Here is a 115,343-nt window from a genome sequence, read left to right on the forward strand (position 1 = left end):
CACCGGACCCTGGAGCAATTGCTGTTGCTGGCGCGAGTGGAGGGCAGCCTGTCGTTCGACGACGGGGTGCAGTGCAGCGCCGAGCAAGCCGCGCGGCTGGCGATCCAGGACGCCACTAGCGGCCAACGCGAGCGCATCCGCCTGCATCTGCCCCTGGGCCTGTCCAGCGCGCCGCTGGAAATGCCCTCGGCGCTGTCGATTGCCGCGCTGCGCAACCTCCTGGACAACGCCCTGCGCCACACCCCAGGCGACGCGCCGGTGGAGCTGAGCTTGCACACCGAAGGCAACCGCGTGCGTTTCGAGGTGCGCGACCACGGCCCGGGGATTCCCGCCGAGCACCTGCCCAACCTGACCCAACGCTTCTGGCGCAACGGACAGAGCACCGGGTGCGGGCTGGGGCTGGCGATTGTCCAGGCGATTGTGCAGCGCTGCGATTGCGTGCTGACCTTCGACAGCCGCCCCGACGGTTTGCGCGTAGAACTGACCATGCCGCTCAAGCCCCAGTAATCCCTTTGCGCCTTGGGCCGCCCTCCTCAGTTGCAGAGCGCGGGCGGGCCCGCTGGCTACACAAAGCACCGCCTACAAAAAAACCGCTGGCTTCAGCGGTTTTTTTGTAGGCGGTGTACCTCAGGCGTCGGTCAGGGCCTTGACCAGCACATCGATGTTGCCTTCGAGTTCGGCCACCGGGTCGGCGCCGTCCACCTTGAGCACCAGCAGTCGGCTGCCGGATGCGGCAATCGCGGCCTTGATCGCCTCGGCCGGTTGGCGGTGGTGCAGCACCAGCGCGACGTCGTTGGCCTTGAGGGTCTGGGTCAGTTGCTGGAGGGCCTCGGGGGTCCATTCGGTGTCGGCCCGCGGGTCGACGCCGGCCGATTCCAGGTTGAGGCCGCTGAGCAGGTAGCCGAAGTGGTCGCTCAGGCTCATTACGCTGAGGTTGTCGGCATCGGCCAGGCGCGCCTCGCTGGCGGCGCTGAGTTTGAGCAGGCGCTGCTTGAGGGCACTGAGGTTGGCCTCGATCTGCGGCTTGGCGCCGGGGGCCAGGCGCACCAGGTCGGCGGCGGTGACGTCGGCCATGCGCCCCAGGTTGTTGCTCGACATCCACGGCTGGCTGTTGAGGCCGTCGGCCTTGCCCGGTTGCAGCGCGATGCCGGGCAGGGCGCCGTCCACGGGGCGGGCGGCGTCGATTTCGACGACGCGGATGTTGCTGCGCCGCGACACCGGGTACAGCGGGTCATCGGGCCACAGCGAGCGGATGCCGATTACGGCGTCGGCCTCCACCGCCAGTTTGTGCAGCGCCGGGGCGCCGCGCCCGGTGAAGTAGGCGGTTTGGCGCGAGCCCGGCAGGTTGGCCGGCGCGGCGCGTTCCAGCGTCACGTTGGTGCCTTTGAGCAGCAGTTCGCCCAGGCCATGGGTGACAGGCAGGGCGGCGAGCACCCGCAGCGGCTTGGCCTCGGCGGCCATCAGCGGTGTACTCGCCAGCCCACAGAGGGCCAGGGCCAGGGTCAGTTGACGCAAAGAGATAGGCATTTATCCGATATTCCCTTTCAGGCTGGGGACCGTGCCGCGCGCGATGGCGGCCAGGGCGAAGGCGATGCCGGCGGTCAGGATGATGGCCGCGCCGGACGGTACGGGCAGGTCGAAGACAATCGGCGCCATGATCCCGCACAGGGTGCTGAGGGTGGCGATCAGCACCGAGATCCAGAAGAAGCCCTTGAGCGACTGGCTCAGCAGGCGTGCCGCCGCGGCGGGAATCACCAGTAGGGCGCCGACCAGGATCGCGCCGATGACTTTTACCGCGGCCACGGTAATCAGGGTCACCAGGATCACGAACAGGTAATCCAGGGTCTTGACCGCAACCCCGCGTACCGCCGCCAGTTGCGGGTTGAAGCTGGCCAGCATGATGCGGTTGTACAGCGGCAGGGCCAGGCCCATCACCAGGCTGCCGACGATGCCCAGCACCAAGAGGTCGTTGCCGTTGACTGTGAGCACCGAGCCGAACAGCACGTTTTCCAGGATGTGCACGTTGATCTTGCCGGCCAGGATCAACAGCAGGCTGGCGCCCAACGCCAGGGACACGGAGAGGAACACGCCAATCAGGGTGTCCGGCGCCAGGCCGGTGCGGTTGCGCAGGTAGTTGAGCAGGATGCCGAACAGCAGGCAGTAGCCGAACAGGCTGCCATAGGGGCCGGTGTAGGGTTCGCCCAGGAGGATGCCGATGGCCACGCCGGTGAGGGCGGCGTGGCCCACCGCTTCGGAGAAGAACGCAAAGCGCTTGACCACCACCAGGGTGCCCAGGCCACCCAGCACCGGGCCGATCAGCAGGCCGGCGAGCAAGGCGTTGACCACGAACCCGTAGGCCAGCGCTTCGGGCAGGTAACCGGACGAGGCCCAGCCCTGGATCATCAAACGGAAGGCTTCGTAACTCATCAGGCAAGGCTCCCGCTGGCGGCGTGCTCGGCACGCGGATGGGTGGAGAACAGGCTCAGCAGGCGTTCCGGCGTCAAGGCCTCGCGGGGCTTGGCATCGAACAGCACGCGGCGGTTGAGGCCGGTAACGCGGTCGGCCAGGCGCCCGACGGCTTCCAGATCGTGCTCGATCCACAGCACGGTGATGCCGCTCAGGCGCCAATCCCCGAGCAGGCGCTCGAAAACCTGGATGCCGGCTTCGTCGAGGGCCGACATTGGCTCGTCGAGCACCAGCAGGTGCGGCGCGGGAATCAGGCCTTGGGCCAACAGCACCCGTTGCCGTTCGCCGCCGGACAGTGCGCCCATGCGCCGCTTGCGTTTGTCCTGCATGCCGACCCGCTCCAGGGCCTCGCCAATGGCAGCGGCGTAGTGCCGGCTCAGGCCGAGGAACGCCGGGCGGCGCTGGCACATGGCGGCCATGAAATCGTCCACGGTCATCGGCAGCCCGCGGTCGAATTCCAGGGCCTGGGGCACGTAGCCGATGGTGCCGGGCGCGCCCGGCCAGTGCAGGCTCAGTTGGCCCTGGTGCGGCATTTGCCCCAGCAGGGTCTTGATGAGCGAACTCTTGCCGCCGCCGTTGGGGCCAACCAGGGCGTGGACGCTGCCCGGTTGCACGGTGAAGCTGACGTTGTCGAGGATGGTGGTGCGGCCAAGGGTCAGGCCGACGTTGGCGAACTCCAGGGTCGGGCCGTCGCTGCGCACGGCCAGGTGGGCGGCGGCGGTCATGCCCCGGCCTCCTGGATCGCGCGGACCACGGTATTGAGGTTGCCGGTCATTTCCTTCTCGTATTTCTCGGCGCTGTAGTCGCCGTAGGAGATGTGCGACAGCGGGTAGAGCTTGACCCCGGATTCGCGCTGGATGGTGTCAACGTAGGAGGACGGGAAGTCCATTTCCGAGAAGATCACCTTGACGTCCAACTCACGCAGTTGGTCGATGGTTTTCTTCAACTGGCTGGGGCTGGGCTCGATGCCGTGGGCCGGCTCGACCACGGCGGTCACTTCCAGGCCGAACTCGCGCAGCAGGTAGTCGTAGGCTGCGTGCACGGTGGCCACGCGCAGGTCGGCGTTGGGCGCGCTGGTGAGCTTGGCCAGGGCGTCGGCGCGCATTTGGCGCAGGCGCTTGCCGTAGGCCCGGGCGTTTTGCGTGTAGGTTTTGGCGTTGGCCGGGTCGAGCTTGCCCAGTTCGCGGGCGATGTTGTTGACCTGGGCGATGGAGGCGCTGATGGACAGGAAGGTGTGCGGGTTGACCACTTTACCGGCGCCGCGGGCGGCGTTGCCGGTGGCGGCCAGCAGCGGCACGTTTTCGTTGGCTTCGATGACCTTGATGCGCGGGGTTTCGCTGGCTTCGATCATGCGGTCGGCGAAGTCGTCGTGGCCCACGCCATTGAGCACTATCACGTCCAGCCCACCGATGCGCTTGATGTCTTCGGCGCGGGGTTCGTAGGCGTGGGGGTTGAAGCCGGCGGGGATCAGCGGCACCACCTCGGCCTTGTCGCCGACGATGTTGCTCACGTAGCTGTAGTAGGGGTGCAGGGTGATGCCGATACGCAGGCGCTTGGCCTCGTCGCTGCTGGCGTGGGTGGCGAACAGGCTGGCCATCAGGCCAACCAGCAGCAGACGCAACAGCGCAAAACGGTGAGATGAACTAGACATGGGGGAACGGTCTTCTCTCGGGTGAAGGCATGGATTCAGTGGCGGTGCTGGCGAGTCACCCCAGCATCGAATTGCGCGACGATCTGCTGCCAACCTGCGCTGGCCAGCGCCTGGTCATCCAGGCTGGCCGGGGCCGCAAGGCCTGCGCTGCGGTTGAGCCAGACGTCCGGGGCGGCGTCGCTGTGCTCGCTGACGCGCATCAGGAACGAACCGGCGACGCTGGGGTTTTGGCTCAGGCCCAGGTAGGCGTTGGCCGCCAGCAAGCGCCAGGCGTGGCCGCCACGGCTGACCGAACTGGCGTCCTGGGCGAAGGGCGCAAAACCTTCCTCGGCCAACTGCTGCGGGGTGGCCAGGGCATTTTGCTCGGCGCGCAGCAGGTGGATTTCGTCCAGGGTTACCCGCAGGTCGGCGTAGATGCCTTGCTCGGCGGCGCTCAGGTCGCGGCGCGCGTCCAGTTGATGGCTGGGCACGGCGCTGACGGTTTGGGTTTCGCCGCGCCACAGCACCACGGATGCGGCAACGGCGAGGATCAACAGGCACAGCCCGAGGACATAGAGGGTTTCATGGCCGGCGCCGGCGGGGCGCACGACCTGGGTGGTGGGGCTGGTCATGGCGCTTGGATATCCGCTTGGTCGATTTCCACGACGTGGCCGGGGCCGGCGTCGAACAGCACATAGAACTCGGCGCCGGGTTTCTTGAAGGTCAAGGTCGAGTCGGCACCGAGTTTGCCTGGCACCAGGATGGTTTCGTCGTAGCCGATCACGTCCAGGGTCACTCCCGGCGCGCCGCTGCCATCGGAAAAACCGCCGGTGCACTGGATCTGCTCGCCGTCGATTTCCTTGCATTCGCACAAGGGGTTGTGGGCCAGGGCTGTGCCGCTCAGGCCAAGGCCCAGCAGAAAAGCGCCGGCCAGGGCCAGGCGCAGGCGGGAAAAGCGTGGAACAGGCTTCATGGTTTGCCTCCTTGTTTGTTCAGCCAGGCAACGGTGGCCGGTGAGGCCTTGCTCAGGGGAATGCCGGCCTGGTGCATGCTGCCGTCCCAGCCTTCGAGGGTGATCCACAGTTCGGCGTCGGGCTTGGTCTTGGGCGGGATCTGCAGCGACGCGCCCATGTTGTACGGCGTGCCGAAGAAGATCACCCCGGCGGCGCGCAGGCTGCGTGGCTTGCCGATGCGCAGGTAAGTGGCCTTGACCTTGTCGGTGCAGGCCTCGCACAGGGCGGCGTTGAAGCTTTTCAGGTAGCCGGAAGCGCCACTGAGCTGCGGCGCTTCGTTGCGCATTTCAGCCAGGCGCAGGCTCCAGGGGCCGACCTGGATCTCGCCGACTTCCCGCTCGCCCAGGCCCGCATCACCGCGAAACAGCGCCTGGTCGGCGAAGTATTTGGGCATCAGGCCCAGGGGAATGAGCAGCAGCAGGATGTTCAGGTGGAAGCGCCACTTACGCCACCACAGGCTCAGGCGGGACGGTTGCGCGGCGGTCTGGGACTGGCTCACAGGTGGCCCTCCGAAGTCTGGGCGGCCATGGCCGGTTGGCCCTGGGACGCAGGGGTCGGGCGCGCGGGGCGTGGCGGTTTGTTGGCGCGCTTGAGGGCGTTGGCGGTGGCCAGCGCGGTGCGCTTGGTCCAGATCAGCAGGCCACTGAGCACCATCATGCTCAGCAGCAGGCCGAAGAAGAACCAGATCAGCTTGATCCACAGCCCACCGAAGTCACCGGTGTGCAGCGGGCGCATGGATTCGGTGACGAACTCCAGGGCCGTGCGGTCGGACAGCAGGCTGGTCACGGCGATTTCGCCGGTGTAGGGGTTCAGTTGCGCGGTCTGGAACATCAGCGGGTACCAGCCGCGGCCGCCGATCATGATGTGGCTGTAGGCGTTGCTCGGCAGGCTGACGAAGGTGGCCTCCAGGCCGGGGATTTTCTTCAGGGTTTCGGCGATGGCGTTGTCCAGGCTGATGCGTGGCGCGGGGGAGCCGTCGGCGGTCAGGGGCACGCTTTCACGCGAGACCACCGGCACGATGGGCTCGCTGGAGATGGAGATCTGGTTGTCGCCCAGGATCGCCTGGATCAGGAACCAGGTGCCGGTGATGGCAATCACCGCGATGAACCAGATCGACCAGATACCGCTGAGGCGGTGGAAGTCGCCCCAGAAAATCCGTGCACCGTGGTTGAAGCGCAGGGTGGGCTTGAAGAAGCCTTTCCAGAAACGCTTGTAGACCACCAGCCCGGTCACCAGCGAGGCCAGCAACGGCAGGCCGAGGATCGACACCAGATACCAGCCCCAGCTGTAGCCATTGGTGAAGGGCACCAGCCACCAGCCGTGCAGGGCGCGGGTGAAGCGCTCGAAGTCGAAGGCCGGCGCCACGCCCTGGATCACCCCGGTGTAGGGGTTGACGTAGGTGGTCATCGAACGGCCGTCGGGGTAGCTGGCGCTGACGCTGAGGGCAAAGTGGGACTCTTGGGGCCGCACGATCTGGTCGACGATGGTTTGCGGCTCGGCCTTGGCAATCGCGGCGATGATCTGGTCGTAACTCAGCGGCTGGGCATCGTCCGAAGGCTTGCTGGCGCGTACGTCGGGGTTGGCCAGCCACACGATCTCCTGGCTGACCACCGCCAGGGTGCCGGTGACGCACACGATCAGCACGAAGAACCAGATGGGCAAGGCCAGCCAGCTATGAACGAGAAACCAGAGTTTTGAACGGGACTTCTTCGACATGGAATAGGGTCTTGATTCGGGGGGTGGTGCGGTACAAACCTCACGGCTTGCAGCGCATGCCAGAAAAGCCGGCCGTGGCTTTTGCCTACGCAGCCTGCTGCATCATAGTAAGACGAATGAGAATCGTAAAACCCGCAACTGTATATGAAAGCAAATGTTTCTGATCCTGATTATTTGTCGCATCCCCCCGGCAGCAGGCAGGTGAGCCCGCTTACTACAGGGGGCGGTGCTATGCTGCGGGCCCTTTATGAGTTGTCAGGTCGGTCGCAATGAATGCGCAGTTGGAGACAAGCCCCATCAAGGCCGTGATTTTCGATATGGACGGCCTGTTGTTGGACACCGAAGGCATCTACACCGAGGTCTGCCAGATCATCGCCCAGCGCTACGGCCGCAGTTACGGCTGGGAGATCAAGCAGAACATCATTGGTCGGGGCGCCCAGGACCTGGCGCGCTACGTGGTGCAGGCCTTGGATTTGCCCCTCAGCGCCGAAGAATTTCTGGTGATCCGCGAACCTCTGTTGCAGGCGCGCTTCCCCAAGGCTTTGGGCATGCCCGGTGCCGAGGCGTTGGTGCGCCATCTCAAGGCCCATCACGTGCCGATTGCCGTGGGCACCAGTTCGTCGCGCCATTCCTTTGCGCAAAAAACCACCCTGCATGGCGACTGGTTCGCCTTGTTCGACACCATCGTCACCGCCGACGACCCCGAAGTGAGCGCCGCTAAACCGGCGCCGGACATCTTCCTCACCGCCGCCCGGCGCCTGGGTGTGGCGCCCGCCGATTGCCTGGTGTTCGAGGATTCGCCCTTTGGCGTGACTGCCGCCAAGGCTGCCGGCATGACCGCGATTGCCGTGCCGGATGCTGCGATGGCCGATGAAAAGTACGGCCACGCCGACCGCATCCTGCGTCGCCTGGCCGATTTGCGCTTAGCGGACTACGGCTTGCCTCACCTGGCGTGAACCGCCCCACGGATGGGCGCGGTTCAGCCCACTGGCGCTGTTGTAGCAAGCGGGCTCGCCCGCTTGCTACTAGGCCTTGCTGATGATGTTGCCTGCATGCAGCCCGCATTCTTTCTGGGTGGCTTCTTCCCACCACCAGCGGCCTTCGCGTTCGTGCTGGTTGGGCAGCACGGGCCGGGTGCAGGGTTCGCAGCCGATGCTGATGAAGCCGCGTTCGTGGAGGCTGTTGTAGGGCAATTCCAGCATGCGGATGTAGCCCCAGACCTCTTCGCTGCTCATCTGCGCCAACGGGTTGAACTTGTAGAGGGTGCGCTCGGGGGTGGAAAAGGCGCTGTCGATTTCCAGTACGGCCACCTGGCTGCGGGTGCCGGGGCTCTGGTCGCGGCGCTGGCCCGTGGCCCAGGCGCTGACGGTGGACAGCTTGCGCCGCAGCGGCTCGATCTTGCGCACGCCGCAGCACTCGCCGTGGCCGTCTTTATAGAAGCTGAACAGGCCTTTTTCCTTGACGAAGGGTTCCAGCTTGCTCTGGTCGGGTGACACCAACTCGATCTGGATCTGGTAGTGCTCGCGCACCTGCTCGATAAAGCGGTAGGTCTCGGGGTGCAGGCGCCCGGTGTCGAGGCTGAACACCTTGACGTTCTTGTTCAGCTTCCAGGCCATGTCCACCAGCACCACGTCTTCGGCGCCGCTGAAGGAAATCCACAGCTCATCGCCGAACTGGGCGAAGGCCAGTTTGAGGATGTCTTGCGCGGATTTGTTGGCATAGGTCGCGGCGAGTTGGGCGACGTCGAATGGCTGGCTCATCAGGGCGGTTTCCTACAGGTCGGTGGCGCTGGGCGCTCTATATGGCGGCGATGGTAGCAAAAGCAGGGCGCGGTGGCGCGCGCGGGCGCGTTGCAGTGCCCCGCCCGAGCCGCTAGAGTTCGGCAGTCTTTTTGCTGGCTCAACTCAATAAACATTACAAATGGGGTGTGTTGTGGAAATTGCCTGTCTGGATCTGGAAGGTGTGCTGGTCCCGGAAATCTGGATCGCCTTCGCCGAAAAAACCGGGATCGACTCCCTCAAGGCCACGACTCGGGACATTCCCGACTACGACGTGCTGATGCAGCAACGCCTGCGCATCCTCGACGAACATGGCTTGAAGCTGTCGGACATCCAAGAAGTGATCGCCACCCTCAAGCCCCTGGATGGCGCCATCGAATTCGTCAATTGGCTACGCGAGCGCTTCCAGGTGGTGATCCTCTCCGACACCTTCTACGAATTCTCCCAGCCGCTGATGCGCCAACTGGGTTTTCCGACCCTGCTGTGCCATCGCCTGGTCACCGACGACAGCGGCCGGGTGACCGGTTACCAACTGCGCCAGAAAGACCCCAAGCGCCAATCGGTGCTGGCGTTCAAGAGCCTGTACTACCGAGTGGTCGCCGCGGGCGACTCGTACAACGACACCACCATGCTGGGCGAGGCGGACGCGGGGATTCTGTTCCACGCCCCCGACAACGTGATCCGCGAGTTCCCGCAGTTCCCCGCGGTGCATACGTTCGAGGATCTCAAGCGCGAGTTCATCAAGGCGTCCAACCGCGAGTTGAGCCTGTAGTTTTGTAGTGCTGCGGGTGTTGTCATCGCGGGCTTGCCCGCGATAGCTACAACCCTCCAAGAGTGTCGAGCAGCACCTTCACCTTGGTGATCGATTCCTGATATTCGGCCTGCCAGTCGGAGTCGGCCACTATCCCACCACCGCCCCAGCAGCAGATCTGCCCGTCCTTGACCAGCAGGCTGCGGATGGCGATGGAGCTGTCCATTTCCCCGCGCACGTCCAGGTACAGCAGTGAGCCGCAATACAGGCCACGGCGAGTGGGCTCCAGTTCGTCGATGATCTGCATGGCGCGAATTTTTGGTGCGCCGGTGATGGAGCCGCCGGGGAAGCTGCCGGCGATCAGGTCCAGGGCGTCTTTGCCCGGCGCCAGTTCGCCGGTGACACTGCTGACCAGGTGATGGACGTTGGGGTAGCTTTCCAGGCTGAACAGCTCCGGCACCCGCACCGAGCCGACGCGGCAGGTACGGCCCAGGTCGTTGCGCAGCAGGTCGACGATCATCAGGTTCTCCGCACGATCCTTGCTGCTGGCTAGCAGTTCGGCGGCGTTCGCCGCATCTTCTTCGGTATTGGCACCCCGTGGGCGGGTGCCCTTGATGGGCCGGGTTTCCACCTGGCCCTGGCTGACCTTGACGAAGCGCTCGGGCGACAGGCTCAGCACCGCGCCGCCCTCCGGCAGGCGCAGGAAACCGGAGAACGGCGTCGGGCAGGCCTGGCGCAGCGCGCTGTAGGCGGCCCAGGCGTCGCCCTGGCACGGTGCGCGAAAGCGCTGGGCGAAGTTGACCTGGTAGCAGTCGCCGGCCTGGATATAGGCCTGGATATGCTCAAAAGCCTGTCGGTAGCCGTCGGCGTCGAGGTCGGCGGTCATGGCGCCGTTGAGTGCAAAAAGCGCGGCCGGCGCGGCAGCGGGTTGGCTGAACAGCGCGATCAGGCGTTGGCGCTCACTTTCGTCCAGGCTGGGGTGGAACACTAAGTGGCTGCTGGCGCGCAGGTGATCGCTCATCAGCGCCCAGTTGTACAGGCCCAGGCGTGCGTCGGGCAGGTGCAGGTCGTCCCGCGAGTGGCTGGGCAGGGCTTCGAGGTGGCGGCCGAAGTCGTAGCTCAGGTAGCCGATCAAGCCCCCGGCGAACGGCAGTTCGCAACCTTCGGGCAAGGTGGCCTCGCCCAACCGGGCCAGGCTGTTGCGCAACCTGGCGAGAAACCCGGCGCCGCTTTCCTGTTCGGTTACCGCCAGTTCCTCCACCGGCCAGGCACTGAGCAGGTCGAAGCGCCCGCGCCCGGCCACCGGGCGGCCACTGTCGAGCAGCACCGCACCGGGGGCGTGGCTGATGGCCGCGAAGTAGCGCGCCGGGTCGGCGTGGTAGGGCACAGGGTGTACGGAGCAGGTTGGCATGCGGGGCATATCAGTCAGCGAGGGGCGGGCGGCGATTGTAGTCCCCCTGGCGGGTTGCTCCTAGGGGCGGTCTTCTGTGGGAGCGGGGCCAGTGCAGACTGGCATGCCGCCATCGCGGGCAGGGCCCGCTCCCACAGGGTTTGTGGTATTTAGCCCTCGACCGGTGGGATGTGGCCGAACAGTTCCTGGGCGAACTTGACTCGTTCTTCCACGGTTTCGGTCTTGCCCTGGGCTTTGAGCTGTTCCAGGTGCGCTTCCACGGCGTGGGTGCGCAGGGTCAGGCCGCAGTCGTTGGCGATCTGGATGTTCAGGCCGGGGCGGGCGTTGAGTTCCAGGATCAGCGGGCCTTTTTCCTGGTCCAGCACCATGTCTACGCCGATGTAGCCCAAGCCGCAGAGTTCATAGCAGCCGGCCGCCAACTTCATGAAACCGTCCCAGTTGGGCAGTTGCACGTTGTCCACCGCGTTGGTGGTGTCGGGGTGCTTGGTGATGATGTTGTTCAGCCAGGTGCCGCGAAGGGTCAGGCCGGTGGCCAGGTCCACACCCACGCCGATGGCGCCCTGGTGCAGGTTGGCCTTGCCGCCGGACTGGCGCGTGGGCAGGCGCAGCATGGCCATCACCGGGTAACCCATCAGTACGATGATGCGGATATCCGGCACGCCTTCGTAGCTGATGCTTTTGAAGATCTGGTCTGGGATCACCCGGTACTCGATCAACGCCCGGTCGCGGTGGCCGCCCAGGGAATAGAGGCCGGTGAGGATGCTGGAGATCTGGTGCTCGATTTCCTCGTGGCTGATGATCTTGCCCGACACCGTGCGGTAGCGCCCCTCGAAGCGGTCGGCGATCACCAGGATGCCGTCGCCGCCGGCACCCTGGGCCGGCTTAATCACGAAATCGCTGCGATCACCGATGATCTCGCCCAGCTTTTCGATTTCCTTCTCGGTGGAAATGATCCCGTACATCTCGGGTACGTGGATGCCCGCCTTGATCGCCCGTTCCTTGGTGATGATCTTGTCATCGACAATCGGATACAGGCTGCGCTTGTTGTACTTGAGCACGTAGTCGGCGTTACGCCGGTTGATGCCCATGATCCCCCGCGCTTCCAGGGCCTTCCACGTCTTCCAGAAGCCGAACATCAGGAGTCCGCCTTGAGGAAGGCTTTAAAGCGCACCAGCTCGGTCAGGCGGTAGCCGCGATAGCGACCCATGGCCAGCATGAAGCCGACGAGGATCAGCAGAATCGCCGGGAAGGTGAATACGAAGTAGACCAGCTCCGGCACGCTCATGATGAGGTGCGCCAGGGAGGCGGCGAACAGGGTACCGACCGCGACTTTCATCGCGTGGCCACCGCCGCGCTCTTCCCAGGTGATGGACAGGCGTTCGATGGTCATGGTCAGGATCACCATCGGGAACAGCGCCACCGACAGCCCGCGCTCCAGGCCCAGCTTGTGGCTGAACAGGCTGATGGCGGCGATCAGTACCACCACGAAAGTCAGTACCACCGACAGGCGCGGCAGCATTTGCAGCTTGAGGTGCTCAAGGTAGGAGCGCAGCGACAGGCCCAGGGCGGTGATGACGGTAAACAGCATGATGCCGAAGCCCAGTTGGGTCTCGCGAAACGCCAGGGCGATCAACACCGGGGTGAAGGTGCCCAGCGTTTGCAGGCCGATCAGGTTGCGCAGCACCAGGATCACCAGTACGCCGATGGGGATCATCACCATAATCATGAAGGTCTGCTGGGTTTGCAGCGGCAGGCCGTAGAGCGAGTATTCGAGGAAGCTGGCGTCGGTATTCTCGTCGGTCAGCTTGGCCAGGCGAATGGCGTTCATTTCGCTGTTGTTCATGCTGAAGGTGACGTTGGCTTTTTTGCCGCCATCGACGGTAATCAGGTTGTCATCGCCGGTCCACCACAGCAGGCGGTCGGAGGGCAGGCCCTGCTCGCCGGTTTCCGGGTTGAAGTACAGCCAGTCGGTGCCGTTGAAGCTGCGCAGCCACAGTTCCGGGGTTTGCGGCTGGTCGGCCACCAGGCGGATGGTGTGGACCTTTTCCACCGGCACGTGGGCGATGGACAGCAGCAGTTCGACGATTTTGGCCTTGTGCGCGGTGGACGGGTCGCCCGCCAGCAGCAGCTTGACGTTGTCGTCGTTGAGGTTGTTGACGCGCTTGATCGCCTCGCCGATGAAGGTCTCGACGTCGGCCGAGTGCTGGCGGATCGGCGCCAGCAAGGCTTCGGCGGCGACTTTCTCGGCACCTTCCACCGCGATGCTGTCGCGGAAGGTCGGGCCCTTGATCTTGAGCTTCTCAGCCGAGTAGCGCTTGGTCAGCACCAGGCGGTAGTAGAGGGTCTGGTTGCCGCTGGCACGGCGCGCCGACCAGGTGACCTTGCGGTTGCCATCGACGCGGTTGACCGCCACGCCGTAGTTGTTGGAGATGAAGCTCTCATTGAGGCTCACGTAGTCGCGGCTCAGCGGCGGTACGAACATCTGGATCTTGATCGGGTCCTTGCCGCTGGCGACGAACTCGACCTTGGCGTCGATGTTCCACAGGTCGTCGGTGGCGTCTTCGGTCACCGGGATGCCGAGTACAAAGATCTGATAAGCCGTGATCGAAATGCCCAGCACCACCAGGATGGCAATCAGGACTTTCAGATGGAGGGTAAGAGCGCGCATTGGAATTACTCTGCGGTTGGAGCGTCGGTGGCGCAGGCGGGTTTGCCAGCAGCGTATTTAAGACTGGGGTCGACCAGTGCATCGAAGCGTTTGAGCGCCTCGGAGCCGATCAAAAGCGGGAATTGGAACGCACTACGGTCGGTCAAGTTCACTTCGATGCTGCGCAGCGCCGTGCCCATGCAGATATCCAGGGCGATCACCGGGCGGGCGGTGTAGTTCTTGCCTTCCTCGGGATCGTAGTCGCCGGCGCGGCGCTTGATCTTGCTCACCCGGGCCAGGGGCCGCTCGATGGGGTGGGAGTGGGCGGTGTCGATGGCCAGGTAGAAGCGCACCCAGGACTCGCCATCGCGCTTGAAACGCTTGATGTCGCGGGCACTGAGGGAGGCGGTCTTGGCCCCGGTGTCGAGTTTGGCCGCCACCTCCAGGTCGATGCCGTCGAGCTTGGCGTATTCGTTGAGGCCGTACACGGTTTTACCGGCCGCGAAGCTCACGGCGGGCAGGCACAGCAGGCATAAAAATGTGGGGAAGGGCTTGAGTCTCATAAATCCTGACGCGTGGCGGTGCGGTCTTCAGGTTCAAGGCGGCTGGCATGGCCGCGCAAGCGCCCTCGTGTGCCGGCCCCTCTGTATGAAAGTGGCAGGCGAATGCGGGCGGCATTCTAGCACGGTGGCTTTTTGGCGCCACCGCTGCGCGAGGGCATTAAAGGGGGGCGGATGAAACCGACGGTAGGCGAGCCGTATTAGACGATTGTCGACAATTGCTATTTTGTCTTTGACTGATTGCTGCTGATTGGCTAGTTTCTGCCGTATTGTTTTTAAAGGTGTCGACAATATGCTCGGTCAGCTCGAAGCCCCGGTGGCGATGCAGGACGAATCGGAGACCCTCTCCGAGAACGTCTTCCGCCGTATCCAGGCGGCCATCGTCAAGGGCGAAATCGCCCCGGGCAGCAAGATCTCGGAGCCGGAGCTGGCGCGCACCTATGGCATCAGTCGCGGCCCGCTGCGCGAGGCGATCCATCGCCTGGAAGGCCAGCGCCTGCTGGTGCGCATTCCTCATGTTGGGGCGCGAGTGGTGTCGCTGAGCCACGCCGAGCTGATCGAACTGTATGAAATCCGCGAATCCCTGGAAGGCATGGCCTGCCGCCTGGCCGCCGAGCGCATGAGCGACGCCGAGATCGAGGAACTGCGCCAGGTGCTGCACACCCACGAGCGCGACGCCGCGTTCCAGGCCGGCGTGGGCTATTACCAGCAGGAAGGCGACTTCGACTTCCACTACCGCATCATCCAGGGCAGCGGCAACCGCACCCTGAGCCAGATGCTGTGCGGCGAGCTGTACCAGTTGGTGCGCATGTACCGCATCCAGTTCTCCGCGACGCCCAACCGCCCACGCCAGGCCTTTGCCGAACACCACCGGATCCTCGACGCGATCGCTGATCGCGACGGCGAACTGGCCGAATTACTGATGCGCCGCCACATCGGCGCCTCCAAACGCAATATCGCCCGTCACTACCAGGACGGCGCCCAGCCGACAGCCACTCCACGAGGTGAGTCATGAGTTCTACTAACAACAGCACCCCAGGCCAGCGTTTCCGCGATGCGGTCGCCAGCGAACGGCCCCTGCAAGTCGTGGGCGCGATCAACGCCAACCACGCCTTGCTGGCCAAACGCGCCGGTTTCAAGGCGATCTACCTCTCCGGCGGCGGTGTCGCCGCCGGCTCCCTGGGCGTGCCGGACCTGGGCATTACCGGCCTGGACGACGTGCTCACCGACGTGCGGCGCATTACCGACGTCTGCGACCTGCCGCTGCTGGTGGACGTGGACACCGGTTTTGGCTCCTCGGCCTTCAACGTGGCGCGCACCGTGCGTTCGATGATTAAGTTCGGCGCCGCCGCTATCCACATCGAAGACCAGGTCGGTGCCAAGCGCTGCGGCCACCGCCCGAACAAAGAGATCGTGTCCCAGCAGGAAATGGTCGACCGCATCAAGGCGGCCGTCGATGCGCGCACCGATGACAGCTTCGTCATCATGGCCCGCACCGATGCCCTGGCGGTCGAAGGCCTGGAATCGGCCCTGGAACGCGCCGCCGCGTGCATCGAGGCGGGCGCCGACATGGTCTTCCCCGAGGCCATCACGGAACTGGAGATGTACAAGCTGTTCGCCAGCCGCGTGAAAGCGCCAATCCTGGCCAACATCACCGAATTCGGCGCCACGCCCTTGTACACGGTCGAACAGTTGAAATCTGCCGATGTTTCCCTGGTGCTGTACCCGCTCTCGGCCTTCCGCGCCATGAACAAGGCAGCCGAGAACGTCTACACCGCGATCCGTCGCGACGGCACCCAGCAGAATGTGGTCGATACCATGCAAACCCGCATGGAGCTTTACGATGCCATCGACTACCACGTCTTCGAGCAGAAGCTCGACGCACTGTTTGCCGCAAAGAAATAACGCTCCCAACACCGTGAAAGCGTTTCCCTAACAACTACAACATTGGAGAAAACCATGGCCGAAGCAAAAGTATTGAGTGGCGCCGGGCTACGTGGCCAGGTTGCCGGGCAAACTGCGCTGTCCACCGTCGGGCAGTCGGGTGCGGGGCTGACCTACCGTGGCTATGACGTGCGCGAACTGGCCGCCGAGGCGCGGTTCGAGGAAGTCGCCTACCTGCTGCTCTACGGCGACCTGCCGAACAAAGAACAACTGGCCGCCTACATGGCCAAGCTCGCCACCCTGCGTGACCTGCCCCAGGCGCTCAAGGAAGTGCTTGAGCGCATTCCCGCCCAGGCCCACCCGATGGACGTGATGCGCACCGGGTGTTCGTTTTTGGGCAACCTGGAGCCGGAGAAAGACTTCTCGGCCCAGAACGCCGTCACCGACCGCTTGCTCGCAGCCTTCCCGGCGATCATGTGCTACTGGTATCGCTTCAGCCACGAGGGCGTGCGCATCAGTTGCGTGAGCGAGGAAGCCTCCATCGGCGGGCATTTCCTGCACCTGCTGCACGGCAAGGCACCGAGCGAGCTGCACCGCAAGGTGATGGACGTGTCGCTGATCCTCTACGCCGAGCACGAGTTCAACGCCTCCACCTTCACCGCGCGGGTCTGCGCCTCCACCCTGTCGGACCTGTACTCCTGCGTCACCGCCGCCATCGGCTCGCTGCGCGGCCCGTTGCACGGCGGCGCCAACGAAGCGGCGATGGAAATGATCGAGCGCTTCGCCTCCCCTGAAGAGGCCATCAAGGGCACCCTCGGCATGCTGGAGCGCAAAGACAAGATCATGGGCTTTGGCCACGCGATCTACAAAGACAACGACCCGCGCAACGAGGTCATCAAGGGCTGGTCGAAAAAACTCGCCGACGAAGTGGGCGACAAGGTGCTGTTCCCGGTCTCCGAAGCCATCGACCAGACCATGTGGGCGCAGAAGAAGCTGTTCCCCAACGCCGACTTCTACCATGCCTCGGCGTACCACTTCATGGGCATCCCGACCAAGCTGTTCACGCCGATCTTCGTCTGCTCGCGCCTGACCGGCTGGGCCGCCCACGTCTTCGAGCAACGCGCCAACAACCGCATCATCCGTCCAAGCGCCGAGTACATCGGCGTTGAACAGCGCAAGTTCGTGCCAATCGAACGTCGCTGAGTACAGACCTAAAAGGCACGGCAAATGAGCTGTTCTGTGGGGGCGGGCGAGCCCGCTCCCACAGGTACCGCTGTCGATGCCCACAGTTCGCTTTTGTGAACCTACCGTGACCGAGTCCCGACGATGAACACACACTTTCGCAAACCGCTGCCCAACAGCCGACTCGACTACTTCGACGCCCGCGAGGCGGTCGATGCCATCAGCCCCGGCGCCTACGCCACCTTGCCGTACACCTCCCGCGTGCTGGCGGAAAACCTGGTGCGCCGTTGCGACCCGGCGACGCTCACCGCGTCGCTCAAGCAACTGATCGAACGCAAGCGCGACCTCGACTTTCCGTGGTTTCCGGCCCGCGTGGTGTGCCACGACATCCTCGGCCAGACCGCCCTGGTGGACCTCGCCGGCCTGCGTGACGCCATTGCCCTGCAAGGTGGCGACCCGGCCCAAGTCAACCCGGTGGTGCCGACCCAGTTGATCGTCGACCACTCCCTGGCGGTGGAATGCGGCGGTTTCGACCCCCAGGCCTTCGAGAAAAACCGCGAGATCGAAGACCGGCGCAACGAAGACCGTTTCCACTTCATCAACTGGACCAAAAAAGCCTTCAAGAACGTCGATGTGATCCCGCCCGGCAACGGCATCATGCACCAGATCAACCTGGAGAAAATGTCCCCGGTGATCCAGGCCCGCGACGGCGTGGCCTTCCCTGACACCTGCGTGGGCACCGACAGCCACACGCCCCACGTCGATGCCCTGGGCGTGATCGCCATCGGCGTCGGCGGCCTCGAAGCCGAGAGCGTGATGCTCGGCCGCGCTTCGTGGATGCGCCTGCCTGAAAGCGTCGGCGTCGAGCTGACCGGCAAGCTGCAACCGGGCATCACCGCCACCGACATGGTGTTGGCACTGACCGAGTTCCTGCGCCAGCAGAAGGTCGTCGGCGCCTGGCTGGAGTTCTTCGGCGAGGGTGCCAGCGCCCTGACCCTGGGCGACCGCGCGACCATCTCCAACATGGCCCCGGAGTACGGCGCCACGGCGGCGATGTTCTACATCGACCAGCAAACCATCGACTACCTGCGCCTCACCGGCCGGGAAGACGACCAAGTGAAACTGGTGGAGGGCTACGCCAAGCTCACCGGCCTGTGGGCCGACAGCCTTGCTGGCGCGCAGTACGAGCGCAGCCTGCGCTTTGACCTGTCCTCGGTGGTGCGCAACATGGCCGGGCCGAGCAACCCCCACGCCCGCGTCGCTACCAGCGACCTGGCGGCCAAAGGCATTGCCGGGCAATGGGACGACGTGCCGGGGCAGATGCCCGACGGCGCGGTCATCATCGCCGCCATCACCAGTTGCACCAACACCAGCAACCCGCGCAACGTCATCGCCGCCGGCCTGATGGCGCGCAACGCCAATCGCCTGGGCCTGGCCCGCAAGCCGTGGGTCAAGTCGTCGTTGGCGCCGGGCTCGAAAACCGTCGCCCTGTACCTGGACGAAGCCGGCCTGACCAAGGAACTGGAACAACTGGGCTTTGGCGTCGTGGCCTTTGCCTGCACCACCTGCAACGGCATGTCCGGCGCTCTGGACCCGGCGATCCAGCAGGAAATCATCGACCGCGACCTGTACGCCACCGCCGTGCTCTCGGGCAACCGCAACTTCGACGGGCGCATCCACCCTTACGCCAAGCAGGCCTTTTTGGCTTCGCCGCCGCTGGTGGTGGCCTACGCCATTGCCGGGACCATCCGCTTCGACATCGAGAAGGATGTGCTGGGCCTGGACGCCGAGGGCCGGGAAATCCGCCTCAAGGACATCTGGCCCAGCGATGAAGAGATCGACGCCGTGGTCAAGGCCGCGGTCAAGCCGGAGCAGTTTCGCAAGGTCTACATCCCGATGTTCGCCATCCACGAAGACACCGGGCCGAAAGTCGCGCCGCTGTACGACTGGCGCCCGATGAGCACCTACATCCGCCGCCCGCCGTACTGGGAAGGCGCCCTGGCCGGGGCACGGCCCCTCAAGGGCATGCGCCCGCTGGCCGTGCTGCCGGACAACATCACCACCGATCACCTGTCGCCGTCCAACGCCATCATGCTCGACAGCGCCGCCGGCGAGTACCTGGCGAAAATGGGCCTGCCGGAAGTGGACTTCAACTCCTACGCCACCCACCGCGGCGACCACTTGACCGCCCAGCGCGCGACCTTCGCCAACCCTAAGCTGTTCAACGAAATGGTCGTGGAAAACGGCAAGGTCAAGCAGGGGTCCCTGGCGCGCATCGAACCCGAGGGCAAGGTCACGCGGATGTGGGAAGCCATCGAAACCTACATGGAGCGCAAGCAGCCGCTCATCATCATCGCCGGCGCCGACTACGGCCAGGGCTCGTCCCGCGACTGGGCGGCCAAAGGCGTGCGCCTGGCCGGAGTAGAGGCGATTGCCGCCGAAGGCTTCGAGCGCATCCACCGCACCAACCTGGTGGGCATGGGTGTGTTGCCGCTGGAGTTCGCCCCGGGCACCAACCGCCACACCCTGGGCATCGACGGCAGCGAAACCTATGACGTCATCGGCCAGCGCACCCCGCGCGCGACCCTGACCCTGGTCATCAACCGCAAGAACGGCGAGCGCGTCGAAGTGCCGGTGACCTGCCGCCTGGACACCGCCGAAGAAGTGTCGATCTACGAGGCCGGGGGCGTGTTGCAGCGCTTCGCCCAGGACTTCCTGGAATCGGCTGCCGCCGTTTAACTCGATGGGGCGCGGGGGGCAAGCCCCTGCGCCTGATAAGGACAACCATGGCCCACGTACCGCAAATCAAGATCCCCGCCACCTACATGCGCGGCGGCACCAGCAAAGGCGTGTTCTTCAGCCTGCAAGACCTGCCCGAAGCGGCCCAGGTTCCGGGCCCGGCCCGCGATGCCCTGATGCTGCGGGTGATTGGCAGTCCCGACCCCTACGATAAGCAGATCGACGGCATGGGCGGGGCGAGCTCCAGCACCAGCAAAAGCGTGATCGTGTCCAAGAGCATCAAGGCCGGGCACGACGTCGACTACCTGTTCGGCCAAGTGGCCATCGACAAACCGTTCGTGGACTGGAGCGGCAACTGCGGCAACCTGTCGGCGGCGGTCGGTTCGTTCGCCATCGGCAGTGGCCTGGTGGACGCCAGCCGCATTCCCGCCAATGGCGTGGCGGTGGTGCGTATCTGGCAGGCCAACATCGGCAAGACCATCATCGCCCACGTACCGATTACCGACGGCGCGGTGCAGGAAACCGGCGACTTTGAGCTCGACGGCGTGACCTTTCCCGCCGCCGAGGTGCAGCTGGAGTTCATGGAACCGGCGGCTGAGGAGGAGGGCAGCGCCGGGTCGATGTTCCCCACCGGCAACCTGGTGGACGACCTGGAGGTGCCGGGCGTCGGCACCTTCAAGGCGACCCTGATAAACGCTGGCATCCCGACGATTTTCCTTAACGCCAAGGATTTGGGTTACACCGGCACCGAGTTGCAGGGCCAGATCAACGGCGATGCCAAGGCCTTGGCCATGTTTGAAACCATCCGCGCCTACGGCGCCTTGCGCATGGGCCTGATAAAGGACGTGGCCGAGGCCGCCCAGCGCCAGCACACGCCGAAAGTGGCGTTCGTCGCCGCGCCTGCCGACTACACCGCGTCCAGCGGCAAGCAGGTGAAGGCGACGGACATCGATTTGCTGGTGCGGGCGCTGTCCATGGGCAAGCTGCACCACGCCATGATGGGCACCGCCGCGGTGGCCATCGGCACGGCGGCGGCGATCTGCGGCACCCTGGTCAACCAGGCTGCCGGCGGCGGCGCGCGCACGGCGGTGCGTTTCGGCCACCCCTCGGGTACCCTGCGCGTCGGCGCTGAGGCCCGCCAGGTCAACGGCGAATGGACCGTGAAAAAAGCCATCATGAGCCGCAGCGCGCGGGTATTGATGGAAGGTTGGGTGCGGGTGCCGGGGGATTCGTTCTAACGCCACATCTGCCTCTGTGTGGGCTAGCCCACACAGACTCTCTCCAAGTCGTCCTCACCCTTGCCGTGCCGGCAACTTGGTAATGGCAAACCCCGCCAACAAAATCGCCGAATACAGCATCAACTCCCGGGATACCACCTGGCCTTCGTACCAGGCGCCGATCACCACGGCGAACACCGGGAAAATGATGAACACGAACGACAGAATGATCGGGCTCAAGCGCTTGAGCAGGATGAAGTACACGATAAAGCCCCCCACCGACGCCACCAGCCCCAGGTACAGCAGGGCGGCCCACGAGCGTTGGCTGATGGCGCCGAACGCGGGCGCTTCCAAAAAACAACCGGCGACGAACAGCATCAGCCCGGCAATGCCGATGGGCAGGGTGTTGTAGGTGATGACGCCGATGGCCGTGCCTTGTTTCTTGGTTATCACGTAGCACAGCGCATGCAGGATGGCGGCCGTGAGGATCGCCACCACGCCGAGGAACTCCGCGTGGTCCAGGCTCAGGCCCTGGCTGCGCAGGATCATGAACAGGCTGGCAAAACCGATGCCGATCCCCAGCACCTGCGCACCACGAATGCGCTCGCCGAGGAACAGTGCGCTGAAAATCAGGATGAACACCGGCATGCAACTGAACAGCAGGGCCGTGAGGCCGGACGAGACGTGCATTTCGCCGTAGTTGAGCAAGTAGTACGGCACGCTGAAGTACGACAGGGTGACGAACACGAAAAACCAGCGGCTTTGCCGAGGGAACAGCAGGGGTTCGCGGCGCCACAGGGCAAAGCCCAGGAACAGCGGGAAAGCGATCAGAAACCGCAGGCCCGCCGAGGTCAGGGGCGGCACGCTTTCCACGGCGATCTTGATCCCCAGCCAGGTGGTGCCCCAGCTCAGGCAGACAATCAGGAACAGCACGCTGGTGACCAGTTTGGCCAGCCACGCCTTGCGCGCGGGGAGGGCCGGGTGGGCGGTGATGGCAGTGGGCATTGATTGCTCCTTTCGTGAAACGGAATTGACCTCTATATTTCGAGGCTTGATCCGAAATTGAACCCTTTTCGGCACGTTATTAGGGAAGCAGATGGCCGTCAAAGTAAGTATTGCCATGGTGTCAATGATGCGGGCCGGGTTGGCCGATGGCCTGGGCGCCAAGTACCAGCGCCTGGCCGAGGCGGTGGCGGCGGGCATCGCCCAGGGTTTGATTGAGCCTGGTTGCAAGTTGCCACCGCACCGTTTGCTGTCCGACAGCCTGGGGGTGACCATCGGCACCGTCAGCCGTGCCTATGGCGAGTTGGAACGCCTGGGCCTGGTAGTGGCGCGGGTCGGCGACGGTACCTATGTGCGCGAGCAGGGCATGGAACGGGTACGTGACCAGGGCTTTCGCAATGTCGGCGATGAACCGCGCGCCTGCCTGGACATGAGCCGCAACCAGCACATCCCCGGCCAGGAAACCGCCAGCATGGCCCGCACTCTGCAAACCCTGGCCGGTGACCGCGCGGCGTTGCAGGGCATGGGTGGCTACACCGCCGACGCCGGGCTATTGCGCTACCGCATGGCGGGTGCGCAGTGGATGCGTCACGGCGCCTTTGTGCCAGACCCGGCCCAGGTCATCTGCGTCAATGGCGGCCAGCACGGCCTGCTGTGTTGCCTGATGGGCCTGCTCAAGGCCGGCGACACCCTGGTCACCGAGCACTTGACCTACCCGGGGCTTATCAGTGTGGCGCGCATGCTGGGCATCAAGTTGCTGGGCCTGGCCATGGACGAGCAAGGCCTGCTGCCCCAGGCGTTGGCTGAGGCGTGCCGCATGCACCGGGTCGCGGCGCTGTACTGCACGGCGACGTTGCAAAACCCGAGCACGGCGGTGATGTCTGCCGAACGGCGCGAGGCCATCGCCCGGGTCTGCCGGGAGCACAACCTCTTGGTGCTGGAAGATGAGGCCCACGGTGTGCTGATGGCTGACCGGCCCTTGCCCCTGAGTCATTTTGCCGCTGAGCGCAGCGTGCTTATCAGCAGCTTGAGCAAGGCCTTGGCGGCGGGGTTGCGGGTTGGCTACCTGCATGCGCCCGCCGCGTTGGTGGGGCGCTTGGCAGCCGCGGTGCGCGCCACCTGCTGGATGGCCACGCCCCTGAGCCTGGAGCTGGCCACGGCCTGGATTGAACAGGGTGTGGCCGCGCAGTTACTGCAGCAGCAGGTGGCCGAGATTGCCCGGCGCAAGGCGCTGGTAGAAGGGCAGTTGAGCGGGCTTGAGTACCAGACCCAACCCGGGTGCCCGCATTTCTGGATCAAGGTGCCCGAGCCGTGGCGGGCCTCGGAGGTGGAGGCGCGGCTCAAGGAAGGCAATTACCTGGTCGCCACCGCCGAGGCGTTCGCCGTGGGGCAGGCCGCGGTGCCGCAGTTCATCCGCGCCAGTGTGTGCAATGCCAGCGCAGATGACGCCTGGCTGGCAGAGGGTTTTGCCTTGTTGGGCGAGGTGCTGCGCCGGCCAGGCTAGTGAAATGGCCGAGAGTGATGACGGCTGCCCAGGCCAGATCACGTCACTTGGGCCGCCGGTCATGGCCCGCTTATTTGAAGCGCCGTTCCACGCCTTTTTCGACAAGGATCTTCGCCGAGATCTCTTCCACCGAAAAATGCGTGGAGTTGATGTGGGGAATGTTCTCGCGGCGGAACAGGTTTTCCACCTCACGCACCTCGAACTCGCACTGGGCATAGCTCGAATAGCGGCTGTTGGGCTTGCGCTCGTTGCGGATCGCGGTGAGGCGGTCGGGGTCTATGGTCAGCCCGAACAGCTTGTGCTGGTGGGCGCGCAGGGCATTGGGCAGTTGCAGGCGCTCCATGTCTTCTTCGGTCAGCGGGTAGTTGGCGGCGCGGATGCCGAATTGCATGGCCATGTACAGGCAGGTCGGGGTCTTGCCACAGCGGGACACGCCCACCAGGATCAGATCGGCCTTGTCGTAATAGTGGGTGCGGGCGCCGTCGTCGTTGTCGAGGGCGAAGTTCACCGCCTCGATACGCTCCATATAGTTGGAGTTGTGGCCGATGGAGTGGGATTTGCCCACCGAGTACGAGGAGTGCTCGGTCAGCTCGGCCTCCAGCGGCGCGAGGAAGGTGGAGAAGATATCGATCATGAAACCATTGGACGTGGCGAGAATCTCACGGATGTCCTGGTTGACGATGGTGTCGAAGATGATCGGACGCAAGCCGTCCTTTTCGGCGGCACTGTTGATTTGTTGTACCATTGCCCGCGCTTTTTCCGCACTGTCGATGTACGGACGGGTGAATTTGGCGAAGGTAATATTTTCGAATTGCGCCAACAGGCTCTGGCCGAGGGTCTCGGCTGTGATACCTGTGCCGTCGGAGATAAAGAAAGCAGATCGTTTCATTTGCGCCTTGGGCCTTAAGCTAGTCACGATTCTTGGATATGATAGGCGCGATTTGTTGGCCGCCAATTGGCCAGCATTCTCACTTATTTTCCAGGTCCAGGCCATATCGCTGGCAAATGCTCCTTTGAGCTGCCGGCCTCCTGAGCTTTTCCAACACAGTTAGTGGAGAGATCACCTTGGTAGAGTACGTAGTTTCCCTCGATAAGCTCGGCGTCCATGATGTGGAGCATGTAGGGGGCAAGAACGCATCCCTTGGCGAGATGATAAGCAACCTGGCGGGTGCTGGCGTGTCGGTGCCGGGTGGCTTTGCCACGACAGCTCAGGCTTACCGTGATTTCCTCGAATTGAGCGGCCTCAACGAACAGATCCACGCCGCGCTCGACGCGCTGGATGTGGACGACGTCAATGCCCTGGCCCGCACCGGCGCCCAGATCCGCCAATGGATCATGGAAGCCGAGTTCCCCGAGAAGCTCAACGCCGAGATCCGTACCGCGTTCGCCGCCCTGTCGGCCGGCAACCCGGATATGGCCGTGGCCGTGCGTTCCTCTGCCACCGCCGAAGACTTGCCGGATGCCTCTTTCGCCGGCCAGCAAGAGACTTTCCTGAACATCCGTGGCGTGGAAAACGTGATCCGCGCTGCCAAAGAGGTGTTCGCCTCGCTGTTCAACGACCGCGCCATTTCCTACCGAGTGCACCAGGGCTTCGACCATAAGCTGGTGGCCCTGTCCGCGGGTGTGCAGCGCATGGTGCGTTCGGAAACCGGCACCGCCGGCGTGATGTTCACCCTCGACACCGAGTCGGGTTTCCGTGACGTGGTGTTCATCACCGGCGCCTACGGCCTGGGCGAAACCGTGGTGCAAGGCGCGGTCAACCCGGACGAGTTCTACGTGCACAAGCACACCCTGGCGGCCGGTCGCCCGGCAATCCTGCGCCGCAACCTGGGCAGCAAGGCCATCAAGATGATCTACGGCGACGAGGCCAAGGCCGGTCGTTCGGTCAAGACTGTCGATGTTGACAAGGCTGATCGCGCGCGTTTCTGCCTCACCGACGCGGAAGTGGCCGAGTTGGCCAAACAAGCGATGATTATCGAGAAGCACTACAAGTGCCCGATGGATATCGAGTGGGCCAAGGACGGTGACGACGGCAAGCTGTACATCGTGCAGGCCCGCCCGGAAACCGTGAAGAGCCGCACCCAGGCCAACGTCATGGAGCGCTATCTGCTCAAGGAAACCGGCACCGTGCTGGTGGAAGGCCGCGCCATCGGCCAGCGCATCGGCGCCGGCAAGGTGCGCATCATCAAGGACGTGTCCGAGATGGACAAGGTCCAGCCAGGCGATGTTCTGGTCTCCGACATGACCGACCCGGACTGGGAACCGGTCATGAAGCGCGCCAGCGCCATCGTCACCAATCGCGGCGGGCGTACCTGCCACGCGGCGATCATCGCCCGTGAACTGGGTATCCCGGCAGTCGTCGGTTGCGGCAACGCCACCGAGCTGCTCAAGGAAGGCCAGGGCGTGACCGTTTCCTGCGCCGAAGGCGACACCGGCTACATCTTCGAGGGCCAGTTGGGCTTCGACATCAAGAAAAACTCCGTGGATGCCATGCCGGACCTGCCGTTCAAGATCATGATGAACGTCGGCAACCCGGATCGCGCCTTCGACTTCGCCCAATTGCCGAACGCCGGCGTGGGCCTGGCCCGCCTGGAGTTCATCATCAACCGTATGATCGGCGTGCACCCCAAGGCACTGCTGAACTACGCCGGGCTGCCACAAGAGATCAAAGACAGCGTCGACAAGCGCATCGCCGGCTACGACGATCCGGTCGAGTTCTACGTCGAGAAACTGGTGGAAGGCATCAGCACCCTGGCGGCGGCTTTCACCCCGAAAAAGGTCATCGTGCGCCTGTCGGACTTCAAGTCCAACGAATACGCCAACCTGATCGGCGGCAAGCTCTACGAGCCAGAAGAAGAAAACCCGATGCTGGGCTTCCGTGGTGCTTCGCGCTACATCAGCGAAGCCTTCCGCGACTGCTTCGAGCTCGAATGCCGCGCCCTCAAGCGCGTGCGCAATGAAATGGGCCTGACCAACGTCGAAATCATGGTGCCGTTCGTCCGCACCCTGGGCGAGGCGAGCCAGGTGATCGACCTGCTGGCCGAAAACGGCCTGGCCCGTGGCGATAACGGCCTGCGCATCATCATGATGTGCGAACTGCCGTCCAACGCGATCCTGGCCGAGGAATTCCTGGAGTTCTTCGACGGCTTCTCCATCGGCTCCAACGACCTGACCCAGCTGACCCTGGGCCTGGACCGTGATTCCGGGATCATCGCGCACCTGTTCGACGAGCGTAACCCGGCGGTCAAGAAGTTGCTGGCCAACGCCATCCAGGCCTGTAACAAGGCTGGCAAGTACATCGGCATCTGCGGCCAGGGGCCTTCGGACCATCCTGACCTGGCCAAATGGCTGATGGAGCAGGGCATCGAAAGCGTCTCGCTGAACCCCGATTCCGTGCTGGAAACCTGGTTCTTCCTGGCTGAAGGCCAGGCAGCAGGCTGATCGATGGATGAGGCGCCGCGCAGCCTTGGCTGAGCGGCGCTTTGGGATTCAAGCAGGGCGGGCTCCATTCGGATGCCGCCCTTTTTTGTGCAAGAGCATTATGCAAAGCAGCAGCAACCTATTTCCTGTCGCCCTGATTAGCGCCGAACGGCGCGGTGATCTGAGCGAAGATGTCTACCGCCTCAAGCCCGGGAACAGCCCGGACGGCTCCGTGGAGCTGGCCGTCACCCGTTTGGGCATGGCCGATGGCGGCCCGGTGCGCGGCGTTCCGGTGGTCTTGCTGCATGGCAGTTTTTCCAATCGACGCTTCTGGTTTTCCCCCAAGGGCTTGGGCTTGGGCGCTTTTCTGGCGCGGGCCGGGTTCGATGTGTGGATTCCGGAGATGCGCGGCCATGGCCTGTCCCAGCGCAACCAAGCCTATCGCAACAACCGCGTGGCCGATTACGCGCGCTACGACCTGCCGGCCATCGCCGCCTTCGTGCGTGAGCAAAGCGGCCAGGTACCGCACTGGATCGGCCATTCCCTGGGCGGCATCACCCTCGCCGCGGCGCTGGGCGGGCAGTACCTAGGCGAGCCAGCAGTGGCGTCCGTGGCGTTTTTCGGCACCCAGGTCAGCCGCACCTATTGGCCTTTGAAAATTCCGCCGGTGGAATGGAGCGGGCGTTTCATTCTCAAGCGTTTTGCCCAGTTGTCCGGTTCCCGGCTCAAGCGCGGCCCGGAGGACGAGCCTATTGGCCTGGCCCTGGAAAGCCTGCGCTGGTATGGCTTGTTTGGCCGTTTTGGCGAAAAGGACAAGGACTGGTGGGCCGGGCTGGCCGAGGTACAAGTGCCGGTGCTGGCGGTGAGCGCCGCGGGCGACGATCAAGACCCGACCTGGGCCTGCCGCAAACTGTTCGACCAACTGGGCTCGGCGCACAAACAATTCGTCTGCCTGGGGCCGGAGCAGGGCTTCAGCGAGCGCTTCGGCCACGTTGAGATGCTGGTCAGCAAGAATGCGCGCACCGAGGTCTGGCCGCTGGTGGCGCGCTGGCTGGCCGAGCCGCTTTCGCCCTTGTTGACCCAGGAGTCTAAGCGGGCCCTGGCAGTCTGATTGCGACGCTCTAACATCGGCGTTCCGCTGGCTCGGGCTAACGGCTAAGCTATGGCGCATTGCACGGCTGGCGGCCTCAACATCTGCTACCGTGGCGCGTGTTTTTCGACCCCTCGTGTTTTTCCTCTACAGGAGTTTCTCGATGAACCATTACATCACTCCCGACTTGTGCGACGCCTACCCGGACCTGGTCCAGGTGCTCGAGCCGATGTTCAGCAATTTCGGCGGCCGAGACTCGTTCGGCGGCGAAATCGTGACCATCAAGTGCTTTGAAGACAATTCGCGGGTCAAGGAACAAGCAGAACTCGATGGGCAGGGCAAGGTGCTGGTGGTCGATGGTGGCGGCTCCCTGCGCCGTGCGTTGCTGGGCGACATGATCGCCGAGCGAGCGGCCAAGAACGGCTGGGAAGGGCTGGTGATCTACGGCTGCATCCGCGACGTGGATGTCATCGCGCAAACCGACCTGGGCGTACAGGCCCTGGCCAGCCACCCGATGAAGACCGACCGGCGTGGCGTGGGCGACCTGAACGTGCCCGTGACCTTCGCGGGCGTGACCTTCCGCCCGGGCGAGTACATCTACGCCGACAACAACGGCGTGATTGTCTCCCCCAGCCCGCTGAAAATGCCTGAATAAAGGGATTCAGATGTTCGAGGAAGAAAACGCGCAGTGGGGCCTGGTCCATGCCCTGGTGCTGGACGGTAAAGGCGGTGCGCGTTCGATTACCCGGACTGAACTCGATGATTTGCAGCTTCAGGCCCATGAAAGCCTGTGGCTGCATTGGGATCGCAGCCACCCGCAAACCCAGACCTGGTTGCGCAAGTCCAGTGGCTTGAGCGAATTCAGTTGCGACTTACTGCTGGAAGAAAATACCCGCCCACGCCTGCTGGCATTGCCCGACAGCGAACTGTTGCTGTTCTTGCGTGGGGTCAACCTCAACCCGGGGGCCGAGCCCGAGGACATGGTGTCGGTGCGCATCTTCGCCTCGGCGCAACGGGTGGTTTCCCTGCGTCTGCGGCCCTTGCGCGCCACCGATGAGCTACTGGCGCAACTGGCCGAGGGCAAAGGCCCGAAAACCAGCTCTGAACTGGTCCTTTATATGGCTCAGTACCTCACCAATAAAGTGCAGGACTTGGTCAGCGACCTCTCGGAAGTGGTCGATGAGGAAGAGGAAAAACTGGATACCGACGAGCGGTACACACCCGAGCACGGGGCCATTTTGCAGATCCGCCGCAGAGCGGCGGGGCTCAAGCGCTTCCTGGCGCCACAGCGGGATATTTTCGCCCAGTTGACCCGTATCAAACTGCCCTGGTTCGTCGATGACGATGGCGATTACTGGAACGAATTGAACAACAGCCTGACCCGTTATCTCGAAGAGCTGGAATTGACCCGCGAGCGCGTGGGGCTGGTGCTGGAGGCCGAAGATCGGCGTTTGAGCGTGCGCATGAACCGCACGATGTACCGCTTCGGTATCGTGACCGGGATTTTTTTGCCCATGAGTTTTCTCACCGGCCTGCTGGGGATCAACGTCGGCGGAATTCCGTTCTCCAACAGCCCATATGGCTTCCTCCTGGCGAGCCTGATGATGGTTTCGGTGGCGCTGGGGCAATGGTGGTTGTTCCGCCGATTGCGATGGGTATGACGGCGCGCCGTGTGACCCGAAGAATTTTGATCGCGTCTTTCACTGACATCTCGAGAGGTGCGTATGCACGATCCGTTTGAACAGTCCCTACGTGACATGCTTAACGCCACGCCGTCGAGCCGCGACGACGATGCCTGCTTGGGTCGCGTACTGAAAACCGCCAACCGCCAGGTCGGTGCCGGTGATCTCTTCAGCCTCCTGGGCCGCTGGTTGCCGGCGCTGATGATCGCGCTCAATAACGGCTCGGCCCACGTCTCGCCGGTTTCCCGCCGCAAATCTACCGCTCGTACTGCTGATAAGGCTGATTGAATATGGAACTTGATCTCTGGACCCAGAGCCTCGTCACGGCAATGACCGCGTTGTGGACCAAGGTGGCGAACTTCATTCCCAACCTGTTCGGGGCGCTGGTCGTTCTGTTGCTGGGCTTTGTCGTGGCCAAGCTGCTTGACACCCTGCTGTCCAAGTTGCTGGCCAAGCTGGGGCTCGACCGGCTGATGGGCGGCACCGGCTTGACCAAGTTGCTGTCGCGCGCGGGCCTGCAAGTGCCGATCTCCACACTGATTGGCAAGATCGTCTACTGGTTCGTCCTGCTGATTTTTCTGGTTTCTGCCGCAGAGTCCCTTGGCCTTCAGCGAGTTTCAGCTACGCTCGACATGCTTGCGCTGTATTTACCGAAGGTTTTCGGCGCTGCGCTGGTGTTGTTGGTTGGGGTGTTGTTGGCGCAATTGGTCAACGGGTTGGTGCGCGGGGCGGCAGAAGGCGTGGGTCTGGACTACGCTGCCGGGCTTGGTCGCATTGCTCAGGGGCTGGTCATTATCATCAGCATTTCTGTTGCGATCAGCCAGTTGGAGGTCAAGACCGACCTGCTTAACCATGTGATCGTGATCGTTTTGATAACCGTTGGTCTGGCAGTTGCCTTGGCCATGGGATTGGGAAGCCGGGAAATCGCCGGTCAGATTCTTGCAGGAATCTATGTGCGTGAGCTGTATCAGGTTGGGCAACAAGTGCGTGTAGGCGAGGTCGAAGGCCAGATCGAGGAAATCGGCACGGTGAAAACCACCGTGCTGACCGACGAGGGCGAGCTAGTCTCCCTCTCCAATCGGATCCTGCTGGAGCAGCATGTGAGTAGCCGCTAACCCGGCAAACCCTGCTACTGTATGCCGCCGCAAAAGCCCGCGAAACGCCGGCTGCGGCGGACATTGACCTGACTGTCGGCCCGACTCGTTTTGAATAAAGCCCAATCGCTATCCACGCGCTACGATCCCCGCGAGCTCTCTGATGAGGAGTTGGTTGCGCGCTCGCACACGGAGCTGTTTCACATAACACGCGCCTATGAAGAATTGATGCGGCGTTATCAGCGGACCCTGTTTAACGTTTGTGCGCGTTATTTAGGGAACGATCGTGACGCCGATGATGTCTGTCAGGAGGTGATGTTGAAGGTGTTGTACGGGTTGAAGAACTTCGAGGGGAAATCGAAGTTCAAGACATGGCTCTATAGCATCACGTACAACGAATGCATCACGCAGTATCGAAAGGAACGGCGAAAGCGTCGCTTGATGGACGCCTTGAGCCTGGACCCCCTCGAAGAGGCGTCTGAAGAAAAGACACCAAAGCCCGAGGACAAGGCCGGACTCGACCGCTGGCTAGTGCACGTGAACCCGATTGACCGCGAAATCCTGGTGCTACGATTTGTCGCAGAACTGGAATTTCAGGAGATCGCAGACATAATGCACATGGGTTTGAGTGCTACAAAAATGCGTTACAAGCGTGCTCTAGATAAATTACGTGAGAAATTTGCAGGCGTCGCTGAAACTTAGTTCGATGCAAATATCTCTTACGTCCAGGCAAGTCTGTTAGACTGGCCGCCGAGTTGTCCCCCGGTTTGCGGGACTGCTTTACAATCACCAGATGGGGATTTAACGGATGAAACTGAAAAACACCTTGGGCTTGGCCATTGGTTCTCTTATTGCCGCTACTTCGTTCGGCGCGCTGGCACAAGGCCAAGGCGCAGTTGAAATCGAAGGTTTCGCCAAGAAAGAGTATTACGACAGCGCTCGTAACTTCAAAAACGACGGCAACCTGTTCGGTGGCTCGGTTGGTTACTTCCTGACCGACGACGTAGAGCTGCGTCTGGCCTACGACGAAGTGCACAACGTACGTGCCGACAACGGCCGTAACATCAAGGGCTCCAATACCGCACTGGACGCTCTGTACCACTTCAACAACCCGGGCGACATGATCCGTCCGTACGTTTCGGCTGGTTTCTCCGATCAAAGCATCGGTCAGAACCAATCCGGTCGTAACGGTTCCACCTTCGCCAACCTGGGCGGCGGTGCCAAGCTTTACTTCACCGAAAACTTCTACGCCCGTGCTGGTGTTGAAGCTCAGTACAACATCGACCAAGGCGACACCGAGTGGGCGCCAAGCGTCGGTATCGGTGTGAACTTCGGTGGCGGCTCCAAGCCTGCTGCTGCTCCAGTTCCAGCTCCGGCTGAAGTCTGCTCCGACAGCGACAACGATGGCGTGTGCGACAACGTCGACAAGTGCCCAGACACCCCAGCCAACGTAACTGTTGACGCTGATGGCTGCCCAGCAGTTGCTGAAGTTGTACGTGTTGAGCTGGACGTGAAATTCGACTTCGACAAGTCGGTCGTCAAGACCAACAGCTACGGCGACATCAAAAACCTCGCTGACTTCATGAAGCAGTACCCACAAACCACCACTACTGTTGAAGGTCACACTGACTCCGTCGGTCCTGACGCTTACAACCAGAAGCTGTCCGAGCGTCGCGCTAGCGCCGTTAAACAGGTTCTGACCAACCAGTACGGTGTTGAATCGTCCCGCGTTCAGTCTGTTGGCTACGGCGAATCCCGCCCAGTTGCTGACAACGCCACTGACGCTGGTCGCGCTGTTAACCGTCGCGTAGAAGCTGCGGTAGAGGCTCAAGCTAAGTAATTAGCTGGCAGCTCTGAAAAGCCCGGCCTTGGCCGGGCTTTTCTTTGCCTGCGATTTGATGAACGCCTGCTGTTTTCATGGCTCCTAGCGTGCCACGTTGCCATCAGTCAGGCAGCCGGACGCTTCAGTTTAAAGCGGTGGCCGGCTTCCTGCGTGGATGTCAGGGCACTCCTACGCTCGCCGTTAGTGTGCTGGCGAGCAGGCGTTTGATTTCCGGTACGCATGAGCCGCACTGAGTGCCGCAGCCCAGTTCCTGTTGCAGGCCTTGTAGGTTGAGGCCACGGCCGATGCCAGTGCACACGGCTTGTTGGCTGACGTTCTTACAGTTGCACAAAACCTTGTGCGCTCCGGCGTCGCTGGCTTCGGCGCCGGGCGCGGCACTCAGGGGGGCCAGCAGCCAGCGCTGCAGCGCTGCATCGACCCGGCCTTCCAGCCACAGCCCTTGTAACCAGTGGCTTGCCCGGATTTCGCCGGCCAGGCGAACGGCGGTGATGCGGCCCTGCTCGATGCGTACCCGTTTACCGATGGCCCGTTGCGGGTCGTCATAAGCCATGACCGGCCCCTGATGGAGCTCAAGCTGACGGTCAATGGCTGCCAGCAGTTGCGGATCGGCTGGGCAGGCGTTGGCGCCGCGCAGCACCAGGGCCGGGCGTTCGCGGCCGGTGAGGCTGAGGCTGAGGTAATCCAGGCCCCCGCAGAGCGGGCGCAGCGCTTCAAAATGCCACTGCACATCGCCCTCTATCAGCACAAACAGCTCCCAAGGCAGCACCGCCGGGCTGATGCGCACACCTGTGTGCTTGAGTTCCGGTTGCTTGGACAAGGGGTCGAACGCTGAAGGGGTGAGGGTGTTGATACCGCCCTTGAGGAAGCGATCGCCCCAGTGCATGGGCAGGAATGCCTGCCCCGGGCGTACGGCAGTGTCCTCGTGTACTGCAACGATCAGCTCGCCGTGGCGGCTGTTCAGCCGCGCCAAGTTGCCGCTTTGCAGGCCCTGGCGGCGCAGTTCGTCGGGATGCAGGCTCAGCAGCGCTTCGCTGACATGACCGAACAACTGCGCCGCGGTGCCGGTGCGGCTCATGCCGTGCCATTGGTCGCGTAGGCGGCCGGTGAGCAGAGTCAACGGGTAATCGCGGTCAGGCTGCTCCAACGCGGCGACGAACGGTTCGCTGATAAACCGCGCCCGAGCATTGGCGGTAGGAAAGCGGCCATCGCCATACAAGCGCGGTGTACCACTCACGGCGCCTTCAGGGAACGGCCACTGCTGCGGGCCGATGCGCTCCAGCAGGTCGTGGCTCAGGCCACTGAGGTCGAGGTCGCGGTGGCGGGTCAGGCCTTTGAATTCATCGAACAAGTGGCTGGCCTGGGTGAAGTCGAACAGGCTTGGCAACCCGGGGCGTAGGTATTTCTCCAGGCGCCGGGCGAAATCGACGGTGATGGCCCAGTCTGCGCGTGCTTCGCCGGGGGCGGCAATGGCTTGGCGCACCAGGGAGACGCGCCGCTCGGAGTTGGTCACCGTGCCTTCCTTTTCGCCCCAGGTGGCGGCGGGCAGCAGTAGGTCAGCGTAGGGCACGGTTTCCGTGGTGCGGAAGGCCTCCTGCAGGACCACGAACGGGCAGGCCTGCAACGCCTCGCGCACGGCATTTTGGTCGGGCAGCGATTGCGCCGGGTTGGTGCAGGCGATCCACAGCGCCTTGATCTTGCCGCTGCGCACCTGCTCGAACAATTCGATGGCGGTCAACCCTGGGGTGTCGGGTAAATGGCTGACGCCCCAGTAATCGGCGACTTCGGCGCGGTGCTGGGCATTGGCGGCGTCACGGTGGCCGGGCAGCAGGTTGGACAGGCTGCCGGTCTCCCGCCCGCCCATGGCGTTGGGTTGGCCGGTCAGGGAAAACGGCCCGGCGCCGGGGCGGCCAATTTGCCCGGTGGCTAGGTGCAGGTTGATGAGCGCGCTGTTTTTTGCGCTGCCGGCGGTGGACTGGTTCAGGCCCATGCACCACAGCGACAGGAAGCTCGGCGCCGTGCCGATCCACTGCGCGCATTGGTGCAGTTGCGCGACGCTGATTCCACACAATTGGGCCGTCAGCGCCGGGGTGTAATCGTGCACCAGGGTTTTCAGCGCCGCCAGGCCTTCGGTGTGGGCGTCGATAAAGGCCTGGTCGGCCCAGCCTTCCCACAGCAGCAGGTGCAGCAGGCCATGGAACAGCGCCACGTCGCTGCCCGGCAGGATGGCCAGGTGCAGGTCGGCGAGGTCGCAGGTGTCGGTGCGGCGCGGGTCGATGACGATGACTTTCATTTGCGGGCGCAGGCGTTTGGCTTGCTCGAGGCGACGAAAGAGCACCGGGTGGGCGTAGGCCATGTTGCTGCCCGCGATCAGCACGCAGTCGCTGCATTCCAGGTCTTCGTAGCTGCACGGCGGGGCGTCGGCGCCCAGGCTGCGCTTGTAGCCGACCACGGCCGAGGACATGCACAGGCGTGAATTGCTGTCGATGTTGTGGGTGCCGACCAGGGCGCGGGCCAGTTTGTTGAAGGCGTAGTAGTCCTCGGTCAGCAGTTGCCCGGACAGGTAAAAGGCCACGCTGTCGGGGCCGTGTTCGGCGAGGGTGGCGGCGAATACCTGAGCGGCGTGGTCCAGGGCGGTGCCCCAGTCGGTGCGGGCGCGGGCCAGGCCTTTGCCCAGGCGTAGTTCGGGGTAGAGGGCGCGGGCGGCGAGGTCGCCGGTCAGGTGTAGGCTTGCCCCCTTGCTGCACAGCTTGCCGAAGTTGGCCGGGTGCGCCGGGTCGCCGCGCACCCCCAGCACTTGGCCGTGGTCATGTTCGATCAACACGCCGCAGCCCACGCCGCAGTAGCAACAGGTCGACGCGGTGGTGTGCAGGCTCATCAGCGGGCGTCCTGGGCGGTGGCGCCGAACATCAGCCGATCGCGGATCGCCGCGATGTTGTGCCGCTCGCTGATCTGTTGCCGGTACCAGGCACCATCGCGGGTATCGCCGTACAGGCAGGCGCCGACCAGCACGTCATCTTTTATCACCAGTTTTTTGTAGATGCCGCCGATGGGGTCGCGCAGGGTGATGCTGTGGGTGCCGGGTGCGCCGAGAAAGTCCCCGGAGGAGAACAAGTCGATGCCGGTGACTTTCAGCTTGGCCGCGGTGACGGAGCCGGGGTAGCGGGCGAACCCCAGCCGGGCCAGGTGATTGGCGCAGACCCGCGCCTGCTCGAACAGCGGCGCCACTAGGCCGTAGGCGACGCCGCGATGGCTGGCGCATTCGCCGATGGCGTAGATGCGCGGGTCGAAGGTTTGCAGGGTGTCGCTGACCAGAATCCCGCGCGCACACGGCAGGCCGCAGTCCAGCGCCAGTTGGATGTTGGGGCGGATGCCGGCGGCCATCACCACCAGGTCGGCGGGCGCTTGTTCGCCGTTGGCAAATTGCACCGCGCCGACCCGCGTCGGCTCTTGCCGGGACGGGAGCAAGGCTTGGGTCTGTTCTGCCAGGCGAAAGCGCAGGCCGCGCTGTTCCAGGGCCTGTTGCAGGAGTTCGGCGCTGGTGCGGTCCAGTTGCCGTTCCAGTAACCACTGGCCGATGTGCACCACGGTCACCTGCATGCCGCGCAGTTTCAGGCCATTGGCCGCCTCCAGGCCCAGCAAGCCGCCGCCGATGACCACGGCATGGGTGTGGCTGCGGGCGGTGGCGATCATGGCCTGGGTGTCGGCGATGTCGCGGTAGCCGATCACGCCGCGCAGGTCATTGCCCGGCAGCGCGGGCATAAAGGGCGAAGAGCCGGTCGCGATCAGCAAACGGTCGTACTCGGCTTCGGTGCCGTCGTCGGCGATGACCCGGCGCCGCACGCGGTCGATGCGCACCACGGTGCGGTTGAGCAGCAAGCGGATGCGGTGTTCTTGATACCAGCTCAAGTCGTTGAGCACGATCTCGTCGAAGGTCTGCTCGCCGGCCAGCACCGGCGACAGCAGGATGCGGTTGTAGTTGGGATGGGGTTCGGCGCCGAACACGGTGATGTCGTACAGCCCGGCGTCGAGCTTGAGCAGTTCCTCCAGGGTGCGGACCCCGGCCATGCCGTTGCCGATCATCACCAACTTGAGTTTGTTCATGGTGTTCTCCGAAGGGGGCGCGACACATCCGGGCCTGCCCAAAGATGAAGGTGGTTCTTTGTAGAAAGCGGGCTTGCCCGCGCTGGAGTGCGTAGCGCTGCCAACAGCGCTTAGGCGCTGCTGCGCAACCCAGTGCGGGCCAACCCGCGTGTTACCTAAGCAGCATGGCCAGCAGCGCCAGGTTGATGAGCACCGCCACCAGCGCCACGCTGCGCCACACCTTCAGCGGCTCGCGCTCCAGCAGGGGCCGGGGGCGCACGTTAAGGCTGTGGCGTTCGCCCTGCTCTAGTAGCAACAGCCACTGTTCAGCGGTTTCGAAGCGCCGCGCCGGGTCGGCGCTCACCGCCCGGGCCAGGCACTGGTCGAGCCAGTCGGGTAGGTCCGGGCGGTAGCGGTTGGCGCTGACCGAGGCGCCGAAGCGCGGGCGTTGAAAAGCTTCGATTTCGCCATAGGGGAAGTGCCCGGTGAGCAGGTGATAGAGGGTTACGCCCACCGCGTAGAGATCATGTTGCGCAGTGGGGCTTTCGCCGTCGAAGGCCTGGGGGGCGATGTAGCTGGGGGTGCCGGGCAGGGCGTGGGGCTCGTCCCGCGACAGCCCCGGGCAATAGGCCAGCCCAAAGTCCAGCAGGCGCAGCTCGCCGTCGTCCCCCAGCAGCAGGTTTTGCGGCTTGATATCGCGATGCAGGATTTGCCGGCGGTGCAACAGCCCGACCGCCCGCAGCAGGCGTTCGGCGAGGTCGCGCCATTGCGCCAGGGGTAGGGGGCCATGGTCGGCCAAGAGCTGGGCCAGGGTGACGCCCGGGTAATGGCGCATCACGTAATACAGGTGTTGGCGCGTGGTGGCGGCATGCACCTCGGGGAAGTGCCGCCCGGCCACTCGGCGCAGGAACCATTCCTCGGCCAACAGGTTCTGCCCGGCCTGTGGATCGTCGTGCAAGTGGGCGGGCAGGGTCTTGAGCAGCCAGGGTTGCTGTTGCCCGTCGAGCACCCGGTACAGCAGCGATTGCCGGCTCTGGCCGAAACGCTCCTGCACCTGCCAGCCCTCGAAGCACTGGCCGGGTTTGAGGGCGGGCGGCAAGGGCCATTGCTGCTGGTGCAGCAGGGCATCGCCGAGGCTGGCTTCGCCGCGCTGTTCGATACGCACCAGCAAGGCGCTGGCGTTGTCCTGGCTGCCGGCCAGGTGTGCGGCGCTGACCAGGGTGCGGACGGCGCTGTCGGGGGCGGGCTGGTCGCGCAGGATCGCGGCGATGGTTTGATCGCCCAGGGTCGCCCAGATGCCGTCGCTGAGCAGCACGAAGCTTTCGCCGTCGCGCAGTTCGCCGTCGAGAAAGTCCAGCACCAGGTGCTGGTCCAGGCCTAGGGCGCGCTTGAGCACATGCTGCATGCCCGGTTGGTCCCAGACGTGATCTTCGGTGAGGCGTTGCAGGACATCGGCGTGCCAGCGATACACCCGGCAATCGCCGACATGGGCCAGGGTGAAACGCTGGCCGCGCAGCACCAGGGCGCTGAGGGTGGTGAGCAACGGCTGGCCGCCGCCATTGGCGCGCAACCAGCGGTTTTGCGCCAGCAACAAGCGCTCCAGGGCCTGGGCTACCGCCCAGGTGGGCGGCGTGGCGTAGTAGTCCAGGGCCAGGGCCTGCAAGGTCGATTGCGCCGCGAGCGCACCGTCGGCGCATTGGCTGACGCCATCGGCCAGGGCCACCAGGTAACCCTTGGTCGCGGCGAGCGCCGGTGCCGGGGTGACCACGCGCAAGGCGTCCTGGTTGTGCGCCCGCGGGCCGGTGGCACTGGCCTGGGCGAAGCTCAGTTGCAGGCTCATGGGCGCCTCAGACCCGCGCCGCCGTCACGGCCGCCGAGCCCCAGGTGGTTCTCCAGCGGCGCTTGACCCCGTGCAGGCCGAACCACGCCAGCACGCCGAGGCTGGCGAACAGCCACAGGGCCAGTTGATAGCTGCCGCTGCTTTGCTTGATCGCGCCCATGCCCGCGGCGAGGGCGAAGCCGCCGATGCCACCGGCCATGCCGATCAGCCCGGTCATGACGCCGATCTCCCGGGCAAAGCGCTGGGGCACCAGTTGGAACACCGCGCCATTACCCGCACCGAGGCCGAGCATGGTGCACACAAACAGGGCCAGGGCCGCATAGGAACTGGGCAGGTTGAACCCCACGGCCGCCATGCACACCGCCGCCACGCTGTACATGCCCAGCAGGGTGCGGATGCCGCCAAAGCGGTCGGCCAGGGCACCGCCCAGGGGCCGCATCAGGCTGCCGCCGAACACGCATGCGGCGGTGTAGTAGCCGGCGGTCACTGGGTTGAGGCCGTACTGGTCGTTGAAGTAGCCGGGCAGGGCGCTGGCCAACCCAATGAAGCCGCCAAAGGTCACGCTGTAGAAAAACATGAACCACCAAGTGTCGCGGTCGCCCAGGGCCTTGAGGTAGTCGGCCAGGGATTTGGCCTTGGGCCGGTGCGGGGCGTTTTTCGCGGCCCAGGCGAACACGATCAGGGTCAGGGCCAGCGGGATCAGGGCAAAGCCGAACACATTGCTCCAGCCGTAGGCCGCCGCTAGCACCGGGGCGATCAGCGCCGCCAGCACGGTGCCCGAGTTGCCTGCCCCGGCGATGCCCATGGCCTTGCCCTGGTGCTGTGGCGGATACCACTGGGACGCCAGCGGCAAGGCCACCGCGAACGACGCCCCGGCCATGCCCAGGAACAGGCCCAGTAGCAGCGCTTGTTCGTAGCTGTGGATGCCCAGTTTCCAGGCGCCGAACAGGGCGCAGATAACGATCACCTGGCCGATGATGCCGGCCGTCTTGGGCGACAGGCGATCGGCCAGCAGGCCCATGGCGAAGCGCAATACGGCGCCGGCAAGGATGGGCGTGGCCACCACCAGGCCCCGTTGTTGAGTGGTCAGTTGCAGGTCGGTGGCGATTTGCACTGCCAACGGGCCCAGCAGGTACCAGACCATGAAACTCAAGTCGAAGTAGAGAAACGCCGCGAACAGGGTCGGGGTGTGGCCGGATTTCCAGAAGCTTGAATTCATCGTGCACCTCAGGGGTCGAGAGTCTTGGAGGGAGTCATCGAGATGCGCCGGTTGTCGGCCGCACCACCGGCCCCGTGCGGTGGGGCCAGAACGAAAAAACGCCGCAACCCCGGTGGCTTTGGCCGTGGAGGGTGCGACGTCTTTGTCGTAGGTGGGGCAACCGCCGTTGGTTACCTGTGTGTTGGCTTAAGCCAGATTTGTGCCAACTTGCACGTCAGCTGAGCATGTCGCTCATGGCGATGATCTGTTCGGCCACCTGAATCAACTTTTGCTGGCGGCTCATGGCCTGGCGGCGCATCAGGGTGTAAGCCTCGTCTTCCTTGCAGTCCTTCATTTTCATCAGCAAGCCCTTGGCCAGTTCGATGCGCTTGCGTTCGGCCAGTTGCTGGTCGCGGGCATGGAGTTGGGCGCGCAGGGCCTGGTCGCTCTCAAAGCGCGCCATGGCGACGTCGAGGATCGGTTGCAGGCGCGTAGCCAGGATGCCTTCGACGATATAGGCGCTGACCCCGGCCTTGATGGCCTGGCGCATCACCGCCGGGTCGTGTTCGTCGGTGAACATCACGATGGGCCGGGGCTGGTCGCGGCTGACCAGCACCACTTGCTCCATCACGTCGCGGCTGGGGGATTGGGTGTCGATCAGCACCACATCGGGGCGCACGCTTTCGACGCGGGCGGGCAGGTCGATGGTCAGGCCCGATTCGTCGAGCACCTCGAAACCGGCTTCCACCAGCGCCGCTTTCAGGCGCCCGACTTTGTTCGCGGTGTCGTTGATAAGCAGGATGCGCAACATGCTCTGGGTTCCTGTCAGCGGCGGGCGAGAAGGGCGGGGCTGTCGCTCAGGGCGTGCAGCTTGAAGCCGCGGGCGTAGCCGGCCGGGTCGCTGCCGTTCCAGGTGATGCCGTCGATCAATTGGCTGCTGCGCATGTCCCCTTGCGTGGCGTCGATGCCCAGGGCCTGCGCGGCTTGGCGGTAGAGCGCCAGTTGCTGGACCTGGGTGGCCACGGCCAGGTAATCCGGGTCGTCGCGCAGCAGGCCCCAGCGGCGGAATTGGGTCATGAACCACATGCCGTCGGACAGGTACGGCAGGTTGACCGCGCCGGCCCCGTGAAAACGCACGGCGTGGGGGTCTTGCCAACTGTTGCCCAGGCCATCGGTGTACTCGCCCGACAGGCGCGGGGCGATGCATTCCAGCGGCGCGTCGAGGTATTGCGGGGCGCTGAGCAACTGCGCGGTGCTGCGGCGGTTTTGCGGGCTCTGTTCGATAAAGCGGCTGGCTTCGAGGATCGCCATCACCAGGGCCCGGGCGGTATTGGGGTACTGCTCGACAAAGGCGCGGGTGCAGCCCAGGACTTTTTCCGGGTGGTCGGGCCAGATGCTCTGCGAGGTGGCCAGGGTAAAGCCCAAGCCTTGGCGTACCGCGCTGGCGCTCCAGGGCTCGCCCACGCAGAAGCCGTCGATGCGCCCGGCCTGCAGGTGGGCGACCATTTGCGGCGGCGGCACCACCACGCTTTTGACGTCGTGCAGCGGGTCGATGCCCTGGCTCGCGAGCCAGTAATACAGCCACATGGCGTGGGTGCCGGTGGGGAAGGTCTGGGCGAAGGTCAGCTTTGCGCGGCTTTGGTGCACGCGCCGGTGCAGCGCCTCAGGACCGGTCACGCCAGCGCCTTGCAGACCGTGGGAGAGGTTGATGCTCTGACCGTTCTGGTTCAGGCCCATCAGCACCGCCATGTCGTTGGCCGCCACGCCGCCGATGCCCAGGTGCACGGCGTAGATCAGGCCGTAGAGGCTGTGGGCGGCGTCCAGTTCGCCGCTGACCAGGTTGTCCCGCAGGTTGGCCCAGGAGGCTTGGCGCTTGAGGTTCAGGCTCAAGCCGTAAGGTTGGGCGAAGCCCTGGGTGGCGGCGACCACCACTGAGGCGCAATCGCTCAGGGCCATGAACCCCAGGTTGACTGTGGTTTTTTCCGGCGCGTCACTGCCGTTGACCCAGGCCAGCGGCCCGGGGAGGAAGTCATTCATGGGTAAGCTCCAATACAGGGCCAGGGTGCATAAAAAAGCGCCACTGAGATAAAACCGGTCAGCCAAGGCTTTGAAACCTGTGGGAGCGAGCCTGCTCGCGACTCGGACCGGCGCGGGTATTTGCGTGGGCAAAAAAACCTGGCGCGACCCTGTTGCTGTTTTTGGCCCCAGTGTCGATGGCGTGAACGGTGCAAGGCATATGCCATGCCCGGATGATTTCGCCCCATGCCTCGCGTGCGAGGGGCTAGCCCGGCTATAATCGCCGCCTCTTTTTGCCGCCCGTCGAGTCCATCGCGCCCATGTACACCCTGGCCCGTCAGCTGTTGTTCAAACTTTCCCCGGAAACCTCCCACGATCTGTCCCTGGACCTGATCGGCGCGGGCGGGCGTTTGGGCCTCAACGGCTTGCTGTGCAAGGCCCCGGCGAAGATGCCGGTGACCGTCATGGGGCTGGACTTCCCCAACCCGGTGGGCCTGGCCGCAGGCCTGGACAAGAACGGCGCGGCTATCGACGGTTTTTCCCAACTGGGTTTTGGCTTTGTCGAAATCGGCACCATCACCCCGCGCCCGCAACCGGGCAACCCCAAGCCGCGGATCTTCCGCCTGCCCGAAGCCGAGGCGATCATCAACCGCATGGGCTTTAACAACCTGGGCGTGGATCACCTGCTGGCCCGCGTGGCGGCGGCCAAGTACCGGGGCATCCTGGGTATCAATATCGGCAAGAACTTCGACACCCCGGTCGAGCGCGCGGTGGACGACTACCTGATTTGCTTGAACAAGGTCTACGCCCACGCCAGCTACGTGACGGTCAACGTCAGCTCGCCCAACACCCCGGGCCTGCGCAGCCTGCAATTTGGTGACTCCCTCAAGCAACTGCTCCAGGCCCTGCGCCAGCGCAAGGATGAACTGGCCCAGATGCACGGCAAGCAGGTGCCGTTGGCGATCAAGATCGCCCCGGACATGAGCGACGAGGAAACCATCGAAGTCGCCCGGGCGTTGATCGAAACCGGCATGGATGCGGTGATCGCCACCAACACCACCCTGAGCCGCGTTGGCGTCGAAGGCATGGAGTTCGGTGACGAGGCTGGCGGCCTCTCCGGCGCCCCGGTGCGCGACAAGAGCACCCACACCGTCAAGGTGCTGGCCGCGGAGCTGGCCGGGCGCTTGCCGATCATTGCCGTGGGCGGCATCACCGAAGGCAAGCACGCGGCTGAGAAAATCGCCGCCGGCGCGAGCCTGGTGCAGCTGTATTCGGGCTTCATCTATAAGGGGCCGGCGCTGATTCGCCAATCGGTGGATGCCATCGCCGCATTGCCCAAGGCCTGAACCCTGGCGCGCGGGCAATAAAAAGGGCTCCTTGAAGGAGCCCCTGGGCCGTAGCCCGCCGTCCGGATGGGACGTGCATGGTAAGGCGGTACGTCGTCAGATTGTGGTGTCGGAATAAGTGCCCTGTGTTAGCCGACGGCGTGAAGTTCGTTGAGTCTATGGATGCCCGCAGTGCCAGTCATACCGTCCCAGTTGTCGCCGCGTCCCTCCCGCCAGCCGTTGATCCAGGCTTGGCGCACCGACGGTAGAGTAAAGGGGCAAAGCTCACGGGATTTACCACCAACGCCATATTGATATCCGCGCAAAAATGCTCTTTCCAACGGATCACGCTTAAGTCTTCTCATAGGGTGTTTCCCTCACTTGTTGACTGTAGGTGTAGCGTTGACCTCGTTTGAGGTCGGGCAGAGGGCTTCTGCCGTAGGCGGCTCGCGACGGGCGGCGAGCCAGGGTGTTGACGTCATTGCGGCGTCAACCTGTAGGGAGTTCTAACCAATGAGTCACATGCTGGGAATGATCGTTTTGTCATAAGCACGTCACAATATTGATGTTATGGCCATAAGTAGCGCAGGGCGTTTGGCTCGCCCCTCGGGCAAACCCCGCTATGATGAGGCTTACGCTGGATGATGAGGATCATTCTCCGATGCGAATGTCCCACCGTTTTGGTGCGGCAATATTCGACGAAGGGTCCGGATGTGACATCTTGTTGCACACATTTTTTATCTGCCCGGGCATTCAAGCTCTTTTAACCGTCTGGTTAGTCGAGCCGCCGGGGTGGGACGGCACAGTTTCGTGCCACGCGAGCGCTTCTTGAGAAAAGCGCTTGATTGAAAACCGAGCCGGCAATGCGTTGCCCGCTTACTTATTGCCAAAGGCCCTGGAATACCCATGTCGGATCGTTACGAACTCTTCCTCACCTGCCCCAAAGGCCTCGAAGGCCTGCTGATCGAGGAAGCCGTCGGGCTTGGCCTTGAAGACGCACGCGAGCACACCTCCGCCGTGCGGGGCATGGCCGACATGGAAACGGCTTATCGCCTGTGCCTGTGGTCGCGCCTGGCCAACCGGGTACTGCTGGTGCTCAAGCGCTTCCCGATGAAGGACGCCGAAGACCTCTACCACGGCGTGCTGGACATCGAGTGGCAAGACCACATGCTCAGCGACGGCACCCTGGCGGTGGAGTTCAGCGGCCATGGTTCGGGCATCGACAACACTCACTTCGGCGCCTTGAAGGTCAAGGACGCCATTGTCGACAAACTGCGTACCCCCACGGGCGAGCGGCCGTCCATCGACAAGCTCAACCCGGACCTGCGCATTCACCTGCGCCTGGACCGCGGCGAAGCGATCCTCTCCCTCGACCTGTCCGGCCACAGCCTGCACCAGCGCGGTTATCGCCTGCAGCAGGGCGCCGCGCCGCTCAAGGAAAACCTCGCTGCCGCGATCCTGATCCGTGCGGGCTGGCCGCGCATTGCCGCCGAGGGCGGCGCCCTGGCCGACCCGATGTGCGGTGTCGGCACCTTCCTGGTGGAAGCGGCGATGATCGCTGCCGATATGGCGCCCAACCTGCGCCGCGAGCAGTGGGGCTTTACCGCGTGGCTGGGGCATGTGCCGGCGCTGTGGAAAAAACTCCACGAAGAAGCCAGTGCCCGCGCGGCGGCCGGCCTGGCCAAGCCGCCGCTGTGGATTCGCGGCTACGAGGCCGACCCACGGCTGATCCAACCGGGGCGCAACAACGTTGAACGCGCCGGTTTGAGCGAGTGGATCAAGATTTACCAGGGCGAAGTGGCCACCTTCGAGCCGCGCCCGGACCAGAACCAGAAAGGTCTGGTGATCTGCAACCCGCCCTACGGTGAGCGCCTGGGCGACGAGGCGAGCTTGCTCTACCTCTACCAGAACCTCGGCGAGCGGCTGCGCCAGGCCTGCCTGAACTGGGAAGCGGCGGTGTTCACCGGCGCCCCGGACCTGGGCAAGCGCATGGGCATCCGCAGCCACAAACAGTACTCGTTCTGGAACGGCGCGCTGCCGTGCAAGCTGCTGCTGATAAAAGTGCTGCCCGACCAGTTCGTTACCGGCGAGCGCCGCACCCCCGAGCAACGCCAGGCCGAGCGCGAGCAAGCGGCCTACGATCAGGCCCCGGCCGAGCCGCAGGAGCGCCAGTACAACAAGAACGGCAACCCGATCAAACCCGCACCAGCCCCGGCGCCGGTGGTTGAGCAGGCGCGCCTGAGCGAGGGCGGGCAGATGTTCGCCAATCGCCTGCAGAAAAACCTCAAGCAACTGAGCAAGTGGGTCAAGCGCGAGGGTATCGACTGCTACCGCATCTACGACGCCGACATGCCCGAATACTCCATGGCCATCGACCTGTACCACGACTGGGTCCACGTCCAGGAGTACGTCGCGCCCAAGTCCATCGACCCGCAAAAAGCTTCGGCACGCATGTTCGATGCCCTGGCCGCGATTCCCCAGGCGCTGAACATCGACAAGAGCCGCGTGGTGGTCAAACGCCGCGAGCGCCAGAGCGGCACCAAGCAGTACGAGCGCCAGAGCGCCCAGGGCCAGTTCACCGAGGTGATGGAAGGGGGCGTCAAGTTGCTGGTCAACCTCACCGACTACCTCGACACCGGGCTGTTCCTCGACCACCGGCCCATGCGCCTGCGCATCCAAAAAGAAGCCGCGGGCAAGCGCTTCCTCAACCTCTACTGCTACACCGCCACCGCCAGCGTGCACGCCGCCAAGGGCGGCGCGCGCAGCACCACCAGCGTTGACCTGTCCAAGACCTACCTGGACTGGGCGCGGCGTAACCTGTCGCTCAACGGTTTCTCCGACAAGAACCGCTTGGAGCAGGGCGATGTGATGGTGTGGCTGGAGGCCTGCCGCGATGAGTTCGACCTGATCTTCATCGACCCGCCGACCTTTTCCAACTCCAAGCGCATGGAAGGCATCTTCGACGTGCAGCGTGACCAGGTGCAGTTGATCGACCTGGCCATGGCACGCCTGGCGCCGGGCGGGGTGTTGTACTTCTCCAACAACTTCCGCAAGTTCGAGCTCGAAGACAACCTCACCCAGCGTTATGCCGTCGAGGAAATCACCGCGCAAACCCTCGACCCGGACTTTGCCCGTAACGGCAAGATCCACCGCGCCTGGAAAATCACTGCCCGTTGACCGCTGATTGGATCCATAGAGCCTTGTTTTTTAAAGGCTCTTGGTTCTTTTGGTGCTGGTCAAATTGATGGCAAATAGCTATAACTTCATCAAAGCCCCTGTGACGCCCCAACTCGCTGGCGTTGGAAGTTCTGCTTATGTCGTTGCATGGCCCCCAACCGAAAATACTCGGTTTCATTCGTGAAGACGCTTCGGCCCGCTGGGTCGCCGCCGTGGCCTTGTTTATAGGCCTGGTGCTGACCGGGCTGCTGGCCTGGGCCACCCTCAACCTTTATCAAACCCAGTCGCGCCAGCGTTTCCAATTGCTGGTGGGCGAGCGGTTTAGCCGCATCCAGGAGCGCTTCGAGGACCAGGAGCAACGCCTGGACAGCCTGCGGCGGTTTTTCATCAACTCCGACTCGGTTACCCGCGAAGAATTCGACGGCTACGCCGGACCCTTATTGCGCCGTACCCAGGCTTATTCCTGGGCGCCACGGATCCGCGCCGCCGAACGCGAGTTGTTCGAGCGGGCTGTGCAGGACCAGGGCCTGAAGGGTTTTGGCATTCGCGAGATCGACGCCCAGCGGCAACTGCAACCGGCCGCCGAGCGCGCCGAATACGTGCCGGTATTGTTCAGCCAAACCCAAAGCGTACTCGGCTCGCCTCTGGGCTTTGACTTGTTGTCCCAACCGCTGCGCCGTTCGGCCATGGAGCGGGCGCGCACTCTGGGCACCCAAGCGGTTTCCCAACCGATGCAGTTGGTCGGCGTCGAGCCGGCCTACGCCCGCGGTGTGCTGCTGGTGGCGCCGGTCAGCACCCGCACGGGCGGCGAGCCCTACGGCTTTGTGATGGCGGTGATTAGCATGCGCCAACTGGTGGCCGATGGTTTTCCCGAAGCCAGCTACGACAACCTGGCGGTGCGCATCCGCGATTTGTCGGTGGAGCCGGAACAGAGCCTGCTCTACACCAGCGACCTGCAACCGCCGGCCAGTTCATTGGTGGCCACCCGGGTGCTGCACCTGGCGGATCACGATTACCAAGTGCAGATCCACCCCAGCGCGGTGTTCCTCAAGGCCAACCATGCTTCGCTTATCAGCCTGGTGGTGCTCGGCGGTTTGTTGAGCCTGTTACTCAGCGTCCTGCTGTACGTGCTGGTCAACCGGCGCCAGTGCGCGTTACGCCTGGTAGAACAACGCACCCGTGAGCTGCGGGTGCGCGAGCAGGAACTGAGCGGTGCCCACAGCCAGTTGCGCAGCGTGCTCAATGCCGCGACCCAGGTGGCGATCATCGCCACCGACCTGCGCGGCATCATGACCACCTTCAACGCCGGCGCCGAGCGCATGCTCGGCTATCAAAGCAGCGACGTGCTGGGGCGCAAGACCCTGGAGAGCCTGCATGTGCGGGCCGAACTGTCGGCGCGGGCGCAGGTGTTGAGCCAGCGCTACGGCAAGCCGATCCCGCTGCACCAGGCGATGCTGGTGGAGGGCGGTGAGGCGGGCGGCCATGAGGCGGTGGAATGGACCTTGCTGCGCCACGATGGCAGCCCGCTGTCGGTGGACATGCTAGCCGGCCCCGTGCTCGACGAGCAGGGGCTGTGGGTCGGCCATGTGGCCATTTGCATTGACGTGACCGAACGCAAGCGTGTCCACGAAGCCCTGGCGGCCCAGGATCGCTTGCTGAAAAAACTCAGCGCCCATGTGCCCGGCGGCATCTACCAATTCATGATGGCGCCGGACGGCAAGTTCAGCGTGATCTACGCCAGTGACGGCATCCGCGACATCTACGAGCTTGATCCCGAGCAGTTACACGCTAACGCCGAGGCGATTTTCCAACGTATCTACGGCCCCGATGTGGAACGCATCCGCACGTCGGTGCGGTTCTCGGCGCACACCCTGCAACCCTGGCGCGAAGAGTACCGCGTGCAACTGCCTGAACGCGGCTTGCGCTGGGTGCGCGGCGAGGCCACGCCTGAAGAGTTACCGGGCGGCGGGGTGCTGTGGCACGGCTACATCTCGGATATTTCCGACCTCAAGCGCGTCGAGGAAGAGCTGCGGGCGTTATCGGTGACCGACTCCCTGACCGGCATCTACAACCGGCGCTACTTCCAGGAACGGCTGAAAACCGAAATGGCCCGTGTGGAGCGGGGCATGGGCGCGCTGGCGGTCATCATGCTCGACATCGACCACTTCAAACGGGTCAACGACGTGCACGGCCACGCGGTGGGCGATGGGGTGCTGCAAGCGTTGTGTCAGCGCATCGGCCAGCGCCTGCGCCGCACCGATGTGTTCTGTCGCCTGGGTGGGGAAGAGTTCATGGTGCTGTGCCCCGATACCAGCGGCCCGCAGGCCTACGCCTTGGCACTGGAGCTGTGGCAGGGCCTGCGCAGTGCGCCGATTGGTGAGGTGGGGATTGTCACGGCCAGTTTCGGCATCGCCAGTTGGCGCCAGGGCGAAGGCGCCGACGCGCTGTTGCTGCGCGCTGACTCCGGGGTCTACGCCGCCAAACAGGCCGGGCGCGACCGGGTTGAACAAGAACTCCCCTGACGACTCACTGCCCTGGTGTAGCAAGCGGGCTCGCCCGCGCTAGGATGCGCGGCGCCCCTCCAGCAGTGCCGCGCCCCACCGATTTTTACGGCCGCTTATAGGGCGGAGGCGGTGGCGGCGAGTTTGGGTTGGCGGTACAGGTCCAACAGGACCTGGTCCAGCACCGAGGCCGCGCCCCAGGGTTTCGGGTCGTTGAGAATCGCCACCACGGCCCAGGTATTGCCGTTGTTATCGCGGCTGTAACCGGCGATGGCACGCACGGTGTTCAGGGTGCCGGTCTTGATGTGGGCTTCGCCGCTGACGGCGGTGCGTTTGAGGCGCTTGCGCATGGTGCCGTCCATGCCGGCAATTGGCATCGAACTGACGAACTCCGCCGAGTACGGGCTCCTCCATGCCGCTTGCAGCAAGGTCGCCATTTCCCGTGCACTGACACGCTCGGCCCGCGATAACCCCGAGCCGTTCTCCATCACCAGGTGCGGCGCGGTGATGCCTTTTTTCGCCAGCCACTGGCGCACCACGCGTTGGGCGGCCTTGGCGTCGTCGCCGTCGGCCTCGTTGCGGTAGCGCGCGCCCAGGCTCAGGAACAACTGCTGGGCCATGGTGTTGTTGCTGTATTTGTTGATGTCGCGGATCACTTCGGCCAGGTCCGGGGAGAACGCCCGGGCCAGCACCTTGGCGTCCTTGGGCACTGCGCCGAGGCGGTCCTTGCCCTGGATGCTGCCGCCCAGTTCCTGCCAGATCGCGCGCACGGCGCCAGCGGTGTAGGTGGCGTGGTCGAGCAACGACAGGTAGGTCTGGGAGCTGCAACCATCGCTCAACTGGCCGTTGACCGTGACGGTCACCGTGCCGTTGGCCTGGGTGACCGGGTTGTAACGCACCTCGCCCGAGCATTGCTTGGTGTTGACGGCCTTGACCTGGTTGTCGACGCGGATACTGGCAATTGGCGGTTCAACCGAAACCAGCACCTTGCCGCCATCGTTGCGGGCCACGAAGCGCAGGGCCTTGAGGTTGACCAACAGGGAGTCGGGTTTGACCAGGAACGGCTTGTTCTCGTCGTTGCCGTCATCGTTGAACTGCGGCAATTGCGGCGGCACGAAGAAATTGCGGTCCAGCACCAGGTCGCCGGTGACTTGCTGCACGCCATTGGCCCGCAGGTCGCGCATCAGCAGCCAGAGTTTTTCCATGTTCAGCTTGGGGTCGCCGCCGCCCTTGAGGTACAGGTTGCCGTGCAGGATGCCGCCGCTCAGGGTGCCGTCGGTGTAGAACTCGGTTTTCCACTGGTAGTTGGGCCCGAGCATTTCCAGGGCCGCGTAGGTGGTCACCAGTTTCATGGTGGAGGCTGGGTTGACCGAGACATCGGCGTTGTACACGGTCGGCGTGCCCGGGCCGTTGAGCGGGATCATTACCAGCGACAGGGCGTTGTCCTGCAGTTTGCTGGTTTTGAGGGCTTGTTGAACCTTGGGTGACAGGCTGGTGTTGACGGGGGCTGCATGGGCGAGCGCCAGGGGCAGGAGGAAACTGGCAAGCAACAATGGACGAAAAGACTTAATCATCGGAAATAAAACCCTACAGCCGAGGGGAAAAAATAACGAGGGCGTGTAGACAAAATCCCTCAGTGGTTACGAAAGTGCCGGCATTATGCCCCAAGGTATAGCGCGTTGTGCCCTACGCGGCAGGGTCGCGGCGCTCTTTTTTTACCGATGGTCGGGCGCGGTCCCGAGAGAGGCGGGCAATCGTGGCCTTAAGCTGCTAAAGTGCCGCCCGTTATTACTTATGAGGATTGTTCCAATGGCGACTAACCGTTCCCAGCGTCTGCGCAAAAAACTGTGCGTTGATGAATTTCAAGAGCTGGGTTTCGAGCTGAACCTGGATTTCAAGGAAGATTTGGCCGAAGAGGCTATTGACGCTTTCCTCGATGCATTCCTCAAAGAAGCCATGGAAGCCAACGGCCTGGGCTATGTAGGCGGCGACGACTACGGTCTGGTGTGCCTGCAGAAGCGTGGTTCGGTCAGCGAAGAGCAACGCGCTGCCGTCGAAGCCTGGCTCAAGGCGCGCACCGAGCTCAACAGCGCTGAAGTCAGCCCGCTGCTGGACGTCTGGTACCCGGAAAAGCCGATCAACCCGGTAGCCTGATGTTCAAGAAAAACGGCGACCCCAGGGTCGCCGTTTTTTTATGGGTTGCAGAAAGTGTTCAGGCCTTGCGCCCGTTGAGAATCACCAGCGTCAACACCCCCGCGACAATCCCCCAGAACGCCGAACCGACGGAAAACAGCGTCAACCCCGACGCGGTGACCATAAAGGTTATCAGCGCCGCTTCCCGCTCCTTGGTTTCGCTCATGGCGATGCTCAGGCCATTGATGATGGAGCCGAACAGCGCCAGCGCAGCAATCGACAGCACCAGCTCCTTGGGCAGCGCGGCGAAGAGCGCGGCCAGCGTTGCCCCGAACACCCCGGCAATGCCGTAGAACACACCGCACCAGACCGCCGCCGTGTAGCGCTTGTGGTGGTCTTCATGGGCGTGGGGCCCGGTGCAGATCGCTGCGCTGATGGCCGCCAGGTTGATCCCGTGGGAGCCGAAAGGTGCCAACAGCAAGGACGCGACGCCGGTGGCGGTAATCAGCGGCGAGGCCGGGACGTTGTAGCCGTCGGCCCGCAGCACCGCGACGCCGGGCATGTTCTGTGAGGTCATGGCCACCACGAACAGCGGAATGCCGATGCTGATGGTTGCGGCCAGGGAGAAGTGCGGCGTGGTCCACACCGGCGTCGCCACTTCCAGCTGAAAACCGCTGAAGTCCAGCAGCCCCATGAACCCCGACAGCGCGGTGCCGACCAGCAGCGCCGCCAGCACCGCGTACCGCGGCGACAAGCGCTTGACCACCAGGTAGGTGAAGAACATCCCCAGCACCAGGGCCGTGCGGTGTTGGGCGGCGACGAAAATCTCGCTGCCGATCTTGAACAGGATGCCCGCCAGCAAGGCCGCGGCCAGGGACGCGGGAATGCGCTTGACCAGGCGCTCGAAGCTGCCGGTCAGGCCGCAGATCGTTACCAGCACCGCACAGGTGATGTAGGCGCCGATGGCTTCGCCGTAACTCACCCCGCCCAGGCTGGTAATCAACAGCGCCGCGCCGGGGGTGGACCAGGCGATGGTGATGGGCGTGCGGTAACGCAGCGACAGGCCAATGGAGCACACGGCCATGCCGATGGAAATCGCCCAGATCCACGAGGAAATCTGCCCGCTGGTTAGGCCCGCCGCTTGGCCGGCCTGGAACATCAGCACCAGGGAACTGGTGTAGCCGGTCATCATCGCGATAAACCCGGCGACGATGGCGGAGGGGGAAGTGTCCGCTAGGGGGCGCAGCTTGGTGTGGGTGGCGTCAGTCATGGCGCGGTGTCCTTGTGCCGGGGAAAAAGTGCAGCGGGAAGGACGCAAGCCTAAACGTAAACGCCGATGGCTATTGCGATACAGCCGGGTTCGCAAACGACCGTACAGTCGTGTTGCCACTATCGGTTGTGTACAATGTGCGCTGTTTTTCAGCCGATACTTGCCAGCGACCCACCGTGGCGTATTACAGTCAACGTCCTTGCCCCCGCCGTTCTCCCGATCCGAGTGCCCATGAACGAACAGTTGCAGCCCCTCAAGAAACAACCGCGCGCAGGCAAAGCCGGGCGCAGCGGAACCCAGGACGACATCGTCTATGCGCATATCTTCGAGGCCATCCTCGAACAACGCCTGGCGCCCGGGACTAAGTTGAGCGAAGAGGCGCTGGGGGAGATTTTCGGGGTCAGCCGCACCATCATCCGTCGCGCCCTGTCGCGCCTGGCCCATGAAGGGGTGGTGCTGCTGCGGCCCAACCGTGGCGCGGTAGTGGCCAGCCCCAGTGTGGAAGAGGCGCGCCAGGTGTTCTTCGCCCGGCGCCTGGTGGAGCGGGCCATCACCGAGCTGGCGGTGCAGCACGCCACGGCCGAGGAACTGGCCGAGTTGCGCCAGATGGTCAACGACGAGCGTGACAGTTTCTCGCGGGGCGACCGGGGCGCGGGTATTCGCCTGTCGGGGGAGTTCCACCTGAAACTGGCCGAGGCGGCCAAGAACACGCCGCTTATCAGCTTCCAGCGCAGCCTGGTGTCGCAGACCTCGCTCATCATCGCTCAGTACGAAAGCGGCAACCGCTCGCACTGCTCCTATGACGAGCACACCCAATTGATTGACGCCATCGAGGCCCGGGACGAAACGCTGGCGGTGAGCCTGATGATGCATCACATGGATCACATCGACAGCAAGCTCAACCTCGACGAAGAAAGCGCCTCGGATGACCTGCATGCGGTGTTCTCGCACTTGCTGCAAACCAAGAAACCGGGGCGGCCGAGCGCCAAGCTGTAGATAGACCCAGGTGCGGCCATCGCGAGCAGGCTCGCTCCCACAGAGTTCGGTGAATTCCTTGTGGGGGTGATAGCGATCTCCCTGGCCACAAAAAATCCCCCGCAACTCAGCGTCGCGGGGGATTTTTTTGCCCGCAGAACCTAGCGCTGATGCACCAGTCTGCCCGCTGCATAGGTTTGCAGTACGGTGCGGTCATCTCCCAGGGTCATCAGCACGAACAGCGTTTCGGCGATGTTCTTCGACTGTTTGAGGCGGTAGCTGAGCAGCGGCGTGGCGTTGTAGTCGAGCACCAGGAAGTCGGCGTCGGTGCCCGGTTGCAGGGTGCCGATCTTGTCTTCCAGGCGCAGGGCCCGAGCGCCGCCCAGGGTGGCCAGGTACAGCGACTTGAATGGGCTCAGGCGCGCGCCCTGCAACTGCATGACCTTGTAAGCCTCGTTGAGGGTGTGCAGCAGGGAGAAACTGGTGCCGCCGCCCACGTCTGTGCCCAGGCCGACGTTGAGGTTGTGCTTCTCGGCCATGGGCAGGTTGAACAGGCCGCTGCCGAGGAAGAAGTTCGAGGTCGGGCAGAAGGCCACCGCCGAGCCGGTCTCGGCCAGGCGTGCGCATTCGTCGTCGCACAGGTGCACGCCGTGGGCGAACACCGAACGCTCGCCGAGTAACTGGTAATGGTCGTAGACGTCCAGGTAACCCTTGCGCTCGGGGAACAGTTCCTTGACCCACGCGATCTCTTGCAGGTTTTCGCTGATGTGGGTCTGCATGTAGAGGTCGGGGTACTCGCCCAGCAGTTTGCCGGCCAGGGTCAGTTGTTCCGGGGTGCTGGTGGGGGCGAAACGCGGGGTGACGGCGTAATGCAAGCGGCCCTTGCCGTGCCAGCGCTCGATCAGCGCCTTGCTGTCGGCGTAGCCCGACTCCGGGGTGTCGGTCAGGTAGTCCGGGGCGTTGCGGTCCATCATCACCTTGCCGGCGATCATGCGCAGGTCCAGTTGCTCGGCGGCTTCGAAGAACGAGTTCACCGATTGCGGGTGCACGCTGGCGAACACCAGGGCGGTGGTGGTGCCGTTGCGCAGCAGTTCCTTGATGAAAATATCCGCCACTTCATCGGCGTGGGCCTTGTCGGCGAACTGGCTCTCGCACGGGAAGGTGTAGGTGTTGAGCCAGTCCAGCAGTTGTTCGCCGTAGGCGCCGACCATGCCGGTTTGCGGCAGGTGGATGTGGGTGTCGATCAGGCCGGGGGTAATCAGCGCGTCGGGGTAGTGCTGGATCGGCACCTCGGCGCTCAGGCCCGGCAACAGGTCGCTGGCCGCGCCGATGGCGCTGATTTGGCCGTTTTCGATCACCAGTAAGCCGTCCTCGAAGTACTCGTAGGAGGCCTCGACCCCCACCTGGGCGGGGTCGGCGATGCTGTGCAGGAGGGCGGCGCGGTAGGCTTTGCGGGTCGAAGGCATGGTCGTCTCAATGGCTGGCTTGGCTGCGGCGCGAGGCCGGCAGCAGTTTGGCGATGGGTTCGGCGCGCTCGGTGTGCTGGCCGAAACTGGCGTTATAGGTGGCGATGATTTCGCCGGCGATGGAGATGGCGATTTCCACAGGCAATTTGCCTTTGACTTCGCCGATGCCCATCGGGCAGCGCATGCGCTGCAAGGTGCTGGTGTCGAAACCGCGCTCACGCAGGCGATGCTCGAACTTGACCCGTTTGGTCTTGGAGCCGATCAGGCCGAAGTAGGTGAAGTCGTTGCGCTTGAGCAGGGCGGCGGTGAGTTCCAGGTCCAACTGATGGTTGTGGGTCATGACGATGCAGTAGCTGCCGGCGGGCAGGTGGTCGATTTCGTCCAGCGGTTCTTCGGCGACGATTTTACGCACGCCGGCAGGGATCAGCGCGGGGAATTCCTGCTCGCGCGAATCGATCCAGCGTACCCGGCACGGCAGGCTCGCCAGCAGCGGCACCAGGGCGCGGCCGACATGGCCGGCGCCGAACACGGCGATTTGCGCTTGCACCTGGCCCATGGGCTCGAACAGCAGCACGGTGACGCCGCCGCAGCACTGGCCCAGGCTGGCGCCGAGGCTGAAGCGCTCCAGGTGGGTGCCCTGCTTGCCGCTGGCGAGCATGTCGCGGGCGATGTGCAGGGCCTTGAATTCCAGGTGCCCGCCACCGATGGTGTCGAAGCTCTGGGTGGCACTGACGACCATTTTCGAGCCGGCATTGCGCGGCGTGGAGCCTAGTTCTTCGATGATGGTCACCAACACGCAGGGCTCGCCCTGGTGTTGCAGGTCGGCGAGGGCGCTGATCCAGTTGTACATGTTCACCTCGGCATCGTTGTTGTCTGTTGTGGCCTCATCGCGAGCAGGCCCGTTCCCACAGGATTTGCGTGGGCACCACAAAACACTGTGGGAGCGGGCCCGCCCGCGATGGCAGCCCCCGGTGCTAAAGCGAAGCCCGCTCACCTTCAGCCGCCACCGCCACCGCTGGCGCTACCGGCAACCGGCGCATCTGCTCGCAGCCCCACAACACCCGCTCCGGGGTGGCCGGGGCGTCGATCTTCGGTTGCTGTTTGTAGTCGCCCAGGCTGGCCACGGCATCCTTGATGGCGCACCAGGCCGCGATGCCGAGCATGAACGGCGGCTCGCCCACGGCTTTGGAGTGGAACACGGTGTCTTCCGGGTTTTTGCGGTTTTCCACCAGGTGCACGCGTAAATCCAGAGGCATGTCGGCCACGGCCGGGATCTTGTAGCTGGCCGGGCCGCTGGTCATCAGCTTGCCCTTGGCGTTCCACACCAGCTCTTCCATGGTCAGCCAACCCATGCCCTGGATGAAGCCGCCCTCGACTTGGCCGATGTCGATAGCCGGGTTCAGCGAGGCGCCGACGTCGTGGAGGATGTCGGTGCGCAGCATTTTGTACTCGCCGGTCAGGGTGTCGACGATCACCTCGCAGCACGCCGCGCCGTAGGCGAAGTAGTAGAACGGCCGGCCGCGCGCCTGGCTGCGGTCGTAGTAGATCTTCGGGGTTTTGTAGAACCCGGTGCTCGACAACGACACCTGGGCGAAATACGCCTGCTGCACCAGGGCCTCGAAGCTCAGGATGTGGTCGCGCACCCGCACGTGGCCGTTGTGGAACTGCACGTCTTCTTCGCTGACCGCGTACTTGCGCGCGGCGAACTCCACCAGGCGTTGCTTGATGATTTGGGCGGCGTTCTGCGCGGCCTTGCCGTTGAGGTCGGCGCCGCTGGAGGCGGCGGTGGGCGAGGTGTTGGGCACCTTGTCGGTGTTGGTGGCGGTGATCTGCACCCGGTCGGTTTCCACCTGGAACACCTCGGCCACCACCTGCGCGACCTTGATGTTCAGGCCCTGGCCCATCTCGGTGCCGCCGTGGTTGAGGTGGATGCTGCCGTCGGTGTAGATGTGGATCAAGGCACCGGCCTGGTTGAGGAAACTGGCGGTGAAGGAAATGCCGAACTTCACCGGCGTCAGCGCCAGGCCTTTTTTCAGGATCGGACTGTGGGCGTTGTAGCGGCGGATGGTTTCGCGGCGCTCGGCGTACTGGCTGCTGTCTTCCAGTTGCGCGGTCATCTCCTCGAGCATGTTGTGCTCGACGGTTTGGTAGTAGTGGGTGACGTTGCGCTCGGTTTTGCCGTAGTAGTTGGCCTTGCGCACCGCCAATGGGTCGAGGCCCAGGTGCCGGGCGATGGCGTCCATCACTTCCTCGATGGCGACCATGCCCTGGGGGCCGCCGAAGCCGCGGTACGCGGTGTTGGAGGCGGTGTTGGTCTTGCAACGGTGGCCGTTGATGGTGGCGTCGCCCAGGTAGTAGGCGTTGTCGGCGTGGAACATGGCGCGGTCGACAATCGAGGCCGACAGGTCCGGCGAGCAACCGCAGTTGCCGGCCAGCTCCAGGGCTATACCGTGCAGGCGCCCGCGGCTGTCAAAGCCCACGTCGTACTCGATATAGAAGGGGTGGCGCTTGCCGGTCATGAGCATGTCTTCGACCCGTGGCAGGCGCATTTTTGTCGGTTGGCCGGTCAGGCGCGCGACCACCGCGCACAGGCACGCGGGGCTGGCGGCCTGGGTTTCCTTGCCGCCAAAGCCACCGCCCATGCGGCGCATATCGACGACGATGTGGTTCATCGGCACATCCAGCACCTCGGCCACCAGTTTCTGCACCTCGGTGGGGTTCTGGGTGGAGCAGTAGACGATCATGCCGCCGTCTTCGGTGGGCATCACCGAGGAAATCTGCGTCTCCAGGTAGAAGTGTTCCTGCCCGCCGATGTGCAGGTTGCCCTGGATGCGGTGCTCGGCGCCGGCCAGGGCTGTGGCCGAGTCGCCGCGTTGGTGGGTGTGGCTGTCGAGGACGAAATGGCGCTTGCGCAGGGCCTCGACTACGTCCAGCACTGGCTCCAGGTCTTCGTATTCGATGATCGCCGCCATGGCGGCGCGGCGTGCGGTGTCGAGGTTGTGGGCAGCCACCGCGAGTACCGGTTGGCCGACGAACTGCACGTCATCGATGGCCAGCAACGGATCGCCCGGCAACAGCGGGCCGATGTCCTTGAGGCCGGGAATGTCCTGGTGGGTGATGACGATGCGCACGCCCTCAATGGCGTAGCACGGCGCCGTGTCGATGCGCAGGATGCGCGCATGGGCGCGGTCCGACAGCCGTGCATAGAGGTGCAACTGGTTGGGGAATTCCAGGCGATCGTCGATGTACTGCGCTTCGCCGCTGACGTGCTTGGCCGCGCTGTCGTGCTTGACGCTGCGGCCTACGCCTGTGGTCAGGTCCTGGGCGAACAGCTCGGCCAGTTCGGCCTGGGTTTTTTCCACTGCGTGATGGTTAGACATAAGCGGTCACCCGGGTTTCGATGTGCGGTGTTTGCAGTTCGACGAAGTACTTGCGCAGTAGGTTTTGCGCGCTGAGCAGGCGGTACTCCTTGCTGGCGCGAAAATCCGAGAGCGGGGTGAAATCCTCGCCCAGGGCCGCACAGGCCTTCTCCACGGTAGCGGCATTCCAGGTCGCGCCCCGCAGCGCCGCCTCGCAGGCCGTGGCCCGTTTCGGGGTGGCCGCCATGCCGCCGAAGGCGACGCGGGCATCGGCCACCACACCCTGTTCGATGCGCAGGTTGAACGCGGCGCACACCGCCGAGATGTCGTCGTCCAGGCGCTTGGACACCTTGTAGGCGCGGAACGCCTGGGCGGCATTGGCCTTGGGCACGATGATCTTCTCGATGAACTCGCTGTCCTGGCGGGCGGTGACGCGGTAGTCGATGAAGTAATCCTCCAGCGCCAGGGTGCGCCGGGTGTTGCCCTTGCACAGAACGATCTGCGCGCCGAGGGCGATCAGCAGGGGCGGCGAGTCGCCGATGGGCGAGGCGTTGCCGATGTTGCCGCCCAGGGTGCCCTGGTTGCGGATTTGCAGCGAGGCAAAGCGTTGCAGCAGTTCGCCGAAGTCCGGGTACTGGGCCTTGAGAGCCGCGTAGCAGTCGGAGAGGGCGGTGGCGGCGCCGATTTCCAGGCGATCATCGAAGTCTTCGATGCGCTTGAGCTCGGCGATGTTGCCGACGTAGATCATTACCGCCAGGGTGCGGTGCAACTGCGTCACTTCCAGGGCCAGGTCGGTGCCGCCGGCCAGCAGGCGCGCTTGCGGGTAGGCGTCGTAGAGGTCGGCCAGGTCGGCAACGGTCAGGGGCACCAGGCAACGTTTGTCGCCGCAGTTGAGCTCGCCGGTTTCGGTGGGCGCGATGGCCTTGAGGCGGGCGATGGTCTGGGCTTCTTGCGCGTCGAACTGATCGGGCTGCCGGGCGCAACAGGCCTGCTCGGCGGCCGCGAGGATCGGCCGATACCCGGTGCAGCGGCACAGGTTGCCGGCCAGGGCTTCGTGGGCCTGGTGGCGGTCGGGCGCGCAGCTGTTTTTTTGCAGGGCGAACAGCGACATCACAAAGCCCGGCGTGCAGAAGCCGCACTGCGAGCCGTGGCAATCGACCATGGCTTGCTGGACGCTGTGCAACTGGCCCTGGTGCTTGAGGTCTTCGACGCTGATGAGCTGTTTGCCGTGCAGGGACGAAACGAACGTCAGGCACGAGTTGAGGCTGCGATAGCGGATCCGCTCGCGGCCATCGGCCTGGGTGTGCAGCTCGCCCACCACCACTGTGCACGCGCCGCAATCGCCGCTGGCGCAGCCTTCTTTGGTACCGGATTTGCCCAAGTGTTCGCGCAGGTAATCGAGCACGGTCAGGTTGGGGTCCAGGGCGTGCTCACGGCGGAGTTCCTGGTTGAGTAAAAACTGGATCACGGAAGGCCTCGCAGACTCGTTTTATTGTTGTTAACCGCTGGTTGGGCCGAATCTAGTCATGTCTGACTTTTCGGTCAATTCTTTTCTGACCTAAGGGTCAGGAAATGCGGTTGCGCAACCTTGAAAGTATGGTCCAGATCCCCGTGGTTGCTGGCGCGCAACGGTTTTTCGCGGCTTCTGGGTATCGCCCAGGAGGTTGATGGCGGCCACGGTAGGTTTTCAGGTATTACGCTGCGTATTTCATGCCAATTGCGCCGTGCGGGCCCTGCGCCATCAACGGCAATTGCGCTACACTGCGCCGCTTGTACTGATCGAAGATTTCGAAGGAAAACCATGACGTTCAAGGCGCCGGACAGCCTCGCCGAGCAAATTGCTCACCACCTCGCCGAACGCATCATTCGCGGGGACCTCAAGCCGGGGGAGCGGATCCAGGAACAGAAGGTCACGCTGGCGCTTAATGTCAGCCGCGGTTCGGTCCGCGAAGCCCTGCTGATCCTGGAGCGCCGCCACCTGATCGCCATCCTGCCGCGACGCGGCGCCCACGTGACCGAACTCACCGCCCACAAGCTGCAAAGCCTGTGTACGTTGATGAGCGAGCTGTACATCCTGTTGGGCAACGCCGTGGCCAGCGGTTGGCTGGTGCAGGCGGACCTGGCGCCGTTTTTGCAAATCCAGCAGCGCCTGACCGCCAGCTATGAGCGCCAGGACATCCGCACCTTTGTCGACGACAGTTTCAGCGTGATGCGCGCCGCCTATCCGTTCGCCAACAACCCGTACCTGCAAGAGACCGTGGAAAACCTGCAACCGGCCATGAGCCGCGCGTATTTCCTGGCCCTGGAGCAGCGCAAGTCGGAGATGAGCGAGTATCTGGAACTGTTCGAGCAACTGCTGGGCGCCGTCATGGCCCGTGACCTGCCGCACATCCGTATCGTGCTCTCGGCCTACGCCCAGCGCAGTTGCAACCTGATGCTCTCTGCGTTGGCGGATGCCTAAGCGTGCGGCTCAAGTGCATCAAGTTGGCGGGGTTCAAGTCGTTCGTCGACCCGACGACGGTGAACTTCCCCAGTAACATGGCCGCGGTCGTCGGGCCTAATGGCTGCGGCAAGTCGAACATCATCGATGCCGTGCGCTGGGTGATGGGCGAGAGTTCGGCGAAGAACCTGCGCGGCGAGTCGATGACCGACGTCATCTTCAACGGCTCCACCAGCCGCAAACCTGTGAGCCAGGCCAGCATCGAGCTGGTGTTCGACAACTCCGACGCCACCCTGGTGGGCGAGTACGCGGCCTACGCGGAAATCTCCATCCGCCGCAAAGTGACCCGCGACAGCCAGAACAGCTACTTCCTCAACGGCACCAAGTGCCGACGCCGCGACATCACCGATATCTTCCTCGGCACTGGCCTGGGGCCGCGCAGCTACTCGATCATCGAGCAGGGCATGATCTCCAAGCTGATCGAAGCCAAACCCGAGGATTTGCGCAATTTCATCGAAGAAGCGGCGGGCATCTCCAAATACAAGGAGCGGCGCCGCGAAACCGAAAACCGTATCCGCCGTACCCACGAAAACCTGGCGCGCCTGACCGACCTGCGCGAAGAACTGGAACGCCAGCTCGAACGCCTGCACCGCCAGGCCCAGGCTGCCGAGAAGTACCAGGAATACAAGGGCGAGGAGCGCCAACTCAAGGCGCAACTCTCGGCCCTGCGCTGGCAGGCGCTGAACGAGCAAGTGGGGCAGCGCGAGGCGATCATCGGTAACCAGGAAGTCAGCTTCGAGGCCCTGGTGGCCGAGCAGCGCAACGCGGACGCGAGCATCGAGCGCCTGCGCGACGGGCACCATGAACTGTCCGAGCGCTTCAACTTGGTGCAGGGCCGCTTCTATTCCGTAGGCGGCGACATTGCCCGCGTCGAGCAGAGCATCCAGCACGGCCAGCAACGCTTGCGCCAATTGCAGGACGACCTCAAGGAAGCCGAGCGCGCACGCCTGGAAACCGAGTCGCACCTGGGCCACGACCGCACCTTGCTGCTGACCCTGGGCGAAGAGCTGGGTTTGCTCACCCCGGAGCAGGAAGTCACCAGCGCCGCCGCCGAGGAGGCTGCCGCGGCCCTGGAAGAATCCGAAGCCACCATGCATGGCTGGCAAGAGCAATGGGACAGCTTCAACCTGCGCAGCGCCGAGCCGCAGCGCCAGGCCCAGGTTCAGCAATCGCGCATCCAGCAGTTGGAAACCAGCATGGAGCGCCTGGCCGACCGGCAGCGCCGCTTGAGCGAAGAACGCGCCTTGCTGGCGGCCGACCCGGAAGATGCAACGATCCTCGAACTCAACGAACAACTGGCCGCCAGCGAAGCCACCCTCGAAGATTTGCAGGCCAGCGAAGAAGCCCAGGTCGAACGCCTGGAACAACTGCGCCAGGACTTGCAGCGCGCCAGCCAGAGCCAGCAGCAGGCCCAGGGCGAGTTGCAGCGCCTCAACGGCCGCTTGGCTTCCCTGGAAGCCTTGCAGCAAGCGGCGCTTGACCCAGGCACCGGCACCGCGCAGTGGTTGCGTGAGCAAGGGCTGGCCGAGCGCCCGCGCCTGGCCGAAGGCCTGAGCGTGGAAGCAGGCTGGGAGCTGGCGGTGGAAACCGTGCTCGGCGCCGACCTGCAAGCGGTGTTGGTGGACGATTTTGCCGGGGTCGACCTGGCGGGGTTCCAGCAGGGCGATTTGCGCCTGCTCAGCCCCGCCCGCGACGGCGTGCGGGTGCCGGGCAGCCTGCTGGACAAAGTCGAGGCACGGGCCGATCTGTCGCCGTGGCTGGGCCAGGTGCGGCCGGTGGAAAACCTGGACCAGGCCCTGGCGCTGCGCGGCCAACTGGCGGCGGGTGAAAGCCTCATCAGCCGCGACGGTTATTGGGTCGGCCGGCACTTTTTGCGGGTGCGCCGCGCCAGCGAAGCCGAAAGCGGGGTGCTGGCCCGGGGCCAGGAAATCCAGCGTCTGGGGGCGGAACGCGAAGAACGCGAAGCCCTGGTCGAAAGCCTCGAGACCCAGTTGCAAACCCTGCGCGCCCAACAGCGCCAACAGGAAAACGGCCGCGAACACCTGCGCCGCTTGTTGCAGGACGAAGCACGCCAGCAAGGCGAATTGAAGGCCCAGCTCTCCGCCGGCAAGGCCAAAGCTGAGCAGTTGACCCTGCGCCGCAGCCGCCTCGACGAGGAACTGACGGAGTTGGGCGAACAGCGCGCCTTGGAGCACGAGCAGGTCGGCGAAGCGCGCTTGCAGTTGCAAGAGGCCCTCGACAGCATGGCCCTGGACACCGAGCAGCGCGAACTGCTGCTGGCCCAGCGCGACAGCCTGCGCGAGCGCCTTGACCGTGTGCGCCAGGAGTCCCGCAGCCATAAGGATCACGCCCATCAATTGGCGGTACGCCTGGGTTCGCTCAAGGCGCAGCACGACTCCACGCGCCAGGCCCTGGAACGCCTGGAGCTGCAATCAGAACGCCTGAGCGAGAAGCGCGAACAGCTGAGCCTCAACCTGGAAGAGGGCGAGGCGCCGCTGGAAGAATTGCGCCTCAAACTCGAAGAGTTGCTCGACAAACGCATGACCGTGGACGTCGAACTCAAGACCGCGCAAATTGCCCTGGAAGATGCCGACCGCGAGTTGCGTGACGCCGAGAAACGCCGCAGCCAGGCCGAGCAGCAGTCACAGTTGATCCGCAGCCAACTGGAACAGCAACGCATGGAGTGGCAGGCCTTGACCGTGCGGCGCGCGGCCCTGCAAGACCAGTTATTGGAAGATGGCTACGACCTCCATGGCGTATTGGCCACATTGGCCGCTCAAGCAAACGAGAAAGAGGCCGAAGAAGAGTTGGAACGCATCGCGGCGCGTATCCAGCGGCTGGGGGCGATCAACCTCGCGGCCATCGACGAATACCAGCAGCAATCGGAGCGCAAGCGTTATCTGGATGCCCAGAATGCCGACTTGGTGGAAGCCCTCGACACTTTGGAAAACGTGATCCGCAAGATCGACAAGGAAACCCGCAACCGCTTCAAGGACACGTTCGACCAGATCAATGGTGGGCTACAGGCACTCTTTCCAAAAGTTTTCGGTGGCGGCAGCGCTTATTTGGAACTGACGGGCGAAGATCTACTCGATACAGGGGTAACGATCATGGCGCGCCCACCGGGCAAGAAGAACAGCACCATTCATTTGCTCTCCGGCGGAGAGAAAGCCCTGACGGCCCTGGCGCTGGTATTTGCCATCTTCAAGTTGAACCCGGCGCCGTTCTGCATGCTCGACGAAGTTGACGCACCGCTGGATGACGCTAACGTTGGACGCTACGCCCGGTTGGTCAAAGAGATGTCGCAGACCGTGCAGTTCATCTACATCACCCACAACAAGATCGCCATGGAAATGGCCGATCAGTTGATGGGGGTGACCATGCATGAGCCAGGCTGTTCAAGGCTTGTGGCGGTGGACGTCGAAGAAGCGATGGCTATGGTGGAAAGTTAGGCGGCAAGTTGTAAGTGACATGCTGCAAGCGGGTAGGTAGTTGGCTTGTGGTTTGTAGGGTTTAATCTACTGCTGCTGTAAGGGCTTTTACCGTCCAGCACGAAGATGGCTAAATGACACAATTTGCGTGTCAACATTGACAGACGGTGTAAAGTTCTCTTTGGTCGTGCTAGTTTAATGTCAATTTTTCGTATGCGTGGGCAAAACGCCTGTCAGAACATAGAGTTGGCGCCACGTTTTAAAGGGGTTTGCAGCTTGCTAAACCCTTTATTCATCAGCATTTTTCATAGAGGCACGGGATTACATGGAAATCGGTCTGCGCGAGTGGCTGATCGTCATCGGCATTGTTGTCATTGCCGGTATTCTTTTCGATGGCTGGCGCCGCATGCGCGGCGGCAAGGGCAAACTCAAGTTTCGCCTGGACCGCAACCTGTCCAATTTGCCCGATGACGACAGCGGCGGCGCTGAGCTGCTGGGGCCGCCCCGTGTGCTGGACAACCATAAAGAACCGCAACTGGATGAGCATGACTTGCCATCCGTCAGCATGCCGGCCCGCGAGCCCCGTGAAGCGGGCAGTAAACGTGGCAAGCGTGGCGGCGAGCCACAGCAGGGCGACTTGAACCTCAACCTGGACTTGGAAGAAGGCCCAGGTTTCAGTGCCCGCGACACCGATTTCTCCGAAGAACCGCGGGTGGCCAAGGCTGCCGCGGAAAAAGATCAGCCCCAGGCCGAAGAAGTCCTGGTCATCAGCGTGATCTGCCGCGACAGCGGCGGTTTCAAGGGCCCGGCCCTGTTGCAGAACATCCTGGAAAGCGGCCTGCGCTTTGGCGAGATGGACATTTTCCACCGCCACGAAAGCATGGCGGGCAACGGCGAAGTGCTGTTCTCCATGGCCAACGCGGTCAAGCCAGGGGTGTTTGACCTGGACGATATCGACCACTTCAGCACCCCGGCGGTGAGTTTCTTCCTTGGCCTGCCGGGCCCGCGTCACCCCAAACAGGCGTTCGACGTGATGGTCGCCGCCGCCCGCAAGCTGTCCCAGGAACTCAATGGTGAGCTCAAGGACGACCAGCGCAGCGTGTTGACCGCCCAGACCATCGAGCACTATCGCCAGCGCATCGTCGAGTTCGAGCGCCGCGCCCTGACCCAGAAGCGTTGAGTCGCCGGCGCCGGGTTGGCTGGCGCCGCATTGAATAAACACAGAGCAGCCTCGGCTGCTCTTTTGCATTTTGAGAAAACCCCCATGACCGCCGCTCAAACCCGCATCTTGGAACTCCGTGCCGAACTGGACGAGCACAACTACCGCTACCACGTCCTCGACGAACCGAGCATCCCGGACGCCGAATACGATCGCCTGTTCCACGAACTCAAGGCCCTGGAAGCCGCCCACCCGGACTTGGTCACCAGCGACTCGCCTACTCAACGTGTGGGCAGCACAGCGCTGTCGGCGTTCACCCAGGTGCGCCATGAAATGCCGATGCTCAGCCTGGGCAATGCCTTTGAAGAAGCCGACATGCGCGAGTTCGATCGGCGGGTGGTCGAGGGCCTCGACTTGCCGGCCGGCGACCTGTTTGGCGCGGGCGCCGAGGTGCAGTACAGCTGCGAACCCAAGCTCGATGGCCTGGCGGTCAGCCTGCTGTACCAGGACGGCGTGCTGGTGCGCGGCGCCACCCGCGGCGACGGCACCACGGGTGAGGACATCAGCGTCAACGTGCGCACCGTGCGCAATATTCCGCTCAAGCTCAAGGGTTCTGGCTGGCCGGCCACGCTGGAAGTGCGCGGCGAAGTCTATATGTCCAAGGCCGGTTTCGAACGCCTCAACGCCACGCAGCTTGAGGCCGGCGGCAAAACCTTCGCCAACCCGCGCAACGCCGCGGCGGGCAGCCTGCGCCAATTGGACTCGAAGATCACTGCCAGCCGCCCGCTGGAGTTCTGCTGCTATGGCTTGGGCCAGGTCTCGGCAGAGTTCGCCGACACCCACATCGGCAACCTGCAACAGCTCAAGGCCTGGGGCTTGCCCATCAGCCACGAGTTGAAACTGGCCAACGGCATCGCACAGTGCCTGGATTACTACCGCGACATCGGCGCGCGCCGCGATGCGCTGCCCTACGAAATCGATGGTGTGGTGTTCAAGGTCAACAGCCTGGCGGCGCAGCGTGAGCTGGGCTTTCGCGCGCGCGAGCCGCGTTGGGCGATTGCCCATAAATTCCCGGCGCTGGAAGAGCTCACCGAGCTGCTGGACGTGGAGTTCCAGGTCGGCCGCACCGGCGCCGTCACGCCGGTGGCGCGCTTGAAACCGGTGAAGGTGGCCGGGGTCACGGTGGCCAATGCGACATTGCACAACATGGACGAAGTGGCACGCTTGGGCCTGATGATCGGTGACACGGTGATTATCCGCCGCGCCGGCGATGTGATCCCGCAAGTGGTGCAAGTGGTCACCGAGCGCCGCCCGGCCGATGCCCGGCCGGTGCAGATCCCCGAGTGCTGCCCGGTGTGCGGCTCTCATGTTGAACGCACACAACTGGTTAAGCGCAGCAAGGGCCGTGAAACGTTCAGCGAGGGCGCGGTGTATCGCTGCGTCGGGCGGCTGGCCTGCGGTGCGCAGCTCAAGCAGGCGATTATCCATTTCGTCTCGCGCCGGGCCATGGACATCGAAGGCCTGGGGGAGAAAAGCGTCGAGCAGTTGGTGGACGAAGGCTTGGTCCGTTCGCCTGCGGACCTGTACATCCTACGTTTCGAGCAGATCGTGGGCCTGGAAGGCTTTGCCGAGCTGTCCAGCAACAACCTGCTGGCGGCGATCGCCGACAGCAAGCGCCCGGGCCTCGCGCGCTTCATCTATGCCCTGGGCATCCCCGATGTGGGCGAGGAGACCGCCAAGGTGCTGGCGCGCTCCCTGGCCTCCCTTGAGCGCGTTCAACAGGCCTTGCCGCAGGTGTTGACCTACTTGCCGGATGTTGGCCTGGAAGTGGCCCACGAAATCCACAGCTTTTTTGAGGATGCCCACAACCGCGCGGTGATCGAGCAACTGTTGGAGCGCGGCTTGCAGATCCAGGAGCAGGGTGAGTTGGCGGCCGAGTTCGCGGCCAGCGCCACCCTCGACGGCGTGATCGACAAGCTCAACATTCCTTCGGTGGGGCCGGGTGGGGCGAAGAAGCTCGCCGACAAGTTCGGCACCTTGCAAGGGGTGATCGACGCCGATTGGCTGGACATGCGCCAGGCCCTGCCCGAGAAGCAGGCCAAGGCTGTGCGTGCGTTTTTCGATGAGCCACACCACGTCGCCCTGGCCCTGAGCATCGAGGCTCAGCTCAAGGCGTTCGGCATGCACTGGGAGAGCGAGAAAAAACAGGTCGAAGGCTTGCCGCTGGCGGGGCAGACCTGGGTGCTGACCGGTTCGCTGGAGCTGATGAGCCGCGACGTGGCCAAGGTCAAACTGGAAAGCCTGGGGGCCAAGGTCGCCGGCTCGGTGTCGGCCAAGACCCATTGCGTGGTGGCCGGGCCGGGCGCGGGCTCGAAGTTGGCCAAGGCCAATGAGCTGGGGCTCAAGGTGTTGGATGAAGCGGCGTTCGTTGCCTTCTTGGGGCAGCACAACATCGCGGTGTAAGCGGCCCGTGGGAACGATCCATGCGGGGCGTTGATCTAGTGCAGACCACTGGAGGAAATCGCCATGTACCGCTTCTTCGAGCAGCTCGGCTCGCGCATCGCCGCCCCCTTTGCGAGCGGGCCATCGCGCAACAGTAAGGTTTGGGCGTGCCGCTGCGGCCAGGCGCTGTTTTTCCGCAACAGCCAGTGCCTGGCCTGTTCCGCGGCCCTAGGCTATCAACCCGTGCCGGGGCGGCTGACGTCGCTGCAACCGGCCGATTCGCCCGAAACCTGGTGGCTGGACGCCGACCCCCAGGCCGGCGCCTTTGTGCGCTGCGCCAATCTCGACACGCCGGCGGCCTGCAATTGGCTGGTGCCGGCCGGGGAGGGCCAGGGCTTGTGCGTGGCTTGCCGATTGAATCGCACCATCCCCGATCTTTCCTTGGTAGAAAACCACGAGCACTGGCGCAAGGTAGAAATCGCCAAGCGCCGCCTCGTCGCGCAGTTGCTCGACCTGGGCTTGCCGGTCATCGCCAAGCGCGAGGACGAGGCGACGGGCCTGGCCTTCGATTTCGTCGGCACCGACCTGCAAGGGCGCAACCCCACCACCGGCCATGCCGACGGCCTGATTACCCTGGACATCAAGGAAGCCGACGACGCTCACCGCGAACGGGTGCGGGTGCAGATGGGCGAGCCCTACCGCACCTTGCTCGGGCATTTTCGCCATGAGGTGGGCCATTACTATTGGGATCGGTTAATCGCGGGCAGCCAGTGGCTGGGGCCGTTCCGCCGCGTATTCGGCGATGAGCGCGACAGCTATGCCCAAGCCCTGGAGCGGCATTACCAGGAAGGTGCACCGACGCACTGGCAGCAGGGGTTCGTCAGCGCCTACGCAACCATGCACCCGTGGGAGGACTGGGCGGAAACCTGGGCCCACTACCTGCACATGATGGATGCGGTCGATACGGCTCTGGGCTTTGGCATGAGCGCCCGGGAAATGGAGTTGGACTACCAACCGTTTCCCCTCGAAACCCTCTACGACCCGACGCATCCCGGCGGGCCGATGTTTTTGGCGTTCGTCAACGCCTGGATCGAATTGGCGGGCATGCTCAACGAGTTGTCGCGCAGCATGGGGCAGCCGGATTTCTACCCTTTTGTGCTGCCGGCGGCGGTGATTGCCAAACTGCATTTCGTGCACTTGGTGATTGCGCAGGCGGGCGGGCGGGCCGAGGCCGTGGTGCAAAGCCAGTAGGGCCGGGCGTATCGCACAAGTGCTTGAGTGCCCTGGTTTTTTTATCTGAAGGCGGTGGTTGTAACTTCTCGTCAGATCGGTACAATGGCGCGGCTCGCCTGCTGGCGAGCGTCGTTATGGTGACCCCATCGGTCCCCCCGCAACGATTACCCGTGAACCTGGTCAGAGCCGGAAGGCAGCAGCCACAGCGGGAACATTGTGTGCCGGGGTGTGGCTGGTGGGGTCGCCACCTTAACGCCAAGCCTTTTGCTTATCGGCCTTGAGCGTCTGCTGCTGGTAGTCCTGATTCCCCTCTCTGTCTTCTTTTGAATTTCGCTCACTGCGAGTGAGGTTTGTCTGTGTCCGCAATGTGCGCCTGCGCGCCCGACAAGTGGCGCGCAAATATTCAAGGCACAGTTACCGGGGGCGATAACCGCGCCTTGTTTTTTTCTACTGGGCACTAAGGCTTGGACAAGGCCTGGTCTACCGCTGCGATCAGCTTTCCCAGATCCTTCGGGGTGGCTTTGTGTATGACACCGAACAAGTAGGCTCGCTGTTCGTCTTCATCGCCCAGATCCGCGAAAAAGGCTTTCAGTTTTACCCCCAGCACATCGGCAAGCAAGAACAGGGCTTCAACGCTGGGTGTGTAGGTGCCGGTTTCGAAGCGGCTGATGGTTTTAGGATCAAAACCGGTTTTTTCACCTAGTTCAGCCTGAGTAAGCCCCGCTACCTTGCGGTAACGCCTGATGGCTGGACCCAAACTTGAAATTTGCATCGCTTAATTCCCATTTAGAATCAAGAACTTAACGATAAATCTTCGCATTAGACAACGCCATGATTCATCACCTTGCTTTGCAAAATGTGATGTATTTCGTAGAATCGGCACTCCGGGCTGACAATCGGTGAACTGCGTTGAGAGAACAGGTTTGACGAATAGGAATCATTACTGCCGTGTTATTCATTTAAAACAGGCACTTGGCAGTGAGTGAAGGTATTGGCCAATTGTCATCGACCTGTTTTGCTCCAGATTTGCCTGATTGCGTCATTAACCCTAGTTGAACTTCATTCCTGTGCGGGAAATGCCCGCTAAAACATTAGGCGCCTGGACCCTGGGGTGAACAACCGCTTTATCTTGCGTGTAACAGGCCCATCAACCCGCCCCGTGTCGATTCCGGGGTGGGTGTATTGAATGCTGTTTATGGAGCTTTAATGTGCGTTTAAGTTTGTCGGTCATTCTTGTTGAACAAACTTTCGCGGGCGTGCAGTGGCGTGTCGCCATGCCGGGCGCACCGGGTATGAACACGGCGTTACCCAGCACTCCTTATCATCTCTTCCGGGCGCCAGCTCTGGTCGAGCGGTCAAACCGCTAGCGACAACAGGCCTGACTCATGGATGAGCGATACCGTAGGGCTGTGGATGCAGCCGCCATCTTCTCCGAAACCGACCTTGCCGGGCGCATCACGCACGTCAACGATCAGTTCTGCCTGATTTCCGGCTATAGCCGCCAGGAACTGCTAGGGCAGGACCACCGCATGCTCAGCTCCGGCCTTCATCCGGCGGAGTTCTTCTGCACCATGTGGCGCACCATCGCCTTGGGCCATATCTGGAAAGGCGAAATCTGCAACCGCGCCAAGGACGGCAGCCTGTATTGGGTCGATAGCACCGTAGTGCCCTTGCTCGATGAGGTGACCGGGCGGGTGCAGCGTTATGTTTCGATCCGCTTCGATGTCAGCGAAAAACGCCAGCTCTTGCATTCCCTGCAGTGGCGCGTCGGCCATGACGTGCTGACCGGGTTGCCCAACCGCGCCTTTCTCTCGGACCTGCTCGACCAGGCCCTGGATTTCTCCCGGGTCGAGAATATTCCGCTGGCGGTGTGCATGCTCGACCTGGACGGCTTCAAGGCCGTCAACGATGGCTACGGCCACGCCAGTGGCGATTTGCTGCTGGTGGAAGTGGCCAAGCGCCTGCGCGGCATCATCCGCGGCGAAGATGTGGTGGCGCGGTTGGCAGGGGATGAGTTCGTCCTGATCCTGCGTTACGTGCGTGACCTGGTGGAGCTGCGCGCCGCCCTGCAACGCGTATTGGGGGCGCTGTCGGCGCCGTATTCGATACAGGGCAAGGACATCAACGTGTTCGCCAGTATTGGCGTGACCCTGTTCCCGGGCGACAACGAAGACGCCGAAACCCTGCTGCGCCATGCGGACCAGGCGATGTACGTGGCCAAGCAGAGTGGGCGCAACCGTTTTCATCTGTTCGATGTGTCCCGCGATCGCGAGGTCAAGGTCACCCACCAGACCGTCGAGCGCGTGCGCCAGGCTTTGGCGGCTGATGAGCTGTTTTTGCATTTCCAGCCGCGGGTCAACATGCGTGCGGGCGAGGTGGTGGGCTTCGAGGCGCTGCTGCGCTGGCGGCACCCGCAAAACGGCATGGTGCCCTCCCGGGATTTCCTGCCGCTGGTGCGCGAAACCGACCTGATCGTCGACATCGGCGAATGGGTGATGGAGCAGGTTTTGCAGCAGCTGCTGCAATGGCAAAGCGTGGGGCAGCGCTGGCCGGTCACCATCAATATCGCGGCGCGGCACTTCCAGCGCACGGATTTCGTTGAGCGCCTCAAGATCATCCTGGGGCGTCACCCGGGTGTGTCGCCGCAATTGCTGGACCTGGAAATCGTCGAATCCGTAGCCATCGAGAACATCCAACACGTCAGCACTTGCCTGGAAGAGTGCCAGGCCCTGGGTGTGCGCTTCTCCCTGGGGGATTTCGGCACCGGCCACTCGTCCCTGAGCTACCTCAAGCGGCTGAGCACTCACACCATCAAGATCGACAAATCCTTTGTGCGCGACATCCTCAATGACAAGGACGACCTGGCCCTGGCCACAGCGGTGATCGGCCTGGCGCGGGCGTTTGGCCGCGAGGTGGTTGCCGAAGGCCTGGAAACTCTGGAACACGGCCAATTGTTACTGGGGTTGGGCTGTGAAGTGGCCCAGGGCTATTTCATTTCAAGGCCGATGCCGGCGGCAGAAGTGTCGAGCTGGGTGGCGGGGTTCCGGGCCCCGGCGCAGTGGCAGGCGCTGGCGCAAGAGGCCTAGGGCTGGGCGAAGGCGTCCGGGTCCTGCTCCACGGAGCCGGTATAGAGCTGGATGATGGCGTCGATTTCCCCCGACATCTTCATCTTCAGCAAAGTGCGCAGGATGCGTTGTACCGGCAGTTTCGGATCGTTGCGCACGTAGCAACCCACGCTTTGTTCCTGGAGGATGGCCACACCTTGCAGGCGCTGCTCGGCGCTGAGCTTTTGGTTGAACCAATCCAGGCTCCACTGGTTACTTACCGCGTAGCGGTAGCGCCCGGCCAGCAGTTTTTCCAGGACCTGCTCTTGGCTGCGGGCGTCGTCGCGGTACAGGTGGCCGCTGTCGAACAGCGGCTGCAAACTGGGGTAGGTGTAATTGAGCACGGCCCCGATGTTTTGCGGCGCCAGGCTTTCGAGGGTCACCGGTGTGGCGTGGGCGTTGGCACTGACCAGCCAGTCACGCTGGAAGAGTAGCGGGATACTCCAGATGTAATCCCCCGACTGGTTCGGTAGCCACGACTGCGCGGCATAACAGCGCACATCGATATCGCCGTGCTCCATGGCGGTTTGTACCCGGGCGCGGGCCATGACGTGGAACTCGACGGGGTGCCCGACCTGGGTGGCCAGGCTCACCATCATGTCGTGGAGGATGCCCTGGGTCGGCTTGCCCTGGTCGATCTGCACCATCGGCATGGCCCAACTGTCGCTGATGGCGAACCGCAGGGGCGTTTGCGCGGCGATGCTGTCGCTACTTAGCAGCATCAGGGCGGCCCATATCCAATACATAAACACTCCGTGTTGAGCACGCTAAGGGCCGATTAAACCCCGCCCCGAAAGCAGCTTAGCCAGATTAGGCGAGCACGCCGGATGCAATTTCGCCCTTGCTCCGCTAGCATTGGCGGCTTCCGCTTCCCAGTTGCGACGGTTTTCGATGAGTTATCAGGTTCTTGCACGTAAATGGCGCCCGCGCTCGTTCCGCGAAATGGTCGGCCAGACCCATGTGCTCAAGGCTCTGATTAATGCCTTGGACAGCCAGCGGCTGCACCACGCCTACCTGTTCACTGGCACGCGCGGGGTGGGCAAGACTACCATTGCGCGGATAATTGCCAAGTGCTTGAACTGTGAAACCGGCATCACCTCCACCCCCTGTGGCACCTGCTCGGTGTGCCGGGAGATCGACGAGGGCCGGTTCGTTGACCTGATCGAGATCGACGCCGCCAGCCGCACCAAGGTCGAGGACACCCGCGAGTTGCTGGACAACGTGCAGTACGCCCCTAGCCGCGGGCGCTTCAAGGTCTACCTGATCGACGAAGTGCACATGCTCTCCAGCCACTCGTTCAACGCGCTGCTCAAAACCCTTGAAGAGCCGCCGCCCTACGTCAAGTTCATCCTTGCGACCACGGACCCTCAGAAACTTCCTGCAACAATTTTGTCCCGTTGCCTACAGTTCTCGCTGAAAAATATGACCCCCGAGCGCGTGGTCGAGCACTTGACCCATGTGCTCGGGGTGGAAAACGTGCCGTTCGAGGACGACGCCCTATGGCTGTTGGGCCGCGCCGCCGATGGCTCGATGCGCGACGCCATGAGCCTGACCGACCAAGCCATCGCCTTCGGTGAAGGCAAAGTGATGGCGGCGGACGTGCGGGCGATGCTCGGCACCCTCGATCACGGCCAGGTGTATGACGTGCTCCATGCGCTGCTCGATGGCGATGCCAAGGGCTTGCTCGAAGCCGTGCGCCACCTCGCGGAGCAGGGCCCAGATTGGAACGGCGTGCTCTCGGAAATTCTCAACGTGCTGCACCGCGTGGCCATCGCCCAGGCCTTGCCCGAAGGCGTTGATAACGGCCATGGCGACCGCGACCGTGTGTTGGCTTTGGCCCAGGCCTTGCCAGCCGAGGATGTGCAGTTTTACTACCAGATGGGCCTGATCGGGCGCCGTGACCTACCCCTGGCGCCAGACCCGCGCGGCGGCTTTGAAATGGTCCTGTTGCGCATGCTGGCCTTCCGCCCGGCGGACAGCCAGGACGCACCGAGGCAGCCGCTAAAGCCAGTGGGAATCAGCCAAGCCACAGTTGATTCCGCCAACGCAGTGGCAGCCACACCGCGTGTGGCTGCCGTCGTGGCCCCCACTCCGGTAGAGGTTGCGCCGGTTGCGTCGGCAGTTGTCGCCGCGCCTGAGTCGGTTGCGCCTGTGGTGCAGCCTGTGGTCGCAGCGGTTGCACCGGCCGAGGAAGTGGTCGACCTGCCCTGGAACGACCCGGTTGCACCCCAGGACGAGCAACAGCCCGCCAGCGAGCCGGTGCTGGAAACGGTCGCCGAACAACCCGACCTGACCCCCATGCCGGCCCTGACCCCCGACAGCGTGGTGCCGGACGCCCCCGAGTGGGCCGCCGCGCCTATCCCCGAGCCTTCCGTGGCCGAGGTGGATGCCGCCACGCCGGGCGCGGACCTGGACGACGAGCCGCCGCTGGACGAAGACTACATCGAGCCGGACATGGACTCGGCCTACAGCTACCTCGATGAGTTGGCCAGCGAACACACCGCCGAGCCGGCCGCCGAACCCGAGCCGTTGCCCGCCGCCGCGCCGGCCACCGGCCTGGCGCTGGAGTGGTTGCACCTGTTCCCGAAACTGCCGATTTCCGGCATGACCGGCAGCATCGCCGCCAACTGCACCTTGATGGCGGTGGAGGGCGACCACTGGTTGCTGCACCTGGACCCGGCCCACAGTGCGTTGTTCAACGCCACCCAGCAACGGCGCCTCAACGATGCGCTGAACCAGTATCACCAGCGCACGCTGACCATCAGCATTGAATTGATTAAGCCCGAGCAGGAAACCCCAGCCCAGGCAGCCTCACGCCGGCGCGGCGAGCGCCAGCGCGAGGCGCAGGAGTCGATCCATGGCGATCCGCTCATCCAGCAGATGATCCAGCAGTTTGGCGCGGTGGTCCGCCAGGATACTATCGAGCCCGTCGACGCCCCGGTGAGCCAGGGCTCATGAACTGAAGGGCATCCGGCCCCCTGGCCGGGTGCTGTGTTTATCCAAGTACTTTGAGGTGATTCCCATGATGAAAGGTGGCATGGCCGGCCTGATGAAGCAGGCGCAGCAGATGCAGGAAAAAATGGCCAAGATGCAGGAAGAACTGGCCAACGCCGAAGTGACCGGCAAGGCAGGTGGCGACATGGTTACCGTGGTGATGACCGGCCGCCATGACGTCAAGCGCGTCAGCATCGACCCGACGCTGCTTGAAGGCGTCAGCGAAGACGACCGCGAAGTGCTTGAAGACCTGTTCGCCGCCGCGGTCAACGACGCAGTGCGCAAGATCGAAGCCAACAGCCAGGACAAAATGTCCGGCATGACCGCGGGCATGCAGTTGCCGCCGGGCATGAAATTGCCGTTCTGATTCGCCTCCGCGCATCCGATGAGCTACACAAAATGCCAGGCCTCGTGCCTGGCATTTTTATTGGCGCACCAGAAACATCGAACCGTCGGTCGCTAATAGCGGTCTGCTACCTGTACCGTCCCATCCCTTACCCAAAGGAGACGATTTCATGTCCCAGCCCTTGACCCTCAATCAGCGCGTAGTCCTGGCCTCGCGCCCGACTGGCGCGCCGGTGCCCGAGAACTTTCGCCTGGAGCGCGTGGCGTTGCCAGACTTGGCCGACGGCCAGGTACTGCTCAAGACCCTGTACCTGTCGCTGGACCCCTACATGCGCGGACGTATGAGCGACGCTCCGTCCTACGCGGCGCCGGTAGAAATCGACGAGGTGATGACCGGTGGCGCTGTCAGCCGGGTCGAGCGTTCGCTCAACCCGCGCTTCGAGGCGGGCGACTTGGTGGTGGGCGTCACAGGGTGGCAAAGCCATAGCATCTCAGACGGGCGCAACCTGATCCCGGTGCCCTCAGGCCTGCCCAGCCCTTCCATGGCCCTGGGTGTGTTGGGCATGCCCGGCATGACGGCCTACATGGGCCTTATGGATATCGGCCAGCCCAAGGCTGGGGAAACCCTGGTAGTGGCGGCCGCCTCCGGCGCGGTGGGCTCGGTGGTCGGCCAAGTGGCGAAAATCAAGGGTTTGCGCGTGGTGGGTGTGGCCGGCGGCGCGGACAAGTGCCGCTATGTGGTCGAGGAGTTGGGCTTTGATGCCTGCATTGACCACAAGCGCGAGGATTTCGCCGAGCAACTGGCCCAGGCCTGTTTCAAGGGCGTCGATATCTACTTCGAAAACGTCGGAGGCAAGGTCTTCGATGCAGTGGTGCCGCTGCTCAACCCGCGGGCGCGGATCCCGCTGTGTGGCTTGATCGCCCAATACAACGCCCACGTGGCGCCCACCGGGCCGGATCGCCTGCCGCTATTGCAGCGCACTCTGCTGACCAAGCGGGCGCGGATCCAGGGGTTTATCGTGTTTGACGACTATGGCGATCGCCAGCCGGAATTCATCAGTGCCATGGCGCCCTGGGTACGCGAGGGCAAGGTGAAGTTTCGCGAAGACGTGGTCGAAGGCCTGGAGCATGCGCCCGAGGCGTTCATCGGCCTGCTGGAGGGGCGTAACTTCGGCAAATTGGTGGTACGGGTGGCCCAGGGCTGACGGGCGGGCCGGCATTTGACGCTGGCCGGGGGCGCGGGTATAAACCGCGTCTCGTTGTTTTTGTCGGACTTTTTCCCATGAGCTTCAGCCCCCTGATTCGCCAACTGATCGACGCCCTGCGTACTTTGCCAGGCGTGGGTCAGAAAACCGCCCAGCGTATGGCACTGCAACTGCTTGAGCGCGATCGTAGCGGCGGCTCGCGCCTGGCCCAGGCCCTGAGCCAGGCCATGGAAGGGGTGGGCCACTGCCGCCTGTGCCGCACGCTGACCGAGGACGACCTTTGCCCGCAATGCGCCGACCCGCGTCGCGACGACACGCTGTTGTGCGTGGTGGAAGGGCCGATGGACGTGTACGCGGTAGAGCAGACCGGTTATCGCGGCCGCTATTTTGTGCTCAAGGGCCACTTGTCGCCGCTGGATGGGCTGGGCCCGGAAGCCATCGGCATTCCGCAACTGCTGGCGCGCATCGAAGAGCAGGGGAGCTTTAGCGAAGTGATCCTGGCCACCAACCCTACAGTAGAGGGTGAGGCGACGGCGCACTACATCGCCCAACTGCTCAACAATAAAGGCCTGATCGCCTCGCGCATCGCCCACGGGGTGCCGTTGGGTGGCGAGTTGGAGTTGGTGGATGGCGGTACGCTGGCCCACTCGTTTGCCGGGCGCAAACCCATCGCTTTGTAGGCGGCAGGATTGCCCCGGGTAGGTAGCCGTAACCCTTACTTGTCGGTCAACGCAAACTGGGTCAGGCAGAACGTCGGGATGCCCATGTCTTGCAGGCGTTGGGAACCGCCCAGTTCCGGCAGGTCGATGATGGCGGCGGCTTCAAAAATCCGCGCGCCCATGCGCCGCACCAGGTTGGCGGCGGCGATCAGGGTGCCGCCGGTGGCGATCAGGTCATCGAACATCAGCACCGAGTCCCCCTCGCACAGGCTGTCGGCATGCACTTCCATGAAGGCTTCGCCGTATTCGGTCTGGTAGACCTCGGCCAGAACGTCGGCCGGCAACTTGCCTTGCTTGCGAAACAGCACCAGGGGTTTGTTCAACTGGTAGGCGATGATCGCGCCGATCAGAAACCCGCGGGCATCCATCGCACCGATATGGCTGAAATCGGCCTCAACGTAGCGGTGGGCGAAGCTGTCGGCCACCAGGCGCAGGGCCTTGGGCGACTGGAACAGCGGGGTGATGTCGCGAAAAATCACGCCCGGCTTGGGGAAGTCCACCACGGGGCGGATTAGGGATTTGATGTCGAAACTGTCGAAGGGCATCGTCGGGAGTCCAGGCAGGGCTACAAACGCGGCAGTATAACCGCGGCCACGCCTGATGGCGCGGCCGGGCAGGGGTTAGCCTTCGACCGAACCGCCCGCCAGGGCGCAGAGTTGGATCGGGTCGAGGATGTGTACTTCCTTGCCTTCGGCCGCCAGCAGTTCGTTTTGCTGGAAACGGGTAAACACCCGCGACACGGTTTCCACCGCCAGGCCCAGGTAGTTGCCGATTTCGTTGCGCGACATGCTCAGGCGGAACTGATTGGCCGAGAACCCACGCGCACGGAAACGCGCCGACAGGTTGACGAGGAAGGTGGCGATGCGCTCGTCGGCGGTCTTTTTCGACAGTAACAGCATCATTTGCTGGTCGTCGCGGATCTCGCGGCTCATCACGCGCATCAGTTGGCGGCGCAACTGGGGCAGTTGCAGGGCCAGTTCGTCGAGGCGCTCAAAGGGGATTTCACATACCGACGTGGTTTCCAAGGCCTGGGCCGACACCGGATGCTTTTCGGTGTCCATGCCCGACAAGCCGACCAGTTCGCTGGGCAGGTGGAACCCGGTGATCTGTTCTTCGCCGCTGTCGCTGAGGCTGAAGGTCTTCAAGGCGCCTGAGCGTACTGCAAAGACGGAATCGAAGGCGTCGCCCTGGCGAAATAGAAATTCGCCCTTTTTCAGTGGGCGGCCGCGTTTAACGATTTCGTCCAGCGCATCCATGTCTTCCAGATTCAGCGAAAGTGGCAGGCAGAGAGGAGCCAGGCTGCAATCCTTGCAATGAGCCTGGTTGTGAGCGCGCAGTTTAACTGGCTCGGACATTTCTTAAATCCTTGTGGGAAATCACACATAAGTCGCAAGGGTAACTCACGGGAGGACATTGAAGCCAGCCTATCGCGTAATGGCATGCGGCCATGTTTTGCCCGGGTGCTCTCAAGTTTTCCCGGTAGCGGCCGATCAAAAGCTATCGCCAGAACTGTCAAGGAGCTTGAATTATGTGGGTTATAGGGGGCGTCACTATCGGCGGAAATGGCTTTTCGCCGGTCGTCGGTTCCGCAGCTAATACCGTTGAGAAGGATGCGGGTGCGACGAAAGAGCAGGGCGCGGTGGCGGCGGTCGATGCCAGCAAACCGGCCGAAGGGGTGTCGGTGACCTTTTCCGGGGCGGCGCTGAAGATGGCGGCTGAGGCCAAGAAAGCCGACCAGAGCAACAGCGATATCGAGGAGAGTGGCCTGGACAAGAACATCCAGGAAATCCTCAAGACCATTCGCGCGTTGAAGCAGCAGATCGCCGAGAAAATGGCCGAGATGCAGGCGGCAATGGCGGATAAGAGCCTGAGCCCGGAGCAGATGCAAGCCAAAGTCAGTGCGCTGCAATCGACGCTTTCGGCATTGAACGCCGGCCTGACTAGCGCTAATGCGTCTCTGCTCAAGGCAATAAAAGACGCCAGCCCGGAAGCAGCGATGAAGGCAGGCACCCTGGCGGCAAAATGACGCGCCGCGCCTGACTTCTTTTTTTGGGGGGGAGGTAAACCTGTTTGCTCCCCCTGGCTCAGGCTTTTGACTACCGGGTTAGTTCTTCAGATGACCCGCGAAAACCGCTGGCGATTCTGCTGTTCCAGGTACGCATCGAACACCATGCACACCGAGCGCACCAGCAGGCGACCGGCGGGCAATACCTGAATGCGTTCGTCGTTCAGTTCAATCAAACCGTCATCGGCCATGGCCTGCAATTGCGGCCAGAGCTGCACGAAGTAGCCTTTGAAGTCGATGTTGAAGGTTTGCTCGATCTCATAGAAGTCCAGGCTGAAACGACAGATCAACTGCTGGATCACCTCACGGCGCAAGCGGTCGTCCTGGTTGCAGATCAGCCCACGGCTGGTGGCCAGTTGGGCGCCGCCCAGGGCGTTTTGGTACTGGTTCAAGTCGCTGGCGTTCTGGCAGTACAGGTCGCCGATCTGGCTGATGGCCGACACGCCCAGGCCGATCAGGTCGCAATGGCCGTGGGTGGTGTAACCCTGGAAGTTGCGTTGCAGGGTCGATTCTTCCTGGGCGATGGCCAGTTCATCGTCGGGCAGGGCGAAGTGGTCCATGCCGATGTAGCGGTAACCGGCGGCGGTCAGTTGCTCGATGGTGCGTTCGAGCATGCGCAGTTTGTCGGCCGGGGCCGGCAGTTCGTCGCTGTTGATGCGCCGTTGCGGCATGAACCGCTCGGGCAAGTGGGCGTAGTTGAACACCGAGAGCCGGTCCGGTTGCAGGCGGATCACTTCTTCCACGGTGCGGGCGAAGTTCTCCGGGGTTTGCTTGGGTAGGCCGTAGATCAGGTCGATATTGATCGAGCGAAATTGCAGGGTGCGCGCCGCTTCGATCACCGCGCGGGTTTCTTCCAGGCTCTGCAAGCGGTTGACCGCCCGCTGCACCTCGGGGTCGAGGTCTTGCAGGCCGATGCTGACACGGTTGAAGCCTAGCTCGCGCAACAGGCCCATGGTCGACCAGTCGGCCTCGCGCGGGTCGATCTCGATGCCGTAGTCACCGGAGTCGTCGTCCAGCAGGTTGAAGTGCTTGCGCAATTGCGCCATCAACTGGCGCAACTCGTCGTGGCTGAGAAAGGTCGGCGTGCCGCCGCCAAAGTGCAGTTGCTCGACGGTCTGGTTGGGGTCCAGGTGGCAGGCGATCAGTTGGATTTCCTGCTCCAGGCGTTGCAGGTAGGGCGCCGCGCGGCCACGGTCTTTGGTGATGACTTTGTTGCAGGCGCAGTAGTAGCAGATGTTGGCGCAGAACGGCACGTGGACATACAGCGACAGTGGGCGCACAGCTTTGCGGCTGTCGCGCAAGGCATGGAGCAGGTCGAAGGTGCCGACCTGGCTGCCGAACTGGACGGCGGTCGGATAAGAGGTGTACCGAGGCCCCGCCAAGTCGTAGCGGTGGATCAGATCTGAGTCCCAACGAATGGCGTCGAGCATGCGGGCGTTCCCCCGGATAGGCTTGCAATGGCAGCGAGTCTAGGGGGTTCACATGATGGTCATCTTGATTTGTATCAACGCTGTCCGGGGGGCTGAGACGCTCGGTCGCATGGCCGCGCGGGCAGGAAAACGCTAGTGCCCCATCAGCCAATGCTGGTGCGGGCCGGGCAGTGTCCATAAGCCGAACAGGATCACCAGCAGGCCACCGGCCATGCGCACGCTGCGCTTGCGCAGCAGCGCCGTGACCCGCTCGGCGGCCAGCCCCGTGGCCAGCAATACGGGCCAGGTGCCGAGGCCGAAGGCGAGCATCAGCAAGGCGCTGTCCACGGCGTTGCCCTGGCTTGCCGCCCACAGGAGGGTGCTGTAGACCAGCCCGCACGGCAGCCAGCCCCACAGTGCGCCCAGCAACAAGGCGCGAGGCAGGCTGGATACCGGCAGCAAACGGTTGGCAAACGGCTGGATATGCCGCCACAGGCCGCGCCCGAGGCCTTCGATGCGGGTCAGGCCGCTCCACCAGCCCGCCAGGTACAGGCCCATGGCGATCAACAGCAACCCGGCGAGGACGCGCATGAGCGTCGCCATCGGGCCGCTGGCCACGGCCCAGCCGGCCAGGCCTATCAGCAGGCCGGCGGTGGCGTAGCTGAGGATGCGCCCCAGGTTGTACGCCAGCAGCAGGCGAAAGCGTCGCGCCCGTTGTTCCTTGGGGATGGCCAGGGTCAGGGCGCCCATCAGGCCGCCGCACATGCCCAGGCAATGGCCGCCGCCGAGCAGGCCGAGGATCAGCGCGGAAACCAGCAGCGGTGCCAGTTCAAGCATGGGGGGCCTGGTCTTTGTCGGCAGGAGGGGTTGGGGTGTTCGGCGGGCCGTCGGCCTCGTCGACGGCGGCCAGGTGCTTGGGGTCCTGGTCGTCGAACAGCACGCTGTGGGCCGGGCCGTCGAGGTCGTCGTACTGGCCGCTGTCCACGGCCCAGAAGAAGATGTAGACCGCGATGGCGACGATCAACAGCGCGGCCGGGATCATTACGTAAAGCGCTGGCATGGCTGGACTCCGTGCCCGCCCGGTTCAGGCCGGGAGTGGGCGGGTGGCTGAAGGGGCGTTGGCGCCCGGCGCGCTCGGCATGCGAGTCAGGCGCAGGGCGTTGAGGACCACGATCAACGAACTGATGGACATGCCCACCGCCGCCCAGATCGGAGTAATCCAGCCCAGGGCGGCGAACGGCAACATGAGGCCATTGTACAGGCCGGCCCACAGCAGGTTCTCGATGATTATCCGGCGCGTGCGCCGCGCCAGGGTAAAGGCTTGCACCAGCGCGTCGAGGCGATTGGACAGAAGTACGGCGTCGGCGCTGGTTTTCGCCAGGTCGGTGGCCGAGCCCATGGCCACACTGATGTCGGCGGCGGCCAGCACCGGCACGTCGTTGACCCCATCACCCAGCATCAGCACCTTGCGGCCTTCTGCGTGGAGGCTTTGCAGCACCTTGAGTTTGTCGTCGGGGCGCAAGCCGCCGCGGGCTTCGTCGATGCCCAGTTCGGCGGCGACACTGGCCACCATCGGTGAGCTGTCGCCGGACAGCAGCAGGGTGCGCCAGCCCCGGGCCTTGCAGGCGGCCAGCAGGTCGGGCGCGTCAAGGCGCAAACGGTCATCCAGGACCAGCCAAGCCAGTGCGCCCTGGGTATCGCCGAGCAACAGCCATTGCCCGTGCTCGTCCGGCATGGCCGGCACCGCGCAGCCGCTGAGGGCGCAAACAAACCCCGGTTGGCCGATACGCAGGCGTTGCTCGCCGACCCGCCCTTCCAGGCCTAGGCCGGGGGTGCTGAGCACTTCCTCGGCGGCCAGGGGCGCACGGCCAAAGGCGCGGGCGATGGGGTGTTCGGAGCGGTTTTCCAGGGCGGCGGCCAGGGCCAGGCACTGGTCGCTGTCCAGTGCTCCGAGGGGGCGGATGGCGCGTAGGGTCAGGCGACCTTCGGTGAGGGTGCCGGTTTTGTCGAAAATCACCGTGTCGATCTGGTTCAGGCCTTCGAGTACATGGCCGCGGGTCAGTAGCAGGCCGAGCTTGTGCAGGGTGCCGGTGGCGGCGGTCAGCGCCGTCGGGGTGGCCAGGGACAAGGCGCACGGGCAGGTGGCCACTAGCATGGCCAGCACAATCCAGAAGGCTCGCGACGAATCCAACTCCCACCACAGCACGCCGATGGCGGCGGCGGCGATCAGGGAGAACAGCAAGAACCATTGGGCGGCGCGGTCGGCGATTTGCGCCAGGCGCGGTTTTTCGGCTTGGGCGCGGTCCAGCAGGCGCACGATGGCGGACAGGCGCGTGTCGTGGCCCAGAGCCAGTACTTCGACGGTCAGTGCGCCTTCGACGTTGAGGGTGCCAGCGGTGACCGCATCGCCTTGGCTGCGGGGTTGGGGCAGGTATTCGCCAGTGAGCAGGGATTCATCGACGCTGGATTGGCCGTCGAGAATCCGCCCGTCCGCCGGCAGAATCGCGCCGGGGTGTACCAGCACCTTGTCACCCAGGCGCAGTTCGCTGAGCAAGATGCGCTCGCTCTGGCCGTCATCGCTCAGGCGCAGGCATGAGGCAGGCAGCAGGTTGACCAGTTGCGCGGTGGCGGCGGCGGTGCGTTCGCGGGCGCGCCGCTCCAGGTAACGCCCGGCCAGCAGGAACAGGGCGAACATGCCCACCGCGTCGAAGTACAACTCGCCGACGCCGGTGATCGAGGTCCAGATCCCGGCCACGTAAGCGCCGCCAATGGCCAGGGACACGGACACGTCCATGGTCAGGTGGCGGGTGCGCAGGTCGCGCACGGCGCCCTTGAAGAACGGCGCGCAGCTGTAGAACACGATGGGCGTGGTCAGGAACAGCGCAACCCAGCGCAGGATGGTGTGCAACTCGGGGCTGAGGTCGATGTTGAATTCCGGCCAGGTGGCCATGGTTGCCATCATCGCCTGGAACCACAGCAGGCCAGCCAGGCCCAGTTGGCGCAAGGCCAGGCGATTTTCGCTGGCCAGTTGTTCGCTGGCGCGGTCGGCCTGGTAGGGGTGGGCGGCGTAGCCAATATGGCGCAACTCACTGAGGACTTGGCTCAGGGGCAGGTCGCTGTCGGCCCAGCGCACATGCAGGCGATGGTTGGACAGGTTCAGCCGCGCCTCGGCCACGGCGGGCAGGCCGCGCAGGTGTTTTTCGATCAGCCAGCCGCACGCAGCGCAACTGATGCCTTCCATCAGCAAGGTGGTTTCGGCTAGGTCGCCGTCATGGCGTACGAAGGGTTTTTGCACGTCGGCGCGGTCATACAGCGCCAGTTCGTCGACTAACTGCACCGGCAAGGCTTCGGGGTTGGCCGACGCCTCGCTGCGGTGCTGGTAATAGCTTTCCAGGCCCCCGGCGACAATCGCCTCAGCCACGGCTTGGCACCCGGGGCAGCACATCTCCCGCACCTGGCCGAGCACGACGGCGGTGAAACGGCTGCCGGGCGGGACGGGCAGGGCGCAGTGGTAGCAGGGCGTCGGGGAGGTCATGGCGGTGGGTCTGTGTCGTCTGGGGGGCCTTAGCGCGGGCAAGCCCGCTCCCACAGGCGACCTTGGTCAAATGTGGGAGCGGGCTTGCCCGCGATGCGCGAAGGGCGGGTGTTACTTCTTCAGATCTTCGGCGCCTTGCAGGGGTTCGTCGCCGAGCAGCAGATCCTTGTCGTGGCTGACCTGTTCTTCCTCGAACATGCGCCAGGTCTTGCCGTCCTGCACGCCCAGCAGTTCAACGAAGCGGCGGCCTTCGACCTTGTCGGTCAACTGGCCGATGTAGCGGCCCGGCTCGTTGGCGGTTTGGGTCAGGGTGATCTTGCGGTCCTTCTCCGGTTGGGTCGGGGAGATCAGGTTCAGCTCCACGGTGGCCGGTGCGCTGTTGCCGCTCAGGCGCAGATCGACTTCGCCGGTGACGCCGTCCAGGTGCATGCTGGCGCGCAGTTCCAGGGTCTGGGCCAGCAGTTCGCGGTCCAGGGAGCGGTTGATGCCTTTGCCGGCCTCGTAGTAGTTGTCGTTGACCAGGTTGTCCGGGTTATTCACCGCGATGGTCACCATCGACAGCGTCAGGGTCACCGAGCAGGCGAGGATAGCGATGATGATCCACGGCCAAAGGTGCTTGTACCAGGGGCTTGTGGCGTTTGCTGCAGGCATGGCGACTTCTCTCAACGAATTTGTGGACCGATGAATCGGCTCTTGGCTTCAACGTGGACGCTGTCGTTATCGGCATCTTTGAGGATGAATTTCACCTCGTTGGTGCTCGATGGCAATTGCTCCGGTGCGCTGGACAGTTCAACCGGTTGGGTGAAGATCTCCCCAGCGGCGACTTTGATTTCCCGCTTGCCTTGCAGCTTGAGGTCGGGCAGACCTGTCGCGTCGAGCAGGTAGGTGTGATCGCGTTGGTCCTTGTTCATGATCTTGAGGCTGTAGACGTTTTCGATCCGCCCTTCGGCGTTCTCGCGGTACAGCACGCGGTCTTTGCTGACGTCGAAACCCACCAGCGAACGCATGAAGAAGGCTGCGACCAACAGGCTAATCATCGTCAGCAGCACCAGGGCATAGCCGATCAGGCGCGGGCGCAGTTTATGGGTTTTCTGCCCCGAAAGGTTGTGCTCGGTGGTGTAGCTGATGAGGCCACGCGGGTAGTTCATCTTGTCCATGATGCTGTCGCAGGCGTCGATACAGGCGGCGCAGCCGATGCACTCGATCTGCAGGCCGTCGCGGATGTCGATGCCGGTCGGGCAGACCTGCACGCACATGGTGCAGTCGATACAGTCACCCAGGCCCTGAGCCTTGTAGTCGGCGCCTTTCTTGCGCGGGCCACGGACTTCGCCGCGACGCGGGTCGTAGGAGACGATCAGGGTGTCTTTGTCGAACATCACACTCTGGAAGCGCGCATAGGGGCACATATAAATGCACACCTGCTCGCGCAGCCAGCCGGCGTTGCCGTAGGTGGCGAGGGTGAAGAAACCGACCCAGAAATACGACCAGCCATCGGCCTGGCCGGTGAAGAAGTCGATCACCAATTCGCGGATCGGCGAGAAATAGCCGACGAAGGTCAGGCCAGTGACGAAGCCGATACTCAGCCACAGCGTGTGCTTGCTGAGCTTGCGCACGAACTTGTTGGCGCTCATGGGCGCCTTGTCCAGCTTTATGCGTTGGTTGCGGTCGCCTTCGGTGACCTTTTCACACCACATGAAAATCCAGGTCCACACGCTTTGCGGGCAGGTGTAGCCGCACCACACGCGCCCGGCGTAGACCGTGATGAAGAACAGGCCAAAGGCACTGATGATGAGCAGGCCAGACAGGAGGATGAAGTCCTGGGGCCAGAAGGTCGCGCCAAAAATGAAGAATTTGCGTTCCGGCAGGTTCCACCAGACCGCCTGGTGGCCGCCCCAGTTGAGCCATACCGTGCCGAAATACAGCAGGAACAGACCGGCACCGCCCACCATCCGCAGGTTGCGGAACAGGCCGGTGAAGGCGCGGGTGTAGATTTTTTCCCGAGAGGCGTAGAGATCGACGCTGTTATTAGAGTTTTTGGCAGGCGGGGTAACGTCGTGTACTGGAATCTGATTGCTCATCATTGCATCCCACGGCAGTGGAAAATTGCCTCGGTCAGTGCATGCCAACCGCGGTCAGAAGGGTATTGCAGTGGCGCAATGATACGCCTGTAGCTCTAACGTGCGGGTGCGACCTTTGGTCGCGTTGGGCGGCTGGCTGAGATGGTGTAGCAAATGGTGCAAATCTTGATCCGGGTCAATTGACTTGTCGAGTGTGGATCGTTTTGCATTACCCGAAATGAAAACGGCCCCGCCAGTTGCCTGGCGGGGCCGTTTCGTTCTACGCCGTTGCCTTACTTGGCTTCGGCAGCCTTGTCCGCGTGGGACAGGCTGTACACATAGGCGGCGAGCAAGTGGACCTTGTCGTTACCTTGCAGGTCTGCCTGGGCAGGCATTTGGCCCTGGCGACCGTGGCGGATGGTCTGCTGCAGTTGAGCGAAGCTCGAACCGTAGATGAACGCAGCCGGGTGGGTCAGGTCAGGCGCGCCCATGGCGGGGGTGCCTTTGCCTTCGGGGCCGTGGCAGGCCACGCAGTTGGCGGCGAACAGCTTCTGGCCAGCGACAGGGTCGGCCTTGGCGTTTTCCGGCAGCTTGCGGCCGTCGAGGTTGAGCAGCACGTAGGCAGCCACATCGCTGACGCCTTGTTCGCCGATCACTTCGGCCCAGGCCGGCATGATGGCGTGGCGGCCAGCCATGATGGTTTGCTTGATCTGCTCAGGCGTACCGCCCCAGCGCCAGTCGGCGTCGGTCAGGTTAGGGAAACCGTAGGCGCCCTTGGCATCGGAGCCGTGGCACACGGAGCAGTTGGATGCGAACAGACGCCCGCCCATTTTCAGGGCTTGCGGGTCCTTGGCCACTTCTTCAATGGGCATCGACGCAAATTTGGCGAAGATCGGCCCAAACTTGGCATCCGACTTGGCCATTTCCTTTTCCCACTCGTGCACGCCGGTCCAGCCTGGCTGGCCGTTGGCGAACTCGGTTTTCTTGTCGTTATCCAGGTAGGCATAACCTGGCAACAGACCTTTCCAGTTGCCCAGGCCCGGGTACAGCACCAGGTAGCCCAGGGCGAAAACGATGGTGCCGACGAACAACATGAACCACCACTTTGGCAGTGGGTTGTCGTATTCCTCGATCCCGTCGAAGGAGTGGCCAACCGTCTCGTCCGTTTGTTCGGCGCGCTGGCCCTTGCGGGTCGACAGCAGCAGCCAGGTCAGGGCGAAAATGGTACCCAGACTGAGGACTGTGACGTACAGACTCCAGAACGTAGTCATTCTTTGTTACTCCTAGAAGCTTGCTCGACGTGCTTGATGGCTTCGGGATCATCCGCGAAAGGCAGCAAGGTCGCGTCTTCAAACTCAGACTTGCGCTTGGGGCTGAACACCCACAAGGCCAGGCCGATAAAGGCAACCATCACGACGACGGTGCCCAGGCCACGAATCATCCCGATATCCATCTAAATCACCGTTTGCTTTTGATGATGGTGCCCAGGCCTTGCAGATAGGCCACCAGCGCGTCCATTTCGGTTTTGCCCTTCACGGCATCCTTGGCACCGGCGATGTCTTCGTCGGTGTAAGGCACGCCGAGGGTGCGCAAGACTTCCATTTTTTTCGCAGTGTCTTTGCCGTCGAGCTTGTTTTCCACGAGGAACGGGTAGGCCGGCATTTTCGACTCCGGTACTACGTTGCGCGGGTTGTACAAGTGCGCGCGTTGCCAGTCATCGGAGTAACGGCCGCCGACGCGGGCCAGGTCCGGACCGGTACGCTTGGAACCCCACAGGAACGGGTGGTCCCAGACGCTTTCGCCGGCGACCGAGTAGTGGCCATAACGCTCGGTTTCAGCCCGGAACGGGCGGATCATCTGCGAGTGGCACTGCACGCAACCGTTGGCGATATAGATGTCGCGGCCTTCGAGTTCCAGCGCGCTGCGAGGCTTCATGCCCTCAACCGGCTTGTTGGTGACGTCCTGGAAGAACAGCGGGACGATCTGGGTCAGGCCGCCGATGCTGACGGCGATGACCATGAAGAAGGCCAGCAGGCCGATGTTCTTCTCGACTACTTCATGCTTCATCAGTGAGCTCCAACTACAGCGATCTGAGCGGCGGCTTCCGCTTCGGCCGGGGTCGAGGCGCGCACGGTGCGGTACACGTTGTACGCCATGAACAGCATGCCCGCGGCAAAGAACGCACCGCCCAGGGCGCGAACGATGAAGCCGGGGTGGCTGGCTTGCAGGGCTTCGACGAACGAGTAGGTGAGGGTGCCGTCATCGTTGATTGCACGCCACATCAGGCCCTGGGTGATGCCGTTGACCCACATCGAAGCGATGTAGAGCACGGTACCGATGGTCGCCAACCAGAAGTGGGTGTTAATCAGGCCAGTGCTGTGCATTTGCGCACGGCCGAACACTTTCGGGATCAGGTGGTACAGGGCGCCGATGGAGATCATCGCCACCCAGCCCAAGGCTCCGGCGTGTACGTGGCCGATGGTCCAGTCGGTGTAGTGGGACAGCGAGTTGACGGTCTTGATGGCCATCATCGGGCCTTCAAAGGTCGACATGCCGTAGAACGCCAGGGACACCACCAGGAACCGCAGGATCGGGTCGGTGCGCAATTTATGCCAGGCGCCGGAGAGGGTCATCATGCCGTTAATCATGCCACCCCAGCTTGGCGCCAGGAGGATGATCGACATCGCCATGCCCAGGGACTGCGCCCAATCCGGCAGTGCGGTGTAGTGCAGGTGGTGCGGGCCGGCCCAGATGTACAGGGTAATCAACGCCCAGAAGTGCACGATGGACAGGCGATAGGAGTAGATCGGACGCTCGGCCTGCTTGGGTACGAAGTAGTACATCATCCCCAGGAAGCCAGTGGTCAGGAAGAAGCCCACTGCGTTGTGGCCGTACCACCACTGGATCATCGCGTCGGTCGCACCGGCATAGGCCGAATAGGACTTGAACAGGGTGACCGGCAGGGACGCGTGGTTGACGATGTGCAGCATCGCCGTTACGACGATGAACGCACCGTAGAACCAGTTGCCCACGTAGATGTGCTTGGTCTTGCGCTTGGTGATGGTGCCGAAGAACACCAGGCCGTAGGTGACCCAGACGATCGCCAGCAGGATAGCCAGGGGCCATTCCAGTTCAGCGTATTCCTTGGTGGTGGTGTAACCCAGCGGCAAGGTAACGATGGCGCCGACGATCACAGCCTGCCAACCCCAGAAGGTGAAGGCCGCCAGTGAGTCGGAAATCAGTCGCGTTTGGCAGGTTCGCTGCACGACGTAATAGGAAGTGGCAAACAACGCACAACCACCGAAGGCGAAGATCACCAGGTTGGTGTGCAGCGGGCGTAGGCGTCCAAAGGTCGTCCATGGCAGGCCGAGGTTCAACTCCGGCCAGACCAGTTGCGAGGCGATGAAGACACCGAGCCCCATGCCAAGGATCCCCCAGACCACCGTCATGATGGCGAACTGGCGGACTACCTTATAGTTATAAGCAGTCGGACTGATTGCTGTGCTCATTCTAAGGTTCCACGGTTTGGGTGTTTTATTAGGGATAAAAATCGGCCGCAAGTATGTAGAAAGCGGGGGGTCATTGCAACGCGCCATGACCTGCGTCAATGCTTTCCGAAGCTGATTCTGCGCCCTTTCCATGCTCGGAGTAGGGACAAAATTGGCCCCTGACAAATTGTCGCAGTGAAGGAAATCGGCGCGGGCAACAGGCAGCGTGTAACCGGATTTGTAGGAAGCAGTTGAGTGCCTGACAAGCAGTGATGGGCGCGACAGCCGGTATCTACCAGCCTTTGCGGCTTATCAGCGATCAGATGCTGGGTACGGTTCGGCTACGATGGGCTTGTGGACGGGTGACGCCTGTCCTCGTGGAGGCAAGCTTAGACCCGAATCCGGGGATCGCAAAGCGCGACGTTTGGAGGGTGCGACACTTGGTCGCAAAGGGGTAGAGAACTGCCGCATCTTGAACGATGCGGCAGGCAAGCAGATGCGGATTATTCGCTTTTGCTTTCAGCCAACGCTTTTGCGGTGTCGGCATTGTGGGACAGGCTGTACACGTAGGCGGCCAGCAGTTGCACTTTGTCGTTACCCAAAAGCTCGGTCTGTGCAGGCATGTGGCCCTGACGACCGTGGCGGATGGTCTGTTGCAGTTGTGCCAGGCTGGAGCCGTAGATGAAACCGGCCGGTTGCGTCAGGTTCGGCGCACCCATCATCTCCATGCCAGTACCGGCCGGGCCGTGGCATGCCACGCACGTGGTGCTGTAGGCCTGTTGGCCAGCGGCCAGGTCGGCACCGCTGTCGGCAGGCAGGGGCAGGCCGGCCAGTTCGTGACGAACGTAAGCGGCTACGTTTTTCACGCCGTCTTCACCCAGCACTTCACCCCAGGCCGGCATGGCAGCCATGCGGCCGCCCATGATGGTGGCCTTGATGGTGTCGGCACTGCCGCCCCAACGCCAGTTGTTGTCGGCGAGGTTAGGGAAGCCGAAGGCGCCCTTGGCGTCGGAACCGTGGCAAACCGAGCAGTTAGAAGCGAACAGGCGACCGCCCATTTTCAACGCTTGCGGGTCTTTAGCCACTTCTTCCACGGACATAGACGAGAATTTGGCGTAGATCGGACCAAACTTGGCGTCCGCCTTGGCCATTTCCTTGTCCCATTCCTTGGTTTGGGTCCAGCCATCCTCGTAACCTGGCAGGACGCCTTTCCAGTTGCCCAGGCCCGGGTAGAGGATCAGGTAACCGACGGCGAACACCAGGGTGCCGGCGAACAGCAGGAACCACCATTGCGGCAGCGGGTTATCGTATTCCTCGATCCCGTCGAAGCTGTGGCCCATGGTCTGGTCGACACTGCCCTTGGTTTCGCCCTTGCGGGTGCCAAACAGCAGCCACGTCAGGCCGATCAGGCTGCCGATGGTCAGTACGCAGATCCACGCACTCCAGAAGGTAGTCATGGCCGAATGCTCCTTGTTGCAGGCTCTTGGGAGAGAGCTTCTTCAGGTTGATTCCCGGCGGTGCCGGGCAATGGTTCGTCGGCGAACGGCAGTAGCCGCGCCTGGGCGAACTCCGGATTGCGTTTGGCGTTGAAGACCCACAGCGCCAGGCCGATGAAGGCGATCATCACCACCAACGTGCCCAGGCCGCGGATCATTCCACTATCGAGTACAAAGCCCATGGCTCACCTCTTGTTCTTGATAGCGGTGCCGAGCACTTGCAGATAGGCGACCAGAGCATCCATCTCGGTCTTGCCTTTGAGCGAAGCGGTGGCGCCGGCAATGTCGGCATCGTTATACGGAACGCCGAGGGTGCGCATCGCCCGCAGTTTGGTTTCGGTGTGGCTGCTGTCCAGCGGCTGGGTCACCAACCATGGATAGGCCGGCATCTTCGACTCGGGCACCACGTTGCGCGGGTTGAACAAGTGCGCGCGGTGCCAGTCGTCGGAGTAGCGGGCGCCGACACGGGCCAAGTCCGGGCCGGTACGCTTGGAGCCCCACAGGTGCGGGTGATCCCAGACGCTTTCGCCGGCAACCGAGTAGTGGCCGTAGCGTTCGGTTTCGGCGCGGAACGGACGGATCATCTGGGTGTGGCAACCCACGCAACCTTCGCGGATGTAGATGTCGCGACCTTCCAGTTGCAACGCGGTATAGGGCTTCATGCCTTCAACCGGGGTGTTGGTCACGTCCTGGAAGAACAGCGGGACGATCTGGGTCAGACCGCCGATGCTCACAGCCAGCACCATCAGCAGCATCAGCAGGCCGACGTTTTTCTCGATTACTTCGTGTTTCATGTCGGACTCCTCAGGCCATCTGCGCGGCAGCGGCGACTTCAGCGGGCTTGGCGGACTGAACCGTGCGCCAGACGTTGTAAGCCATCAGCAACATGCCGGTGAAGAAGATCGCACCACCTGCCAGACGAACGATGAAGCCTGGGTGGCTGGCCACCAGGGTCTCGACGAAGGAGTAGGTCAGCGTGCCGTCTTCGTTGATCGCGCGCCACATCAGGCCCTGGGCGATGCCGTTGACCCACATCGAAGCGATGTAGAGCACGGTGCCGATGGTAGCCAGCCAGAAGTGTGCGTTGATGAGGCCCACGCTGTGCATGCCAGGGCGACCGAAGACTTTCGGGATCATGTGGTACAGGGCGCCGATGGAGATCATCGCAACCCAACCCAAGGCACCGGCGTGTACGTGGCCGATGGTCCAGTCGGTGTAGTGGGACAGCGAGTTGACGGTCTTGATGGCCATCATCGGGCCTTCGAAGGTCGACATGCCGTAGAACGCCAGTGAGACCACCAGGAACCGCAGGATCGGGTCGCTGCGCAGCTTATGCCAGGCGCCGGAGAGGGTCATCATGCCGTTAATCATGCCGCCCCAGCTCGGTGCCAGCAGAACCAGCGACATCACCATGCCCAGGGACTGCGCCCAGTCTGGCAGTGCGGTGTAGTGCAGGTGGTGCGGGCCGGCCCAGATGTACAGGGTAATCAGTGCCCAGAAGTGCACGATCGACAGGCGATACGAATACACCGGACGCTCGGCTTGCTTGGGTACGAAGTAGTACATCATCCCCAGGAAGCCCGCAGTGAGGAAGAAGCCCACGGCGTTGTGGCCGTACCACCATTGCACCATCGCATCGGTCGCGCCGGCATAGGCGGAGTAGGACTTGGTCAGGCTGACCGGCAACTCGGCGTTGTTCACCAGGTGCAGGATGGCCACGGTGAGAATGAACGCACCGAAGAACCAGTTACCGACGTAGATGTGCTTGGTCTTGCGCTTGACCAGCGTGCCGAAGAACACGATGGCGTAGGCGACCCAGACGATGGTAATCAGGATATCGATTGGCCATTCCAGCTCGGCGTATTCCTTGCTGCTGGTGTAACCCAGTGGCAGCGAGATGGCGGCCAGCAGGATCACCAATTGCCAGCCCCAGAAGCAGAACGCGGCGATTTTTGGTGCAAACAGCTCGGTCTGGCAGGTGCGTTGCACCGAATAGAACGAGCTGGCAAACAGTGCGCAACCGCCAAAGGCGAAGATCACTGCGTTGGTGTGCAACGGACGCAGGCGGCCGAAGCTTGTCCACGGCAGGTCGAAGTTGAGTTCAGGCCAGACCAATTGAGCTGCGAGAAAAACCCCGAGCCCCATACCGACGATGCCCCATACCACCGTCATAATGGCGAATTGGCGGACCACCTTGTAGTTATAGGCGGTACTGATAGAAGTGTTCATGGTTCCCCATCCACGGTTCAACTGAAGCAAGGGCGACTGCGCAGGGCAGGGGTGCGCTCACTTCAGCTGGAGTTATAGGCAGACTAAAAAGCGAGGCAAGCATGGACAAAGAGCACAAGGCCAGTATTGACGGGGATCAATGGGCGCGGTGCCTGCGCGTTCACGGCTGGCTGTGGGACGCCGCTCAGCCGCAGGCGCACGCCGAGCCCAAGGGCGCCGGCGTAACCCTGATTTTGGCCCACGGTGCCGGCGCGCCCATGGACAGTGCTTTCATGAGCAACATGGCGGCACGCCTGGCTGCGCTAGGTATCAACGTGCTGCGCTTCGAGTTTCCCTACATGGCGCAGCGGCGCCTGGACGGTGGCAAGCGCCCACCCAATCCGGCCCCCAAGCTACTGGAATGCTGGCGTGAGGTGTACGCGCAGGTGCGGCGTCATGTCACTGGGCCCTTGGTGGTCGCAGGCAAGTCCATGGGCGGGCGCATGGCCAGTTTGCTGGCCGATGAGTTGGGGGCGGGCGCCCTGGTGTGCCTGGGTTATCCGTTCTACGCCGTGGGCAAGCCCGAGAAACCGCGGGTCGAGCACCTGGCAGGGCTGAAGACGCCCACCCTGATCGTCCAGGGCGAGCGCGACGCCCTGGGCAATCGCGAAACTGTGGAGGGTTATGCGCTGTCGCCGAGCATCGAGGTGATGTGGCTGGCGGCGGCGGACCATGACCTCAAGCCCTTGAAGGCTTCAGGCTTCACCCATGAACAGCACCTGAACGCGGCGGCGCAAAAAATCGCCGCCTTCGTGGCCGATATCACGTAGCGATGTAGCAAGCAGGCTCGCCCACGCTCGGCGGCCTAGCCGTGGTAATCGGTGTGATGCGCACCCCAGCACGGGCAAGCCCGCTTGCTACGGGCGTGCGGCGTGAGGTTGTTGCCGCTAGCGCAGCCTCAACGGTTAAAGCGCTCCACCAGCGAGTACTGGGTGGTCGCCGTCAAGGTCAGCGCTTCGCTCAACTGCGCCGAGTGCATCGCTTGTTCCGAGGTCTGATCGGCCAGTTGCGCAATGGTGCTGATATTGCGGCTGATCTCTTCGGCCACCGCCGTTTGCTCTTCGGTCGCAGCGGCGATCTGGGTGGTCATGTCGGTGATGTTGGCCACCGCCTCACTGATCCCCACCAGCGCGGCGTCGGACTCCATCACCTTGGCCACGCCTTCCTCGGCCTGACGATGCCCGGCGTCCATGGTCTGCACCGCCGTGCTGGCGGTCTGCTGCAACTTGGCGATCAAGCTGTGGATCTGCCCCGTGGACTCGCTGGTGCGCTGCGCCAGTTGCCGCACTTCATCGGCCACCACCGCAAAGCCTCGACCCATTTCCCCGGCGCGGGCCGCTTCAATGGCAGCGTTGAGCGCCAGCAGGTTGGTCTGGTCAGCGATGCCCTTGATGACATCCACCACGCCACCGATCTCATCACTGTCCTTGGCCAGTTGGGTCACCGTGGCGCCGGTTTCACCCACGACCACCGACAGGCGCTGGATCGCTTCGCGGGTTTCGCTGGCGATATCGCGGCCACGGCTGGTCAGGCGATTGGCCTCCTGGGTGGCGTCGGCCGTGCGCTGCACATGGCTGGCGACTTCCTGAGTGGTCGCCGCCATCTGGTTCACGGCGGTGGCCACTTGCTCCGTCTCCACCCGCTGGCGCTCCAGGCCGCTGGAGCTGTTGTGGGCCAGCACATCGGATTGCCGCGCCTGCTCGTTGAGGTGCTCGGCGGTGTCCTGCAAGCGCGTCAGGCAGGTTTTCAGGCGCGCTTCCTGGCTTAGGATCGACATCTCCAGGCGCGCCTGGGCGCCACGGCTGTCGGTGTACATCTGCGCGATCAACGGGTCGGACGTGGTCTGCTCCGCCAGGCGCAACAAACGCTTGAGGCCACGCTGCTGCCAGGTCAGGCCCAGCAACCCCAACGGCACCGACAACCCCGCCGCCAGGGCAAAACCCCAGTGGGAATTGAACCAGATACCGATCAGAAAACTCAGTTGGCTGATAAGGATAAACGGCACCCAATCCTGCAACACCGGCAACCAGCGGTCGCTACGGGGAATGGCCGACTTGCCCTGGTTGATGCGTTGGTAGAGCGCTTCGGCACGGCGCACCTGCTCGGCGGTGGGCTTGACCCGCACCGACTCATAGCCGACCACCTGATTGCCTTCGAACACCGGTGTCACATAGGCGTTGACCCAATAGTGGTCACCGGTCTTGCAGCGATTCTTAACAATGCCCATCCATGGCAAGCCTTGTTTCAACGTACCCCACATATGCGCGAACACCGCCGCCGGAACGTCAGGGTGACGCACCAGGTTATGCGGCGCACGCAACAGCTCCTCACGGGAAAACCCACTGATTTCGACAAAAGCATCGTTGCAGTAAGTAATCACGCCTTTTGCGTCGGTGGTAGAAATCAACCGTTGCTGAGCCGGAAAGGTACGTTCGCGTTGTGTTATTGGTTGGTTATTACGCATGGCTTTTTTCTATCCGCAAGGCTTTGACAGGTTGTCGGCAGCGGTGGGGGAATAATGAAGTTTATTTTTTCAAACTGTGCGCCGGCTCAAATAAAAACACCGCCCGAAGGCGGTGAGTAGGCCTTGAGGGTAGTTCAGGAACCAATCAACTCCCTCAACACATAATGCAAAATCCCTCCCGCCTTGAAGTATTCCACCTCATTCAAGGTGTCGATCCTGCACAGTACCTCGACCTTTTCCGTACTGCCGTTTTCCCGGGTGATAACCAGTGTCAGGTTCATCCGTGGGGTCAGTTCGGCTCCGGTCAGGCCTTGGATCGTGAGGGTTTCGTGGCCGGTGAGGTTGAGGGTTTTGCGGTTTTGGTCGAGTTTGAATTGCAGGGGCAGGACGCCCATGCCGACCAGGTTGGAGCGGTGGATGCGTTCAAAGCTTTCGGCGATGACGGCTTTGATGCCCAGCAGGTTGGTGCCTTTGGCCGCCCAGTCGCGGCTGGAGCCGGTGCCGTATTCTTGCCCGGCGATGACCACCAGTGGCGTCCCGCTGGCTTGGTAGCGCATGGCGGCGTCGTAGATGGGCATTTTTTCTGCGGTGGGGATGTAGAAGGTGTTGCCGCCTTCTTCACCGCCGAGCATTTCGTTGCGGATGCGGATGTTGGCGAAGGTGCCGCGCATCATGACTTCGTGGTTGCCGCGCCGTGAGCCGTAGGAGTTGAAGTCCCGCGGTTCCACGCCTTGTTCGCGCAGGTAGCGGCCAGCGGGGCTGTCGGCCTTGATGTTGCCGGCGGGGGAGATGTGGTCGGTGGTCACGGAGTCGCCGAGCAGGGCGAGGATGTTGGCGTTCTTGACGTCTTCGATCACTGGCAGCGGGCCGCCGATGTTGTCGAAGAAGGGCGGGTGTTGGATGTAGGTGGAGTCGGCCTGCCATACGTAAGTGGCGGCTTGGGGGACTTCAATGGCTTGCCATTGTTCGTCGCCGGCGAAGACTTCGGCGTATTCCTTGTGGAACATCGCGGTGTCGACCTGGGCCACGGCGGCGGCGATTTCCTGGCTGCTGGGCCAGATGTCGCGCAGGTACACCGGTTGGCCGTCTTTGCCGGTGCCCAGGGGCTCGCGGCTGATGTCGATGCGCACGGTGCCGGCCAGGGCGTAGGCGACCACCAGGGGCGGCGAGGCGAGCCAGTTGGTTTTCACCAAGGGGTGGACCCGGCCTTCAAAGTTGCGGTTACCCGACAGTACGGAGGCGACGGTGAGGTCGGCTTGCTGGATGGCTTTTTCGATGGGTTCGGGCAGCGGCCCAGAGTTGCCGATGCAGGTGGTGCAGCCGTAGCCGACCAGGGCGAAGCCCAGTTGATCGAGGTAGGGGGTCAGGCCGGCGGCCTTGTAGTAGTCGGTGACCACTTTGGAGCCAGGGGCCAGGGACGTCTTGACCCAGGGTTTGCGGGCCAGGCCTTTTTCCACGGCTTTTTTTGCCACCAGGCCTGCGGCCATCATCACGCTGGGGTTGGAGGTGTTGGTGCAGGAGGTGATGGCGGCGATCACCACCGCGCCGTTTTTCAGGCGATAGGTGTTGCCTTCGTAGCTGTAGTCCGCTTCGCCGATCAAATCGGCGTTGCCCACGGCCACGCCTCCGCCGCCTTCGCTTTCCAGGCGTCCTTCTTCTTTGCTGGCGGGTTTGAATTGCAGGTCGAGGAAGTCCGTGAAGGCTTGCCCCACGTCGGGCAGCGAGACCCGGTCTTGTGGGCGTTTGGGCCCGGCGAGGCTGGCCTCGACGCTGCCCATGTCCAGGGCCAGGCTGTCGGTGAACACCGGTTCCTGGCCGGCCAGGCGCCACAGGCCCTGGGCTTTGGAGTAGGCCTCCACCAGTTTCACGGTGGTGGCGGGGCGCCCGGACAGGCGCAGGTAGTCCAGGGTGATGTCGTCTACGGGGAAGAATCCGCAGGTGGCGCCGTATTCGGGGGCCATGTTGGCGATGGTCGCGCGGTCTGCCAGGGGCAGGTCGGCGAGGCCGTCGCCGTAGAATTCGACGAATTTGCCGACTACGCCTTTCTTACGCAGCATTTGCGTGACGGTCAGCACCAGGTCGGTGGCGGTGATGCCTTCCTTGAGCTTGCCGGTGAGTTTGAAGCCGATCACTTCCGGGATCAGCATCGACACCGGTTGGCCGAGCATCGCCGCTTCGGCTTCGATGCCGCCCACACCCCAGCCGAGCACGCCGAGGCCGTTAATCATGGTGGTGTGGGAGTCGGTGCCGACCAGGGTGTCGGGGAAGGCGTAGGTGCGGCCGTCTTCGTCTTTGGTCCACACGGTGCGCGCCAGGTATTCCAGGTTGACCTGGTGGCAGATGCCGGTGCCCGGCGGCACGACGCTGAAGTTGTCGAAGGCGCTTTGGCCCCAGCGCAGGAAGGCGTAGCGTTCGCCGTTGCGCTGCATTTCGATATCGACGTTTTGCTCGAAAGCGCTGGCGGTGGCGAATTTGTCGACCATTACCGAGTGGTCGATCACCAGGTCCACCGGCGAGAGCGGGTTGATGCGCTGCGGGTCGCCGCCGGCCTTGGCCACGGCGGCGCGCATGGCGGCCAGGTCGACCACGGCGGGCACGCCGGTGAAGTCCTGCATCAGCACGCGGGCGGGGCGGTACTGGATTTCCCGGTCGCTGCGCCGTTCCTTGAGCCACCCGGCCAGAGCCTTGAGGTCTGCGCCGGTGACGGTTTTGCCGTCCTCCCAGCGCAGCAGGTTTTCCAGCAGTACCTTGAGCGACATTGGCAGCTTGTCCAACTCGCCCAGGGTCTGGGCCGCGTGCGGCAGGCTGAAGTAGTGGTAGGTTTTGTCGTCGATTTCTAATGTTTTTAGGGTGTTCAGGCTATCGAGGGACGGCATTGCATTGACTCCTTTTATCCGCACGGTGGCGGATCCAATGAGACGAACAGAGCCCTTAACCTAGCTCTGTTTGAGGGGTAAGGCTAATCACTGGACTCTACGGGCAAGTTCAAGGTTCCGAACTCCGCTATCATGCGCGGGTTTTCGTGACAGGCTTTGCTACAGGGCAAGTTTGCGCGCCGTATTGCCCAGGAGAATTGATGAACACCCTTTTTATGCACTGCCGGCCGGGTTTTGAGGGCGAGGTGTGCTCCGAGATCGCCGAGCACGCCGCGCGCCTGAATGTGGCCGGTTACGCCAAGGCCAAGGCCGGGAGTGCCTGCGCCGAGTTTGTCTGCACGCAAGACGATGGCGCCGAGCGACTGATGGCCGGCCAACGTTTCGTCGATTTGATATTCCCGCGTCAGTGGGCCCGTGGGCAGTTTGTCGACTTGCCGGAAACCGACCGCATCAGCGTGATCCTTGCCCACATGGCGCAGTTTCCGGTGTGCGGCAGCCTCTGGCTGGAGATGGTCGATACCAACGACGGCAAGGAACTGTCGAACTTCTGCAAGAAATTCGAGGGGCATTTGCGCAAGGCGCTGCTGGCCGCCGGCAAACTGGTGGAAGACGCGAGCAAACCGCGCCTGCTACTGACCTTCAAGAGCGGCCGCGAAGCCTTTATCGGCTTGGCGCCGGCCAACAATTGCGCGATGTGGCCCATGGGCATCCCACGGCTGAAGTTCCCCCGCGAGGCGCCGAGCCGTTCCACCTTGAAGCTGGAAGAGGCCTGGCACCACTTCATCCCCCGCGAGCAGTGGGATGAGCGTTTGCACAGCGACATGACGGGTGTGGACCTGGGCGCCGCGCCTGGGGGGTGGACCTGGCAACTGGTCAACCGCGGCATGCTGGTGACCGCCATCGACAACGGCCCGATGGCCGAGAGCCTGATGGACACGGGCCTGGTCCAGCACCTGATGGCCGATGGCTTTACCTTCAAGCCCAAGCAACCGGTGGACTGGATGGTCTGCGACATCGTTGAGAAGCCGGCGCGCAATGCCGCGTTGCTGGAAACCTGGATCGGCGAAGGGCATTGCCGCGAAGCGGTGGTCAACCTCAAGTTGCCGATGAAGCAGCGTTACGCCGAGGTCAAGCGTTTGCTGGAGCGTATCGAAGAGGGCTTCAAGGAGCGCGGTATTCGCGTCGAGATCGGCTGCAAGCAGCTCTACCACGACCGCGAAGAAGTGACCTGCCACTTGCGCCGTTTGGATGTTGTAAAGAAGGCCAAGAGCCGCTGAAATCTTGAATTTTTTGCTGAATGAATGTGGGGGGCGGGTAGGCCTGGGATGCGGGCGCCACGGTGAGCCAGGGTGACCGTGTCAATGCCATCGCAGGCCAGCCCGCTCCTACAGGGAGTGAGCCATGAATGACGTGAACGATACCGCCGTGGACGGCACGCTGGACGCCACCGGCCTCAATTGCCCGGAGCCGGTGATGATGCTGCACCAGCACATCCGCGACCTGGCCCCTGGTGGCCTGTTGAAGGTGATTGCCACCGACCCCTCGACCCGCCGCGATATTCCCAAGTTCTGTGTGTTTCTCGATCATGAACTGGTGGAACAGCGCGAAGAGGGCGGGACTTACCTGTACTGGATCCGCAAGAAGCTGTCTTAACCCCGGCGGATGCGCTTACGCGCACTGCGTGTCAGGCGCACCGACAGTAGCAGTGCCGCGCAACTCAAGCCCACGATCAAACCCTGCCACAAGCCGCTCGGGCCGCTGGCGGCGCCGAGCCAATCGGTCAGGCCCAGGGCGTAGCCCACCGGCAGGCCGATACCCCAATAGGCGAACAGCGTCAGAATCATGGTCACCCGGGTGTCCTGGTAACCGCGCAGGGCCCCGGCCGCCGTGACCTGGATCGCGTCGGAGAACTGGAACAGCGCCGAGTAGACAATCAGCATCGACGCCACCTGGATCACGATGGGGTCCGGGGTGTAGATGGCGGCGATCTGTTCGCGCAGCAACAGCATCAGGCTCGCCGAGAGGCAGGCGTAGGTCAGCGCGGCGCCCATGCCCACACCGGCGGCGAAGCGGGCCTCGCGCGGTTCGCCACGGCCCAGGGCCTGGCCGACGCGCACCGTCACGGCCATGGCCAGGGAGTACGGGATCATGAACACCAGGGAGCTGAAGTTCAGGGCGATCTGGTGCCCGGCCACCACTGTGGCACCAAGGCTGCCGATCAGCAGGGCGATTACGGCAAAGATGCTCGACTCGGCGAACACTGCGATGCCAATCGGCAGGCCGACGCTTATCAAGCGCTTGATGATTGCCCATTGCGGCCAGTCGAAGCGGGTGAACAGCTGGCTGGACCGGTAGACCGGCGCCCAGTGCGTCCAGCCCACCATGCCCAGGGTCATCATCCACATCACGATGGCAGTGGCCCAGCCGCAGCCGACGCCGCCCATGGCCGGCACGCCGAAGTGGCCGTAGATGAACACGTAGTTAAGCGGAATGTTCAGCGCCAGCGCACACAGCCCCAGGATCATGCTCGGGCGGGTACGGCCCAAGCCATCGCTGAAACAGCGCAGCACGAAGTAAAACGCTGTGGCGGGCAGGCCGCTGGCGATGCCGTACAGGTACTGCATGCACAGGCCGATCAGTTGCGGGTCGACCTTCATGGCCCGCAGCACCGGTTCGGCATTGAGCAGCAGGCCGGTTGCCATCAGGCCCACCACCAGTGCCAGCCACAGGGCCTGGCGCACCAGCGGGCCAATCTCGCCGTGTTTGCCGGCGCCGAAGCGTTGGGCGACTTTTGGCGTGGTGGCCAGCAGGATGCCGGTCATCAGCAGGTACACCGGAATCCAGATCGAGTTGCCCAACGCCACGGCTGCCAGGTCGCGGGAGCTGTAGCGCCCGGCCATCACGGCATCGACGAAGCCCATGGCCGTGGTGGCCAATTGGCCGACCATGATCGGCAGCGCCAGGACGAGCAGGTCGCGTAGCTCCATGCGTACCCGGGCGGGGCGGGAAATGGGAGCGTTAGAAGGGGTGTCGGTCACGGCATTCACAGGCAGAGCGTCCAGGGGTAAAGGTGCGCAGGGCCGGGCATTCTACGCCTTGACACAGTGGTCAGGAAAAATCCTGTGTTGGGGATTTGTAAGTCGCTGCCCCGGCATCGATGCCCCGCAAGGCGTGTACACTGCCGGTCCGCCAAAAGGAGCCTGCCATGCTGATTGTCGCTGACGAAAACATCCCCTTGCTCGATGCCTTTTTCCAGGGTTTCGGCGAAATCCGCCGCTTGCCGGGGCGCGCCATCGACCGCGCGGCGGTGGCGCAAGCCGATGTGTTGCTGGTGCGCTCGGTGACCCCGGTGGACCGCGTGCTGTTGGCCGGCAGCCAGGTCAAATTCGTCGGCACCTGCACCATCGGCACCGATCACCTGGACCTTGGCTACTTCGCCGAGGCCGGGATTGGCTGGTCCAGCGCGCCGGGCTGCAACGCCCGCGGGGTGGTCGATTATGTGCTGGGTAGCCTGTTGACCCTGGCCGAAATCGAAGGCGCCGACCTGGCCCGGCGCACCTACGGTGTGGTCGGGGCGGGGGAAGTGGGCGGGCGTTTGGTCAAGGTACTGCGCAGCTTGGGCTGGAACGTGCTGGTGTGCGACCCGCCTCGGCAAGCGGCCGGGGACGGAAGCTGCGTGAGCCTTGAGCAGATCATCGCCCAGTGCGACGTGATAAGCCTGCACACGCCCCTGACCCGCGAAGGCGCCGCGCCGACCTGGCACCTGTTCGACCGTGAGCGCTTGAACCGCTTGCGCCCCGGTACTTGGCTGCTGAACGCCAGCCGCGGCCCGGTGGTGGACAACCGGGCGCTGCGCGAGGTGCTGTTGCAGCGCGAAGACCTGCAAGCGGTGCTGGACGTGTGGGAGGGCGAACCGGCGGTGGACGTTGCCCTGGCCGACCTCTGCGTGCTCGCCACGCCCCATATCGCCGGCTACAGCCTCGATGGCAAGCAGCGTGGCACCGCGCAGATCTACCAGGCGTTCTGCCAGCACCTGGGCCAAGCGCCCCAAGTGCGCCTCGAAGATCTGCTACCGGCGCCCTGGCTGAGCCGCATCAGCCTGCACGGCGACTGCGACCCGGCCTGGGCCTTGGCCATGATCTGCCGTGGCGTCTACGACCCGCGGCGTGACGATGGGGATTTCCGTCGCAGCCTGATGGGCAGCGCCGAGGAACAACGCATCGCCTTCGACCTGTTGCGCAAACACTACCCGCCGCGTCGTGAAATCGACGGCTTGACCGTGCAGATCGACGGCGAGGCCCGCGGGTTACGGCAGATGGTCCAGGCCCTTGGCGCCACCGTGGTTTAACGAGGACTATGCCCGCTGGCTACCAGGCAGAAAAAACCCGGCCATGGGGCCGGGTCGGGAAGAGGGGGCGAGGCCTTATTCGTGCTCGGCGGGCTTGACCTGGCGCAGTTCCAGCTCGCGGCAGGCCTGTTGGATCATGTCTTCGGTGATCGGTACTTCACGACCCTCGGCGTCAATGATCGAGCAGCCCAGGGAGGCATGCTGCGGAATGCGGAACACTTCAATCTGGTCGTTGGTGCGGGTGTGCAAGGACATGGCCTGTCTCCTCATCAGGTTGTGTGCTTAATGTAGAACCGCCAGGTGACCAAGCTGTGACAGCTCCCTGTCGATTGGCCGGGCGGTCTGGTGGAGTCCATCAGAAACTGCCTACAAACTCCAGGGTGATGTTAGATCAATAGCCTCTAAGCTCTAGCGGCGGCGGTCATATTTAACCGGACTCATTGTGATTCACGGAAGTTCCACCCGATTCAGCGGGGCTCGGCGCCGCTGCCCTTTCACGATGGTGCTTGCAGATGACTTCTATGCTTTCTTCCCGTCAACGGCGCGCCCTGCGCCTGGCGCTTCACTTTATCGCGCCCTATCGCTGGCAGGCCCTGGGCGCTTTGCTGGCACTGATCGTCACGGCCGGCATCACGTTGTCCATGGGCCAGGGCATTCGCCTGCTGGTGGACCAGGGGTTCATGACCCGCTCACCGCACCTGCTCAACCAGTCCATTGGCCTGTTTCTGCTGTTGGTGCTAGGCCTGGCGGCGGGCACCTTCGCGCGGTTTTACCTGGTGTCGTGGATTGGCGAGCGCTGCGTCGCGGACATCCGTCGCCAGGTGTTCAACCACTTGATTTACTTGCACCCAGGCTTTTACGAGGGCAATCGCAGCTCCGAGATCCAGTCGCGCCTGACGGCTGACACCACCTTGCTGCAATCGGTGATCGGCTCGTCGCTGTCGCTGTTTCTGCGCAACGCCTTGATGGTGATCGGCGGCATCGTGCTGCTGTTTATCACCAACCCCAAGCTCACCAGCATCGTGGTCGTGGCCTTGCCCCTGGTGCTGGCGCCGATCCTGATCTTCGGCCGTCGGGTGCGCAGCCTGTCGCGCCTGAGCCAAGACCGTATCGCCGACGTCGGCAGCTACGTCTGCGAAACCCTGGGCCAGATCAAGACCGTACAGGCCTACAACCACCAGGCCCAGGACGAGCAGCGCTTTGCCGGCACCGTCGAGGCGGCGTTCGATACGGCGCGCAAGCGTATCGTCCAGCGTGCCTGGCTGATAACCCTGGTGATTGTCCTGGTGCTGGGCGCGGTGGGCGTGATGCTCTGGGTCGGCGGCATGGATGTGATCGCCGGGCGGATTACCGGCGGCGAGTTGGCGGCGTTCGTGTTTTACAGCCTGATCGTCGGCAGCGCCTTCGGTACGTTGAGCGAGGTGATCGGCGAATTGCAGCGTGCGGCGGGGGCGGCCGAACGGATCGCCGAGCTGCTGCAATCACCCAACGAAATCCAGGCTCCAAGCACTGATAAGGCCCGGTTGCCGCAGCGGGTCAGCGGTGAGTTGGCGTTGCAAGGCCTGCGTTTTTCCTATCCTTCAAGGCCGGAGCGTTTTGCCATTGATGGCCTCGACCTGCACGTTCGGGCTGGGGAAACCCTGGCGCTGGTGGGGCCTTCCGGTGCCGGCAAGTCCACACTGTTCGATTTGCTCCTGCGCTTCTACGACCCGCAGCAAGGGCAGATTTTGCTCGAAGGCCAGGCCCTGACCCAATTGGACCCGCAGGACGTGCGGCGCTGCTTTGCCCTGGTCTCGCAAAGCCCGGCGCTGTTTTTTGGCAGCGTCGAAGAGAACATCCGCTACGGCAACCCGCTGGCCACCCGCGAGCAGGTGGAAGACGCTGCGCGTACCGCCCACGCCCATGATTTCATCCTGCAACTGCCCGACGGCTACCAGACCCACCTCGGTGACGGTGGCCTGGGCCTTTCTGGGGGCCAGCGCCAGCGTTTGGCCATCGCCCGGGCGTTGTTGGTGGATGCGCCGATCCTACTGCTGGACGAAGCCACCAGCGCCCTCGACGCCCAGAGCGAACACTTGATCCAGCAAGCCCTGCCACGGCTGATGCACAACCGCACCACCCTGGTCATCGCCCATCGCCTGGCCACGGTGAAAAACGCCGACCGCATCGCCGTCATGGACCAAGGCAAACTGATCGCCATCGGCACCCACCAGCAATTGATCGCCAGCAATGCGTTGTATGCGCGCCTGGCGGCGTTGCAGTTCAGTGAACAGGAGGGGCGATAGCCCAAAAAAAACGCCTGCATTTCTCAATGAAGGCGTTTTTTTACTGCAAGTTTGCAGCTTGCAGCTGCCGCTACTGATCGTCGAAATAGCGTTCGTGCCAGTCCACCAGTGGTTGCGGCGAGTTGAGCTTTTGCCCGTAAATCACCGAATAAGACAGCACGTTTTGCACATATTGGCGGGTTTCGTCGAATGGGATGCTCTCGACCCACACGTCAAAGCTCAGGTGGTCGGCACCGCGTAGCCATTGGCGCACGCGGCCGGGGCCGGCGTTGTAGGCGGCCGAGGCGAGGACGCGGTTGCCGTTGAACTGGCTGTGGACCTGGCTCAGGTAGGCAGCGCCCAACTGGATGTTCTTGTCCGGCACCAGAACCTGCTGGGGCGAGGCGAGGGGGATGTTGAACTTGCGCGCGGTTTCCTTGGCGGTGCCGGGCATCAGTTGCATTAGGCCGCTGGCGCCGACGCCGGAGCGAGCGTCGTCCATGAAGGCACTTTCCTGGCGCGTGATGGCGAATACCCAGCTCGAGTGCAGGCCACGCACCTTGGCTTCGCGCACCAGGGTGTCGCGGTGGGCCATGGGGAAGCGGATGTCCAGGTCGTCCCAGTATTGCGCCTGGCTGATGGTACGGATGGCCGGGAAGTACCACTTCAGGTCGTAGGCCAGTTTGGCCTGGGCGACCATTTCGTCACGGTTGAAGTGGCGGCTGACGTGGTACCACTCGCGGCGCCCGTCAACGATTTGCCCGCGGGCGTGGAATTCCAGGGCGCGGCGCACGCCCGGGGTGTTGCGCACCTTGTTGACCAACTGCTGGCTGAGCACCAGCGGCTTGTTATTCAACTGGTAGGGCGACTGGGCGCGGTCGGCGGCCAGGAAGCCATAGAAATCGCGCTCGCGGGAGAGGTTTTTGTACAGCGCCTGCACTTGCGGGTTCTGCGGTTGCGCCAGTTCCAGGCTGCGGGCCTGCCAGTAGCGCCAGCGGTTGGTGGTGGCCAGGTCCTGGGGTAGGCGGCGGGTCAGCTCGTAGGCGTCGTCCCAGCGCGCCAGGCGCAACAGTAGGCGCAGGCGCCATTCGGACACGGTGTTGTCGCGCAGTTCCGGGTCGTACTTGGTCATCACGTCCAGGGCCCGACCATCGAAGCGTTTGGCCAGGGTCAGGCCGATTTCCCGGGCGATGGAGACTTTCTCGTCGCGGGAGAAATGCATGCTGGCGGCATAGCCGTCGAGCAGGGCCATGGCTTTTTGCGGGTCTTGGCGGGCGAGGCGGCGCAGGCCCAGGCCGACCACGTCGGACATGGCTTCGTCCACTGGGGTGAAGCGTGACGGTTGGCTCAGCAGCTCAGGCTTTTGCGCCACATCCACCAGCAGGCGGCCTTGCGGGGCGAGGGTGGTCAGGCCTTTTACCAGGCTGTTGGCCAGGGGGTAGTTGCGTGCATCCGCCGCGAGTTTGGCGCGCTGCCAGCGCTTTTGCTCGGTGAGCTGGCCTTGGGCCGCCCACTGGCCGAACAGCGCATCGCACGCCACCGGTTGGGTTTTGCCGGTGAGCCAGAGTTTTTCGGTGGTGGCGTAGCCTTGGGCTTTGAGGTTGTGGCTCAGTTGGTATTGGCCGTAGAGGCAGTCCAGCTCGGTGAAATTGAGCTTGGGGTCGTAGTACTTGATGAAGGGTTGCCAATCGCCCCGGTCGGCCAGCCAGCGCAACCAGCGTAGTTTCATCCAGTTGGCCTGGGGCAGGTCGCCATGTTCGGCGAGGAATTTCTCGATTTCGGCGTTGCTTGCGGTTTTCAAGCGCGCGGTCAGTTCGTCGTAGGCCAGGTAGGGCGTCAGCGGGTAATCGCTCAGGGCCTGGCTGTAGCGAAAGTAGGGGCCTGAATCGCCCTTGGCCAGGGCGCGTTTGGCTTCGTCGTAATACTGGCGTTGTTGGGACAGGTCCGCTGCCTGGGCGGTGTGAGCGGCGGTGGCAGAAAGAAGCAGACAAGATAAAAAGTTGACAAGGCGACTGCGCATGAGACGTCCGAACAGAGAAAACGTGGCGAGTGCCGAGGTTGCCAGCACTGATTGCCTGTAGCTTAGCCTTTTGCCAGCAAGCGGCGAAAGCTTTGCCGGCCTGTCGGTCTCAGTTCGCGACATTTGTCGGGCACAGTGCGCCGGCAACGAAATTGCCGGCCTTCTGAGGGCGCAAGTCAGGTAGAATGCGGCCCCGGTTTTTGGAGAAGAACATGACCCTGCTCAAATTCAGCGATGTGTCCCTTGCTTTCGGCGCTATGCCGTTGTTGGACAAGGTGTCCTGGCAGATCGCCCGTGGTGAGCGGGTGTGCATCATCGGCCGCAACGGCACAGGCAAGTCCAGCATGATGAAACTGGTCAAAGGTGACCAGAAGCCCGATGACGGCTCCGTGTGGCGTGCCCCGGGCTTGAAAATCGGTGAATTGCCGCAGGAATTGCCGGTGGCCGACGACCGGACCGTGTTCGACGTAGTGGCCCAGGGCCTGGACGGTGTCGGCGAGCTGCTCGCCCAGTACCACCACCTGAGCCAGAACATCGTCACCGACGCCGACCTGGACAAACTGATGCACGTCCAGCACGACCTCGAAGCCCGCGACGGCTGGCGCTTGCAGCAATTGGTCGATAGCACCCTGAGCCGCCTGCAATTGCCGGCGGACAAGACCCTGGCCGAGTTGTCCGGTGGCTGGCGCCGGCGCGTGCTGCTGGCCCAGGCGCTGGTGTCCGAGCCCGACCTGTTGCTGCTCGACGAACCGACGAACCACTTGGACATCGGTGCCATTGCCTGGCTTGAGGAAGCGTTGAAGGATTTCCAGGGCGCGGTGCTGTTCATCACCCACGACCGTTCCTTCCTGCAAAACCTGGCCACCCGCATCCTCGAACTGGACCGCGGTGGCCTGATCGACTGGAACGGCGACTACGCCAGTTTCCTCGTACACAAAGAGGCGACCCTGGCCGCCGAAGAAACCGCCAATGCGCTCTTCGACAAGAAGCTGGCCCAGGAAGAAGTGTGGATCCGCCAAGGCATCAAGGCGCGCCGCACCCGTAATGAAGGCCGCGTGCGTGCCCTCAAGGCCCTGCGCGTGGAGCGCAGCGAACGCCGCGAGCGCACCGGCAAGGCCAATCTGCAGCTCGACACCGCTGACAAGTCGGGCAAGCAGGTGATGGTGCTGGAGAACGTCAGCTTCGCCCGCCCGGGTGGGCCGCAGCTCATCAAGGATTTCTCCATGGTGCTGCAGCGCGGCGACCGCATTGGCCTGCTGGGCGCCAACGGTACCGGCAAGACCACCCTGCTCAAGCTGATGCTCAACGGCCTCAAGCCCACTGCGGGCACGGTGGAGGAGGGCACGCGGATCGACGTCGCCTACTTCGACCAGTTGCGCCATCAGTTGGACCTGGAAAAAACCGTGATCGACAACGTCGCCGAAGGCCGCGATTTTATCGATATCGACGGCCAGAGCCGCCATGTCCTGAGCTACCTGGGCGACTTCCTGTTCAGCCCGCAGCGTGCCCGCACGCCGGTCAAGGCGTTGTCGGGCGGTGAGCGTGCGCGCCTGCTGTTGGCCAAGCTGTTCAGCAAGCCAGCGAACCTGTTGGTGCTCGACGAGCCGACCAACGACCTGGACGTGGAAACCCTGGAGCTACTCGAAGAAGTGCTGTTGACCTTCAAGGGCACGGTGCTGATGGTCAGCCACGACCGGGCATTCCTCGACAACGTGGTTACCAGCACCCTGGTCTTCGAAGGCGAGGGCAAGGTCCGCGAATACGTGGGCGGCTACCAGGATTGGTTGCGTCAGGGCGGTTCGCCGAAACTGCTGGGCGTGGCCGAGAGTAAATCCGGCAAGGCTGACCTGAACTCGGCGGTGGTAGCCGCAGCGGCGCCCGCGCCCGCCCAGGAAGCGCCGGTGGCGAAGAAGAAGCTCAGCTACAAGTTGCAGCGCGAGTTGGAAGCCCTGCCAGGGGACATCGATGCCAAGGAGCAGCAGATTGCTGCGCTCGAAGCTGAGATGGCCGATGCGGGCTTCTACCAGCGTCCTGCCGCCGAAACGGCCAAGGTCATTGCCCATCTGGAGCAATTGCAGGCCGAGTTGGAGGTGTTGGTGGAGCGTTGGGCCGAGCTGGATGCCTGATCGATCTGCCTGAATCAAAAAAGCCCGGCCTCACTTCAGTGGGGCCGGGCTTTTCGTATGGGCTAGCGCGGGCTCAGCTTTTTACCAGCCTGACCGCCAGTACGTCGCAGGGCGCGCCGTGCAACACGTCATTGGCGGTGGAGCCGAGCAGCAGCGCCAAGCCATGGCGGCCGTGGCTGCCGACCACGATCAGGTCGCAACCCTGTTCCTTGGCCAGATGATGGATTTCCTGGCGCGGCTGACCGTAGGTCAGGTGGCTGTTTTCCTTGGACAGCTCCGGGTACTTGGCCATCAGGCGATCCAGGCGCTCCTTGGCCTGGTCGAACTGCTGTTGCTGCAATTGGGAAAGGTCCATCGGTACGTCGCCGCCGAAGGCCATGGCCATGGGTTCGACGATGTGCACCAGTGACAGCTTGGCGCTACCACTGACTGCCAGTTCGCGGGCGCGCTTAATGACCGGGTCGCATTCTTCGGTGAGGTCGACGGCGACCAGAATGTGTTCATAGTGCATGGGGGAGACCTCCAAAGGCTTGCGATAGAAGGGAAGTATGGCTGGTTTCAAGCGGATGGCTTTGCGTCAGGTCAAATCCGCTCATCAAGAATCGGGAGTACACATATGACGGTCTGGATAGTGGTGTCAATCCTTGCGCTGATTCTCAGCCCGCTCGCCTGGCTGCGGCCTTCACGCCAGCAGAGCGGTCGCATGGCCTTGCGCATGGAGGCTCGGCGCATAGGGCTGGCCATGCAATTGGCCCCGCAGGAGTGGCCGCACTGGATGTCGCCGGAGCCGCCCAACCCCTGTGCGCAGTACCATCGCCCCCGGCGCAGTGCCCAGCGCCCCTGCTGGAGTTACTGGCAGTCGGCGCCGGGAGTGTGGGTCAACCAATGGCGCGAAGTGTGCGAGGACGAGGCGATGCTGGTGCATTTGCGCACCTTGCCGGCCAATGCCTACAAGGTCGAGGCAGATCAGCAGATGATTACCCTGTATTGGGGCGAGAAGGGTGAGGCGAGCGTCCTGCAGGCCATCGCCGCTGTACTTAAAGCCCTGGCCTGAATTCGATGTTTGGCCGCGCCTGTCAGGTGCAGCGTTGTTTAGGGCGACTTTTCTAATTATTGACTCTATGAATGTTCCGGCATATGCCGCAGGGCGGGCATCCCTGCGTGCTGGCGAAATGACCGTAAAGTCGCGTTCTAGCCCGTGTTTTGGGCGATTGACAATTGTTCGAAATTCCTTGAAGGTGGCGTACCCAAATCAAACGGGCGTATGAATTGAGCGTTTGTATTACAGAGCGTTCCTACGAAACCCGACTATCGCGTTGGCGGGTGTGCCTGGCGGATTGGCGTAGCATCGACGGTGACGTCAGTGCCGAGCCAGAAGTTAGCTTCCGACGTGTACTGTTCAGCTTCCATATCGTGGAGATCAGTTGATGATTTACGAAGGTAAAGCCATCACGGTTAAAGCTCTTGAGAGTGGCATCGTCGAATTGAAATTCGACCTCAAGGGTGAGTCCGTCAACAAGTTCAACCGTCTAACCCTGAACGAACTGCGTCAGGCAGTAGACACCATCAAGGCAGACGCTTCGGTCAAGGGTGTCATCGTCACCAGCGGCAAGGACGTGTTCATCGTCGGCGCCGACATCACCGAATTCGTCGACAACTTCAAGCTGCCGGATGCAGAGCTGGTTGCAGGCAACCTCGAAGCCAACAAAATTTTCAGCGACTTCGAAGACCTGAATGTTCCGACCGTTGCCGCGATCAACGGCATCGCCCTGGGTGGTGGTCTGGAAATGTGCCTGGCGGCGGATTACCGCGTCATGGCCAGCAGCGCGAAAATCGGCCTGCCGGAAGTCAAACTGGGCATTTACCCAGGCTTCGGCGGTACTGTGCGCCTGCCGCGCATCATCGGTGCCGACAACGCTATCGAGTGGATTGCCGCTGGCAAGGAAAACCGTGCCGAAGACGCCCTGAAAGTCGGTGCCGTCGATGCAGTCGTGGCCCTGGACAAGCTCCAGGAAGCCGCACTGAACCTGGTCAAGGGCGCCATCTCGGGCCAGTTCGACTACAAGGCCAAGCGCCAGCCAAAACTGGAAAAGCTCAAGCTCAACGCCATCGAACAAATGATGTCGTTCGAGACCGCCAAGGGCTTCGTGGCCGGCCAGGCTGGCCCGAACTACCCGGCGCCGGTCGAAGCGATCAAGACCATCCAGAAAGCCGCGAACTTCGGTCGCGACAAAGCCCTGGAAGTTGAAGCCGCAGGCTTCGTCAAGCTGGCCAAGACCTCTGCCGCGCAGAGCCTGATCGGCCTGTTCCTGAACGATCAGGAACTGAAGAAAAAAGCCAAGGCCTATGACGAAATTGCCCGCGACGTGAAGCAGGCTGCCGTTCTCGGCGCCGGCATCATGGGCGGCGGCATCGCCTATCAGTCGGCGTCCAAAGGCACGCCGATCCTGATGAAGGACATTAACGAGCACGGTATCGAGCAGGGTCTGGCCGAAGCCGCCAAGCTGCTGGTTGGCCGCGTAGACAAAGGCCGCATGACTGCCGCGAAAATGGCCGAAGTGCTCAACGGCATTCGTCCGACCCTGTCCTACGGTGATTTCGGCCACGTCGACCTGGTGGTCGAGGCAGTGGTCGAGAACCCTAAAGTCAAGCAAGCCGTGCTGGCTGAAGTGGAAGACAAGGTCAAGGAAGACACCATCCTGGCGTCCAACACCTCGACCATTTCCATCAGCCTGCTGGCCAAGGCCCTCAAGCGTCCTGAAAATTTCGTCGGCATGCACTTCTTCAACCCGGTGCACATGATGCCGCTGGTGGAAGTGATCCGTGGCGAGAAGTCCAGCGAGCTGGCCGTGGCCACTACCGTTGCCTATGCCAAGAAAATGGGCAAGAACCCGATTGTGGTCAACGACTGCCCTGGGTTCTTGGTCAACCGCGTGCTGTTCCCGTACTTTGGCGGTTTCGCCAAGTTGGTCAGCGCTGGCGTGGACTTTGTGCGCATCGACAAGGTCATGGAAAAATTCGGCTGGCCGATGGGCCCTGCCTACCTGATGGACGTGGTCGGCATCGACACCGGCCACCACGGCCGTGATGTTATGGCCGAAGGCTTCCCGGACCGCATGAAAGATGACCGTCGCTCGGCCATCGACGTGCTCTACGAAGCCAAGCGCCTGGGCCAGAAGAATGGCAAGGGCTTCTACGCCTACGAGACCGACAAGAAGGGCAAGCAGAAGAAAGTCGCCGACCCGTCGGTGCTGGAAGTGCTCAAGCCAATCGTTTACGAACAGCGTGAAGTGAGCGACGAAGACATCATCAACTGGATGATGATCCCGCTGTGCATGGAAACCGTGCGTTGCCTGGAAGACGGCATCGTCGAAACCGCTGCCGAAGCCGACATGGGCTTGGTCTACGGCATTGGTTTCCCTCCGTTCCGTGGCGGTGCGTTGCGTTACATCGATTCGATGGGTGTAGCGGCCTTCGTCGCCCTGGCTGACCAGTACGCTGATCTGGGCGCGCTGTACCACCCGACTGCGAAGCTGCGCGAGATGGCCAAAAACGGCCAAAGCTTCTTCGGTTAAGCGCCCAACGACTAGAGCGAGAATATTTATGAGCTTGAATCCAAGAGACGTCGTGATTGTTGACTTCGGTCGCACTCCGATGGGCCGCTCCAAGGGCGGCATGCACCGCAACACCCGTGCCGAAGACATGTCGGCGCACCTGATTAGCAAGCTGCTGGAACGCAACGTCAAGGTCGACCCGAACGAAGTCGAAGACGTGATCTGGGGCTGCGTCAACCAGACCCTGGAGCAAGGCTGGAACATCGCGCGCATGGCGTCGCTGATGACCCAGATCCCGCACACGGCGGCCGGCCAGACCGTCAGCCGCCTCTGCGGTTCGTCGATGAGTGCCCTGCATACCGCGGCGCAAGCGATCATGACCGGCAACGGTGATGTGTTTGTGGTCGGTGGCGTGGAGCACATGGGCCACGTCAGTATGATGCACGGTGTCGACCCGAACCCGCACATGTCCCTGTACGCGGCGAAAGCCTCGGGCATGATGGGCCTGACCGCGGAAATGCTCGGCAAGATGCACGGCATCACTCGTGAAGCCCAGGACGCCTTCGGCGTGCGCTCCCACCAGTTGGCCCACAAGGCCACGGTGGAAGGCAAGTTCAAGGATGAAATCATCCCGATGCAGGGTTACGACGAAAACGGTTTCCTGAAACTGTTCGACTACGACGAAACCATCCGTCCCGAAACCACCCTGGAAAGCCTGGCGGCCCTCAAGCCGGCCTTCAATCCAAAGGGCGGCACCGTGACGGCCGGTACTTCCTCGCAGATCACCGATGGTGCCTCGTGCATGATCGTGATGTCGGCCCAGCGTGCCCAGGACCTGGGGATCCAGCCTCTGGCGGTGATCCGTTCCATGGCCGTAGCAGGTGTGGACCCGGCGATCATGGGCTATGGTCCAGTTCCGGCAACGCAGAAAGCCCTTAAGCGCGCCGGCCTTGGCATCAACGATATCGACTTCTTCGAGCTCAACGAAGCCTTCGCGGCACAGGCCCTGCCCGTGCTCAAGGATCTGAAAGTGCTCGACAAGATGAACGAGAAGGTTAACCTGCACGGCGGCGCGATCGCCCTGGGCCACCCATTCGGCTGCTCCGGTGCGCGTATCTCCGGCACGTTGCTCAATGTGATGAAGCAAAATGGTGGCACCTTCGGGGTGGCGACCATGTGCATTGGCCTCGGTCAGGGCATCTCCACCGTGTTCGAACGCGTTTAAGCGATCGGTTACGGAAGCCGGGGCCATGTGCCCCGGTTTTTTGTTTTTAGTCGTTTTTTTACTTTTTATTTTTGATCGTTTGCGTGAGGGCCGAAGCATGTCTGTCCAACCTGGGCTCTATCAGCATTACAAAGGTCCGCAGTACCGCGTTTTCAACGTGGCGCGGCACTCCGAGACTGAAGAAGAAGTGGTCTTCTACCAAGCGCTGTATGGCGATTGCGGCTTTTGGGTGCGCCCCTTGAGCATGTTCCTGGAGTCGGTCGAAGTTGACGGCGAACAGGTCCCGCGCTTTGCTTTGATTCAGGCCGAACCCAGCCTTTTTTCACAGGCTTGAGGGCGGTGCGGGCAAAACCCTGCGCTTGACCTCACCTTGTTGCCACTATATATAGCGGTGCCGCGTCAGGCGCCAACCGCCTTTCACTTCTAGAATTCAGGAATTTTCTGATCCATGGGCAAATCGCTGGTCATTGTGGAATCCCCGGCTAAGGCCAAGACCATCAACAAGTATCTGGGCAACCAATACGTGGTGAAGTCGAGTATCGGCCATATCCGAGACCTGCCCACCAGCGGTTCGGCTAGCGCCAGCAAAGAGCCTGCTGCCAAGCGTGGCAAGGCCGCCGCCGGTGAGGCGCCCGCGCTCTCGCCCAAGGAGAAGGCGCGCAAGCAGCTTGTCTCGCGCATGGGTGTGGACCCCGAACACGGCTGGAAAGCCCAGTACGAGATCCTTCCGGGCAAAGAGAAGGTCATCGAAGAGCTGCGCCGGCTCGCCAAGGATGCTGACACCATCTATCTCGCGACGGACTTGGACCGCGAGGGGGAAGCCATTGCCTGGCACCTGCGCGAAGCCATCGGTGGCGACGACAGCCGCTACAAGCGTGTGGTGTTCAACGAAATCACCAAGAAAGCCATCCAGGAAGCCTTCTCCAAGCCGGGCGAGCTGGACATCGACCGCGTCAACGCCCAGCAGGCGCGGCGGTTCCTCGACCGTGTGGTGGGCTACATGGTTTCGCCACTGCTGTGGGCCAAGATCGCCCGTGGCCTGTCGGC

Annotated in this window: 95 protein-coding genes, 1 other RNA gene and 1 pseudogene (2 of these 97 only partly in view); 45 read left to right on the top strand and 52 right to left on the bottom strand. The window is 63.2% G+C overall.

Translation table 11 applies throughout. From position 1 onward, the window contains the following. A protein-coding gene (locus tag CKW13_RS05310; RefSeq protein WP_176465065.1) for an ATP-binding protein crosses the window boundary here: on the top strand, window positions 1–507 show its 3' end. Its footprint begins 819 nt before the window's first position; the window shows 507 of its 1,326 coding nt (coding positions 820–1,326); its start codon lies beyond the left edge, outside the window; it ends in the stop codon at window positions 505–507. Between the two features lie 120 nt (window positions 508–627). Here CKW13_RS05310 and CKW13_RS05315 read toward each other — a convergent pair whose 3' ends face one another. From CKW13_RS05315 to CKW13_RS05350, 8 genes are all read right to left on the bottom strand, one after another. Beyond that, complete coding sequence (locus tag CKW13_RS05315; RefSeq protein ID WP_095107546.1) at window positions 628–1,527, bottom strand: metal ABC transporter solute-binding protein, Zn/Mn family; 900 nt, start codon at window positions 1,525–1,527, stop codon at window positions 628–630. Beyond that, window positions 1,528–2,427 carry a metal ABC transporter permease gene (locus CKW13_RS05320; protein ID WP_095107547.1) on the bottom strand — a complete coding sequence of 300 codons (900 nt, stop codon included), beginning with the start codon at window positions 2,425–2,427 and terminating at the stop codon, window positions 1,528–1,530. Then, window positions 2,427–3,191: a metal ABC transporter ATP-binding protein gene (locus tag CKW13_RS05325; protein WP_095107548.1), complete on the bottom strand. Its 765-nt coding sequence runs from the start codon at window positions 3,189–3,191 to the stop codon at window positions 2,427–2,429. Before CKW13_RS05325 ends, CKW13_RS05320 begins: the two co-directional genes overlap by 1 nt. After that, entirely contained in the window at window positions 3,188–4,063 is an 876-nt protein-coding gene (locus tag CKW13_RS05330; protein ID WP_371856219.1) for a metal ABC transporter substrate-binding protein, read from the bottom strand. The genes CKW13_RS05325 and CKW13_RS05330 overlap by 4 nt, the downstream gene beginning before the upstream one ends. Before the next feature lie 89 nt (window positions 4,064–4,152). Further along, window positions 4,153–4,728, bottom strand: coding sequence for a DUF6162 family protein (locus CKW13_RS05335; RefSeq protein ID WP_095107550.1), 576 nt, complete (start codon window positions 4,726–4,728; stop codon window positions 4,153–4,155). Then, a complete protein-coding gene (locus CKW13_RS05340; RefSeq protein WP_095107551.1) occupies window positions 4,725–5,069 on the bottom strand; it encodes a hypothetical protein in 345 nt (114 codons plus the stop codon). The genes CKW13_RS05335 and CKW13_RS05340 overlap by 4 nt, the downstream gene beginning before the upstream one ends. Beyond that, window positions 5,066–5,608 (bottom strand): thiamine pyrophosphate-binding protein, encoded by a 543-nt coding sequence (locus tag CKW13_RS05345; RefSeq protein ID WP_095107552.1) that lies wholly within the window; start codon window positions 5,606–5,608, stop codon window positions 5,066–5,068. The genes CKW13_RS05340 and CKW13_RS05345 overlap by 4 nt, the downstream gene beginning before the upstream one ends. Further along, window positions 5,605–6,825, bottom strand: a complete 1,221-nt coding sequence (locus CKW13_RS05350; RefSeq protein ID WP_095107553.1) for a PepSY domain-containing protein — start codon at window positions 6,823–6,825, stop codon at window positions 5,605–5,607. The genes CKW13_RS05345 and CKW13_RS05350 overlap by 4 nt, the downstream gene beginning before the upstream one ends. Before the next feature lie 269 nt (window positions 6,826–7,094). Between CKW13_RS05350 and CKW13_RS05355 the strand changes: the two genes are divergently transcribed. Continuing rightward, window positions 7,095–7,781: an HAD-IA family hydrolase gene (locus CKW13_RS05355; RefSeq protein ID WP_095107554.1), complete on the top strand. Its 687-nt coding sequence runs from the start codon at window positions 7,095–7,097 to the stop codon at window positions 7,779–7,781. 69 nt (window positions 7,782–7,850) lie between these two features. On the opposite strand, the gene CKW13_RS05360 is transcribed toward CKW13_RS05355, so the two are convergent. After that, window positions 7,851–8,585 carry a phosphoadenylyl-sulfate reductase gene (locus tag CKW13_RS05360; protein ID WP_095107555.1) on the bottom strand — a complete coding sequence of 245 codons (735 nt, stop codon included), beginning with the start codon at window positions 8,583–8,585 and terminating at the stop codon, window positions 7,851–7,853. A 172-nt stretch (window positions 8,586–8,757) separates the two neighbouring features. Here CKW13_RS05360 and thrH point away from each other — a divergent pair, with 172 nt between their 5' ends. Next, window positions 8,758–9,375 carry a bifunctional phosphoserine phosphatase/homoserine phosphotransferase ThrH gene (gene thrH / locus CKW13_RS05365; RefSeq protein ID WP_095107556.1) on the top strand — a complete coding sequence of 206 codons (618 nt, stop codon included), beginning with the start codon at window positions 8,758–8,760 and terminating at the stop codon, window positions 9,373–9,375. A 46-nt stretch (window positions 9,376–9,421) separates the two neighbouring features. Here thrH and pabB read toward each other — a convergent pair whose 3' ends face one another. The 4 genes from pabB to CKW13_RS05385 form a co-directional block, all read right to left on the bottom strand. Further along, complete coding sequence (pabB, locus tag CKW13_RS05370) at window positions 9,422–10,765, bottom strand: aminodeoxychorismate synthase component I (RefSeq protein ID WP_095107557.1); 1,344 nt, start codon at window positions 10,763–10,765, stop codon at window positions 9,422–9,424. Between the two features lie 149 nt (window positions 10,766–10,914). Then, entirely contained in the window at window positions 10,915–11,901 is a 987-nt protein-coding gene (locus CKW13_RS05375) for an alpha-L-glutamate ligase-like protein (protein WP_095107558.1), read from the bottom strand. Further along, on the bottom strand, window positions 11,901–13,433 hold the full coding sequence (locus tag CKW13_RS05380) for an inactive transglutaminase family protein (protein WP_095107559.1): 1,533 nt from the start codon (window positions 13,431–13,433) through the stop codon (window positions 11,901–11,903). Before CKW13_RS05380 ends, CKW13_RS05375 begins: the two co-directional genes overlap by 1 nt. Window positions 13,434–13,438: 5 nt before the next feature. After that, on the bottom strand, window positions 13,439–13,975 hold the full coding sequence (locus CKW13_RS05385) for an ATP-dependent zinc protease (RefSeq protein WP_095107560.1): 537 nt from the start codon (window positions 13,973–13,975) through the stop codon (window positions 13,439–13,441). Window positions 13,976–14,264: 289 nt separating this feature from the next. On the opposite strand from CKW13_RS05385, the gene CKW13_RS05390 reads away from it, so the two are divergent. The 5 genes from CKW13_RS05390 (at window position 14,265) to prpF (ending at window position 21,015) form a co-directional block, all read left to right on the top strand. Further along, the gene (locus CKW13_RS05390) at window positions 14,265–14,987 is read left to right on the top strand and encodes a GntR family transcriptional regulator (RefSeq protein ID WP_095107561.1); all 723 of its coding nucleotides are present in this window, start codon (window positions 14,265–14,267) and stop codon (window positions 14,985–14,987) included. Next, on the top strand, window positions 14,984–15,877 hold the full coding sequence (prpB, locus tag CKW13_RS05395; RefSeq protein ID WP_095107562.1) for a methylisocitrate lyase: 894 nt from the start codon (window positions 14,984–14,986) through the stop codon (window positions 15,875–15,877). The genes CKW13_RS05390 and prpB overlap by 4 nt, the downstream gene beginning before the upstream one ends. A gap of 54 nt (window positions 15,878–15,931) precedes the next feature. Beyond that, a complete protein-coding gene (prpC, locus tag CKW13_RS05400) occupies window positions 15,932–17,059 on the top strand; it encodes a 2-methylcitrate synthase (RefSeq protein ID WP_095107563.1) in 1,128 nt (375 codons plus the stop codon). Between the two features lie 123 nt (window positions 17,060–17,182). Beyond that, on the top strand, window positions 17,183–19,777 hold the full coding sequence (acnD, locus tag CKW13_RS05405; RefSeq protein WP_095107564.1) for a Fe/S-dependent 2-methylisocitrate dehydratase AcnD: 2,595 nt from the start codon (window positions 17,183–17,185) through the stop codon (window positions 19,775–19,777). Between the two features lie 47 nt (window positions 19,778–19,824). Further along, window positions 19,825–21,015: a 2-methylaconitate cis-trans isomerase PrpF gene (gene prpF, locus CKW13_RS05410; RefSeq protein WP_095107565.1), complete on the top strand. Its 1,191-nt coding sequence runs from the start codon at window positions 19,825–19,827 to the stop codon at window positions 21,013–21,015. Between the two features lie 54 nt (window positions 21,016–21,069). On the opposite strand, the gene CKW13_RS05415 is transcribed toward prpF, so the two are convergent. Beyond that, window positions 21,070–21,948 carry a DMT family transporter gene (locus CKW13_RS05415; RefSeq protein ID WP_371856220.1) on the bottom strand — a complete coding sequence of 293 codons (879 nt, stop codon included), beginning with the start codon at window positions 21,946–21,948 and terminating at the stop codon, window positions 21,070–21,072. Between the two features lie 142 nt (window positions 21,949–22,090). Here CKW13_RS05415 and CKW13_RS05420 point away from each other — a divergent pair, with 142 nt between their 5' ends. Beyond that, window positions 22,091–23,500, top strand: coding sequence for a PLP-dependent aminotransferase family protein (locus tag CKW13_RS05420; RefSeq protein ID WP_095107567.1), 1,410 nt, complete (start codon window positions 22,091–22,093; stop codon window positions 23,498–23,500). A 70-nt stretch (window positions 23,501–23,570) separates the two neighbouring features. Here the strand turns inward: CKW13_RS05420 and CKW13_RS05425 are convergent, their stop codons facing one another. Continuing rightward, entirely contained in the window at window positions 23,571–24,389 is an 819-nt protein-coding gene (locus CKW13_RS05425) for a pyruvate, water dikinase regulatory protein (protein ID WP_095107568.1), read from the bottom strand. Between the two features lie 176 nt (window positions 24,390–24,565). Between CKW13_RS05425 and ppsA the strand changes: the two genes are divergently transcribed. From ppsA to CKW13_RS05465, 8 genes are all read left to right on the top strand, one after another. After that, window positions 24,566–26,941, top strand: coding sequence for a phosphoenolpyruvate synthase (gene ppsA, locus CKW13_RS05430; protein ID WP_095107569.1), 2,376 nt, complete (start codon window positions 24,566–24,568; stop codon window positions 26,939–26,941). Between the two features lie 100 nt (window positions 26,942–27,041). Beyond that, a complete protein-coding gene (locus CKW13_RS05435) occupies window positions 27,042–28,031 on the top strand; it encodes an alpha/beta fold hydrolase (protein ID WP_095107570.1) in 990 nt (329 codons plus the stop codon). 142 nt (window positions 28,032–28,173) lie between these two features. Next, on the top strand, window positions 28,174–28,665 hold the full coding sequence (gene rraA, locus CKW13_RS05440; RefSeq protein ID WP_095107571.1) for a ribonuclease E activity regulator RraA: 492 nt from the start codon (window positions 28,174–28,176) through the stop codon (window positions 28,663–28,665). A 10-nt stretch (window positions 28,666–28,675) separates the two neighbouring features. Further along, a complete protein-coding gene (locus CKW13_RS05445; RefSeq protein ID WP_095107572.1) occupies window positions 28,676–29,671 on the top strand; it encodes a zinc transporter ZntB in 996 nt (331 codons plus the stop codon). Window positions 29,672–29,734: 63 nt separating this feature from the next. After that, complete coding sequence (locus CKW13_RS05450) at window positions 29,735–29,980, top strand: CrfX protein (RefSeq protein WP_095107573.1); 246 nt, start codon at window positions 29,735–29,737, stop codon at window positions 29,978–29,980. 2 nt (window positions 29,981–29,982) lie between these two features. Continuing rightward, a complete protein-coding gene (locus CKW13_RS05455; RefSeq protein ID WP_095107574.1) occupies window positions 29,983–30,807 on the top strand; it encodes a mechanosensitive ion channel domain-containing protein in 825 nt (274 codons plus the stop codon). 90 nt (window positions 30,808–30,897) lie between these two features. Beyond that, a complete protein-coding gene (sigX, locus tag CKW13_RS05460; protein ID WP_095107575.1) occupies window positions 30,898–31,488 on the top strand; it encodes an RNA polymerase sigma factor SigX in 591 nt (196 codons plus the stop codon). Window positions 31,489–31,594: 106 nt separating this feature from the next. Beyond that, window positions 31,595–32,626: an OmpA family protein gene (locus CKW13_RS05465; RefSeq protein WP_095107576.1), complete on the top strand. Its 1,032-nt coding sequence runs from the start codon at window positions 31,595–31,597 to the stop codon at window positions 32,624–32,626. Window positions 32,627–32,786: 160 nt separating this feature from the next. Here the strand turns inward: CKW13_RS05465 and CKW13_RS05470 are convergent, their stop codons facing one another. The 6 genes and pseudogenes from CKW13_RS05470 to CKW13_RS05495 form a co-directional block, all read right to left on the bottom strand. After that, window positions 32,787–35,504, bottom strand: coding sequence for a nitrate reductase (locus CKW13_RS05470; protein WP_095107577.1), 2,718 nt, complete (start codon window positions 35,502–35,504; stop codon window positions 32,787–32,789). Between the two features lie 14 nt (window positions 35,505–35,518). After that, a pseudogene (locus tag CKW13_RS05475) lies at window positions 35,519–36,730 on the bottom strand (NAD(P)/FAD-dependent oxidoreductase); the annotation flags it as partial. 151 nt (window positions 36,731–36,881) lie between these two features. Next, window positions 36,882–38,549, bottom strand: a complete 1,668-nt coding sequence (locus CKW13_RS05480) for a bifunctional protein-serine/threonine kinase/phosphatase (protein WP_095107579.1) — start codon at window positions 38,547–38,549, stop codon at window positions 36,882–36,884. A 7-nt stretch (window positions 38,550–38,556) separates the two neighbouring features. Continuing rightward, window positions 38,557–39,768, bottom strand: coding sequence for a NarK/NasA family nitrate transporter (locus CKW13_RS05485; protein ID WP_095107580.1), 1,212 nt, complete (start codon window positions 39,766–39,768; stop codon window positions 38,557–38,559). A 214-nt stretch (window positions 39,769–39,982) separates the two neighbouring features. Continuing rightward, a complete protein-coding gene (locus CKW13_RS05490) occupies window positions 39,983–40,558 on the bottom strand; it encodes an ANTAR domain-containing response regulator (RefSeq protein ID WP_095107581.1) in 576 nt (191 codons plus the stop codon). A gap of 14 nt (window positions 40,559–40,572) precedes the next feature. Continuing rightward, complete coding sequence (locus CKW13_RS05495; RefSeq protein ID WP_095107582.1) at window positions 40,573–41,784, bottom strand: CmpA/NrtA family ABC transporter substrate-binding protein; 1,212 nt, start codon at window positions 41,782–41,784, stop codon at window positions 40,573–40,575. A gap of 299 nt (window positions 41,785–42,083) precedes the next feature. Here CKW13_RS05495 and CKW13_RS05500 point away from each other — a divergent pair, with 299 nt between their 5' ends. Next, window positions 42,084–43,109 carry a quinone-dependent dihydroorotate dehydrogenase gene (locus CKW13_RS05500; protein WP_095107583.1) on the top strand — a complete coding sequence of 342 codons (1,026 nt, stop codon included), beginning with the start codon at window positions 42,084–42,086 and terminating at the stop codon, window positions 43,107–43,109. 128 nt (window positions 43,110–43,237) lie between these two features. Here the strand turns inward: CKW13_RS05500 and rmf are convergent, their stop codons facing one another. Next, window positions 43,238–43,453 (bottom strand): ribosome modulation factor, encoded by a 216-nt coding sequence (rmf, locus tag CKW13_RS05505; RefSeq protein ID WP_003223300.1) that lies wholly within the window; start codon window positions 43,451–43,453, stop codon window positions 43,238–43,240. Window positions 43,454–43,994: 541 nt separating this feature from the next. On the opposite strand from rmf, the gene rlmKL reads away from it, so the two are divergent. Both rlmKL and CKW13_RS05520 read left to right on the top strand, forming a co-directional pair. Beyond that, complete coding sequence (rlmKL, locus tag CKW13_RS05515) at window positions 43,995–46,265, top strand: bifunctional 23S rRNA (guanine(2069)-N(7))-methyltransferase RlmK/23S rRNA (guanine(2445)-N(2))-methyltransferase RlmL (protein ID WP_095107584.1); 2,271 nt, start codon at window positions 43,995–43,997, stop codon at window positions 46,263–46,265. 137 nt (window positions 46,266–46,402) lie between these two features. Beyond that, window positions 46,403–48,787, top strand: a complete 2,385-nt coding sequence (locus CKW13_RS05520) for a GGDEF domain-containing protein (protein WP_095107585.1) — start codon at window positions 46,403–46,405, stop codon at window positions 48,785–48,787. 95 nt (window positions 48,788–48,882) lie between these two features. Here the strand turns inward: CKW13_RS05520 and dacB are convergent, their stop codons facing one another. Further along, window positions 48,883–50,340, bottom strand: coding sequence for a D-alanyl-D-alanine carboxypeptidase/D-alanyl-D-alanine-endopeptidase (gene dacB, locus CKW13_RS05525; protein ID WP_095107586.1), 1,458 nt, complete (start codon window positions 50,338–50,340; stop codon window positions 48,883–48,885). Between the two features lie 235 nt (window positions 50,341–50,575). Here dacB and CKW13_RS05530 point away from each other — a divergent pair, with 235 nt between their 5' ends. Then, a complete protein-coding gene (locus CKW13_RS05530) occupies window positions 50,576–50,920 on the top strand; it encodes a YggL family protein (RefSeq protein ID WP_095107587.1) in 345 nt (114 codons plus the stop codon). 58 nt (window positions 50,921–50,978) lie between these two features. Here the strand turns inward: CKW13_RS05530 and CKW13_RS05535 are convergent, their stop codons facing one another. Next, window positions 50,979–52,169 carry a benzoate/H(+) symporter BenE family transporter gene (locus CKW13_RS05535; RefSeq protein WP_095107588.1) on the bottom strand — a complete coding sequence of 397 codons (1,191 nt, stop codon included), beginning with the start codon at window positions 52,167–52,169 and terminating at the stop codon, window positions 50,979–50,981. A 231-nt stretch (window positions 52,170–52,400) separates the two neighbouring features. Between CKW13_RS05535 and CKW13_RS05540 the strand changes: the two genes are divergently transcribed. After that, entirely contained in the window at window positions 52,401–53,165 is a 765-nt protein-coding gene (locus tag CKW13_RS05540) for a GntR family transcriptional regulator (RefSeq protein ID WP_095107589.1), read from the top strand. A gap of 140 nt (window positions 53,166–53,305) precedes the next feature. Here the strand turns inward: CKW13_RS05540 and guaD are convergent, their stop codons facing one another. The 4 genes from guaD to xdhA form a co-directional block, all read right to left on the bottom strand. Next, window positions 53,306–54,610, bottom strand: a complete 1,305-nt coding sequence (guaD, locus tag CKW13_RS05545; protein WP_095107590.1) for a guanine deaminase — start codon at window positions 54,608–54,610, stop codon at window positions 53,306–53,308. Between the two features lie 7 nt (window positions 54,611–54,617). Next, window positions 54,618–55,460 (bottom strand): xanthine dehydrogenase accessory protein XdhC, encoded by an 843-nt coding sequence (gene xdhC, locus CKW13_RS05550; RefSeq protein ID WP_095107591.1) that lies wholly within the window; start codon window positions 55,458–55,460, stop codon window positions 54,618–54,620. Window positions 55,461–55,584: 124 nt separating this feature from the next. Continuing rightward, window positions 55,585–57,990, bottom strand: a complete 2,406-nt coding sequence (xdhB, locus tag CKW13_RS05555; protein ID WP_095107592.1) for a xanthine dehydrogenase molybdopterin binding subunit — start codon at window positions 57,988–57,990, stop codon at window positions 55,585–55,587. After that, on the bottom strand, window positions 57,983–59,437 hold the full coding sequence (xdhA, locus tag CKW13_RS05560) for a xanthine dehydrogenase small subunit (RefSeq protein WP_095107593.1): 1,455 nt from the start codon (window positions 59,435–59,437) through the stop codon (window positions 57,983–57,985). The genes xdhB and xdhA overlap by 8 nt, the downstream gene beginning before the upstream one ends. Before the next feature lie 333 nt (window positions 59,438–59,770). On the opposite strand from xdhA, the gene CKW13_RS05565 reads away from it, so the two are divergent. From CKW13_RS05565 to ffs, 6 genes are all read left to right on the top strand, one after another. Next, window positions 59,771–60,430 carry a GntR family transcriptional regulator gene (locus CKW13_RS05565; RefSeq protein ID WP_095107594.1) on the top strand — a complete coding sequence of 220 codons (660 nt, stop codon included), beginning with the start codon at window positions 59,771–59,773 and terminating at the stop codon, window positions 60,428–60,430. Window positions 60,431–60,432: 2 nt separating this feature from the next. Then, entirely contained in the window at window positions 60,433–63,921 is a 3,489-nt protein-coding gene (smc, locus tag CKW13_RS05570; RefSeq protein ID WP_095107595.1) for a chromosome segregation protein SMC, read from the top strand. 304 nt (window positions 63,922–64,225) lie between these two features. Further along, window positions 64,226–65,080, top strand: a complete 855-nt coding sequence (zipA, locus tag CKW13_RS05575) for a cell division protein ZipA (protein ID WP_095107596.1) — start codon at window positions 64,226–64,228, stop codon at window positions 65,078–65,080. 84 nt (window positions 65,081–65,164) lie between these two features. Further along, the gene (gene ligA, locus CKW13_RS05580) at window positions 65,165–67,522 is read left to right on the top strand and encodes an NAD-dependent DNA ligase LigA (RefSeq protein ID WP_095107597.1); all 2,358 of its coding nucleotides are present in this window, start codon (window positions 65,165–65,167) and stop codon (window positions 67,520–67,522) included. A 63-nt stretch (window positions 67,523–67,585) separates the two neighbouring features. Further along, window positions 67,586–68,752, top strand: coding sequence for a putative zinc-binding metallopeptidase (locus CKW13_RS05585; protein ID WP_095107598.1), 1,167 nt, complete (start codon window positions 67,586–67,588; stop codon window positions 68,750–68,752). A gap of 126 nt (window positions 68,753–68,878) precedes the next feature. Then, window positions 68,879–68,975, top strand: an RNA gene (gene ffs, locus CKW13_RS05590) — signal recognition particle sRNA small type. Window positions 68,976–69,191: 216 nt separating this feature from the next. Here ffs and CKW13_RS05595 read toward each other — a convergent pair. Next, on the bottom strand, window positions 69,192–69,506 hold the full coding sequence (locus tag CKW13_RS05595) for a helix-turn-helix domain-containing protein (RefSeq protein WP_095107599.1): 315 nt from the start codon (window positions 69,504–69,506) through the stop codon (window positions 69,192–69,194). 613 nt (window positions 69,507–70,119) lie between these two features. Between CKW13_RS05595 and CKW13_RS05600 the strand changes: the two genes are divergently transcribed. Further along, the gene (locus CKW13_RS05600; RefSeq protein ID WP_095107600.1) at window positions 70,120–71,820 is read left to right on the top strand and encodes a bifunctional diguanylate cyclase/phosphodiesterase; all 1,701 of its coding nucleotides are present in this window, start codon (window positions 70,120–70,122) and stop codon (window positions 71,818–71,820) included. Here the strand turns inward: CKW13_RS05600 and CKW13_RS05605 are convergent. Beyond that, window positions 71,817–72,584: an ABC transporter substrate-binding protein gene (locus CKW13_RS05605; protein ID WP_095107601.1), complete on the bottom strand. Its 768-nt coding sequence runs from the start codon at window positions 72,582–72,584 to the stop codon at window positions 71,817–71,819. The genes CKW13_RS05600 and CKW13_RS05605 overlap by 4 nt on opposite strands. Window positions 72,585–72,729: 145 nt before the next feature. On the opposite strand from CKW13_RS05605, the gene dnaX reads away from it, so the two are divergent. The 4 genes from dnaX to recR all read left to right on the top strand — a co-directional run bounded on the left by dnaX (window position 72,730) and on the right by recR (window position 77,062). Next, window positions 72,730–74,796: a DNA polymerase III subunit gamma/tau gene (gene dnaX / locus CKW13_RS05610; RefSeq protein WP_095107602.1), complete on the top strand. Its 2,067-nt coding sequence runs from the start codon at window positions 72,730–72,732 to the stop codon at window positions 74,794–74,796. Window positions 74,797–74,860: 64 nt separating this feature from the next. Further along, window positions 74,861–75,199 carry a YbaB/EbfC family nucleoid-associated protein gene (locus tag CKW13_RS05615; RefSeq protein ID WP_020300389.1) on the top strand — a complete coding sequence of 113 codons (339 nt, stop codon included), beginning with the start codon at window positions 74,861–74,863 and terminating at the stop codon, window positions 75,197–75,199. 148 nt (window positions 75,200–75,347) lie between these two features. Continuing rightward, window positions 75,348–76,382, top strand: coding sequence for an NADP-dependent oxidoreductase (locus CKW13_RS05620; RefSeq protein WP_095107603.1), 1,035 nt, complete (start codon window positions 75,348–75,350; stop codon window positions 76,380–76,382). Between the two features lie 77 nt (window positions 76,383–76,459). Beyond that, entirely contained in the window at window positions 76,460–77,062 is a 603-nt protein-coding gene (recR, locus tag CKW13_RS05625; RefSeq protein WP_095107604.1) for a recombination mediator RecR, read from the top strand. A 35-nt stretch (window positions 77,063–77,097) separates the two neighbouring features. Here the strand turns inward: recR and CKW13_RS05630 are convergent, their stop codons facing one another. Both CKW13_RS05630 and fnrA read right to left on the bottom strand, forming a co-directional pair. Next, window positions 77,098–77,646, bottom strand: a complete 549-nt coding sequence (locus CKW13_RS05630) for an adenine phosphoribosyltransferase (protein WP_095107605.1) — start codon at window positions 77,644–77,646, stop codon at window positions 77,098–77,100. A gap of 75 nt (window positions 77,647–77,721) precedes the next feature. Then, a complete protein-coding gene (fnrA, locus tag CKW13_RS05635) occupies window positions 77,722–78,456 on the bottom strand; it encodes a Crp/Fnr family transcriptional regulator FnrA (RefSeq protein ID WP_095107606.1) in 735 nt (244 codons plus the stop codon). Between the two features lie 173 nt (window positions 78,457–78,629). On the opposite strand from fnrA, the gene CKW13_RS05640 reads away from it, so the two are divergent. Continuing rightward, complete coding sequence (locus CKW13_RS05640; protein ID WP_176465054.1) at window positions 78,630–79,127, top strand: hypothetical protein; 498 nt, start codon at window positions 78,630–78,632, stop codon at window positions 79,125–79,127. An 86-nt stretch (window positions 79,128–79,213) separates the two neighbouring features. Here the strand turns inward: CKW13_RS05640 and hemN are convergent, their stop codons facing one another. From hemN to ccoN (CKW13_RS05710), 14 genes are all read right to left on the bottom strand, one after another. Continuing rightward, the gene (hemN, locus tag CKW13_RS05645; RefSeq protein ID WP_095107607.1) at window positions 79,214–80,596 is read right to left on the bottom strand and encodes an oxygen-independent coproporphyrinogen III oxidase; all 1,383 of its coding nucleotides are present in this window, start codon (window positions 80,594–80,596) and stop codon (window positions 79,214–79,216) included. 132 nt (window positions 80,597–80,728) lie between these two features. Continuing rightward, window positions 80,729–81,412: a sulfite exporter TauE/SafE family protein gene (locus tag CKW13_RS05650; RefSeq protein WP_095107608.1), complete on the bottom strand. Its 684-nt coding sequence runs from the start codon at window positions 81,410–81,412 to the stop codon at window positions 80,729–80,731. Next, window positions 81,405–81,635 carry a cbb3-type cytochrome oxidase assembly protein CcoS gene (gene ccoS / locus CKW13_RS05655; RefSeq protein WP_095107609.1) on the bottom strand — a complete coding sequence of 77 codons (231 nt, stop codon included), beginning with the start codon at window positions 81,633–81,635 and terminating at the stop codon, window positions 81,405–81,407. The genes CKW13_RS05650 and ccoS overlap by 8 nt, the downstream gene beginning before the upstream one ends. Window positions 81,636–81,659: 24 nt before the next feature. Continuing rightward, window positions 81,660–84,110, bottom strand: coding sequence for a heavy metal translocating P-type ATPase (locus tag CKW13_RS05660; protein ID WP_095107610.1), 2,451 nt, complete (start codon window positions 84,108–84,110; stop codon window positions 81,660–81,662). A gap of 111 nt (window positions 84,111–84,221) precedes the next feature. Beyond that, window positions 84,222–84,761, bottom strand: coding sequence for a FixH family protein (locus tag CKW13_RS05665; RefSeq protein ID WP_095107611.1), 540 nt, complete (start codon window positions 84,759–84,761; stop codon window positions 84,222–84,224). A gap of 11 nt (window positions 84,762–84,772) precedes the next feature. After that, entirely contained in the window at window positions 84,773–86,188 is a 1,416-nt protein-coding gene (ccoG, locus tag CKW13_RS05670) for a cytochrome c oxidase accessory protein CcoG (RefSeq protein WP_095107612.1), read from the bottom strand. A gap of 272 nt (window positions 86,189–86,460) precedes the next feature. Continuing rightward, the gene (gene ccoP, locus CKW13_RS05675) at window positions 86,461–87,438 is read right to left on the bottom strand and encodes a cytochrome-c oxidase, cbb3-type subunit III (RefSeq protein WP_095107613.1); all 978 of its coding nucleotides are present in this window, start codon (window positions 87,436–87,438) and stop codon (window positions 86,461–86,463) included. Beyond that, a complete protein-coding gene (locus CKW13_RS05680) occupies window positions 87,435–87,620 on the bottom strand; it encodes a CcoQ/FixQ family Cbb3-type cytochrome c oxidase assembly chaperone (RefSeq protein ID WP_003175465.1) in 186 nt (61 codons plus the stop codon). The genes ccoP (CKW13_RS05675) and CKW13_RS05680 overlap by 4 nt, the downstream gene beginning before the upstream one ends. A 5-nt stretch (window positions 87,621–87,625) precedes the next feature. After that, window positions 87,626–88,234, bottom strand: coding sequence for a cytochrome-c oxidase, cbb3-type subunit II (gene ccoO / locus CKW13_RS05685; RefSeq protein WP_025128825.1), 609 nt, complete (start codon window positions 88,232–88,234; stop codon window positions 87,626–87,628). Beyond that, window positions 88,234–89,676: a cytochrome-c oxidase, cbb3-type subunit I gene (gene ccoN / locus CKW13_RS05690; RefSeq protein ID WP_095107614.1), complete on the bottom strand. Its 1,443-nt coding sequence runs from the start codon at window positions 89,674–89,676 to the stop codon at window positions 88,234–88,236. Before ccoN (CKW13_RS05690) ends, ccoO (CKW13_RS05685) begins: the two co-directional genes overlap by 1 nt. Window positions 89,677–90,158: 482 nt before the next feature. Then, on the bottom strand, window positions 90,159–91,112 hold the full coding sequence (gene ccoP / locus CKW13_RS05695) for a cytochrome-c oxidase, cbb3-type subunit III (RefSeq protein WP_095107615.1): 954 nt from the start codon (window positions 91,110–91,112) through the stop codon (window positions 90,159–90,161). After that, window positions 91,109–91,333 (bottom strand): cbb3-type cytochrome c oxidase subunit 3, encoded by a 225-nt coding sequence (locus tag CKW13_RS05700; protein WP_095107616.1) that lies wholly within the window; start codon window positions 91,331–91,333, stop codon window positions 91,109–91,111. Before CKW13_RS05700 ends, ccoP (CKW13_RS05695) begins: the two co-directional genes overlap by 4 nt. 3 nt (window positions 91,334–91,336) lie before the next feature. Then, a complete protein-coding gene (gene ccoO / locus CKW13_RS05705; RefSeq protein WP_095107617.1) occupies window positions 91,337–91,945 on the bottom strand; it encodes a cytochrome-c oxidase, cbb3-type subunit II in 609 nt (202 codons plus the stop codon). 10 nt (window positions 91,946–91,955) lie between these two features. After that, on the bottom strand, window positions 91,956–93,380 hold the full coding sequence (ccoN, locus tag CKW13_RS05710) for a cytochrome-c oxidase, cbb3-type subunit I (protein WP_095107618.1): 1,425 nt from the start codon (window positions 93,378–93,380) through the stop codon (window positions 91,956–91,958). 101 nt (window positions 93,381–93,481) lie between these two features. Here ccoN (CKW13_RS05710) and CKW13_RS05715 point away from each other — a divergent pair, with 101 nt between their 5' ends. Then, window positions 93,482–94,189 (top strand): alpha/beta fold hydrolase, encoded by a 708-nt coding sequence (locus CKW13_RS05715; protein ID WP_095107619.1) that lies wholly within the window; start codon window positions 93,482–93,484, stop codon window positions 94,187–94,189. A gap of 128 nt (window positions 94,190–94,317) precedes the next feature. On the opposite strand, the gene CKW13_RS05720 is transcribed toward CKW13_RS05715, so the two are convergent. Continuing rightward, on the bottom strand, window positions 94,318–95,883 hold the full coding sequence (locus tag CKW13_RS05720; RefSeq protein ID WP_095107620.1) for a PAS domain-containing methyl-accepting chemotaxis protein: 1,566 nt from the start codon (window positions 95,881–95,883) through the stop codon (window positions 94,318–94,320). A 134-nt stretch (window positions 95,884–96,017) separates the two neighbouring features. Continuing rightward, complete coding sequence (gene acnA, locus CKW13_RS05725) at window positions 96,018–98,759, bottom strand: aconitate hydratase AcnA (protein WP_095107621.1); 2,742 nt, start codon at window positions 98,757–98,759, stop codon at window positions 96,018–96,020. 200 nt (window positions 98,760–98,959) lie between these two features. Between acnA and rlmM the strand changes: the two genes are divergently transcribed. Then, a complete protein-coding gene (gene rlmM / locus CKW13_RS05730) occupies window positions 98,960–100,036 on the top strand; it encodes a 23S rRNA (cytidine(2498)-2'-O)-methyltransferase RlmM (protein WP_095107622.1) in 1,077 nt (358 codons plus the stop codon). A 124-nt stretch (window positions 100,037–100,160) separates the two neighbouring features. Further along, window positions 100,161–100,412 carry a sulfurtransferase TusA gene (gene tusA, locus CKW13_RS05735; RefSeq protein WP_095107623.1) on the top strand — a complete coding sequence of 84 codons (252 nt, stop codon included), beginning with the start codon at window positions 100,161–100,163 and terminating at the stop codon, window positions 100,410–100,412. Here the strand turns inward: tusA and CKW13_RS05740 are convergent. Then, on the bottom strand, window positions 100,409–101,806 hold the full coding sequence (locus CKW13_RS05740) for an MATE family efflux transporter (RefSeq protein WP_095107624.1): 1,398 nt from the start codon (window positions 101,804–101,806) through the stop codon (window positions 100,409–100,411). The genes tusA and CKW13_RS05740 overlap by 4 nt on opposite strands. A 158-nt stretch (window positions 101,807–101,964) precedes the next feature. Between CKW13_RS05740 and pdxB the strand changes: the two genes are divergently transcribed. Beyond that, on the top strand, window positions 101,965–103,107 hold the full coding sequence (pdxB, locus tag CKW13_RS05745; protein WP_095107625.1) for a 4-phosphoerythronate dehydrogenase PdxB: 1,143 nt from the start codon (window positions 101,965–101,967) through the stop codon (window positions 103,105–103,107). A gap of 75 nt (window positions 103,108–103,182) precedes the next feature. On the opposite strand, the gene CKW13_RS05750 is transcribed toward pdxB, so the two are convergent. Continuing rightward, window positions 103,183–103,362: a PA1571 family protein gene (locus tag CKW13_RS05750; protein ID WP_095107626.1), complete on the bottom strand. Its 180-nt coding sequence runs from the start codon at window positions 103,360–103,362 to the stop codon at window positions 103,183–103,185. A 257-nt stretch (window positions 103,363–103,619) separates the two neighbouring features. Here CKW13_RS05750 and CKW13_RS05755 point away from each other — a divergent pair, with 257 nt between their 5' ends. Beyond that, window positions 103,620–105,392 (top strand): ABC transporter transmembrane domain-containing protein, encoded by a 1,773-nt coding sequence (locus tag CKW13_RS05755; protein ID WP_176465055.1) that lies wholly within the window; start codon window positions 103,620–103,622, stop codon window positions 105,390–105,392. Window positions 105,393–105,462: 70 nt separating this feature from the next. Here CKW13_RS05755 and CKW13_RS05760 read toward each other — a convergent pair whose 3' ends face one another. Further along, window positions 105,463–107,391, bottom strand: a complete 1,929-nt coding sequence (locus CKW13_RS05760; protein WP_095107628.1) for a transglycosylase SLT domain-containing protein — start codon at window positions 107,389–107,391, stop codon at window positions 105,463–105,465. A 212-nt stretch (window positions 107,392–107,603) separates the two neighbouring features. On the opposite strand from CKW13_RS05760, the gene CKW13_RS05765 reads away from it, so the two are divergent. Beyond that, window positions 107,604–109,517, top strand: coding sequence for an ATP-binding cassette domain-containing protein (locus CKW13_RS05765; RefSeq protein WP_095107629.1), 1,914 nt, complete (start codon window positions 107,604–107,606; stop codon window positions 109,515–109,517). A 73-nt stretch (window positions 109,518–109,590) separates the two neighbouring features. Here CKW13_RS05765 and CKW13_RS05770 read toward each other — a convergent pair whose 3' ends face one another. Beyond that, complete coding sequence (locus CKW13_RS05770; RefSeq protein ID WP_095107630.1) at window positions 109,591–110,028, bottom strand: universal stress protein; 438 nt, start codon at window positions 110,026–110,028, stop codon at window positions 109,591–109,593. A gap of 105 nt (window positions 110,029–110,133) precedes the next feature. Here CKW13_RS05770 and CKW13_RS05775 point away from each other — a divergent pair, with 105 nt between their 5' ends. The 5 genes from CKW13_RS05775 to topA form a co-directional block, all read left to right on the top strand. Then, window positions 110,134–110,571, top strand: a complete 438-nt coding sequence (locus CKW13_RS05775) for a hypothetical protein (RefSeq protein WP_095107631.1) — start codon at window positions 110,134–110,136, stop codon at window positions 110,569–110,571. Between the two features lie 373 nt (window positions 110,572–110,944). Continuing rightward, window positions 110,945–113,092 (top strand): fatty acid oxidation complex subunit alpha FadB, encoded by a 2,148-nt coding sequence (gene fadB / locus CKW13_RS05780; RefSeq protein WP_095107632.1) that lies wholly within the window; start codon window positions 110,945–110,947, stop codon window positions 113,090–113,092. 28 nt (window positions 113,093–113,120) lie between these two features. After that, on the top strand, window positions 113,121–114,296 hold the full coding sequence (gene fadA, locus CKW13_RS05785) for an acetyl-CoA C-acyltransferase FadA (protein WP_095107633.1): 1,176 nt from the start codon (window positions 113,121–113,123) through the stop codon (window positions 114,294–114,296). Window positions 114,297–114,393: 97 nt separating this feature from the next. Next, on the top strand, window positions 114,394–114,630 hold the full coding sequence (locus CKW13_RS05790; RefSeq protein ID WP_095107634.1) for a DUF1653 domain-containing protein: 237 nt from the start codon (window positions 114,394–114,396) through the stop codon (window positions 114,628–114,630). 114 nt (window positions 114,631–114,744) lie between these two features. Beyond that, a protein-coding gene (topA, locus tag CKW13_RS05795) for a type I DNA topoisomerase (protein WP_095107635.1) crosses the window boundary here: on the top strand, window positions 114,745–115,343 show its beginning. 2,023 nt of this gene lie beyond the right edge of the window; 599 of the gene's 2,622 nt are visible here — the first part of the coding sequence; its start codon is at window positions 114,745–114,747; its stop codon lies beyond the right edge, outside the window.

Source organism: Pseudomonas sp. Irchel 3E20 (assembly GCF_900187645.1).
GTDB lineage: Bacteria > Pseudomonadota > Gammaproteobacteria > Pseudomonadales > Pseudomonadaceae > Aquipseudomonas.

Bases quoted from the DNA above. Each gene is read 5' to 3' on its own strand.
- CKW13_RS05315 (WP_095107546.1), bottom strand. From the start codon at position 1,527: ATGCCTATCTCTTTGCGTCAACTGACCCTGGCCCTGGCCCTCTGTGGG.
- CKW13_RS05320 (WP_095107547.1), bottom strand. From the start codon at position 2,427: ATGAGTTACGAAGCCTTCCGTTTGATGATCCAGGGCTGGGCCTCGTCC.
- CKW13_RS05325 (WP_095107548.1), bottom strand. From the start codon at position 3,191: ATGACCGCCGCCGCCCACCTGGCCGTGCGCAGCGACGGCCCGACCCTG.
- CKW13_RS05330 (WP_371856219.1), bottom strand. From the start codon at position 4,063: ATGGCCAGCCTGTTCGCCACCCACGCCAGCAGCGACGAGGCCAAGCGC.
- CKW13_RS05335 (WP_095107550.1), bottom strand. From the start codon at position 4,728: ATGACCAGCCCCACCACCCAGGTCGTGCGCCCCGCCGGCGCCGGCCAT.
- CKW13_RS05340 (WP_095107551.1), bottom strand. From the start codon at position 5,069: ATGAAGCCTGTTCCACGCTTTTCCCGCCTGCGCCTGGCCCTGGCCGGC.
- CKW13_RS05350 (WP_095107553.1), bottom strand. From the start codon at position 6,825: ATGTCGAAGAAGTCCCGTTCAAAACTCTGGTTTCTCGTTCATAGCTGG.
- CKW13_RS05355 (WP_095107554.1), top strand. From the start codon at position 7,095: ATGAATGCGCAGTTGGAGACAAGCCCCATCAAGGCCGTGATTTTCGAT.
- CKW13_RS05360 (WP_095107555.1), bottom strand. From the start codon at position 8,585: ATGAGCCAGCCATTCGACGTCGCCCAACTCGCCGCGACCTATGCCAAC.
- pabB (WP_095107557.1), bottom strand. From the start codon at position 10,765: ATGCCAACCTGCTCCGTACACCCTGTGCCCTACCACGCCGACCCGGCG.
- CKW13_RS05375 (WP_095107558.1), bottom strand. From the start codon at position 11,901: ATGTTCGGCTTCTGGAAGACGTGGAAGGCCCTGGAAGCGCGGGGGATC.
- CKW13_RS05380 (WP_095107559.1), bottom strand. From the start codon at position 13,433: ATGCGCGCTCTTACCCTCCATCTGAAAGTCCTGATTGCCATCCTGGTG.
- CKW13_RS05385 (WP_095107560.1), bottom strand. From the start codon at position 13,975: ATGAGACTCAAGCCCTTCCCCACATTTTTATGCCTGCTGTGCCTGCCC.
- CKW13_RS05390 (WP_095107561.1), top strand. From the start codon at position 14,265: ATGCTCGGTCAGCTCGAAGCCCCGGTGGCGATGCAGGACGAATCGGAG.
- prpB (WP_095107562.1), top strand. From the start codon at position 14,984: ATGAGTTCTACTAACAACAGCACCCCAGGCCAGCGTTTCCGCGATGCG.
- prpC (WP_095107563.1), top strand. From the start codon at position 15,932: ATGGCCGAAGCAAAAGTATTGAGTGGCGCCGGGCTACGTGGCCAGGTT.
- acnD (WP_095107564.1), top strand. From the start codon at position 17,183: ATGAACACACACTTTCGCAAACCGCTGCCCAACAGCCGACTCGACTAC.
- prpF (WP_095107565.1), top strand. From the start codon at position 19,825: ATGGCCCACGTACCGCAAATCAAGATCCCCGCCACCTACATGCGCGGC.
- CKW13_RS05420 (WP_095107567.1), top strand. From the start codon at position 22,091: ATGGCCGTCAAAGTAAGTATTGCCATGGTGTCAATGATGCGGGCCGGG.
- CKW13_RS05425 (WP_095107568.1), bottom strand. From the start codon at position 24,389: ATGAAACGATCTGCTTTCTTTATCTCCGACGGCACAGGTATCACAGCC.
- CKW13_RS05435 (WP_095107570.1), top strand. From the start codon at position 27,042: ATGCAAAGCAGCAGCAACCTATTTCCTGTCGCCCTGATTAGCGCCGAA.
- rraA (WP_095107571.1), top strand. From the start codon at position 28,174: ATGAACCATTACATCACTCCCGACTTGTGCGACGCCTACCCGGACCTG.
- CKW13_RS05445 (WP_095107572.1), top strand. From the start codon at position 28,676: ATGTTCGAGGAAGAAAACGCGCAGTGGGGCCTGGTCCATGCCCTGGTG.
- CKW13_RS05450 (WP_095107573.1), top strand. From the start codon at position 29,735: ATGCACGATCCGTTTGAACAGTCCCTACGTGACATGCTTAACGCCACG.
- CKW13_RS05455 (WP_095107574.1), top strand. From the start codon at position 29,983: ATGGAACTTGATCTCTGGACCCAGAGCCTCGTCACGGCAATGACCGCG.
- CKW13_RS05465 (WP_095107576.1), top strand. From the start codon at position 31,595: ATGAAACTGAAAAACACCTTGGGCTTGGCCATTGGTTCTCTTATTGCC.
- CKW13_RS05470 (WP_095107577.1), bottom strand. From the start codon at position 35,504: ATGAGCCTGCACACCACCGCGTCGACCTGTTGCTACTGCGGCGTGGGC.
- CKW13_RS05480 (WP_095107579.1), bottom strand. From the start codon at position 38,549: ATGAGCCTGCAACTGAGCTTCGCCCAGGCCAGTGCCACCGGCCCGCGG.
- CKW13_RS05485 (WP_095107580.1), bottom strand. From the start codon at position 39,768: ATGAATTCAAGCTTCTGGAAATCCGGCCACACCCCGACCCTGTTCGCG.
- CKW13_RS05490 (WP_095107581.1), bottom strand. From the start codon at position 40,558: ATGTTGCGCATCCTGCTTATCAACGACACCGCGAACAAAGTCGGGCGC.
- CKW13_RS05495 (WP_095107582.1), bottom strand. From the start codon at position 41,784: ATGAATGACTTCCTCCCCGGGCCGCTGGCCTGGGTCAACGGCAGTGAC.
- CKW13_RS05500 (WP_095107583.1), top strand. From the start codon at position 42,084: ATGTACACCCTGGCCCGTCAGCTGTTGTTCAAACTTTCCCCGGAAACC.
- rmf (WP_003223300.1), bottom strand. From the start codon at position 43,453: ATGAGAAGACTTAAGCGTGATCCGTTGGAAAGAGCATTTTTGCGCGGA.
- rlmKL (WP_095107584.1), top strand. From the start codon at position 43,995: ATGTCGGATCGTTACGAACTCTTCCTCACCTGCCCCAAAGGCCTCGAA.
- CKW13_RS05520 (WP_095107585.1), top strand. From the start codon at position 46,403: ATGTCGTTGCATGGCCCCCAACCGAAAATACTCGGTTTCATTCGTGAA.
- dacB (WP_095107586.1), bottom strand. From the start codon at position 50,340: ATGATTAAGTCTTTTCGTCCATTGTTGCTTGCCAGTTTCCTCCTGCCC.
- CKW13_RS05530 (WP_095107587.1), top strand. From the start codon at position 50,576: ATGGCGACTAACCGTTCCCAGCGTCTGCGCAAAAAACTGTGCGTTGAT.
- CKW13_RS05535 (WP_095107588.1), bottom strand. From the start codon at position 52,169: ATGACTGACGCCACCCACACCAAGCTGCGCCCCCTAGCGGACACTTCC.
- CKW13_RS05540 (WP_095107589.1), top strand. From the start codon at position 52,401: ATGAACGAACAGTTGCAGCCCCTCAAGAAACAACCGCGCGCAGGCAAA.
- guaD (WP_095107590.1), bottom strand. From the start codon at position 54,610: ATGCCTTCGACCCGCAAAGCCTACCGCGCCGCCCTCCTGCACAGCATC.
- xdhC (WP_095107591.1), bottom strand. From the start codon at position 55,460: ATGTACAACTGGATCAGCGCCCTCGCCGACCTGCAACACCAGGGCGAG.
- xdhB (WP_095107592.1), bottom strand. From the start codon at position 57,990: ATGTCTAACCATCACGCAGTGGAAAAAACCCAGGCCGAACTGGCCGAG.
- CKW13_RS05565 (WP_095107594.1), top strand. From the start codon at position 59,771: ATGACGTTCAAGGCGCCGGACAGCCTCGCCGAGCAAATTGCTCACCAC.
- zipA (WP_095107596.1), top strand. From the start codon at position 64,226: ATGGAAATCGGTCTGCGCGAGTGGCTGATCGTCATCGGCATTGTTGTC.
- ligA (WP_095107597.1), top strand. From the start codon at position 65,165: ATGACCGCCGCTCAAACCCGCATCTTGGAACTCCGTGCCGAACTGGAC.
- CKW13_RS05585 (WP_095107598.1), top strand. From the start codon at position 67,586: ATGTACCGCTTCTTCGAGCAGCTCGGCTCGCGCATCGCCGCCCCCTTT.
- CKW13_RS05595 (WP_095107599.1), bottom strand. From the start codon at position 69,506: ATGCAAATTTCAAGTTTGGGTCCAGCCATCAGGCGTTACCGCAAGGTA.
- CKW13_RS05600 (WP_095107600.1), top strand. From the start codon at position 70,120: ATGGATGAGCGATACCGTAGGGCTGTGGATGCAGCCGCCATCTTCTCC.
- CKW13_RS05605 (WP_095107601.1), bottom strand. From the start codon at position 72,584: ATGTATTGGATATGGGCCGCCCTGATGCTGCTAAGTAGCGACAGCATC.
- dnaX (WP_095107602.1), top strand. From the start codon at position 72,730: ATGAGTTATCAGGTTCTTGCACGTAAATGGCGCCCGCGCTCGTTCCGC.
- CKW13_RS05615 (WP_020300389.1), top strand. From the start codon at position 74,861: ATGATGAAAGGTGGCATGGCCGGCCTGATGAAGCAGGCGCAGCAGATG.
- CKW13_RS05620 (WP_095107603.1), top strand. From the start codon at position 75,348: ATGTCCCAGCCCTTGACCCTCAATCAGCGCGTAGTCCTGGCCTCGCGC.
- recR (WP_095107604.1), top strand. From the start codon at position 76,460: ATGAGCTTCAGCCCCCTGATTCGCCAACTGATCGACGCCCTGCGTACT.
- CKW13_RS05630 (WP_095107605.1), bottom strand. From the start codon at position 77,646: ATGCCCTTCGACAGTTTCGACATCAAATCCCTAATCCGCCCCGTGGTG.
- fnrA (WP_095107606.1), bottom strand. From the start codon at position 78,456: ATGTCCGAGCCAGTTAAACTGCGCGCTCACAACCAGGCTCATTGCAAG.
- CKW13_RS05640 (WP_176465054.1), top strand. From the start codon at position 78,630: ATGTGGGTTATAGGGGGCGTCACTATCGGCGGAAATGGCTTTTCGCCG.
- hemN (WP_095107607.1), bottom strand. From the start codon at position 80,596: ATGCTCGACGCCATTCGTTGGGACTCAGATCTGATCCACCGCTACGAC.
- CKW13_RS05650 (WP_095107608.1), bottom strand. From the start codon at position 81,412: ATGCTTGAACTGGCACCGCTGCTGGTTTCCGCGCTGATCCTCGGCCTG.
- ccoS (WP_095107609.1), bottom strand. From the start codon at position 81,635: ATGCCAGCGCTTTACGTAATGATCCCGGCCGCGCTGTTGATCGTCGCC.
- CKW13_RS05660 (WP_095107610.1), bottom strand. From the start codon at position 84,110: ATGACCTCCCCGACGCCCTGCTACCACTGCGCCCTGCCCGTCCCGCCC.
- CKW13_RS05665 (WP_095107611.1), bottom strand. From the start codon at position 84,761: ATGCCTGCAGCAAACGCCACAAGCCCCTGGTACAAGCACCTTTGGCCG.
- ccoG (WP_095107612.1), bottom strand. From the start codon at position 86,188: ATGAGCAATCAGATTCCAGTACACGACGTTACCCCGCCTGCCAAAAAC.
- ccoP (WP_095107613.1), bottom strand. From the start codon at position 87,438: ATGACTACGTTCTGGAGTCTGTACGTCACAGTCCTCAGTCTGGGTACC.
- CKW13_RS05680 (WP_003175465.1), bottom strand. From the start codon at position 87,620: ATGGATATCGGGATGATTCGTGGCCTGGGCACCGTCGTCGTGATGGTT.
- ccoO (WP_025128825.1), bottom strand. From the start codon at position 88,234: ATGAAGCATGAAGTAGTCGAGAAGAACATCGGCCTGCTGGCCTTCTTC.
- ccoN (WP_095107614.1), bottom strand. From the start codon at position 89,676: ATGAGCACAGCAATCAGTCCGACTGCTTATAACTATAAGGTAGTCCGC.
- ccoP (WP_095107615.1), bottom strand. From the start codon at position 91,112: ATGACTACCTTCTGGAGTGCGTGGATCTGCGTACTGACCATCGGCAGC.
- CKW13_RS05700 (WP_095107616.1), bottom strand. From the start codon at position 91,333: ATGGGCTTTGTACTCGATAGTGGAATGATCCGCGGCCTGGGCACGTTG.
- ccoO (WP_095107617.1), bottom strand. From the start codon at position 91,945: ATGAAACACGAAGTAATCGAGAAAAACGTCGGCCTGCTGATGCTGCTG.
- ccoN (WP_095107618.1), bottom strand. From the start codon at position 93,380: ATGAACACTTCTATCAGTACCGCCTATAACTACAAGGTGGTCCGCCAA.
- CKW13_RS05715 (WP_095107619.1), top strand. From the start codon at position 93,482: ATGGACAAAGAGCACAAGGCCAGTATTGACGGGGATCAATGGGCGCGG.
- CKW13_RS05720 (WP_095107620.1), bottom strand. From the start codon at position 95,883: ATGCGTAATAACCAACCAATAACACAACGCGAACGTACCTTTCCGGCT.
- acnA (WP_095107621.1), bottom strand. From the start codon at position 98,759: ATGCCGTCCCTCGATAGCCTGAACACCCTAAAAACATTAGAAATCGAC.
- rlmM (WP_095107622.1), top strand. From the start codon at position 98,960: ATGAACACCCTTTTTATGCACTGCCGGCCGGGTTTTGAGGGCGAGGTG.
- tusA (WP_095107623.1), top strand. From the start codon at position 100,161: ATGAATGACGTGAACGATACCGCCGTGGACGGCACGCTGGACGCCACC.
- pdxB (WP_095107625.1), top strand. From the start codon at position 101,965: ATGCTGATTGTCGCTGACGAAAACATCCCCTTGCTCGATGCCTTTTTC.
- CKW13_RS05750 (WP_095107626.1), bottom strand. From the start codon at position 103,362: ATGTCCTTGCACACCCGCACCAACGACCAGATTGAAGTGTTCCGCATT.
- CKW13_RS05755 (WP_176465055.1), top strand. From the start codon at position 103,620: ATGACTTCTATGCTTTCTTCCCGTCAACGGCGCGCCCTGCGCCTGGCG.
- CKW13_RS05760 (WP_095107628.1), bottom strand. From the start codon at position 107,391: ATGCGCAGTCGCCTTGTCAACTTTTTATCTTGTCTGCTTCTTTCTGCC.
- CKW13_RS05765 (WP_095107629.1), top strand. From the start codon at position 107,604: ATGACCCTGCTCAAATTCAGCGATGTGTCCCTTGCTTTCGGCGCTATG.
- CKW13_RS05770 (WP_095107630.1), bottom strand. From the start codon at position 110,028: ATGCACTATGAACACATTCTGGTCGCCGTCGACCTCACCGAAGAATGC.
- CKW13_RS05775 (WP_095107631.1), top strand. From the start codon at position 110,134: ATGACGGTCTGGATAGTGGTGTCAATCCTTGCGCTGATTCTCAGCCCG.
- fadB (WP_095107632.1), top strand. From the start codon at position 110,945: ATGATTTACGAAGGTAAAGCCATCACGGTTAAAGCTCTTGAGAGTGGC.
- fadA (WP_095107633.1), top strand. From the start codon at position 113,121: ATGAGCTTGAATCCAAGAGACGTCGTGATTGTTGACTTCGGTCGCACT.
- CKW13_RS05790 (WP_095107634.1), top strand. From the start codon at position 114,394: ATGTCTGTCCAACCTGGGCTCTATCAGCATTACAAAGGTCCGCAGTAC.